Source organism: Ruminococcus difficilis, from assembly GCF_016680995.1.
In genome coordinates this window covers 57,672-173,014 of record NZ_JAEQMG010000163.1, presented here as the reverse complement: position 1 = coordinate 173,014, position 115,343 = coordinate 57,672, and the positions used below count along the sequence as shown (strand labels likewise).

At 54.0% G+C, this 115,343-nt stretch carries 99 protein-coding genes and 1 pseudogene (2 of these 100 cut by a window edge); 64 read left to right on the top strand and 36 right to left on the bottom strand.

All coding sequences use genetic code 11. The annotated features are described in order from the left end of the window. From JKK62_RS15190 to JKK62_RS15170, 5 genes and pseudogenes are all read left to right on the top strand, one after another. On the top strand, positions 1–582 hold the 3' portion of the coding sequence (locus JKK62_RS15190) for an MBL fold metallo-hydrolase (protein ID WP_201428648.1). 207 nt of this gene lie to the left of the window's left edge; only the last 582 of its 789 coding nucleotides appear in the window; the start codon falls outside the window, past its left edge; its stop codon occupies positions 580–582. A 191-nt stretch (positions 583–773) separates the two neighbouring features. Beyond that, a complete protein-coding gene (gene rlmH, locus JKK62_RS15185; RefSeq protein ID WP_201428647.1) occupies positions 774–1,253 on the top strand; it encodes a 23S rRNA (pseudouridine(1915)-N(3))-methyltransferase RlmH in 480 nt (159 codons plus the stop codon). A gap of 154 nt (positions 1,254–1,407) precedes the next feature. Next, entirely contained in the window at positions 1,408–3,096 is a 1,689-nt protein-coding gene (locus tag JKK62_RS15180) for an Rqc2 family fibronectin-binding protein (protein ID WP_201428646.1), read from the top strand. Positions 3,097–3,111: 15 nt separating this feature from the next. Next, a pseudogene (locus JKK62_RS15175) lies at positions 3,112–3,591 on the top strand (NUDIX hydrolase); the annotation flags it as partial. A gap of 247 nt (positions 3,592–3,838) precedes the next feature. Beyond that, positions 3,839–5,488, top strand: coding sequence for a Na/Pi cotransporter family protein (locus JKK62_RS15170; RefSeq protein WP_201428644.1), 1,650 nt, complete (start codon positions 3,839–3,841; stop codon positions 5,486–5,488). A gap of 139 nt (positions 5,489–5,627) precedes the next feature. On the opposite strand, the gene JKK62_RS15165 is transcribed toward JKK62_RS15170, so the two are convergent. Both JKK62_RS15165 and trxB read right to left on the bottom strand, forming a co-directional pair. After that, positions 5,628–6,311, bottom strand: coding sequence for a DNA alkylation repair protein (locus tag JKK62_RS15165; protein WP_201428643.1), 684 nt, complete (start codon positions 6,309–6,311; stop codon positions 5,628–5,630). After that, entirely contained in the window at positions 6,312–7,295 is a 984-nt protein-coding gene (gene trxB / locus JKK62_RS15160) for a thioredoxin-disulfide reductase (RefSeq protein ID WP_201428642.1), read from the bottom strand. A gap of 115 nt (positions 7,296–7,410) precedes the next feature. On the opposite strand from trxB, the gene trxA reads away from it, so the two are divergent. Continuing rightward, on the top strand, positions 7,411–7,725 hold the full coding sequence (gene trxA, locus JKK62_RS15155) for a thioredoxin (RefSeq protein ID WP_201428641.1): 315 nt from the start codon (positions 7,411–7,413) through the stop codon (positions 7,723–7,725). 50 nt (positions 7,726–7,775) lie between these two features. Here trxA and JKK62_RS15150 read toward each other — a convergent pair whose 3' ends face one another. The 6 genes from JKK62_RS15150 to JKK62_RS15125 all read right to left on the bottom strand — a co-directional run bounded on the left by JKK62_RS15150 (position 7,776) and on the right by JKK62_RS15125 (position 15,480). Then, positions 7,776–8,147 carry a metal-dependent transcriptional regulator gene (locus tag JKK62_RS15150; RefSeq protein WP_201428640.1) on the bottom strand — a complete coding sequence of 124 codons (372 nt, stop codon included), beginning with the start codon at positions 8,145–8,147 and terminating at the stop codon, positions 7,776–7,778. A 284-nt stretch (positions 8,148–8,431) separates the two neighbouring features. Then, positions 8,432–10,648, bottom strand: coding sequence for an autotransporter outer membrane beta-barrel domain-containing protein (locus tag JKK62_RS15145; protein WP_207752208.1), 2,217 nt, complete (start codon positions 10,646–10,648; stop codon positions 8,432–8,434). A gap of 32 nt (positions 10,649–10,680) precedes the next feature. Next, positions 10,681–12,765, bottom strand: a complete 2,085-nt coding sequence (locus JKK62_RS15140) for an efflux RND transporter permease subunit (protein WP_201428639.1) — start codon at positions 12,763–12,765, stop codon at positions 10,681–10,683. 467 nt (positions 12,766–13,232) lie between these two features. Beyond that, positions 13,233–13,778, bottom strand: coding sequence for a TetR/AcrR family transcriptional regulator (locus JKK62_RS15135; protein WP_201428638.1), 546 nt, complete (start codon positions 13,776–13,778; stop codon positions 13,233–13,235). A 273-nt stretch (positions 13,779–14,051) separates the two neighbouring features. Then, a complete protein-coding gene (locus tag JKK62_RS15130; RefSeq protein WP_201428637.1) occupies positions 14,052–14,717 on the bottom strand; it encodes a DUF4956 domain-containing protein in 666 nt (221 codons plus the stop codon). A gap of 55 nt (positions 14,718–14,772) precedes the next feature. Then, complete coding sequence (locus JKK62_RS15125; protein WP_201428636.1) at positions 14,773–15,480, bottom strand: polyphosphate polymerase domain-containing protein; 708 nt, start codon at positions 15,478–15,480, stop codon at positions 14,773–14,775. 352 nt (positions 15,481–15,832) lie between these two features. Here JKK62_RS15125 and JKK62_RS15120 point away from each other — a divergent pair, with 352 nt between their 5' ends. From JKK62_RS15120 to JKK62_RS15100, 5 genes are all read left to right on the top strand, one after another. Next, positions 15,833–17,191 (top strand): citrate/2-methylcitrate synthase, encoded by a 1,359-nt coding sequence (locus JKK62_RS15120; RefSeq protein ID WP_201428635.1) that lies wholly within the window; start codon positions 15,833–15,835, stop codon positions 17,189–17,191. Positions 17,192–17,347: 156 nt separating this feature from the next. Further along, positions 17,348–18,259 (top strand): DMT family transporter, encoded by a 912-nt coding sequence (locus JKK62_RS15115; protein WP_201428634.1) that lies wholly within the window; start codon positions 17,348–17,350, stop codon positions 18,257–18,259. A gap of 159 nt (positions 18,260–18,418) precedes the next feature. After that, positions 18,419–19,852 carry a pyruvate kinase gene (gene pyk, locus JKK62_RS15110; RefSeq protein WP_201428633.1) on the top strand — a complete coding sequence of 478 codons (1,434 nt, stop codon included), beginning with the start codon at positions 18,419–18,421 and terminating at the stop codon, positions 19,850–19,852. 76 nt (positions 19,853–19,928) lie between these two features. Further along, entirely contained in the window at positions 19,929–21,641 is a 1,713-nt protein-coding gene (locus JKK62_RS15105) for a hypothetical protein (RefSeq protein WP_201428632.1), read from the top strand. 53 nt (positions 21,642–21,694) lie between these two features. Beyond that, positions 21,695–22,255 carry a M48 family metallopeptidase gene (locus JKK62_RS15100; protein WP_201428631.1) on the top strand — a complete coding sequence of 187 codons (561 nt, stop codon included), beginning with the start codon at positions 21,695–21,697 and terminating at the stop codon, positions 22,253–22,255. A 48-nt stretch (positions 22,256–22,303) separates the two neighbouring features. Here JKK62_RS15100 and JKK62_RS15095 read toward each other — a convergent pair whose 3' ends face one another. The 3 genes from JKK62_RS15095 to JKK62_RS15085 all read right to left on the bottom strand — a co-directional run bounded on the left by JKK62_RS15095 (position 22,304) and on the right by JKK62_RS15085 (position 25,909). After that, a complete protein-coding gene (locus tag JKK62_RS15095; protein ID WP_201428630.1) occupies positions 22,304–24,427 on the bottom strand; it encodes a hypothetical protein in 2,124 nt (707 codons plus the stop codon). A gap of 157 nt (positions 24,428–24,584) precedes the next feature. Further along, positions 24,585–25,502 (bottom strand): Ig-like domain-containing protein, encoded by a 918-nt coding sequence (locus JKK62_RS15090; RefSeq protein ID WP_201428629.1) that lies wholly within the window; start codon positions 25,500–25,502, stop codon positions 24,585–24,587. 29 nt (positions 25,503–25,531) lie between these two features. Then, positions 25,532–25,909, bottom strand: coding sequence for a DUF3783 domain-containing protein (locus JKK62_RS15085; RefSeq protein ID WP_201428628.1), 378 nt, complete (start codon positions 25,907–25,909; stop codon positions 25,532–25,534). 205 nt (positions 25,910–26,114) lie between these two features. Between JKK62_RS15085 and JKK62_RS15080 the strand changes: the two genes are divergently transcribed. After that, positions 26,115–29,621 carry a fibronectin type III domain-containing protein gene (locus JKK62_RS15080; RefSeq protein WP_201428627.1) on the top strand — a complete coding sequence of 1,169 codons (3,507 nt, stop codon included), beginning with the start codon at positions 26,115–26,117 and terminating at the stop codon, positions 29,619–29,621. Between the two features lie 64 nt (positions 29,622–29,685). Here JKK62_RS15080 and JKK62_RS15075 read toward each other — a convergent pair whose 3' ends face one another. Together JKK62_RS15075 and JKK62_RS15070 are read right to left on the bottom strand one after the other, a co-directional pair. Next, positions 29,686–30,381 (bottom strand): 5'-methylthioadenosine/adenosylhomocysteine nucleosidase, encoded by a 696-nt coding sequence (locus JKK62_RS15075; RefSeq protein ID WP_201428626.1) that lies wholly within the window; start codon positions 30,379–30,381, stop codon positions 29,686–29,688. Between the two features lie 142 nt (positions 30,382–30,523). Further along, the gene (locus tag JKK62_RS15070; protein ID WP_201428625.1) at positions 30,524–31,252 is read right to left on the bottom strand and encodes an RsmE family RNA methyltransferase; all 729 of its coding nucleotides are present in this window, start codon (positions 31,250–31,252) and stop codon (positions 30,524–30,526) included. A gap of 303 nt (positions 31,253–31,555) precedes the next feature. Between JKK62_RS15070 and JKK62_RS15065 the strand changes: the two genes are divergently transcribed. The 9 genes from JKK62_RS15065 (at position 31,556) to JKK62_RS15025 (ending at position 42,878) form a co-directional block, all read left to right on the top strand. Continuing rightward, positions 31,556–32,092, top strand: coding sequence for a CinA family protein (locus JKK62_RS15065; RefSeq protein ID WP_201428624.1), 537 nt, complete (start codon positions 31,556–31,558; stop codon positions 32,090–32,092). A 150-nt stretch (positions 32,093–32,242) separates the two neighbouring features. Then, a complete protein-coding gene (locus tag JKK62_RS15060; RefSeq protein ID WP_201428623.1) occupies positions 32,243–33,721 on the top strand; it encodes an RNA polymerase sigma factor in 1,479 nt (492 codons plus the stop codon). A gap of 116 nt (positions 33,722–33,837) precedes the next feature. Further along, positions 33,838–35,493 (top strand): leucine-rich repeat protein, encoded by a 1,656-nt coding sequence (locus JKK62_RS15055; RefSeq protein WP_201428622.1) that lies wholly within the window; start codon positions 33,838–33,840, stop codon positions 35,491–35,493. A gap of 561 nt (positions 35,494–36,054) precedes the next feature. Continuing rightward, positions 36,055–37,545, top strand: a complete 1,491-nt coding sequence (malQ, locus tag JKK62_RS15050) for a 4-alpha-glucanotransferase (RefSeq protein WP_201428621.1) — start codon at positions 36,055–36,057, stop codon at positions 37,543–37,545. 13 nt (positions 37,546–37,558) lie between these two features. Next, complete coding sequence (locus tag JKK62_RS15045; protein ID WP_243411878.1) at positions 37,559–39,901, top strand: glycogen/starch/alpha-glucan phosphorylase; 2,343 nt, start codon at positions 37,559–37,561, stop codon at positions 39,899–39,901. 131 nt (positions 39,902–40,032) lie between these two features. Next, entirely contained in the window at positions 40,033–40,584 is a 552-nt protein-coding gene (locus tag JKK62_RS15040) for a hypothetical protein (protein ID WP_201428619.1), read from the top strand. Then, positions 40,581–41,450, top strand: coding sequence for a MerR family transcriptional regulator (locus JKK62_RS15035; protein WP_201428618.1), 870 nt, complete (start codon positions 40,581–40,583; stop codon positions 41,448–41,450). The genes JKK62_RS15040 and JKK62_RS15035 overlap by 4 nt, the downstream gene beginning before the upstream one ends. Further along, a complete protein-coding gene (locus JKK62_RS15030; protein WP_201428617.1) occupies positions 41,447–42,016 on the top strand; it encodes an LptM family lipoprotein in 570 nt (189 codons plus the stop codon). Before JKK62_RS15035 ends, JKK62_RS15030 begins: the two co-directional genes overlap by 4 nt. Positions 42,017–42,056: 40 nt before the next feature. After that, entirely contained in the window at positions 42,057–42,878 is an 822-nt protein-coding gene (locus JKK62_RS15025; protein ID WP_201428616.1) for a hypothetical protein, read from the top strand. A gap of 78 nt (positions 42,879–42,956) precedes the next feature. Here the strand turns inward: JKK62_RS15025 and JKK62_RS15020 are convergent, their stop codons facing one another. Then, positions 42,957–43,385 carry an RrF2 family transcriptional regulator gene (locus JKK62_RS15020; protein WP_201428615.1) on the bottom strand — a complete coding sequence of 143 codons (429 nt, stop codon included), beginning with the start codon at positions 43,383–43,385 and terminating at the stop codon, positions 42,957–42,959. Positions 43,386–43,668: 283 nt separating this feature from the next. On the opposite strand from JKK62_RS15020, the gene mnmA reads away from it, so the two are divergent. Next, a complete protein-coding gene (mnmA, locus tag JKK62_RS15015; protein ID WP_201428614.1) occupies positions 43,669–44,721 on the top strand; it encodes a tRNA 2-thiouridine(34) synthase MnmA in 1,053 nt (350 codons plus the stop codon). A 115-nt stretch (positions 44,722–44,836) separates the two neighbouring features. Here mnmA and JKK62_RS15010 read toward each other — a convergent pair whose 3' ends face one another. Together JKK62_RS15010 and cysK are read right to left on the bottom strand one after the other, a co-directional pair. Beyond that, positions 44,837–45,373 (bottom strand): TIGR04002 family protein, encoded by a 537-nt coding sequence (locus JKK62_RS15010; protein WP_201428613.1) that lies wholly within the window; start codon positions 45,371–45,373, stop codon positions 44,837–44,839. Positions 45,374–45,487: 114 nt separating this feature from the next. After that, positions 45,488–46,420 (bottom strand): cysteine synthase A, encoded by a 933-nt coding sequence (gene cysK / locus JKK62_RS15005; RefSeq protein WP_201428612.1) that lies wholly within the window; start codon positions 46,418–46,420, stop codon positions 45,488–45,490. Positions 46,421–47,046: 626 nt separating this feature from the next. Here cysK and rimP point away from each other — a divergent pair. From rimP to truB, 8 genes are all read left to right on the top strand, one after another. Continuing rightward, positions 47,047–47,526 (top strand): ribosome maturation factor RimP, encoded by a 480-nt coding sequence (gene rimP, locus JKK62_RS15000; RefSeq protein ID WP_201428611.1) that lies wholly within the window; start codon positions 47,047–47,049, stop codon positions 47,524–47,526. A gap of 168 nt (positions 47,527–47,694) precedes the next feature. Beyond that, the gene (nusA, locus tag JKK62_RS14995; RefSeq protein ID WP_201428610.1) at positions 47,695–48,783 is read left to right on the top strand and encodes a transcription termination factor NusA; all 1,089 of its coding nucleotides are present in this window, start codon (positions 47,695–47,697) and stop codon (positions 48,781–48,783) included. A 125-nt stretch (positions 48,784–48,908) separates the two neighbouring features. Further along, on the top strand, positions 48,909–49,172 hold the full coding sequence (rnpM, locus tag JKK62_RS14990) for an RNase P modulator RnpM (protein ID WP_201428609.1): 264 nt from the start codon (positions 48,909–48,911) through the stop codon (positions 49,170–49,172). Beyond that, positions 49,165–49,467, top strand: a complete 303-nt coding sequence (locus tag JKK62_RS14985) for a L7Ae/L30e/S12e/Gadd45 family ribosomal protein (protein WP_201428608.1) — start codon at positions 49,165–49,167, stop codon at positions 49,465–49,467. Before rnpM ends, JKK62_RS14985 begins: the two co-directional genes overlap by 8 nt. Before the next feature lie 12 nt (positions 49,468–49,479). Then, on the top strand, positions 49,480–51,864 hold the full coding sequence (infB, locus tag JKK62_RS14980; RefSeq protein ID WP_243411877.1) for a translation initiation factor IF-2: 2,385 nt from the start codon (positions 49,480–49,482) through the stop codon (positions 51,862–51,864). 106 nt (positions 51,865–51,970) lie between these two features. Continuing rightward, positions 51,971–52,357: a 30S ribosome-binding factor RbfA gene (gene rbfA / locus JKK62_RS14975; protein ID WP_201428607.1), complete on the top strand. Its 387-nt coding sequence runs from the start codon at positions 51,971–51,973 to the stop codon at positions 52,355–52,357. Next, positions 52,335–53,282, top strand: a complete 948-nt coding sequence (locus JKK62_RS14970; RefSeq protein ID WP_201428606.1) for a DHH family phosphoesterase — start codon at positions 52,335–52,337, stop codon at positions 53,280–53,282. Before rbfA ends, JKK62_RS14970 begins: the two co-directional genes overlap by 23 nt. Continuing rightward, on the top strand, positions 53,279–54,166 hold the full coding sequence (gene truB, locus JKK62_RS14965) for a tRNA pseudouridine(55) synthase TruB (RefSeq protein WP_207752207.1): 888 nt from the start codon (positions 53,279–53,281) through the stop codon (positions 54,164–54,166). The genes JKK62_RS14970 and truB overlap by 4 nt, the downstream gene beginning before the upstream one ends. Positions 54,167–54,281: 115 nt before the next feature. Here the strand turns inward: truB and JKK62_RS17860 are convergent, their stop codons facing one another. Both JKK62_RS17860 and JKK62_RS14960 read right to left on the bottom strand, forming a co-directional pair. Beyond that, entirely contained in the window at positions 54,282–54,383 is a 102-nt protein-coding gene (locus JKK62_RS17860) for a putative holin-like toxin (protein ID WP_279380640.1), read from the bottom strand. 165 nt (positions 54,384–54,548) lie between these two features. After that, positions 54,549–55,250, bottom strand: a complete 702-nt coding sequence (locus JKK62_RS14960; RefSeq protein ID WP_201428605.1) for a DUF6062 family protein — start codon at positions 55,248–55,250, stop codon at positions 54,549–54,551. Positions 55,251–55,377: 127 nt separating this feature from the next. Between JKK62_RS14960 and JKK62_RS14955 the strand changes: the two genes are divergently transcribed. The 7 genes from JKK62_RS14955 (at position 55,378) to JKK62_RS14925 (ending at position 62,921) form a co-directional block, all read left to right on the top strand. Further along, complete coding sequence (locus JKK62_RS14955; RefSeq protein WP_243411876.1) at positions 55,378–56,178, top strand: DNA-3-methyladenine glycosylase family protein; 801 nt, start codon at positions 55,378–55,380, stop codon at positions 56,176–56,178. A gap of 182 nt (positions 56,179–56,360) precedes the next feature. Next, positions 56,361–58,706: a hypothetical protein gene (locus JKK62_RS14950; protein WP_201428603.1), complete on the top strand. Its 2,346-nt coding sequence runs from the start codon at positions 56,361–56,363 to the stop codon at positions 58,704–58,706. Positions 58,707–59,081: 375 nt separating this feature from the next. Continuing rightward, a complete protein-coding gene (locus JKK62_RS14945; protein ID WP_201428602.1) occupies positions 59,082–59,381 on the top strand; it encodes a hypothetical protein in 300 nt (99 codons plus the stop codon). 378 nt (positions 59,382–59,759) lie between these two features. Next, positions 59,760–60,257, top strand: coding sequence for an RNA polymerase sigma factor (locus JKK62_RS14940; RefSeq protein ID WP_201428601.1), 498 nt, complete (start codon positions 59,760–59,762; stop codon positions 60,255–60,257). Further along, entirely contained in the window at positions 60,254–61,291 is a 1,038-nt protein-coding gene (locus JKK62_RS14935) for a hypothetical protein (protein ID WP_201428600.1), read from the top strand. Before JKK62_RS14940 ends, JKK62_RS14935 begins: the two co-directional genes overlap by 4 nt. 34 nt (positions 61,292–61,325) lie before the next feature. Beyond that, entirely contained in the window at positions 61,326–62,375 is a 1,050-nt protein-coding gene (locus JKK62_RS14930) for a hypothetical protein (protein WP_201428599.1), read from the top strand. Positions 62,376–62,492: 117 nt separating this feature from the next. Beyond that, positions 62,493–62,921, top strand: coding sequence for a hypothetical protein (locus tag JKK62_RS14925; RefSeq protein ID WP_201428598.1), 429 nt, complete (start codon positions 62,493–62,495; stop codon positions 62,919–62,921). A gap of 249 nt (positions 62,922–63,170) precedes the next feature. Here JKK62_RS14925 and JKK62_RS14920 read toward each other — a convergent pair whose 3' ends face one another. Next, positions 63,171–65,705 (bottom strand): heavy metal translocating P-type ATPase, encoded by a 2,535-nt coding sequence (locus JKK62_RS14920; RefSeq protein ID WP_201428597.1) that lies wholly within the window; start codon positions 65,703–65,705, stop codon positions 63,171–63,173. A 298-nt stretch (positions 65,706–66,003) separates the two neighbouring features. After that, positions 66,004–66,303 (bottom strand): metal-sensing transcriptional repressor, encoded by a 300-nt coding sequence (locus tag JKK62_RS14915; RefSeq protein WP_201428596.1) that lies wholly within the window; start codon positions 66,301–66,303, stop codon positions 66,004–66,006. Positions 66,304–66,634: 331 nt separating this feature from the next. On the opposite strand from JKK62_RS14915, the gene JKK62_RS14910 reads away from it, so the two are divergent. The 3 genes from JKK62_RS14910 (at position 66,635) to pckA (ending at position 69,816) form a co-directional block, all read left to right on the top strand. Then, on the top strand, positions 66,635–67,108 hold the full coding sequence (locus tag JKK62_RS14910; protein ID WP_330622343.1) for an RNA polymerase sigma factor: 474 nt from the start codon (positions 66,635–66,637) through the stop codon (positions 67,106–67,108). Further along, positions 67,105–67,911 carry a hypothetical protein gene (locus JKK62_RS14905; protein ID WP_201428594.1) on the top strand — a complete coding sequence of 269 codons (807 nt, stop codon included), beginning with the start codon at positions 67,105–67,107 and terminating at the stop codon, positions 67,909–67,911. Before JKK62_RS14910 ends, JKK62_RS14905 begins: the two co-directional genes overlap by 4 nt. Before the next feature lie 297 nt (positions 67,912–68,208). Further along, entirely contained in the window at positions 68,209–69,816 is a 1,608-nt protein-coding gene (gene pckA / locus JKK62_RS14900) for a phosphoenolpyruvate carboxykinase (ATP) (protein WP_207752206.1), read from the top strand. Between the two features lie 317 nt (positions 69,817–70,133). On the opposite strand, the gene JKK62_RS14895 is transcribed toward pckA, so the two are convergent. Beyond that, positions 70,134–71,633, bottom strand: a complete 1,500-nt coding sequence (locus JKK62_RS14895) for an alpha/beta hydrolase-fold protein (RefSeq protein ID WP_201428593.1) — start codon at positions 71,631–71,633, stop codon at positions 70,134–70,136. A gap of 262 nt (positions 71,634–71,895) precedes the next feature. On the opposite strand from JKK62_RS14895, the gene JKK62_RS14890 reads away from it, so the two are divergent. From JKK62_RS14890 to JKK62_RS14880, 3 genes are all read left to right on the top strand, one after another. After that, positions 71,896–73,020, top strand: a complete 1,125-nt coding sequence (locus JKK62_RS14890; RefSeq protein ID WP_201428592.1) for a hypothetical protein — start codon at positions 71,896–71,898, stop codon at positions 73,018–73,020. A gap of 74 nt (positions 73,021–73,094) precedes the next feature. After that, positions 73,095–73,793, top strand: coding sequence for a PP2C family protein-serine/threonine phosphatase (locus JKK62_RS14885; protein ID WP_201428591.1), 699 nt, complete (start codon positions 73,095–73,097; stop codon positions 73,791–73,793). 36 nt (positions 73,794–73,829) lie between these two features. Beyond that, the gene (locus JKK62_RS14880; RefSeq protein WP_201428590.1) at positions 73,830–74,771 is read left to right on the top strand and encodes a hypothetical protein; all 942 of its coding nucleotides are present in this window, start codon (positions 73,830–73,832) and stop codon (positions 74,769–74,771) included. Positions 74,772–75,048: 277 nt separating this feature from the next. On the opposite strand, the gene JKK62_RS14875 is transcribed toward JKK62_RS14880, so the two are convergent. After that, entirely contained in the window at positions 75,049–75,984 is a 936-nt protein-coding gene (locus JKK62_RS14875) for a DMT family transporter (RefSeq protein WP_201428589.1), read from the bottom strand. Positions 75,985–76,419: 435 nt separating this feature from the next. On the opposite strand from JKK62_RS14875, the gene pyrR reads away from it, so the two are divergent. The 5 genes from pyrR (at position 76,420) to JKK62_RS14850 (ending at position 82,590) form a co-directional block, all read left to right on the top strand. Further along, positions 76,420–76,956, top strand: coding sequence for a bifunctional pyr operon transcriptional regulator/uracil phosphoribosyltransferase PyrR (gene pyrR, locus JKK62_RS14870; protein WP_201428588.1), 537 nt, complete (start codon positions 76,420–76,422; stop codon positions 76,954–76,956). An 84-nt stretch (positions 76,957–77,040) separates the two neighbouring features. Then, positions 77,041–78,546 carry a uracil-xanthine permease family protein gene (locus tag JKK62_RS14865; protein ID WP_243411875.1) on the top strand — a complete coding sequence of 502 codons (1,506 nt, stop codon included), beginning with the start codon at positions 77,041–77,043 and terminating at the stop codon, positions 78,544–78,546. A gap of 217 nt (positions 78,547–78,763) precedes the next feature. Continuing rightward, positions 78,764–79,609 carry a class B sortase gene (locus JKK62_RS14860; protein WP_201428587.1) on the top strand — a complete coding sequence of 282 codons (846 nt, stop codon included), beginning with the start codon at positions 78,764–78,766 and terminating at the stop codon, positions 79,607–79,609. Next, positions 79,584–81,068 carry an LCP family protein gene (locus tag JKK62_RS14855; protein ID WP_201428586.1) on the top strand — a complete coding sequence of 495 codons (1,485 nt, stop codon included), beginning with the start codon at positions 79,584–79,586 and terminating at the stop codon, positions 81,066–81,068. Before JKK62_RS14860 ends, JKK62_RS14855 begins: the two co-directional genes overlap by 26 nt. A 280-nt stretch (positions 81,069–81,348) precedes the next feature. Beyond that, positions 81,349–82,590 carry a glycoside hydrolase family 3 N-terminal domain-containing protein gene (locus JKK62_RS14850; protein ID WP_201428585.1) on the top strand — a complete coding sequence of 414 codons (1,242 nt, stop codon included), beginning with the start codon at positions 81,349–81,351 and terminating at the stop codon, positions 82,588–82,590. 64 nt (positions 82,591–82,654) lie between these two features. On the opposite strand, the gene JKK62_RS14845 is transcribed toward JKK62_RS14850, so the two are convergent. Continuing rightward, complete coding sequence (locus JKK62_RS14845) at positions 82,655–84,046, bottom strand: RNA polymerase sigma factor (RefSeq protein ID WP_201428584.1); 1,392 nt, start codon at positions 84,044–84,046, stop codon at positions 82,655–82,657. 83 nt (positions 84,047–84,129) lie between these two features. Next, positions 84,130–85,599: an RNA polymerase sigma factor gene (locus JKK62_RS14840; protein WP_201428583.1), complete on the bottom strand. Its 1,470-nt coding sequence runs from the start codon at positions 85,597–85,599 to the stop codon at positions 84,130–84,132. 221 nt (positions 85,600–85,820) lie between these two features. On the opposite strand from JKK62_RS14840, the gene JKK62_RS14835 reads away from it, so the two are divergent. From JKK62_RS14835 to JKK62_RS14800, 8 genes are all read left to right on the top strand, one after another. Next, positions 85,821–87,455, top strand: a complete 1,635-nt coding sequence (locus JKK62_RS14835) for an alpha-amylase family glycosyl hydrolase (protein WP_201428582.1) — start codon at positions 85,821–85,823, stop codon at positions 87,453–87,455. Positions 87,456–87,524: 69 nt separating this feature from the next. Further along, positions 87,525–87,827 (top strand): hypothetical protein, encoded by a 303-nt coding sequence (locus JKK62_RS14830; protein WP_201428581.1) that lies wholly within the window; start codon positions 87,525–87,527, stop codon positions 87,825–87,827. Positions 87,828–87,885: 58 nt separating this feature from the next. Continuing rightward, positions 87,886–91,095, top strand: coding sequence for a dockerin type I domain-containing protein (locus JKK62_RS14825; RefSeq protein WP_201428580.1), 3,210 nt, complete (start codon positions 87,886–87,888; stop codon positions 91,093–91,095). 191 nt (positions 91,096–91,286) lie between these two features. After that, positions 91,287–92,027, top strand: coding sequence for an ABC transporter ATP-binding protein (locus tag JKK62_RS14820; protein WP_201428579.1), 741 nt, complete (start codon positions 91,287–91,289; stop codon positions 92,025–92,027). Continuing rightward, positions 92,024–92,353 (top strand): hypothetical protein, encoded by a 330-nt coding sequence (locus JKK62_RS14815; RefSeq protein ID WP_201428578.1) that lies wholly within the window; start codon positions 92,024–92,026, stop codon positions 92,351–92,353. The genes JKK62_RS14820 and JKK62_RS14815 overlap by 4 nt, the downstream gene beginning before the upstream one ends. Before the next feature lie 5 nt (positions 92,354–92,358). Further along, a complete protein-coding gene (locus JKK62_RS14810) occupies positions 92,359–94,044 on the top strand; it encodes a hypothetical protein (protein WP_201428577.1) in 1,686 nt (561 codons plus the stop codon). Between the two features lie 133 nt (positions 94,045–94,177). After that, positions 94,178–95,053: a DUF5131 family protein gene (locus JKK62_RS14805; RefSeq protein ID WP_201428576.1), complete on the top strand. Its 876-nt coding sequence runs from the start codon at positions 94,178–94,180 to the stop codon at positions 95,051–95,053. 377 nt (positions 95,054–95,430) lie between these two features. Further along, on the top strand, positions 95,431–95,598 hold the full coding sequence (locus tag JKK62_RS14800) for a hypothetical protein (RefSeq protein WP_201428575.1): 168 nt from the start codon (positions 95,431–95,433) through the stop codon (positions 95,596–95,598). A 766-nt stretch (positions 95,599–96,364) separates the two neighbouring features. Here JKK62_RS14800 and JKK62_RS14795 read toward each other — a convergent pair. Further along, positions 96,365–96,733: an acylphosphatase gene (locus JKK62_RS14795; protein ID WP_366503357.1), complete on the bottom strand. Its 369-nt coding sequence runs from the start codon at positions 96,731–96,733 to the stop codon at positions 96,365–96,367. 109 nt (positions 96,734–96,842) lie between these two features. Here JKK62_RS14795 and JKK62_RS14790 point away from each other — a divergent pair, with 109 nt between their 5' ends. Genes JKK62_RS14790 through JKK62_RS14775 form a run of 4 tightly spaced genes read left to right on the top strand, consistent with a single transcriptional unit; the run spans position 96,843 to position 99,148 of the window. Continuing rightward, complete coding sequence (locus JKK62_RS14790; protein ID WP_201428574.1) at positions 96,843–97,946, top strand: MFS transporter; 1,104 nt, start codon at positions 96,843–96,845, stop codon at positions 97,944–97,946. Continuing rightward, on the top strand, positions 97,943–98,212 hold the full coding sequence (locus JKK62_RS14785; RefSeq protein ID WP_201428573.1) for a hypothetical protein: 270 nt from the start codon (positions 97,943–97,945) through the stop codon (positions 98,210–98,212). The genes JKK62_RS14790 and JKK62_RS14785 overlap by 4 nt, the downstream gene beginning before the upstream one ends. A gap of 52 nt (positions 98,213–98,264) precedes the next feature. Next, positions 98,265–98,786 (top strand): hypothetical protein, encoded by a 522-nt coding sequence (locus JKK62_RS14780; protein WP_201428572.1) that lies wholly within the window; start codon positions 98,265–98,267, stop codon positions 98,784–98,786. Further along, positions 98,786–99,148 carry a hypothetical protein gene (locus JKK62_RS14775; RefSeq protein WP_201428571.1) on the top strand — a complete coding sequence of 121 codons (363 nt, stop codon included), beginning with the start codon at positions 98,786–98,788 and terminating at the stop codon, positions 99,146–99,148. The genes JKK62_RS14780 and JKK62_RS14775 overlap by 1 nt, the downstream gene beginning before the upstream one ends. 62 nt (positions 99,149–99,210) lie before the next feature. Here JKK62_RS14775 and JKK62_RS14770 read toward each other — a convergent pair whose 3' ends face one another. Then, complete coding sequence (locus JKK62_RS14770; protein WP_201428570.1) at positions 99,211–99,966, bottom strand: zinc dependent phospholipase C family protein; 756 nt, start codon at positions 99,964–99,966, stop codon at positions 99,211–99,213. A 30-nt stretch (positions 99,967–99,996) separates the two neighbouring features. Further along, entirely contained in the window at positions 99,997–100,563 is a 567-nt protein-coding gene (locus tag JKK62_RS14765) for a ubiquitin-conjugating enzyme family protein (protein WP_201428569.1), read from the bottom strand. 259 nt (positions 100,564–100,822) lie between these two features. Here JKK62_RS14765 and JKK62_RS14760 point away from each other — a divergent pair, with 259 nt between their 5' ends. Both JKK62_RS14760 and JKK62_RS14755 read left to right on the top strand, forming a co-directional pair. After that, entirely contained in the window at positions 100,823–101,647 is an 825-nt protein-coding gene (locus tag JKK62_RS14760) for an alpha/beta fold hydrolase (protein ID WP_243411874.1), read from the top strand. Between the two features lie 90 nt (positions 101,648–101,737). Next, positions 101,738–102,124 (top strand): hypothetical protein, encoded by a 387-nt coding sequence (locus JKK62_RS14755; RefSeq protein WP_201428568.1) that lies wholly within the window; start codon positions 101,738–101,740, stop codon positions 102,122–102,124. A gap of 281 nt (positions 102,125–102,405) precedes the next feature. On the opposite strand, the gene JKK62_RS17625 is transcribed toward JKK62_RS14755, so the two are convergent. The 6 genes from JKK62_RS17625 to JKK62_RS14720 form a co-directional block, all read right to left on the bottom strand. Next, positions 102,406–103,257 (bottom strand): GNAT family N-acetyltransferase, encoded by an 852-nt coding sequence (locus tag JKK62_RS17625; protein ID WP_243411873.1) that lies wholly within the window; start codon positions 103,255–103,257, stop codon positions 102,406–102,408. 402 nt (positions 103,258–103,659) lie between these two features. Then, on the bottom strand, positions 103,660–104,919 hold the full coding sequence (gene sstT, locus JKK62_RS14740) for a serine/threonine transporter SstT (RefSeq protein WP_201428677.1): 1,260 nt from the start codon (positions 104,917–104,919) through the stop codon (positions 103,660–103,662). 84 nt (positions 104,920–105,003) lie between these two features. Continuing rightward, the gene (locus JKK62_RS14735; protein ID WP_201428567.1) at positions 105,004–105,402 is read right to left on the bottom strand and encodes a TipAS antibiotic-recognition domain-containing protein; all 399 of its coding nucleotides are present in this window, start codon (positions 105,400–105,402) and stop codon (positions 105,004–105,006) included. 45 nt (positions 105,403–105,447) lie between these two features. Then, complete coding sequence (locus JKK62_RS14730) at positions 105,448–107,598, bottom strand: Tex family protein (protein WP_201428566.1); 2,151 nt, start codon at positions 107,596–107,598, stop codon at positions 105,448–105,450. 13 nt (positions 107,599–107,611) lie between these two features. Further along, a complete protein-coding gene (locus JKK62_RS14725; protein ID WP_201428565.1) occupies positions 107,612–108,319 on the bottom strand; it encodes a Pr6Pr family membrane protein in 708 nt (235 codons plus the stop codon). A gap of 156 nt (positions 108,320–108,475) precedes the next feature. Then, a complete protein-coding gene (locus tag JKK62_RS14720; RefSeq protein ID WP_201428564.1) occupies positions 108,476–108,988 on the bottom strand; it encodes a flavodoxin family protein in 513 nt (170 codons plus the stop codon). A 225-nt stretch (positions 108,989–109,213) separates the two neighbouring features. Here JKK62_RS14720 and JKK62_RS14715 point away from each other — a divergent pair, with 225 nt between their 5' ends. Continuing rightward, complete coding sequence (locus JKK62_RS14715; RefSeq protein ID WP_201428563.1) at positions 109,214–110,026, top strand: putative RNA methyltransferase; 813 nt, start codon at positions 109,214–109,216, stop codon at positions 110,024–110,026. A 230-nt stretch (positions 110,027–110,256) separates the two neighbouring features. On the opposite strand, the gene JKK62_RS14710 is transcribed toward JKK62_RS14715, so the two are convergent. The 3 genes from JKK62_RS14710 to JKK62_RS14700 all read right to left on the bottom strand — a co-directional run bounded on the left by JKK62_RS14710 (position 110,257) and on the right by JKK62_RS14700 (position 114,262). Continuing rightward, the gene (locus JKK62_RS14710; protein ID WP_201428562.1) at positions 110,257–111,528 is read right to left on the bottom strand and encodes a hypothetical protein; all 1,272 of its coding nucleotides are present in this window, start codon (positions 111,526–111,528) and stop codon (positions 110,257–110,259) included. Between the two features lie 176 nt (positions 111,529–111,704). Beyond that, positions 111,705–113,255, bottom strand: coding sequence for a S41 family peptidase (locus JKK62_RS14705; protein ID WP_201428561.1), 1,551 nt, complete (start codon positions 113,253–113,255; stop codon positions 111,705–111,707). Between the two features lie 41 nt (positions 113,256–113,296). Further along, positions 113,297–114,262: a hypothetical protein gene (locus JKK62_RS14700; RefSeq protein ID WP_201428560.1), complete on the bottom strand. Its 966-nt coding sequence runs from the start codon at positions 114,260–114,262 to the stop codon at positions 113,297–113,299. 487 nt (positions 114,263–114,749) lie between these two features. Between JKK62_RS14700 and JKK62_RS14695 the strand changes: the two genes are divergently transcribed. Continuing rightward, on the top strand, positions 114,750–115,343 hold the beginning of the coding sequence (locus tag JKK62_RS14695) for an STAS domain-containing protein (RefSeq protein WP_201428559.1). The gene runs 666 nt beyond the window's last position; the window shows 594 of its 1,260 coding nt (coding positions 1–594); its start codon is at positions 114,750–114,752; its stop codon lies off the right edge, out of view.

Genomic DNA, 115,343 nt, shown 5'->3' with positions numbered 1-115,343 from the left:
CTCAAGCGCTATGATATCCCGCTCTATGCCTCCCGCGGTACGCTCGAATATCTGGCGCAAAACGACAAGGTGCCCGCGACGGCAAGCCTGAACGTGATCGAGGAAATGATCGAAACAGATGACTTTCGCGTACAGCGCGTCGCAACCTCGCATGACGCGGCGGAGCCTTGCGGCTACTTCATCACCACACCCGACGGCAGGAGGGTGAGCGTCGTGACCGACACGGGTTATCTGACCGATGACGCGCGCACGGCGATCTCCCGCTCCCATCTCGCGGTCGTTGAATCCAACCACGATATCGATATGCTCCGCGAGGGGATGTATCCGTATATCTTGAAGAAGCGGATCCTGTCCGATAACGGACACCTGAGCAACGCCGCCTGCGCGGAGGCGATGCCCGATTTTGTCGGCGCGGGACTTACGCGGATCATCCTCGGACATCTGAGCGAGGAGAACAACACGCCGCACCTCGCGCTGAATGAAACGGTCGATTCGCTCAACCGCGCGGGAATGGTGCTGAACGCCGACTATACGCTGGACGTCGCACCCGTCGTCACCAACGGAAAATCCGTGATTATTTGATGGCAGGGTACGGTGATATATCATATAGCAGAAGGTAGTCTTTCGAGAGAAGGCAACCCTCCGACCAATTTGCCTCAGACGGCAAATTGCCCACCTCCCTTAGAAAAGGGAGGCTGATAAGCGTACCGTATATAACAAAACCTATAAAGGGTTCGGCGGGAGCAAGCCCCCGCCCTACAGGAGTGATCCCAATGCTTACGATCAATATCATCTGCGTCGGCAAGCTCAAGGAGCGGTATTGGCGCGACGCGGTCGAAGAATACAGCAAGCGGATGAAGCCGCTGTGCAAACTGAATATCGTGGAACTCAGTGAAGAGCGCATGGGCGATGATCCGTCCGACGCGCAGATCAGGCACACGATCACTGCCGAAAGTGAGCGGATCTTGCAGAAGCTCGGCAAGGGCGACTATGTGATCGCGATGTGCGTGGAGGGTAAGAACATCAGCTCCGAGGAGCTGTCACAGAGGATCGAAGAAACCTGCTTGACGCACAGCACGATCGACCTGATCATCGGCGGCAGCTGGGGACTGAGCGATGAGCTTAAAGCGCGCGCGGATATGAAGCTCAGCATGGGGAAGATGACCTTTCCGCATCAGCTGTGCCGCGTAATGCTGCTCGAACAGCTCTACCGCGCGTTCCAGATCAGTAAGGGGACAAAATACCATAAATAATGAGGAATTAGGAGTTAGGAATTAGGAATGAATGGTGGGCAGAGCCCACACCCATTGATAAAAGGAACTGTAACGATTCAATCCCCGCTGTTAGAATCCAAAACGCGAAGCGTTTCCCGCAATTCCTAATTCCTAATTAAATCGAGGTGAGAACATGGCATTTGACGGAATCATGATGACGATGGTGCGGCGCGAGATGAGCGACGTGCTGATTTCTTCGCGCGTCAGTCAGATCTATCAGCCGGCGCGTGACGAGCTGGTCTTTGCCTTCCGCACGCAGGAGGGTACAAAGAAGGTGCTGATCCGCCTGTCGGATTCCGCGCGCGTGCATATCTCCGCCTGTTCCATCGAGAATCCTCCCGTACCGCCGATGCTGTGTATGCTGCTCAGAAAGCGCCTCGGCGGCGCGAGGCTCAGCGATATCACCCAGCCGAAGAACGAGCGTGTGATGTGCCTGCATTTTGAGGCGGTCAATGAGATCGGCGACCGTGAACAGCTGCGGCTGTATATTGAGATCATGGGACGGTACTCCAACGCCGTGCTCACCGACGGTGAGGACAAGGTGATCGATACTGTGAGAAGGATCGATTTTTCCGTATCCGAGGAGCGCGTATTGCTCCCGAAGATGCCGTATGAGCTACCGCGTATGCAGGATAAGCTGTGTATCGAAGAATGTACGGCCGAAGAGATCGTCGAACGGATCGAGGCGCTGGGCGGCGATGACCGTGCGGTGCTGAACACGATCCAAGGCACTTCGCCGATGGTCGCGCGCGAAATCTGTTTCCGCGCATCTCAAAGCGATATGCTCACGCAGGTGCAGGCGCTCAAAGAGATGGTCGAGTCGGGCAGGGGAGAGCCGACCTTGATCGATAAGGCGGACGGCTCGCCGATGGATTTTTGCTTTATGGATGTGCGCCAGTACGAGGGCGCGCTGAATGTCCGACATTTCGATACCTACAGCGAGCTGCTCGACACCTTCTTTTCCGACCGCGACCGCATCGCGCGGATGAAGGCGAAATCCGCCGATATCGGCAAGCTGCTGAGCAATACCATCGATCGCCTGTCGCGCAAGATCAATCTGCAAAGAGCGGATCTGAAGAAATGCGCCGACCGCGAACAACTGCGGATCAAGGGCGATCTGTTGCAGGCGAACCTGTACCGCGTCGAGCGCGGAGCGACTGCCGTAACGGTAGAGAACTTCTATGCCGAGGACAACGCGCCGATGACGATCCGCCTCAATCCCACGATCTCTCCCGCCATGAACGCACAGCGATTCTATAAAGAGTATAACAAGGCGAAAACGCGTGAAACGATGCTCACCGAGCAGATCGAAAAGGCGACGGAGGAGCTCAGCTATATCGAGGGCGTGCAGGATGAGCTGTCCCGCTGTGAGACGGAATCGGAGCTGTCCGCGATCCGCGCGGAGCTGAGAGAACAGGGATATATCAAGGCGCAAAAGGGGAATATCAAGCGCAAGGATAAGCCCCTGCCGCCGATCGAATACACAAGCTCCGACGGGTTCAGGATTCTGGTCGGCAGGAACAATAAGCAGAATGATCATTTGACGCTGAAAACAGCGCAAAAGAACGATATGTGGCTGCACACCAAGGGCATCCACGGCACGCATGTCATCATTTGCGCCGAGGGCAAAGAGATCAGCGATACCGCGATCATGGAGGCGGCACAGATCGCCGCCGCTCACAGCAAGGGCAAGGACAGCACGCAAGTGCCGGTCGATTACACCCGCGTCAAAAATGTGAGCAAGCCCAACGGCGCTCTGCCCGGCAAGGTGATCTACGTGCGTTACAACACGGTGTACGTCAAGCCGCACATACCTTCCTGACGACAGGAGAAGAACATGGATCAAGATTGTTGTTTTACTGAGGGAAAAGATTGGTTCCGATACCGAGTCGGTGCGATCATCATTGAGGACGGATGCGTCCTGCTGGTCGGAAACGAAAAGGAAGATTATCTCTATTCCGTCGGTGGCGGCGTCCGGCACGGCGAAACAGCTCGACAGGCGGTTTTGCGCGAGGTGTTCGAGGAAACGGGCGTTCGGTATGAGATCGATCGGCTTGCCGTTGTTCACGAGAATTTCTGGAACGGTGACGGCGCTTATGACAAAGGCTTATCCTGTCACGAGATATCGCTCTACTTTTTGATGAAGCCGCGCGGCACACAGGAGCTGCACAGCAACAGCTATACGCACTTCAACGATAAAGAAAGCATGACTTGGGTACCGATCGATCAGCTGGATCGCTATCGATTCTATCCCACGTTTTTAAAGGATCATCTAAGCACGGAGCACGACGCGGTCGAGCATATCGTGACGGATGAAAGAACAAAAAATAAAATTGTTTTTGGTGATTTTATATGCACAGAAGCGGGAAGTATTGTATACTTTGCCGATTTTGTGCATTTTTCTTTTTATTTTCCTTTTTAGAAAATAATTGACTTTTCGATTTAGTATTATTATCGTAGGGTAATTTGAAAACACCCTATATAAAAGAATAGAGTATCGCCCTTGCGATACCCGCATTTCAGCTTTATTTCTCAGCAAAAAGCTGCAAAAAATGGAGTTCAAAATGAGTATAGTGTTTACTTTATTCAAGGTGCTCGGAGGACTGGGACTTTTCTTCCTCGGTATGAAGTACATGGGAGAAGGTCTGGAGCTTGCCGCAGGTAATAAGCTGCGTACCCTGCTCGAAAAGATCACCTCCAACCGATTCCTCGGTATGTTGGTCGGTCTGGCTGTCACCGCCGTGATCCAAAGCTCGTCGGCGACTGACGCGATGGTGGTCGGCTTTACCAACGCGGGTCTGATGGAACTGTCACAGACGGTCGGTATCCTCTTCGGCGCGAAGATCGGTACCTGTGTGACCTCGGTACTGTTGTCGTTTGACATCAAGAGCATCGTCCCGCTGTTCATCTTCCTCGGCGTTATCGTGATGATGTTCGCCAAGAAGAACAAGTATAAGTATTACGGACAGATCCTCGCCGGCTTCGGTATCCTCTTCTTCGGTATGGATATGATGTCCGGCGCGCTCAAGACGCTGAATGAAAACGGCTTGATCGACAGTATCCTGTCGAGCGTCAATAATCCGTTCGTCGGTATCCTGCTCGGCACGGCGGTCACCGCTGTGATCCAGAGCTCGTCTGCTTCCGTCGGTATCCTGATGGCGTTGGCTTCCGCAGGCGCGATCAATATCGATCAGGCGATCTTCATCGTATTCGGCATGAACCTCGGCGCGACCGTTCCGGCGTTCCTTTCCGCCGCAGGCGCAAAGCGCAACGCAAAGCAGGTCGCGGTCCTGAATATGCTGATCACGCTGACCGGTGTGATCATCCTGACGCCGCTGACGATGCTGCTCCCCGTAGCGGATACCATCCAAAAGCTGTTGCCTGCCAGTGCCGCGGCGCAGATCTCAGCCGCTCATATCTTCTTTAACGTGGCGATGACGATCATCCTGCTGCCGTTTGCGTCCTTGCTGGTCAAGCTGACTCAGAAGATCCTGCCCTACGAGGAGGATCCGGAAAAGGACAAGATGGCGGTCGAATATATCGACAACCGTATCTTGACCACCCCTCCCATGGCGGTGCTGCAGTGTGAAAAAGAAGTCGCGCGCATGAGCCGTCTGGTGCAGAAGAACTATAACCGCGCGATGATCGCGTTCTTCGATCGGGACAAGGAATCGATCGACAAGGTGATCGACCGGGAGAAGGTCATCGACTATCTCTCCAAGGAGATCACTGACTATATTGTCAAGATCAACGCCCTTGATCTGGATGATCACGACAGACAGATCGTCGCGGCGATGTACAGCGCGATTCAGGATCTGGAGCGTATCGGCGACCATGCCGAGAACATCGTTGAATATGTGCGTTCTATTATCGAAAACAACCTCTCCTTCTCCGATACGGCGATGGGGGAGATGCGCGATATCAGCGACAAGTGCCGCAGCCTGATGGAGCTGAGCTTTGCAATGTTCAACGCGCAGGGCGGTTCTCCCGAGCTGATCGAGCGCATCATCCAGGCGGAGGACAGTGTGGATGACTGCAAGGATGATTACAAGCAGAACCACATCCAGCGCATGAACAAGGGTGAGTGCAACGCCGAGGCGGGCACGACCTTCCTGAATATGCTGATCGATATTGAGCGTATCGGCGACCACGCGATCAATGTAGCGTTCGCGATCCCGAACAGACAGAAGAGCGTTATTACCGCCGCTGTCTGATCATATATAACTGAAAAAAATGATCGGCGGTGAGTGCTGTACTCACCGCCGATTTTGTCTTTTGAATGTTCATTGCGAAGCCCCTTGACGCGCGTGCCAAGGGGCTGTGGTAATCTCAACCGATCGTTTGTCGTTATGATTATTTCACTTTCAATGTCCGCAGATAGGCTTTTTGCTCCGCGGTGACGCGGTAGCTCTCTACCGCCTTTTGGATCGTTTTATTATGTACCCACGGTTCCAGTCGACGCCCGGTCAGATAGGGCAGGACGGAGTCATACTGCTTGGCGAGTGCGGTAGCGAAATACCATGCCTGCATCATGCGGACGTAGTATTCTTCGCTGTGTACCGCGGCGACCATATCGGGATAGCGGGTCGCAAAGCAATCATTCAGAAAGTAGTTCATCAGACAGAGGATGCCGAAGCGCACGGTGTAGGGGTGGTCGTCCTCGAGCCACTTTTCGATATGCGGCAGGAGCTTTTCGGGTGCTTTGTCGAACGCCTTGATACGGATGGAATCGGTCAGCGCCCAGCTGTTGAGATAAGGGAGAAGGCGCTCGGTTGCCGACAGTCCTTTGTCAAAATCCTTTTCATATCCGATCAGAAAGGCGTGCAGTTGATACTCTTCAAAGTATTTATGCGGGAGGACAGAGAGGAACTCTGCCGCCTCGTCCGATCCTTTCAGCTCCTTGGCAAGCGCTCGGAGCGCGGGGATCCGTATGCCGATGATCGTTTCGGGATCGACCGTGGGATTCAGCTTTGCGGAAAATGCCTGATAGTCCTTATCCTGTAAGCGGAACAAACGCTTTTGTATTGCCGTCATCATTTACTTAGGCTCCCTTTGGGAAAGGGAGCTGTCACCGTTAGGTGACTGAGGGATTGTATCGATGTTCGAGCGTGAGCGAGTATCCGAAAGATAGTCGTGCGCCGCGGTAGCCGCCTGAGCGCCGTCGGAGCAGGCGGTGACGATTTGTCGCAGGGATTTTTGGCGCGTGTCGCCCGCGGCGAACAGTCCGGGGGTCTTGGTGCGCATCTCGCTGTCGGTGAGGATATAGCCGTTGTCGTCCAGCTCGGCGAGGTCGGCGTAAACATCGTTGTCGGGGATCAGACCGATCGCCTCAAATACGCCGTTGACGGCGAGATCGGTTTCCTCTCCGCTGTCGACGTTCTTGATCTTCAGCGTGGTGACAAGACGATCGCCTTTGATCTCGACCGGGATATGGCGGGGCATCAGGCGGATGTTATCGATGTTCTCGAGCTTGTCCATATAGCTCTTGGTCGCGGTGGGATAATCGCGGCGGAAGATGAGGTAGACCTCTTCACACAGATTGGACAGATAGATCGCGTCACCGAGTGCCGAGTTGCCCGCGCCGATAACGGCAGTTTTCTTCTTGCGGAAGAAGCCGCCGTCGCATACCGCGCACCAGCTGATGCCGCGTCCGCGGAATTCGTCCTCACCCGGAATGCCGAGCTCTCTGCGGCGAACGCCGTTGGCGATGATGACCGCCTTGGACTGATAGCTGTCGCTGTCGGTCGTGACGGTGAAGACGTCATTCTCTTTCGTCAGGCTTTGTACCTGCGCGGAAAGGCTCTCTACACCCAGCGCGTCGACCTGCGCCTTGATGTCGGCGGCAAGCTGAAAACCGTCGATCTCTTTGTAAGAGGGATAGTTTTCGATTTTAGCGGTAAGCGCCGCCTGTCCGCCGAAGCCCGCCTTCTCGATGATCAGCGTGGACAGTCCCGAACGCGCGGCGTAGATCGCGGCGGTCATGCCCGCGACGCCGCCTCCGATGATGATCAGATCGTACATAGTCAACACTCCTTTATTGATTGTTTTATTATTTGAATAAGTTCATAAATTATTGATAGACTTTGCGGATATAATATGCTATAATCAGCTAAATAATTATATGGAGGTAAAAATTATGGCAGTTGAGCATTTGAATGACAGTAATTTTGCTGAGAAAATCAAGAGCGGCGTTGTGCTGGTCGACTTCTTCGCGACATGGTGCGGCCCGTGCAAGATGCTGACCCCCACGGTCGAGGAGATTGGCGCTGAGAGCGACGGTTCCTACGCGGTGTACAAGGTCGACATCGACGAGTGCGGCGATATCGCGATGGATTTCGGCATCATGAGCGTCCCGACTATGATCGTGTTCAAGGACGGCGCTGAGGCAGAGCGCATGATCGGCGTACAGCCCAAGACCGCGATCCTCGACGCGATCGCAAAAGCAAAATAATCAATGATAAAGACACCCGCTGTGATCGACGCAGCGGGTGATTTTTTGCTTTACGCTTCGTTATAATGAAAGTATTGTTTGATGGCGGCAAAGGACTTGTCCGAAACCACATGCTCCATGCGGCACGCGTCCTGCGAGGCGGTTTCTTCATCGACGCCCATCTCCATCAGCATCTTGGTGAGGTATCTGTGGCGTTCATAGATCTTTTCGGCGACCTCTTTACCGGTTTCGGTCAGGCTCAGACCGCCGCCGTCGCCGACCTCGACAAAGCCGCCGTTGCGCAGCAGTCCGATCGCGCGGCTGACAGAGGGCTTGGAATAACCCATGTAATCGCCGACGTCGATCGCGCGGACAAAGCTCTTTTCCTGCGTCAATACCAGGATCGTTTCCAGATACATTTCACCGGATTCCTGTAATTTCATGTCATGACCTCCATGATACGATACTCTGCGGTAAACTTTTCCTTATTCTACCATACGTGGGTGCAAAAATCAATCATGCTTTTGGATTTGCGGATCGTTATCTTTTTGTAAGAAAAAGAGGCTGCGTTGCGCAGCCTCTTGCAGAAAAGACTATTCTGCCCCCTCCGCCTCGCTTGATTGCTCGGCACCTCCCTCGTCAGAGGGAGGCTCGAAAACGCTCTGCTCCTAAATCAATGTCTATTTCGAAAAAAGAGGCTGCGGAGTGCAGCCTCTTTTGGTTATCCTTATTTTTCGATCTCTTCGGTCTTGTAGATGAACTTGACTTCGCCGTCCATCTCGTCGGTCAGACCGGAGTAGGACTTGTAGTGCTTGGCGACATCGGCGGTCGCTTTCAGGCGGGTGGCGATCTTGCTCAGGTCGCTGTCCTTCAGAGAAGTGATCTTGCTGATACCCTCGGTGTTGAAGGTTTTCAGTCCCTCGTTCAGCGTCATCGCGCCGTCGCGCAATAACGTCACGCCCTCGGTCAGAGCGGGAACGCCGTTCTTGAGGGTGAGGATACCGTCGGTCAGTGCCGAAGCGCCGTCGCTGAGCGACTGTGTGCCCGAATGGAGCTGAGATGCGCCCAGACTGAGATCGGCGGCTCCGTTGCGCAGTGTTGTGGTGCCGCTGTGGAGCTGTGACGCGCCGCCTGCCGCGGAGCCGACGCCGTTTGTATAATCCTGCAAGCCGGAATCGAAGGTGCCGTAGCTGTCGAGCTGAGCTTTCAGCGCCGTGATCTTCTCTCTGCCGGCTTTGGCGCTTGCCAGCGCGTCGGCGATCGCCTTTTGCACCTCTTCGCTCTGCATGTTCTCGTCGATCAGCGCGGCGATCTTCGCGTCTGTGTTAGAGGCGATAGTCGCCTGTACCGCATCACTCTGCATATTTTGGTCGGTGAGAGAGGTGATGGTGCTTTGTGTGCTTTCGGAATTCATCTGTGATTCGATCGCGCCGGCGACCTGCGCCTGCGTCGCTTCATCGACCAACCCTTCGGCTACGGCGGCATTGTATTCGTCTACGCTGTAGCCCAGATTGCCGATCACGGCGGCGGTGACCTGATCGTGTACGCTCGCTGTGACCTGTGCTTCTACATTTTCTCTGACGGCGGCAGTGACAGCGGCGGTGACGGCGTCACGGTTCGCTTCTACGCTTGCGGTGACCTTTTCCTTTGCGGCGGCGGTCGCCTTTGCTTTGACATTATCGTCGGAGAGTTGGCTTACAAGCTGATCGAGTACGGCGGCGTAGTTATCCTTTGTCAGCTCCGGAACGTCCAGACCCGCGCTTTGGAGTGAGGATCGCGCGGTGGAGAGCAGAGCGGAGAAGGTGGCGTTACTGCCGTTGGTCAGCTTGGAGCTATTGAGGTCGAGAGTATTCAGACCGCTGTACAGATCCAGCGCGCCGTTGTCCAGTGTGACGCTGCCCGCGCTCAGGGTCGACGCGCCGTTTTCCAGTGCGCCCGCGCCGTTGTTGACCTGCTTTGCGCCGTCGTTGAGCTGTACGGAGCCGTCATAGATCGCGTCTACGCCGGACGTCAGAGTGCCGGAGCTTTCGAGCAGGGTATTCAGACCGCTGTACAGCTGTGACGAGCCGTCGATCAGCGCCGACATGGCGGAGTCGAGCTTGTCGAGAGAATCGTTCAGATCCTCGATGCTGTCGATCTTGTCCGTGCCAATTTCATCAAAGAATCCGTTCGCGGCTATGGTGACGGTCGTGCCGAGCTTAAAGTTGTCGGTGTGGGCGGTGATCTCAAAGTAATCGGGGATCTCGACCGTATCACGGCTCAGTCCCAGATCATGCTGTAAGCCCGGGAACGCGATACCCGCGACGATGATGCGGTCGCCGTCGGAAACGACCTTGCCGTTGGTGACATGCACGTCGCTGAATTGGGAGCTGTCGAGGAACAGACCAGAGAGCATGAAGAACGGCACATAGATGCGCTCTTCCTTGCCGTCTATTTCAACATTTTCGTATTGGTTGTTGGTATAGTCAAAGCGGATGGTGACGTCGCCGCTCTTGCCGGCGATCTCGTCGGGTGTGACGACCTTGCCGTCGAGGGTGTAGGTGAGGGATAGATCAACGGGCAACGGCGTGTTGCCTTCGCCTTGAATATACAGATCCTCGCCGTTCGTCTGCCATACGCGCATATTGTCGCTGTCCATCGTGAAGGACGCGTCGGTCTTGACATTTTCGATATCGCCCAGCGCGGCGACGTCCTTGATGACGTCGGCATGGTCATTGTTCTTGATCCAGTCGCTGACGATGATCTTGTCGACCGTACCGTCGGCTTTCGCCATGACATAGACGGTCTCTTCCTTGTAGAGAGGCGCTTCATCGGCGGTGGCCTTGTCGTCGTCGGATTTCAGGCTGACGCCTTGGAGCGACAGGGCGAATACACCCATCAGCGAGGTCGACAGCGCGATCGCCAGACAAAGGATGATGCTCATCAGTTTGATCAGTCTTTTCATAATAACTCTCCTTTACTCTATCTAAACTCGATTCATTTGATCGTTTTTCTGACACATTTGCGCATCCCCATCGTGGTGTAGCAGATGGGTTTGTCACAGAGCAGCAGCAGCGCCGGCAGGATGAAGATGACCATCAGCATACTGATGACGGCACCGCGCGCGAGCAGCATACACATGGAGCTGATGATGTCGATGTCGGAGTAGACCGCCACGCCGAAGGTCGCTGCGAACAAGCCGATTCCGCTGACGAGGATGGAGGGGATAGAGGCGGTGAGGGTCGTGCGCATGGCTTCCTTTTTCTCCACGCCCGAGATCCGCTCCGATTTGTAGCGCGTGGTCATCAGGATCGCGTAGTCGACGGTCGCGCCGAGCTGGATGGTGCTGATGCAGATGGGTGCGATGAACGGCAATGACTCGCCGAAGTAGTGGGGCAGACCGAGGTTGATGAAGATCGCCAGCTCGATCACGGAGATCAGGATGAACGGCAGGCTGATACTGCGTTCCACCAGCGCGATGATGACGAAGATCGCGATGATCGAGATCAGGTTGACGACCTCAAAATCGTGACCCGTGGTGTCGATCATATCCTTCATGCACGGCGCCTCGCCGATGAGCATTCCCTTGGGATCGTAGCGGTGCAGGATCTCGTTGAGGGAGTCGATCTGAGCGCCGACCGCGTCGCTCGCGCTGTGATACTCGCTGTTGACGAGCATCAGCTCATAGCGGTCGTTCTCCAATATATCTTTGATATGGGAGGGCAGGATGTCCTCGGGAACGGTGGAACCGAGTAGGCTTTCGATGCCCAATACCTGCTTGACGCCGTCGACCTGTTCCATCTCGCCGATCATCTTTTTGACTTCTTTGTTGTCGATGGAGCTGTCCATCAGGATCATATGGGTGGAGGAGATGTTGAAGTCCTCGCTGAGCTTGGTATTCGCGATGACAAAATCCATTTCCTCGGGCAGACACTCTGCCATATCATAGTAAACTTCGTTGTTGGTCTGGATGTAGCCGTACAAAAACGGCGGGATCAACAGGACGAAGACGATCAGGAATACAGGGAAGATCTTGACGATGCCGCCGGAGAGCTTCTTCATGCTCGGGATCAGCGAGCGATGGTTGAGCTTTGACAGCGGCTTGTCGAGGATCAGGATCAGTGACGGCAGAACGGTCAGACAGCCGATCACGCCGAAGAGCACGCCCTTCGCCATGACGATACCGAGATCGCGGCCGAGCGTAAAGGTCATGAAGCACAACGCGATAAAGCCCGCGATCGTGGTGATGGAGGAGCCGACGACGGAGAGGAAGGTTTGGTGGATCGCGACCGCCATCGCCTCTTTATTATCGCTGTGGATCTCTTTTTGCTCATTGTAGCTGTGCCACAGGAAAATGCTGTAGTCCATCGTGACGGCGAGCTGTAATACCGCGGACAGCGCCTTGGTGATGTAGGAGATCTCGCCGAGGAAGAAGTTGGTGCCGAGATTGAGCACGATCATCATGCCGATGGAGGCGAGGAACACAAGAGGGATCAGCCAGTTGTCCAACAGGACGATCATCGCGACGAGCGCGAGGACGACGGCGATGCCGACATAGATGGGTTCTTCCCGCTCACACAGGTCTTTCAAATCCGTGACCAGTGCCGACAGACCGCAGACAAAGCATTTTTCGCCCGTGATGGAGCGGATCTCGCGGATCGCGTCCATCGTCTCGTCGGATGAGGTAGAGGTCTTGAAGAAGACCGCCATCACGGTACTGTGGTCGGTGTTGAAGGCGTTGTACACCTTATCGGGCAAAAACTCCTTGGGGACGGAGATGTCCGCGACGTCGTTGTACCACAACACACTGTCGACCTGTTCGACCTGCTCGACCTTTTCTTTGAGCGCGGCAACATCCTTGTCGGGCATATCCTCCAGGATAATGAACGAGAACGCGCCCTTGCCGAATTCGTCCATCAGGATGTTCTGACCCTTGACGGTGTCCATGCTCTCGGGCAGGTAGGTGAGCATATCATAATTGATGCGCGTGTTGAGCATAAAGATGAACGCCGGGATCATCAGCACCAGCGTCAGCAGTACGATCGGGACGCGCAGCTTTACAATCGCTTTGGATAGTTTCATTCTTTCACCTTCGATTCTGTATGTAACGCTTTTACACAGCGTTATACCACTTATATAAAATACAATATGGAAAGAACGATTACCATTTGCAAAGATTTTTTTGTGCCCAAAATTTGGGCATATCCGCACTTTTGCGCAAAAAATAAAAAAGGCTTCCCCTCGGGGGGAAGCTGTCAAGCTTTGCTTGACTGATGAGAGGCAGACGATTCAACTATCGCGACGAAGTCAATTACAGCTGAGCGTGACCGTTATATCAGAGAAGCAACTCACTCTTTGTATCATAGATAAGACAGATAGGACAGCCCCTCATCCGACCTTTTCGGCTCATTTGGAGCCGAAAAGCCCACCTTCCCCCCGAGGGGAAGGCGTTTAGGCGGAACCTATCCTAAGAAGTGTTATAGCGTATTGTCTAAAAACTGTGGGAATAAGTTTCCTGTTTTTTGTTCCTCCACAACTTAAGAGATTTTTTATTTGATGTAATCAGTCGCGAGCATCTTTCTGCGCAGATCGAGCAGCTTTTTGAAGGAATCGGAGTAATCGTCCCGCATACCCTTGTCGCACCAGTCGGCGATGATACCGAAGCTGACGCACTTGTAGTATTCGATCAACAGCTCTCGTTCCTCGGCGCTGAAGCTGCCCTTCGGGACCGCGATCTCAAAGTATTCGGCGACCACCGCGCGGCAGACCTTCATCAGGCAGCGCTCATAGATATAGCGGTGGGACGAGTTGTAGATATGGTTGGCGGCGCGTTTGTTTTGCAGCACGAACTGCGCGCCGACGTTGACACATTCCTCCAGCGAATCGATCGAGGGATAGGCTTTGATCAACTCCTCGGCTCTTTCCATCAGCATTTCTTCGACCAGCGCGGGCAGGTCGGCATAGTGGTAGTAAAAGGTGTTGCGCGAAATACCGCAGTCATCGGTGATATCTTTGATGGTGATGCGGTCGATGGGCTTGCTATCGAGCAGCTTGGTAAAGGAATTATGGATGGCTTTTTGCGTTAACTGTGACATAAGGACCTCTGCGGGGATGAATTGAGCCGTATACCTCCGGCTCACTTTCTATTATACGAGTTTGAGAGAGCAGACGCAAGGCTTTTTGCCGAATTTATGCTGATGAAAACAGATAACGGCGACACCCGATGAGTGCCGCCGCTACCTGTTTGGATATATCGTTAGAGGAGTAGAGGGTTAGGTTTTTGTATCTGTCGATGATATCCGGAGTGATGAAATGAAGAAGAAAACATGCTTTGCTGTTGTTATCAGGTAATTTGTTTTGATGCGATATCAGAGCTCGGTTTCGTTCTTGGCTCTGCCGCAGGATACGGGCAGGTTGCCGTTGCGGGCGCGGATCGCGTCGATGAACGCCTTCTCATTCTTATCCTTTTTCATGGAGATATGGTATCTGAGCTCATACACGCTGCCCATCTGGACGGTCTTGACGGTGATGACCTCGTTCTTGGTGGTGAATTCCTTGAAGATGTCGTCGAAGAGACCCTCATAGTCGAGGTTCTCGGGGATCTCGATCCGCAGTTCCTTCTTGGCGGTGTTGCCGAAGGGCGTCGCGAAGAGGATGATCCATACGACGCATACGACCACTGCCGCGAATACCGCGAAGGTGATATAACCGCCACCGCACGCCAGACCGATCGCCATGGAAAGCATGATCGCAAGCAGCTCGCGTGAGGAACCGGGCTGAGAGCGGAAGCGTACCAGTGAGAATACGCCGAGTACCGCGATGCCCGCGCCTGCGGACAGGCCGTTGACCATCATGATCAGCATCGCGACGATGGTGGGGATGATGGTGAGTGTCACGGCAAAGCTCTTGGAGCAATAGCTCTTAAAGCGGTAAACGTAGGATGAAATGAATCCGAGCAGAAGCGCTGTGCCTGCTGCGATGAGTCCCTGTGTCAGGGTGATGCTGTCGCCTGAAAAAATGGTGTTGAATGTCATGATCTGTTCCTCCTTTGATAATATCCAAGTTGTTTATTTGTTGATGAATGTGGTATCAGAAGCCTGACGCCATCTTGATCTTCTGCTGAACGTGGGCGGTGCCGAATTTCGAGAAGCTGTGGGAGAAGATGCCTCTCTCGCTGAGCGCGTGAGCCAGCCATAAGGGCATCGCGCCGGGGATCTTGATCTCCATCAGGTAGGTGTCTTTACCAAGCACCTTGTGACCGTCTGACTCACTCTCGAGTCGGGTGTCGTCGTAGCGCGAGGTGATGTCGCGGTCGAAGGTGATCCTCAGATCGGGGTTATCCTTACCAGCCCATGCTACGCGGCGGTAGCTGATGAACGCCTTGGGGCTTAAGCGGTAGCGGCGCATCATGTAGTCGATCTCGGCGGGGATGTTGCCCTTGATGTGAGAGGGAAGCTTGCCGCCCTCGATGTATTCATACGCTTCATTCAGCGTCATGGAAACGCGGCGCTTGTAGACGATGCCGCGGTACTTTTTCTTGATCTCGAAGAACACGGTGCTGTCACCGTCGGGTGTGCCGTAGGAGCGCAGGCGGAGCTTTTCTTTGTAGGTGGGCTTTCTCAGCGAGGTCTCGATCAGCTCATCGTCGGTGTTGTCGAAGTAGATGTTGCGGATCTCGGTCTCGCCGTATTTGTCGACCTCCATATAAGGGGTGATCGCTTCGATCAGTGATTCATACTGCTCCTTAGTGAGCATGTATTTCTTTTCGACTCGTTGGAAGATATAGGTAAAAGCCATGGTGATTCTCCTTTCCTTTATCGATCGTCATCGCGAGGGCTTTGACACTCGTGTCAAGCCTGTGGCGATCTCATCCGATCGGATTTGTTTGTGCTCTTGATGTTATGGTTATAGTATACGGGGGCTTTGTGTGAGTAAATTGTTGGAATTATGAACAAATTATGAACGGACAGGGGAGTTTATGTGAAAACGAGGGATTCTTTTATATCAGTATATCGGGCAGTACCGTTTGAAGGATCGTGCGGGTCGATACATCCTTTACAGGATCGATTTGACTAATCCCGAAAAATAAGGTATAATATTCTGGATACTATTATATTGATTCGCAAATGAAGATAAAGGAAGTGAAGCAATGCCTCAGGTTCGTACCAATGATGAAAGGATCCAGCAGTTGGCGACCAGCTGTGTTCAGAACGACAATATCGAGAAAGCCCTCTATTCCCAATACAATGTCAACATCGGTCTGCGCGATCTCAACGGTCGCGGCGTACTGACCGGTCTGACCGATATCAGCGAGATCCGCCAGAATAAGATCGTAGACGGCAAGCCTGTCCCCACCGACGGCAAGCTCTTTTACCGCGGTGTGAATATCGAAGATATCATCGCGGGCTGTCACCGCGACAAACGCCTCGGTTTTGAAGAAGTGACCTATCTGCTCCTGTTCGGCAAGCTGCCGAACCGTGAGGAGCTGGACGGCTTTATGGAGCTGCTGTCCGATTCGCGCGTATTGCCCAAGCATTTTGTGCGCGACGTCATCCTCAAGGCTTCCGGAAAAGATATGATGACCGCTTTGGCGAAGGCGGTTCTGACCTTGGCTTCTTATGACAATGACGTCATGAACCTCGAGATCGACAACGTCCTGCGCCAGTGCCTGAAGCTGATCTCTCTGTTCCCGCTGTTGACCGTGTATTCCTATCAGGCGTATAACCACTATTCCAACGGCGAGAGCCTGTTCATCCATAATCCCGAGCGCTGTGAGCACACGGCGGAGATCCTCTTGAGCACCCTGCGCGAGGATCGTCAATTTACCGCGCTGGAGGCGGAGGTACTGGATATGGCGTTGATGCTCCACGCGGAGCACGGCGGCGGTAACAACTCCACCTTCACCACCTGCGTCGTCACCTCCTCGGGCACCGACACCTATTCCGCGATCGCTGCGGCGCTGTGTTCGCTGAAGGGTCCCAAGCACGGCGGCGCGAATAAGCGTGTGATGGGCATGATGAACGAGATCAAGTACAATGTCAAGGATTGGACAGACGACGACGAGATCGCCGCTTATTTGAACCGCATCCTCTCCAAGGACGCGTTCGACCGCAGAGGTCTGATCTACGGTATCGGTCACGCGGTCTATTCCATCTCAGACCCCCGTGCCCGCGTATTCAAGGGCTTTGTCGAACAGCTCGCCGAGGAAAAGGGCATGACGGAAGAATACGGCTTGTACAGCCGTATTGAGCGTTTGGCACCGCTGGTCATTGCGGAGCACCGCAAGATGTATAAGGGCGTATCCGCTAACGTGGACTTCTACTCCGGCTTTGTATACAAGATGCTCGGACTGCCCGAGGAGCTGTATACTCCGATCTTTGCCGTAGCGCGCATTGCCGGATGGAGCGCTCACCGCATCGAGGAGCTCCTGAACGTCAATAAGATCATCCGACCCGCGTACATGAGCGTTTGTCAGGAAAAAGACTACGTTGATCTGAAAGACAGATAAAATTGTGAGCCGTGGGAAACCGCGGCTCTGTTTACTATTATTCATTATCGTATACGAATTGTCATTGCGAGGAGCGAACACATGTGTTCAGCGACGTGGCAATCTCAACCTGTTCAAATCCTCACACTCTCAAACAATTTATTCGGAATCACTTAAATGATACAAAATCTATTGAAACGAAAGTGGGTCGCGATGCTCGCGGCGGTGCTGTGTACCGTGCTGTGGGGGTCGGCGTACCCTGTTATCAAATACGGATATCAGGTGATGGCGATCACCTCGGTCGCGGATAAGCTGATGTTCGCGGGCGTGCGTTTTGTGCTGGCGGGACTGATGGTGTTCGTCTTTACATGGTGCAAAAATCGCCGCGTGCCCGTCATCCCGCGCGATCGCATCGGCGGCGTGCTGCTGTACGGCTTTTTGCAGACCGGGTTGATGTACATCCTCAACTACATCGGTGTCGCCAATACCACGGCGACCAAGACCTCGATCATCACGGCGGCTTCGGCGTTCTTTGCCGTATTGTTCGCGCCGCTGTTCTTCAAGGACGAACACCTGACGGTGTGGAAGGTCGTCGGCGTGCTGATCGGCATGACGGGGATCTTCCTTGTGAACAACACCGCGCTAGACGGTTTTTCGTTCATGGGGGAGGGCTTGGTGCTGATCTCCATGCTGCTCAATACGGCAGGCTCCTTTGTCGGCAAGCGCGTATCCAAGGGGATCGTCTATGAGAGCACCGCCTATCAACTGGGCCTCGGAGGATCATTGATCCTCGTGATCGCGCTGATCATGGGCGGGCGGTTTCCGCTGACATGGCAGAGCGTCGGGATCGTGCTGTTCCTCGCCTTTGTCTCCGCGGCGGCATTTACGCTGTGGACGGCGCTGCTTGTCCTGCATGAAGCGGGTCAGATCTTGGTGTTCAATATGCTGATCCCCGTCACGGGCGCGCTGTGGTCCTACGTGATCCTCGGCGAGGATCGCGTCTTTGAACCGCTGTATATGGTGAGTATTTTGCTCACCGCTGTCGGTATCATTCTGGTGAACCGACCGGAAAAATCAAAACAAGGATAATCTGAAACGGAGGAGAACATGGATCTGTTTTCCTCCGTTTTTCTGCTATATTCCGATGATTGTCGCGCAAAAAACAGAAAAAACCCTTTACTTCCCCTCGTTTTACTGTTATTATAGTGATAATGAATAAACATTATCAACATAATCGGGGGTTTTATCATGAGAATGACTAAGATAGTATGCACGATCGGTCCAGCGTGCGATAACGTCGACACTTTGGTAAAGATGATCGACGCGGGCATGAACGTCGCGCGCTTCAATATGTCACACGGCGAGTATGACGAGATGGCAAAGCGCTTCAACACCGTGAAGAAAGCGATCGCCAAAAGCGGCAAAACCGTAGCGCTCCTGCTCGATACCAAGGGTCCCGAGATCCGCGTCGGCACCTTTGCGGAAGGGGCTGTGATCCTGGAGGAGGGTCAGGTATACCGCCTGTATTCCAGTGAAGGTCACGGTGATAACGAGGGCGTATCCCTCTCATATCCCAAGCTGATCGATATCTTCCGCCGCGATAATACCAGCATCGGCAGAGTGATCCTCTTCGATGACGGCAAGATCTCCGCTCGTGTAGAATCGGTAGAGGAGGATTGCATCGTCACGCGCATCCTCACCGGCGGCAGACTGTCGAACCGCAAGAGCATCAATATCCCCGGTTATTCGATCAATATGCCGTATATCAGCCAGAGGGACCGTGCCGATATCGAGTTCGGTCTGAAGATGGGCGTGAACGTGATCGCGGCTTCCTTTGTCCGTTCCGCGGACGACGTCATTAAGCTGCGCGACTATATCGACAGCCTCGGCGGCGAGGACGTTGAGATCATCAGTAAGATCGAGAACCAGAGCGGTGTGGACGACATCGACCGCATCATCGAGGTCAGTAACGGCGTGATGGTAGCCCGCGGCGATATGGGCGTTGAGATTCCGTTTATCAAGCTGCCCGAGATCCAGAAGATGATCATCCGCAAGTGTGTGCTGGCGGGCAAATATGTCATCACCGCGACCCAGATGCTGGACAGCATGACTACCAACATCCGACCCACCCGTGCCGAGATCTCCGACGTTGCCAACGCAGTATATGACGGCACCTCGGCGGTAATGCTCTCCGGTGAGAGCGCGGCGGGTATGTATCCCGTCGAGTCGGTCGCGGCGCTCAATGATATCTGTACCGAGGCGGAGAAATACGAGAATTTGATGCTGCTGCGCGGCGCGTCGGCGACACAGACCGATATGACCGCGTTCCGTGAGAATATCTGTGAGGCGGCTAAGACCGTTGCCGAGAATATCGGCGCGAAGGCGATCATTGCCGAGAGCAAGACCGGCGCTGTGGCGCGCGCGATGGCTCGATGCCGTCCGTCGTGCCCGATCATCGCGGTCGTCACCGGCGAGCAGGTATGCTGCAAACTGTGCCTGAGTTGGGGCGTTGTGCCGGTACTGGGCAAGGAGAAGAAAACCTCTGATGAGATCACCCTGCAGGCGGTCGAAAAGGCGCTGCATACCGGCATCGTGGAGAAGGGCGATACCGTTGTGATCATCAGCTCCAACAAGACCGTACCGACCTCCGGCACCGATACGCTGAACATCCGTATCGTTTAATCACTACATCACTATACCACAACTATTGCGGGGCACCAAAGCAGTGTCCCGCTGACCTTCTGTCAGGGAGATCATGATGAAAAAACCGATCGCAGCCATACTGAGTATATTATTGATCATGAGCATGATGACGTCGACCGCTGTCTTTGCGCAGGAAGCGCCCGAAGCGGAACAGGTCATCGATATCGATAAGGCGGACGCAGCTGCCGCGCTCGACGAACAGAGCTATACTATCGTCGATAACGGTCACCCGCTTCTCGAGGTGGTGCGTGTCAAAGAACCCGCAGCGACTGCCGCGCTGGGCGATGGCTCGACAAGCGGCTACTATACCGCTGAGTTTATGATACCGGAAAGCACCAGTCAGGTGTATCTGACCGGTTTGACGCGGGACAATGTCAGCGAGATCCGTCAGGCGATCATCGAAAGCTATACCGGGGGCGGAAATTTTGATCTGAGAAACCTCGGTTTTATCGACGCGGAAAAGACACGGGAGGGTGACGATTATATGTGCTGGGCGGCTTCTACCGCTAACATCCTGACCTATACGGGATGGGCGGCTCAGGCGGGCTTTGACAGTGCCGACGATCTGTTTGAGACCTATATCGACGCGTTTGAGAACAGAGGAGGCAACGTCAGGATCGCGACAGGGTGGTTCATCAACGGCATTTCCGTGAACACACTCTCTCAGCCCCGGGAAGGAACCGGCAGCTTCCTGCCGCAGTATAATTACAGAGATCTGGCAGAAGAGATCAATCTGCGTCAAAACTGCGCCGCGCAGTTGGCGGCCGTCTTTGACAGGCTGAAAAACGGATACGGCGTATCTTTGAGTGTGGACATCTACAACAGCACAGGGTATGAAGGCAGTCACGCGGTCACCTGCTGGGGCTTTGTGACCGACGTTCGATATCCGAACACATCAAAACAGTACTATCAAAGCGTTTTTATCACGGATTCCGATTCTGATAAATACAGCGTACAGGGAGATACGGACCGACGCGACGCGGATGACAGGATGAGCTTATATACGCTGGAGCCGGAGGAGCAGGAAGAGATCAATACCTATCGGTTCAATATCACGAGCAAGCAGACCGCCATGATCTCGTCGGCGGTCACGGTTATGCCGTTCAGCGAGGAGATACCCTATGAGACCGATCCGGACGCGACATTGGATATGATCAACGACCCCGATATCGAACTCGATCCGTTTGTTCTGACGGATGATCCCGACGATTACAGTACCGTCACGACCTTTGCGCCGGATACGACAATCTATTATCAGCCGTATATGATGAACGGCGCCAAGGCGGATTATTACGGCGATATCTTTTTGCGGATCTCGGTGAAGGACTCGCATGGGAACGAGATATACACAAAGAACTTCATCAACCACGGTCTGAGGATCCCCGCCTCCGCGGGCTTGCGGTATAATAAGGACAGCATCAAGAGCAGCATGCCGGTCGGCGATTATACCATCACTGCCTCGTTCAACGCGGAGCATCAAACAACGGAAGCTCATTATTTCAATAATACAAGAACCATCCATTTCAAGATAAGAGAACAATATCTGCTCGGCGACGCCAACGGTGACGACGCCATCAGTACGCCGGATATCACAAAAATGCAGCGGATCCTGGCAAGGATGGATCACAGCATGGACGATATGATGAGACAGCGCTGCGATATCAATCACAGCGGCGATCTTGCTCTGCCGGATGTGACGATTTTACAGCGCAAACTGGCTCGTATGGAAGTAGCATTCCCGGTTGGCGAAACCCGCTTTTATGATTGATTCGATAATGTGACGCTCTGTTTGAATAAACACATGGTAGGCTCATAGAGAAAATGGACTTTGCATACACCTTGATCAAATCAAAACGAAAGACGATCTCGCTGGAGGTGAGAGGGGACGAGCTGATCGTCCGCGCTCCCAAACGCACGACAAAGCGTGAGGCGGATGAATTCGTCAAAAAGCACGAAGCGTGGATCATCAAAAAGCGCGGTCAGATCGCGGAGCGCAAGGCGACAGAGCAAGCTGTGCCGAAGCTCACTGAGGAAGAGCTGCGCGCGCTTGCGCAGATGGCAAAAAAGGTCATCCCCGAGAGGGTCGCGTATTACGCGCGGATCATGGACGCTCACTACGGCAGGATCACCCTGCGGTGTCAAAAGACCCGCTGGGGCAGCTGCTCAGCAAAGAAGAATCTGAACTTCAACATCCTCTTGCTGCTCACCCCGCCCGAGGTGCTCGACAGCGTGGTGGTGCACGAGCTGTGTCACCTGTTTGAGATGAACCACAGCGCGCGGTTTTATGAGCGGGTGTACGCGGTCTATCCCGCGTATGATCGTTGGAATCGCTGGCTCAAGGAAAACGGCGGTCTGATCATGGCGCGCGCGGGAAACAGATAAATATAAAGCACTTCCGAAAACGTGATCGGAAGTGCTTTTTTATGATGCTTATGATTTATGATAGGTGATGGTAAAGCCGTCGGTGTAGAACCAGCTCAGGTGATTGTTGTTCGCGTCCATCGCGCGGATGGTGTAGGTGTAGGGCGTGCCGTCCTTGACGTCGGTATCGACAAAGGAGGTGCCGGTGGAATCGGTGAGCTTTGTCCAGCCGTTTCTGCCCTTGTAATAGACGCGGTATTTGGAAGCGCCCGCAACGGAATTCCATCGGATCATCACGCCGCTTGAGGTGTTGGAGAGCGTCAGCTTGGGCGCTTCGACATATTTGACGCTTTTGCCGGAGCGGAAGTCGCTGGTATACGCGGAGCCGTCCTCGGTGATACAGCGCACGGTGTAGGTGTAGGTGTGGTTGGAAGAAACATCCTTGTCGATATAAGAGGTCTCTGTCGTATCGACCATTCTTGTCCAGCCCTTGGAGCCGTAGTAGAAGATACGATATTTCTTTGCGCCGCCTACCTTGTCCCAGCTGATCTTGACGCCGTCAGCCTCGTTGGAAACGCTGAACTCAGGCGCACGGATGAACTGGATACGGAAGCCGTCGGTATAGTACCAGCTCAGGTGGTTATTATCTGAATCCATCGCGCGGATGGTATAGGTGTAGTTGGTGCCGGAGGCAACGTCGGTATCGAGTACAGAGGTACCGGTGGTATCCTCGAGCTTTGTCCAGCCGTTACTGCCCTTGTAGTAAACGCGGTATTTGGACGCGCCCGCGACAGCGTCCCACCTGATCCGAACGCCGTCCTCTTCATTGGAGAGGGTCAGCTTCGGCGCGGCATAGTATTTGATGCTCTTGCCGGGGCGGTAGTCGCTGGTGAATTCGGTGCCTTCCTTGTTGATGCAGCGCACGGTGTAGGTGTAGGTGTGGTTGGAGCTGACGTCGGTATCGATGAAGGCGTTATTGGTGGTTTCGGCGAGCTTTGTCCAGCCGCGGCTGCCGTAGTAGTAGATGCGATAATTCTCAGCGCCCTCGACCTTATCCCAGCTGATCTGTACGCCGTCGGCGGCGTTGGACAGGCTGAATGTGGGCGCGGACAGGAAGGTGATCGAGAAGCCGTCCGGATAGAACCAGCTCAGATGATCGCCGTTTTCATCCATCGCGCGGATGGTGTAGGTGTAGCGTGTGCCGGAATCGACGTCGTAATCGACTGTCGAGGTGTCCTCGGTATCGACGAGCTTTGTCCAGCCGTTACTGCCGCGATAGTAGACGCGGTAGGAATCCGCCTGAGGCACAGCGTCCCAGCTGATCTGTACACCGTCCTCGGCGTTGCTCAGCCGCAGGATGGGAGCGGTGTAGTATACTGCCGACGCGCCGTCGCGGTCATAGTCGCTGATAAAGCGGGAACCGTCCGCCGACATACAGCGCACCGTGTAGGTATAGCGTTTGCCGGAAACAACATTGGGATCGATGTAAGAGGTCTCGCCGGTCTCCGCGATCCTCGCCCATCCGCTGCTTTCTGTTTTGACATAGACGCGGTAGAGCTTGGCGCCCGGTACGGGATCCCATGTGATCCTGACGCCGCCCGCATAGGTAGCGGCGTTCGGCTGAGGTGTCTCCAGCTCCGCCTCGTCGACGCTTTCGACATAGCTGAAGCGGGCGTTGTGTCGGTTGTAGTCGTTGTCGATGACGACATTGTCATTGATGTCGTTCACATACCTGACCTTTGCGGCGAGGTGATAGGAGCCTGCCTTTTCAACGCCGAAGATCAGCTTCAACACAGGCTTCTCGGTGTTGAAGGAGTAGCCGTTCGCGTTGGCGAAGTTCATGACATAGCCGGTGATTCCGAAGGTGTTGGGGGTGTCAAAGCGTCTTACGACAGAAGAATTCGCCGTCGTGGGCGCGATCCGCTGAATGTGGGTCGCGATCTCGTCCTGACTGTAGCCGCTGAACGCCGAAAAGTCGATCGGAAGCTCGACCTGTGCCGTTGTGATACTGTCGCCCGTGGTACGGAACGCAATGCTGTATTCGATGTACTCTCCTACCTTCGCGGTGATGGTCTTGTTGCCTACCGTGATCGTGGCGACGTCATCCGCGGCGGACGCGCCGATACAGCCGACCCCGCAGACCGATAGGATGAGAGCAAGCGTCAGAATGATGCTGACGATTTTTCTTTTCATCATATTCCTCCAATCCGAGTCAATATAATTGTATTATATACTAATAAAAAACCAAATACAAGATGAATGTATTAACATTTTATAAATAAAAGCATGCTCATTAAAAAATAGCATGACCGTCACATATGACGATCATGCTTCTTCATATTATGAATTATCAGTATTGACTGAGCAAGCCGACGTTGTACTGTTCGATCGCGCTGAGCGAGCCGTCGTAGCCCGGATCGGGATGATACCACGACTGGGCTTCGTAGTAGGATCGGATCGACGCGGTGCGAAAGACAAAGCCGTGCCTTGCGTAGATCTCATTGACCGCGTCCTGCCCGAAGCTGTTTGACAGGGGCGTTCCGCTCATGCTGTATATCTTCGCCGCGATCTCGTCGTTCGTCAGATAACGGGTGGAAGAATCGGGGAACAGCATGCCGCCGGAGGAACCCGACTGACTGCTTGCGGCAGGATCGGTGCTTTTCGGCGCGGCGGTCGTTTCTGTCGGCTTGATGACCGCGGGAGGATGGGTGGGAGCAGCGGTGGGCTGTGAGGCGCTGCCGACGTTGACGGTGCAGGACGCCTTGACGCCATTATCGCTTTTGCAGGTGATCGTGGTGACGCCCGCAAAAACGCCCGTAACAAAGCCCTCGTTGTTGACGGTCGCGATATTCGGGTCACTGCTCTCCCAGCTCAGCACGACATGCGACGCGTCGGCGGGCTTGTAGGCAGCTTCCAGCTGGATCGTTTTGCCGACCTCGATACGGACGCCGGTGGCGCTCAGGGTGATCTCGTTGATCAGCTTATCGGAGACCTTGACGCGGCAGGTGGCGGTCTCGCCGTTTTCGAGAGAAGCGGTGATGATTGCTTCTCCTGCTGATTTGGCGTTGACCTCGCCGCCGTTGACGGTGGCGACCGCGTCGTTATTGCTCTCCCAGCTCACCCGCGTCGCCTTTCCCGCGGACAGCTCCGCGCTGTCGCCGACGGTCATATCCAGCTGCGTTTGATCGAGTGTGAGCTTTTCACTGCAGCCTGCCAGAATGATGCAGGCGGTCAGGCAGCCCAATAATAAAAGTATAAAGCGTTTCATGTGAACCTCCGGAGTATTCCGCATGATATCTACCCCTGATGTTGTGTCGTTCCCCTCGCGATGGCGTCTCTTTCGGCGCACAGCTCGCGGTACAGCTCACGGGATGTGAAGCCGGTGTTCCGATCGGTTTGTATCGCCTTGAGCGGGACGCTCAGCTTTTTGCGGCGGAGCTGATCGAGAAAGAGATTGAGCATACCGCCTCTGAGATCCGCGAGATAGAGCATCTCTTCGTCAAAATCATCGCCGTCCCTGACGGAATCATCCTGTGAGAGCCCCAGCAGATATCCGAGCGTATAGCCGAACTCGGCTCTCTCGATACTGCGCGAAGCAAATCCGAACTTTCGGCACAGCATTTTCACCTTTGCGTCCTTTTCGGGAGGGAGATTATAGATCAAAACTTCGCTCATCGCTTTACCTCCGACATGTATTACCCTATGATTGGTTTTTTCGACCTTTGCCTTATTCTACCATAATAGGCAGAATATTGCAAATATGTAATTCTCTTGTTGTTGACATATTGCTTTTTTAGAATTATAATTAGAGTAGACAACTATATGTCACAGTTCCACTGTGGCCAACCCATAGATATTTAAGACAGAAAGAGGTGATCCTATGCGAAGAGTATTACAAAAAACGATTGCCGCATTGCTGGCGGTTCTGATGCTTTCCTCATTTTTGAGCGTAACGGCCGTTGAGCTGGAGGATGAAAACGGTGAGCCGTCAGCAGCAGAGGTCGGGGCAGGTGTGCCCGTGATCACTTCGATGCGTTCCGACCGGGAGGGCGTCCGCATCGAGTGGCAGACGATCTCAGGCGTCCATCATTATCGTGTGGACAAATGGTACAGCGACGGCCGCGGCTGGCAAAGGCTGACGGATACGACACAGCTGTATTATGTCGATCCGTCCGTCGTTTCGGGCAACACGTATCGATATCGCCTCTACGGAATGACCGCTTCCGACGATGTTATGACCACCACCGCTACAAAAACGATCACCTATTCCGCTCCCGCCGTATTGACCGGTGCGGATACAACGGATGAGGGCATCCGTATCTACTGGAACAAGGCTTCGGGCGTCAGCAAGGTGGCTGTACTGCGTATGGAGAACAACGCGTGGAAGCAGATCGCCGTATCCTCCGACAACTCTTATCTGGATGAAAACGTTACCTACGGCAACCGCTACCGCTATACCGTCAGAGAGCTGACGAGCAGCGGCGCGTATATGTTTGATTATTTTGATGAAACAGGGCTGACCCACGCGTATCTGAGAGCACCCGTGCTGAGTGTCGAGAACACGGCAGGCGGCGTGATGCTCAAGTGGGACGCGATCGAAGGCGCCGAAGGCTACCGTGTGTTTTACCGCGGTTCCAACGGATGGACGCGCATGGCGACAACGGAAAACAACTATCTGCTGGATGATGATGTGCGCTCCGGCAACACCTATACCTATACCGTGCGGTGCGTTACCGCCGACGGCGAGCGCTACACCAGCGACTGTGATACAACAGGAAAATCCATCCGCTATATCGCCGCGCCCGTGCTGTTGTCCGCGACCGGCACCGACAGCGGGATCCGTATCACGTGGCAGGCATGTCCCGGCGCCGACAAATACCGTGTCTTTTATCGCGGCAAAAACGGCTGGACAAGGATGGCGGATACCACCGATACCTCGTATCTGGATGAAGAAGTGAGCTCCGGCGTGACCTACACCTACACCGTATGCTGTATGAACGCGGCGGGCGAATATGTCAGTGCCTTTGACCGTGACGGTATCAAAGGGACATATATGGATGCTCCCGATTTTTCCGTCAGCAACGGAACGGACGGCGTCGATATCTCGTGGCAGGCTGTCCAAGGCGCGGAGAAATACCGTATCTATTACTACGGCAGCCGCGGCTGGACGAAGCTGGTCGATACGACCGATACCTCCTATACGGACACCGACGTTGAATCCGGCTACAACTACACCTATACCGTGCGCTGCGTCAACGCGGAGGGTACCGAGTTCACCAGCAGCTATCGTCCCGGCAAAAGCGTCAGGTTTTACACCGCCCCCACTATTACCTCGCTGACCAATACCGAGGACGGCGTTCGTATCAGCTGGGATGCGGTCGGCGGCGCGCAAAAATACCGCGTCTATTATCGCGGCAGAAACGGCTGGACGAGGATGACGGATACCGCCGAAACCTCCTATGTCGATACCGACGTCGCGTCCGGCGCCACCTATACCTATACCGTGCGCTGTGTCAACGACGCGGGCGACGCGTTCCTGAGCTCGTTCAGACCCGGCGTATCCCATACCTTTATCAACGCGCCTGATTTTGAGCTCGTGTGCAACGAAAAGAGCATCACCATCCGTTGGGACGCGGTGGAGGGAGCCGAGCTGTACCGCGTGTATTACCGCGGCGCGAACGGCTGGACAAAGCTCGCCGATACGACACAGACCTCCTTTGAGGACGATGACATCGAATCCGGCTACACCTACACCTATACCGTGCGCTGTCTGAACAAAGAGGCGACACAGTTCACTTCGGATTTCTATCCCGGCAAGAGCATGCGCTATGTCGAGATGCCGAAGCTGACGAGCGTCAGAGGCGGAGCCGAGGGCGTGGAAGTCACATGGAGCGCGAGCAAAGGCGCGACAAAATACCGCGTCTATTACAAGACCGACGGCGGCTGGACAAAAGCCGGCGAGACGACCTCCAACACGTTCGTACACAACGCCGAATCGGGCAGGGATTATACCTATACCGTGCGCTGTATCAACGCGGAGGGAACACAGTTCGAGTCCGACTTTGACGGCACGGGAAAATCGCTCCATTATATCGCCGCGCCGCAAAATCTCAGCGCGGAATGTGATAAGAACCGTATCAAGATCAGTTGGAAGCCCTCCGCGGGCGCCGCGAAATACCGCGTCTACTACTACGGCAGAGACGGTTGGACGCGGCTGACCGAGACGACCGGTACCTCCGTGATCGATGACGACGTTGCCTCCGGCTATACCTACCGCTATACCGTGCGCTGTATCTCGGCGGACGGCAACAGCTTCACCTCCGATTTTAACCACGACGGCGTTTTGTGTCCGTTTACCTATATGCCTGTTATGTATGAACCAGATTTTACCAGAAACGGCATCGAGATCTCGTGGAAAGCGTCTCCCGGTGCGGAAAAATACCGCGTCTACTACTACGGCAGCCGCGGATGGACAAAGCTGACCGAAACGACCGGTACCTCCGTGATCGACACCGACGTTTCGTCAGGTTATTCCTATCGTTATACCGTGCGGTGTATCACCTCCGACGGCACGGCGTTCACCTCCGACTGCGACACGACCGGTGTGAGCATTTACTATGTTTCCGCTCCCAAGCTGATCGACGTCGACGCCGATCCCGACGGCGTGACGCTCACATGGAACAGCCCGAACGGCGCTTCACGATATCGCGTCTACAAAAAGATCAACGGTTCATGGAGCAGGCTCGGTGATACGAGCTCCAACAGCTATACCGATACCGACGTATGGGCAGGCGAGACCTATACCTATACGGTCAGGGTCATCAATTATGCGGGAACCGATTTTTACAGCGGCTTTGACCCGGATGGCTTTGTCATCACCGTGGAAGGCGGCGGTGATACGTCGGGCGACTTCTACTACTACGACCAGACCCAGTATAGTTATCCGTACGGCGACGATACCATCGCGTGGTCCGGCTGCGGTCCCACCTGTTTCGCTATGGTCGCATCCACCATAAAGGACAGGAGGATCACGCCGATCGATGCTGTTAGCTGGTGCGGCAACAAGTACTATATGATGGGAGTCGGCACCTATTGGAGCTATTTCAGCGCCGCCTCCGATCACTTCGGTATCACGATGGAACGGCAGCTCGGTTCCAATGAAACGAACGCTGTGATATCCGCGCTGAAGCAGGGCAAGTATGTCATCAGCGCTCAGGATACGGGCATCTTCACCCGTGGCGGTCACTTCATCGTGCTCGCCGGCATCACCTCCTCCGGCAGGATCATCGTCTACGATCCCAACGGGTGGAACGGCTATATCGGTACGACCTTCACGATGTCCGAGATCTCCGCGTCCGGTACCCAGTACTGGGTGTTCGATAAGTAATACAAATATTCAACGCAAAAGCGCCGTGTACGGTTGGTACACGGCGCTTTCAGCATAAGATTTATTATGCGTTTTTGATGAATTCCTCGATCGCTTTGATCGAACGTTTGGCAGCGATCTCACGGAACTGCATGAAGTCCATGAATTCGTTGTTGTTGAAGTCGTCCGAGATACTGCGCAATATCGCGAACGGAACGCCGTTGCGGAAACAAACGGTGCCGACTGCCGCACCCTCCATCTCACACGCAAGTGCGTTGAAGGTATCCGCGACACGGCTGCGGCGGTCGTGAGCGGAGATGAAGATGTCGCCGGAAGCGATCCTTCCGCGGAACACAGAGATGCCGTCGATGGTCTGACAAGCGTCATACAGCTTATCGGCGGTCGCCTTGTCGGCAGGGAAGTAGGTGCGTTTTTCATCGTTGAACTGTACCTGACCGAGCGGATCGCCCATTTCGGTAGCGTCCATATCGTGCTGGACGCAGTCGTCGGAGATTACGATATCGCCGATGCGGATATCGCCCGACAGTGAGCCAGCGATACCGCTGTTGATGATGACATCGGGATGGTAGGCGTCGATCATGATCTGGGTGCTCATGGCGGCGTTGACTTTGCCGATACCGCATTCACAGCACACGACCTCTTTGCCGTAGATCTCACCCTTGTGGTAGGTGATCTTGGCGATGGTGGTCTCTTCTTTGTTTTCCATCAGTTTGACGATGCCCTCGACCTCGATGCCGAGAGCGCAGATAAATCCTAACATAATATACCTCCGGTATTAGTGTTCAGTGGTTAGTGGTCAGTGGTCAGTATCGCAGGTCGCTTTGCTCCGATGATTAGCAATCGGGTGCGGGCAGAGCCCGCCCATTTGCTGATCACTAATCACTGATCACTAATCACTGATTTTATTCCAAGTTTCCTGTCAGCAGCATCGCCGCGCACAGTGCCGCGACGGGTGCTGTCTGGGCGCGCAGGATGCGCTTACCCAATGTGGCGACCTTTACGCCGTGATCGGTGAGATAATCGATCTCCTCCTGCTCAAAGCCGCCCTCCGATCCCGTGATCAGCGCGAGCGTTCCGAGCTTGCCGCGGATCAGGGAGCCGAGCTTTTCACCGCCGCATTCGTAAAAGACGACTGACATGTCCGTATCCTTGACGATGTCGGGGATATCGCGCAGGCTGACGCAGGGGTTGACGCGCGGGATGACGCCGCGGCGGGATTGTGAGGCGGCGTTATCGGCGATCTTCTGCCACCGGGCGAGCTTTTTGCTCATGCTCTTTTCGTCCGGGCGCGAGATGCACCGCGCGCTGAGAAACGGTGTGATCTCGCTTACGCCCAACTCGACCGCCTTTTGCACTACGTCGTCGATCTTATCGCCCTTCATCAGCGCGATGAACAGGTTGACGCGCACATCGGGCTCCTGCTCACATTCGGTCGAGCGCAGGATGCGCACGGTCACAGTGTCACGCGTGATCTCGGTGATCTCACATTCATGCCGTCTGCCGTCGGGGGTACAAAGGGTCAGCGCTTCGCCGATCTTCATCCTGAGCGACCGCGCGATATGCGACGCATCCTCACCTGTGATGGTATAGTATTCGGTTGTAAGGTCGTCATTCGCGAAAAACCAAGCCATGTTATCTCCGTTGTGCAGTCATTGCGAGGGCTCGACATAGATGTCAGCCCGCGGCAATCGCAACATTCCGTATTTGTAAACAAATTCTAACAAATTTTGATGAGGATTGCAATAGGGGAGAAGAAGGTTTATAATAATGAGGAATTAGTAATTAGGAATGAGGAATTGCGGGAAACGCGTGACCGCGTTTTGATTCCTATATTGTTGGAACGAAACGTTTTATTAAATATATAAAAGGGTGTGGGCGAAGCCCACCATCAATTCCTAATTCCTAACTCCTAATTACTAATTATCCCGGAGGTTATGATGAAAACATCTGAATTACTGGAGCTGTTGGCTCAGGATCATATTGACGAAAAGGAACTGTCCGATTTGTTGGTGGCGGCATTGACCAGGCAGAAAAAGCGCATCGCGACTGCCGAGAGCTGTACCGGCGGATTGGTATCCGGCGCTCTTACCTCGGTATCGGGCGCGTCCGGCGTATTCGACTGCGGCGTTTGCACCTACGCGAATCATATCAAGCACAAGATCCTCGGCGTGCGCGAGGAGACGCTCTCCACCTACGGCGCGGTATCGGATCGCACCGCCGCCGAGATGGCGCGCGGCGTCCGATTGCTCGCGGGCGCGGATATCGGCATCTCCACCACCGGAATCGCCGGACCCTTGGGCGGTACGATATACAAGCCCGTCGGACTGGTCTATATCGGCATCAGCACCGAGCTGGGTCTGCATACCGAAAAGATGCTCCTCGGCGAGAACAACGCCGACCGTGAGCGGATCAGAGAACTCGCCGTCACCGCCGCCTTGTATTTCGCGCTCAAGGAAACAGAGAAGCTGTAAACAACACCATCGGTTCTGCCGATGGTGTTATCTTCGTTAACGATTTATAATAATCATAAACTGTATCAAAATAATTACAATTTTTTGTATTTTAGATCCGAATTCGTTTTTCTATCATCATATAAATAGAAAAGCAGAGGGGGAGAACCATTGACAGAACTATCGCAAGAATTAGTAGATGGATTGCGAGCGGGAAAATCCGAGGCATACGAACAATTATATGATCAGTACTACGAGTCGGTCTATACGTTGACTTACGGCATGTTGCAGAATTATGACGACGCGCAGGACGCTGTTCAGCTAACCTTTATCCATGTGTTCCAAAAGCTGTCTACATTAAAAAACGACAGGAACTTTTCTTCATGGATGATGAAGATCGCGAACAATGAGGCGCTGATGATCCTGCGCAAGCGCAGGAATTTGCCTGTTCCGGACGAGGATATCGATGTGAAGCTGTTGGAGCAGTCAAGCGATGAGCCGATGCTGCCCGCAACGATGGCGGAACGGCGCGATACCGCCGATCAGCTGCGCCGCATGATCGAGAAGCTGCCCTATGAACAGCGCGAGACACTGGTGCTGTATTATTATCATCAGCAAAAGCTCAAGGAGATCGCCGCGATCATGGATTGCAGCGAGAGCACGGCAAAATCCCGCCTGCGCTATGCGCGTGCCTCAGTTAAAAAAGAGGTTGAGCAATGGGAGAAGAAGTACGGCGAGAAATTCCGCGGCGTCGCCGTGGCTCCCTTCGGCGAGGTGTTTGTTCAGCTGTTGCAAAAGGACGCGAAGAAGAATCGCCGCAAGAAAAGAACATGGAGAGTGATCCTCCCGGCGATCTATACCACCTCGGGATCGGCAGGCTACGCGGCGGGCGTGTTCACGACTGCGAGTTCCTCGCTGATCATCAAGCTCGCGGCAGGAGCGGCGGCGTGTGTGATCGCCGTGACAGGGATCGCGGGTATCGCGTCAGGCGGCGGAAACGGCGAAGAAAAGGGCGGCAGCTTCTACGGAGGCTCCGGACAGGCGCAGGGTCAGCAACAGGAAGCAGCACAAAATCAAAACCTCAATCGGGAGGAGATCTCAAATAGTGTTCAATCTGTTTCATCCCAAAAGCCTGTGACAGAACCGCCGCAATCCGAAACAGAAGAGAGCGATATACTATCCGAACAGGAAAGAGAGCTGTTTGATGAAATCAATAATATGCGTATTGAGGCTGGTTTGCCTCTTTTTACGATCTCCAGATTTCTGTGTGATCACGCTCAGGATGGTGTGATTTATTATGATCGATTACGTCAATCGGAACCGAGACCTGCTGATGGGTTGTATAAGGATGAGCTCGAGGATCGGTATATTCAAACACAGACTGATTTGGATATGAACGAAGGAAGAGATGTCATATATTTTCATTTGGAAGCTCCTACACCGCAGGACGCCGCAGCGAAATTCTGGCAGGAATACGATTTACCCGATTATGATGAATATGTTGAAATGAACGGGAGTGAACTATATGAAAAAAGGTTTAACAGAAGCGGCGAAGTAGGTATTGCGCATTTGCCGGAAAGCACACTCTGGGTTGTCATTCTGGATCAGGGATATAAACAGGATTTGTATGATAACGGCATCATCGGATAAATTTAAAAAAATCAAAAAATGTAGATCCTTTTTGTTGTTTCGTGCATCTTTATTGGTGAGAACGGAAAAAGTTCTTCTTTCGCCAATTTAAGCACAAACAACTAAAGGAGGAAATCATGAACAACAAAAAGAAAATCTTATCCGTGGTCTTGGCGCTGATACTGACGCTGAGTACCGTTGCTGCCGTACCATCCGGCGCTGTAGCCGCAAGGGTCGATCCTGCCGCGTCGGGAGACGCCGATCAATATGTCTATACCGACAAAAACGGCAATGAGTATATCTGGGAGGATGATCTGTCGGAAAAGCCTGAGATCGTGTCCGTGATCACAGAGGTTCACAATGTCAGCGGTGAGCTGGTGCTGCCGTTATACCTTATCGGTTATAAGGATGACGTCTGTTTTGACGGCGGCGATAAATTCTATTTCGCTGACAGCGCGTTCGATACTGTCGACACAGATTTCCCGATCACCTCGATCGACTTTTCACAGATGTACAGCAATTTCGGTGTTGACCGCTTCATGGATCATATCGATCATTTCAAGGAAGCATGCCCCGCATTGCAGACGGTCATCGGTCGTAACGGAGCTTATGAGATAGAGCACGGCAGCGCTACCCCGGACGAGGCGGATTCGAACGAAAGCTACATCGAGCTCAACGGCGGCAGACTCTATTATTCGGATTATGACGGCTATTTATATTTTACAAGAGCAGAGGGAATCACCGGCGACGTCGAGATCCCCGATCATATCAACGGCAAACCTCTCGTCTATGATAGGGCATCGACGATGATTGAAGATTGTCCGGAGCTGACCTCGTTGACGATACCCGCTGAACCCGATGGATACGGTGTACTCTTTTATTATATTCGGAACTGCCCAAAACTGAAAACGATTACATTCTTGGATGAGCATCCTTCTATAAACGGAAGTAAAATTAAAAATTGCCCGAGCCTTGAGCGGATCGATACGCCTAATTGTGACGAGCTGCATTGTGAGAACGGTCTGCTCTATGACGGCAGTCGTCTGGTTCTTGCCTTGGGCAAGAGCGGCGACTTTACCATTCCGAGCGATGTGACCGTGATCGAAGAATACGCGTTCAGTAATTGCCCCGATCTGAGCAGTGTGACGATCCCCGCCTCTGTCACAAAGTGGGTTAACGCGTTTGCGGGTCAAAAGAAGCTGAAAGAAGCAACTGTGTGCAAGGGTGTAACGAATATCGATAGCTCCGCGTTTCAAAATTGCACCTCGCTTGAAAAGATCAACATTCCTGATTCCGCAGAACGGATCGGATATTGGGCGTTCCTTGATTGTGTGAACCTGAAGCAAGTCAACATTCCTTCCTCGGTGAACGAAGTTCCGGACGGTGCTTTTATGAACACCGGTCTTTCACAAATTACGCTCCTTCCCGAAGTGACAACAATTAGTGACTATGCTTTCGGAGACCCTTTCGCTGATCGGGAGAAGAACAAGGACTTCACGATCAAGGGCATGAAAGGCAGTGCGGCCGAGGAATACGCGACAAAATGGGGTTTCACATTTGTGCCGTTATCCGGGGCAAAGCTCGGTGACGCGGACGGCGACGGTGAGATCACCCCGGTTGACGCGACGCTGGTTCAGCGATTTGACGCGAATATGAAGATCAGCGTGGATGAAGCTGCCCTGATGTGCGCAGACGTAGACGGAAGCGGTACGCTTGATGTAGTCGATTCCACATTGACACAACGTTATTTGGCGAATATCGCGATCCCTTACCCGATCGGTCAGCTATGCTGAGCGGTCGGAAAGGGTAGCGGTTCGTGCATTTTTCTCCACCGAAGAACCCTGTGCAAGCAGGGTTCTTCCAACTAAAAAATCGTTCATTAATCGATGGTTTTGATCCTGTCGGTAAGGGCTGCGGTTCAAAACGGCAAGGAAATGGTTTTTCAGGCTGCATACGAATCGCAGCCCCTCCTTATAAATGAAAAAACACCGGAGATTATCCTGCCTTTTCGACATAATCTGTCAACTGAATCACCATTCATCTTCCTTTCCTTTACAAACTCCCCTGTCGTGTGTGCAGGGGAGTTTTTCTGCATACAATGCCCTTATCATGATTGTTGAGAACGCCGGATCAACGCCCTTTGAAATCGTCTTGTTTCGTGGCGCGGATAAATCTTTTCATATTTGTAACGATTTTTATAAAAAAGGTTGTAATTTATTCATTCATATGTTAAAATATTGAAGAATAGGGTCGGTAGCTATGCTTTTATCTGTGCAAGATATACAATTTCAGCATCGAATCTTTGTAGCCATAGCGATAAACCGATTAAATTTAATATGACAGGAGTTGAAATTATGGCAAGAGTTTCCGGTGTGCTCATGCCCATCACCTCTTTACCGTCGCCGTACGGAATCGGCACCATCGGCAAAGAGGCGAGACAATTCGCGGACTTTTTGAAGGCCGCGGGACAGTCTGTCTGGCAGATCCTGCCCGTCGGACCCACCAGCTACGGAGACAGCCCCTACCAGAGTTTTTCTACTTATGCGGGCAATCCTTACATGATCGATCTTGACACGCTTGTCAAAGAGGGTCTTTTGACCAAGGCGCAGATCGAACAATTCTACTGGGGCAACAATGCGGAAGAGATCGACTACGGCGCGATCTATTACAGCCGCTTTGAGGTGCTGAAGATCGCTTATGAAAAGTTCCTGGAGGGCGATCGCAAGGCATTTAACTCCTTTAAGAGAAAGAATTCCAAGTGGATCAAGGACTATGCGCTGTATATGGCGGTCAAGAAGTATTTCGGTAACAAGGCGTGGCCCGATTGGGACGATGAAGAGATCCGCGTTCGCAATGAAGAAGCCATCGCCCGCTATACCCGCAAGTTCCGCAAGGAGATCGACTTCTGGAAGTGGGTACAGTTCGAGTTCTATAAGCAGTGGGAGGATTTCCGCGCGTATGTTAACGGTCTGGGCATCAAGATCTTAGGCGATATGCCGATCTATGTCGCGATGGACTCCGCCGATACCTGGGCGAACCCCGAGGTGTTCTGGCTGGATGAGAATCTGGATCCCGTATGCGTCGCCGGCTGCCCGCCCGATTACTTCTCCGCGACCGGTCAGCTGTGGGGCAACCCGCTGTATGACTGGGATTATCTGGAGGAGACCGGCTATGATTGGTGGATGGGTCGTATCGCCGCCGCCGACAAGCTCTTTGACATCACCCGTATCGACCACTTCCGCGCGTTCGACACCTACTATGCCATTCCCTTCGGCTCCGAGAACGCCATCAACGGCGAGTGGATCGACGGCCCCGGCATCGACTTCTTCAACGTCATGCGTGAGAAGCTGGGCGATATCCAGATCGTCGCCGAGGATCTGGGCGAGCTCTTCGACAGCGTAAAGGAGCTGCTCAAGGAGAGCGGTTATCCGGGCATGAAGGTGCTGGAATTCGCCTTTGCGGATGATGACGAAAACGACTTCTTGCCGCATAACTACACAGAGAACTGTGTCGTCTATACCGGTACCCATGACAACGATACCGTCTTAGGCTGGTACAGCCAGATAGACGGCTGGGAGAAAGAACATTGTAACAAATATCTCGGTATCCATCCGGGTGACGAGGTCAACTGGAAGTTCATCGAAGCGGCGTATAAGAGCGTCGCGAACTATGCGATCATCCAGATGCAGGATATCCTCGGACTGGGCAGCGAGGCGCGTATCAACGTACCGTCCACGCTGGGCAGTAACTGGGTATGGCGCATGAAGGAAGGCGCCGCCACCAAGGAGATTGCCGATAGATTATATAACTTATCTAAAACTAATTCACGTTTGGAGGAAAAGTAAAATGAGCATTACTATGGAACAGATTACCGAACTGTCGAGAAGTGCGTTTTGTACTGCGCCCAAGCATCTGACCACCCCGCAGCTCCACCTGGTCGTCGGTAAGGCGGTCATGGGCGAGATCGCTCAGAACTGGTCACGCAGCAGAAAGAAGCATGCCGAGGGTCGCAGAGCCTACTACTTCTCCGCAGAATTCCTGATGGGTAGAATGATCTACAACAACCTGTACTGTGCCGGTATCCTTGACGAGGTCAAGAGCCTGTTGAAGAGCAAGGGCATCGACATCAACCAGTTTGAAGAGATCGAAGACGCCGCTCTGGGTAACGGCGGTCTGGGCAGACTGGCTGCCTGCTTCCTCGATTCCGCTGCGACACAGGAGGTTCCGCTTGACGGCTATGGAATCTTCTATCGCTACGGTCTGTTCAAGCAGCTGATCAAGGACGGCTATCAGGTAGAGGTCGCCGATGATTGGCTCAAGAATCCCGATCCGTGGTGCATCCGCCGTGACGATCAGTCTCAGATCGTTCAGTTCGCCGACAGCACCGTTGTCGCCGTTCCTTATGATATGGCGATCATCGGCTACGGCACCAAGAACATCAACACCCTGCGTCTGTGGCAGGCTGAGCCTGTCGAGGGCTTTGACTTCCTCGCGTTCAACGACGGCCGTTATGACGACGCTGTTAAGAACAAGAACAACTGTGAGAACATCTCCAAGGTTCTGTACCCCAACGACAACAGCTACGAGGGCAAGATCCTGCGCTTAAAGCAGCAGTACTTCTTCTCCTCCGCTTCTCTGCAGGATATCATCCGCAGATATAAGAAGAAATATGACACCGACTTCTCTCATTTCGCGGAGATGACCACCATCCAGCTCAACGATACCCATCCCGTTGTATCCATCCCCGAGCTGATCCGTCTGCTCCAGAAAGAGGGCGTCGACTTTGATCAGGCGTTCGATATCGCGCAGAAGACCTTCAACTACACCAACCACACCGTTATGGCTGAGGCGCTGGAGAAGTGGGATACCGGTCTGATGAAGATGATCATCCCCGAGGTTTACGCCATCATCGAGCGCATCAACGAGCGTCAGTGGAACGACCTCAAGTACAAGGGCGTTGAAGAGCACAACATCAACGCGATGGGCATCATCCGCGACGGTAAGGTCCATATGGCAAGACTCGCGATGTATGTATCTTCCTATGTCAACGGCGTTGCGTGGATCCACACCGAGATCCTCAAGAACGACGTTCTCAAGGAGTGGTACTGGGTATATCCGGAGCGCTTCCAGAACAAGACCAACGGTATCACCCAGCGCCGCTGGCTTGGTCTGTGCAACCCCGAGCTCGCTTCCTTTATCACCGACCGCATCGGTTCCGGCTGGCTCAAGGATATGAGCAAGATGGAGAAGCTCGGCGCGCACATCAACCCCGATTCCGTCAAGGAATTCAATAAGATCAAATTGGCGAAGAAGAAACAGCTCGCCGCCTATGTCAAGAAGATGGACGGCGTTGAGATCAACCCGAAGTTCATCTTTGACATCCAGGTCAAGCGTCTGCACGAGTATAAGAGACAGCTGCTCAACGCGTTCTCGATCATGTGGATCTACTTCCGCATCAAGAGCGGTCAGCTGCCCGACTTCCAGCCGACCTGCTTCATCTTCGGCGCTAAGGCTGCTCCCGGTTATAAGAGAGCGAAAGCCATCATCAAGTATATCAACGAGATCGCGAACCTCGTCAACAACGATCCCGACACCAAGGACAAGCTCCAGGTCGTATTCGTCAGCAACTACAATGTTTCTTACGCAGAGAAGCTGGTCGTAGCGGCGGATATCTCCGAGCAGACCTCCACCGCGGGTACAGAGGCTTCCGGTACCGGTAACATGAAGTTCATGTTCAACGGCGCTGTGACCCTCGGCACCTATGACGGCGCGAATGTTGAGATCGCGCAGCAGGCGGGTGAAGAGAACGAGTATATCTTCGGCGGCAGAGTCGAGGATATCGAGCGCCTCAAGAAGGAAGGCTACGACGCGAGAGCGCTGTATAACGGTAACCCGATGATCAAGCGTGTCGTAGACACCCTGATCGACGGTACCTTCTCCGACGGCGGCGCTCAGGGCGAGGGTTCCTTCGCTGAGCTGCACAACGCGCTCATCAACGGCACCAACTGGCACCATGCCGACCATTACTTCCTGCTTTATGATCTGGAAGATTATGTCGCGAAGAAGCTGCAGGCGAACACCGATTATAAGGATCGTGTCGCCTTCGGTACCAAGTGCCTCAAGAACGTAGCGCACTGCGGCATCTTCAGCTCCGACCGCACCATCCTCCAGTATGCTGAGGAGATCTGGAAAGTTAAGTGATCTTAAAATCACGAACCTGAAAAAACGGACTGCCCCGAGTAATCGGGGCAGTTTTTTTGGAAAAACACTTGACTTTTACGCAGGGTAAAAGTATAGAATACAGTTAATTCAGAACCATACGGAGGTGCGGCATGAAAAAGATCGTCTGTTTGGCGGCGACGATGGCTGTCATTCTCTGCTTGACAGCTTGTAGGAAATATTCGACGGATAAAGATAAATACCTTAGCTTTGCGAGGGAAAACAAGGTTATGCCTGTTGAAGCGGATTTAGGCGATTATACCTGTTTTCATACACTTTGCTATCCTGATATGGGACTGGATAACTATACGCTGATCGCTTGCTATGATAATGCGCAGTATCAAACAGAAAAAGGAAAGGTGCAGGAGCGATATATCTTTGAAACAGAAGCTTTATATGATTCTGTTGAACAACATCAGCTCGAATCGAAATTCACACTAGGCGAGTATGAGTTCTTTCTGTTGGACGCGGAGGAATACGGTTGCCACTCTCCGGAATCGTACTTTATCGGTTTTAACGATAAGAAGTATCAAATAGCATATGTTTACTATTCTGATCGTTCTTTGGACGTGGTGTACTCGTATGAAGATATCTTGATCGATAAATGCGGTTGGAGCATAGCGGTATTCCGCGCGGAAGATCTATCTAAAAGGATGAAAACATGAAAATTAAAGCCGTATGTGAGCGCACGGGGCTTTCCGATCGCGCAATCCGCCTGTACATCGACAGCGGACTGCTCGCGCCCGATAAAACCGAAAACTATACAGGCAGGCGTTCCTTTGACTTCTCCGATGACGACGTCACCCGGCTCGATCAGATTGCCGTTCTGCGCGCGTCGGGCTTTTCGATCGCACAGATCAGAGAGGTGCAGGAGAATCCCGAACACATTCCTGCCATCGTCGCCGAGGTGACCGAAAAGCAGGAAACGGAGCTGAGAAAAGGAGAGAAAGTGCTCGGCTCATTAAACGCACTCAGCGAAAAGATCGGCTCGTTTGAAGAACTCGCCGATTCGCTGGCGGATGATGAGCATCCCGAAGCGCCCTCTGAGGACAGCCGTATGCGGATCCGTTACCTGATCGCGCGGTTTATCGAGGGCGCGTACAGCAGCGCTGTCATTGACGGCATTGTTCGCACGGTCATCTTGATCGCTTTAGTCTTGTTTGGATATCACATTAAATTCGACAGCGACGGCGGCTATCTGTTTTCAGCGGGAATGTGGGTCGATCTCGCCGTGATCGCAGTCGCGGCAGGTGTTACCGCACTCTCGGCGTGGTTCACCTTGCGGGATGATGACGCGGTGAATACGGCGGTCAAGCTGTTTTTGAGCAATCTTGTCGTCGCCGCCGCGGTAGGCGCAATGTTCCTCGTCTGGCTGATCATGCGGATCATCCTTTATCCTGTCCGACCGATCCCGAACTACGAGACCATCCATATCGCTGAGCTGTGGATCGGCTTCATCCTCGTTTCGGCGGCGGTCAGAGTGATAACCCTGTGGACGGCGTATAAAAGAAGGGCGAGAGCGGAGTTATGAAAAAGCTGATTTGCCTGTTCATGGCTGTAGTATTGCTGTTGTTACTCTCAGGGTGCAGTCGTAATAATACAGATATCGCTGTATATGAAAAATTTGCGGCAAAGGACGAGAATATGCCCAAACTCAGCGAATTGGGAGAATATATTTCTGTTAACACCTTGTACCATTACGGAATGATATATATTTTTGAATGGGAAGCATACAATCTGATCGTCGAGTATGGGGAAGAGGATTATGAGAGCGCAAAAGCGGCTGCACAGGAAAAATACACCTTTGAGACAGAAGAGTTGAAGGGCAAACGAAGTATCGGATATGACGCTTGGCAGGACGTCAGTCTTTCTCCCTCCTTCACGTTTGAGGGCTATCAGATGAATCTGCTCAAGCAGGGAGAGTTATACTCCGATCGTTTTCCAAAGCTGGCGTATTTTGTCGGCTTCAATGATGAGACCCATAAGATCGCCTATGTCTATTTTAGGGATCCCGATCTGGATGCTGTCGATTCTATGGAAGAGGTTTTGACCAAATACTGCGGTTGGATGACAATGTTCCTGAGAAATATGCTGTAACAATTTTTTCGCGTTGACGATGTAATGAAAGGAGAGCGTCATGAAACGAAACAACATCTTGACTTATCTGCTGTTTGCGTTGACCGCTTTCTTTCCTGTATTATATTTAGGATATTCGCTCTTTTTGAAGGGCTACACGATATTGTTCAAGAGCCTGACGCTTTGGGCTGACGTACTGAATGTGCTGTTGATCGGTATTTGTACCGCTATGCTGATATGCAAGGACAAACGGATCGGAAAGGTCGCGAAAACCATGCTGATCCTGTCTGTTTTTCTGCTGCCGATCGACAGATATCTGATGGCACGCGTTTTGAACAATTCAAATATCGTAGTCGGCACATGGGAGACAGCGATCTACCTCGTTTCGGCTATCGTGATGATTATTACGGCTTGTTTCTATATCAAAAACGAGGGTTTGACAATATTGGTCGTTCTGGCTTTCGGTATCATATTCGCGTTCAGTGGCTTTTTTACTTTAGGATCATATTTGTTCAGCTATCAAAACCCGCGCGATATCGCCGATATCCCCGCGCCGGACGGGATACACCACGTCAGAGTGGTCGAGTACGCGGATGACGATGACGTTAATTGGTTGTATAAAGCTGTCTATTCATACAACAGCGCGGAGAGCTTTTCAATCGGCTCGATCGAATTCGTGAAGGATTGGAAGTTTATTGAGCATTATCGTAACGAAGATGGTCGGAAGGTTCTCAAAGATGGAGTTTGGATTGAACAACATGACACTTCTCTCGACGAGAATACGGATATCATGTTCAATGATAACGGAACGATCACCGTAAAGGATAAGACCTATACCTATAACGGAGAGCGGGTCACCGAGCCACCTGAGCCGCCGCTGTAGGCTAAGAACGCAGAAAACGCCCTTCCTTTCGGAGGGGCGTTGTTGATGATGAGCCTTCCCCTCAAGGGGAAGGCTTTTTTAAATCACATAATTATCCGCGGTCTCGGTTTGGGCGAGGTCGGCGATGGAAATGCCGTCAAAATATTTGTTCGTCATGTCATAAAAGCCCTGCCACATCTTCAGGGTGCGACATTCCGCGGCACGGGGGCACGGATCCGCGTCGGGGGCTAAGCACGCGACAGGCGCGAGGTCGCCCTCGGTCAGGCGCAGTACCTCGCCGACGGAGTATTCCTCGGGCGAGCGGGTCAGCTTATAGCCGCCGCCCTTGCCGTGTACGCCCGCGATCAGCTTCGCCTTGGTCAGTGTCGGCACGATGCGCTCCAAATATTTCAGCGACAGCTCCTGTCGCGCGGCGACGTCCTTCATCGGGATGTAGGAGCCGTTATTGTGTTCGGCAAGGTCGATCAGTACGCGCAGCGCGTAACGTCCTCTGGTAGATACTTTCATGCTTGTTCATCCTTTTCAAAACGGTCATTGCAAACCGCCTATAGGCGGTATAAGTTTTAATACCTTTATACTATTATACCACAGGTTTGGTAGGTAAATCAAGCATATCTTTTGACTCTTTACACTTTTTCCGTTTTCATATATAATATGCGTATATTATGCTGTCATTGCGGGGGACGCGATTTGCTGAGGTTGAGATTACCACGTCGGAACTTTGTTCCTCCTCGTAATGACGATCCGTATGCGTCCCGCGGTATCTCAACCTATCACAAACGAGGTAACTATGAAAGCACTGATTGCGATGAGCGGAGGCGTGGATTCCTCCGTAGCGGCATTATTGATGAGCGATTGTGAGCGGATCGGATGTACGATGCGCCTGTTTGATAAAGAAGACGATGATAATCCCAAGTCCTGCTGTTCTCTCAAAGAGGTCGAGGACGCGCGCGCGGTATGTCACCGCATCGGGATCCCGTATTACGTGTTCAACTTTACCGAGGATTTTGAAGAGAAGATCATCGGCAAATTCATCGATTGCTACCGCCGCGGCGTCACGCCCAATCCCTGTATCGACTGCAACCGCTATATGAAATTCGACAAGCTCCTGCTCCGTGCGCGGGAGCTTGGATGCGATTTGGTCGTGACGGGTCATTATGCCCGCGTCGAGGAAGAAAACGGAAAATATCTGCTGAAAAAGGCGCTCGACCCCGCCAAGGATCAGAGCTATGTGCTTTATTCGCTGACGCAGGAGCAGCTCCGTCATATCCGATTTCCGCTCGGCGGATTGAGCAAGGACGAGGTGCGCCGTATCGCAGCGGAGCACGGCTTTGTCAACGCGAACAAGCCCGACAGTCAGGATATCTGCTTTGTGCCCGACGGCGACTATGCTGCTTTTATCGAGGAAAAATGCGGCGCCATGCCCACCGGCGATTTCGTCACGGTCGACGGCAAGGTGCTCGGACAGCATAAGGGTATCTCGCACTACACCATCGGTCAGCGCAAGCACCTCGGCATCAGCGTCGGCGCCCCGATCTATGTGGTGAAGATCGACGCGGAGGATAATAAGGTGGTGCTGGGTGATGAAAGTCATCTGTTTACCACAACGGCAACGGTGGATGACTTCAACTGGATCGCGGGCGAGATACCGGCCGAACCCGTGCGTTGTAAAGCGAAAACGCGTTACCGCCAGCAAGAACAGCCCGCCACGGCATATCCCAACGCGGACGGCAGTGTGACGGTGATCTTCGACGAGCCGATCCGCGCCATCACCCCGGGTCAGGCATGTGTGATGTACGACGGCGACGTCGTATTAGGCGGCGGCGTGATTATCAGTGGTTAGTGATTAGTGACCAGTGATCAGTAACCGGTAATGGCAAACAGAATGTATAGTATTAACTGACCACTAACCACTAAACCCTGTTCACTAAAAAAGAGCCTCATCCGAGGCTCTTTTTCTATTTGTTCAGCATCCGCTTTTTGATATCCGCTTTATCGAACGCGGCGGCGATCAGGATGAAGATCAGCGCCGAGGCGAGCGCCTGGATGCCGTTCTCCGGCATTTTCCATAACGCGTTGACCAGTGCGCTTTGGAAGCTGTCGCCCGCCAGAAGCTGACGGATCAGCTTGGAGAGAGAATAGCCGACCACCGTGACCAGTCCCGAGGGGATGGTCATCAGAGCGTTGCGCTTGGTCAGCAGCTTGTTATCCTTGGCGCTGAAAAACACCGCGTTGAGCGCCTTGATGATGATGGTGTAGATGATGGTCTCGGGGTAGACGAGCAGGTCGGCGATTCCGCCGCCGATCGCCGACGCCGCCATCGCGTAGGGCATCGGCAAAAAGCACGCCGTCAGATAGATCATCGAGTCACCGAGGTGGACATAGCCGCCGGTGGGGGTCTTGATTTGTACAAACGCAGTCATCACCGCGATCATTGCCGCAAACATTGCGGCGATCACAATGTGCAGGGTATGCGAAGAGTGTTTTGTGTTCATATCATATACCTTCTTTTTATATGGTTGAGATTGCCACACCGCCTGTTGGCGGCTCGCAATGACAAATTATGAAAACGGCTTCGGTGTTGCCCGAAGCCATTTCTTTCAATCGTTTCAGTCCTGGAACAGCGGAGTGGAAAGATAGCGGTCGCCCGTATCCGGCAGAAGGACGACAATGTTCTTGCCCGCGTTCTCGGGACGCTTCGCAAGCTCGATCGCCGCGAAGAGCGCCGCGCCGGATGAGATACCGACCAGTACGCCTTCGTTCTTGCCGACGAGCTTACCCGCGGCGAACGCGTCGTCGTTTTCGACAGCGATGACCTCGTCATAGACCTTGGTGTTCAGCACATCGGGCACAAAGCCCGCGCCGATACCCTGGATCTTATGCGCGCCCGCGGTACCCTTACTGAGTACGGGGGAGGAAGCGGGTTCCACAGCAACGATTTTGACATCGGGATTTTTACTTTTCAGATATTCGCCTACGCCGGTGACGGTGCCGCCTGTGCCGACGCCCGCGACAAAGATATCGACCTTGCCGTCGGTGTCCTCATAGATCTCGGGACCGGTGGTCGCGATGTGCGCGGCAGGGTTGGCGGGATTGACGAACTGACCGGGGATGAACGCGCCCTCGATCTGAGCGGCAAGCTCATCCGCTTTGGCGATCGCGCCCTTCATGCCCTTGGTGCCGTCGGTGAGCACCAGCTCGGCGCCGTAAGCCTTCATCAGCTGTCTGCGCTCCACGCTCATGGTCTCGGGCATCACGATGATGATGCGGTAGCCTCGTGCCGCCGCGACAGCCGCCAGACCGATACCGGTGTTGCCGGAGGTCGGCTCGATGATGACGGAGCCTTCCTTAAGAAGTCCCTTTTCCTCCGCGTCATCCAGCATCGCCTTGGCGATACGATCCTTGACGGAGCCCGCGGGGTTGAAGTATTCGAGCTTCGCGAGGAGCTTTGCGTTGAGATGGAGTTTCTTTTCGATATTGCTCAGTTCGAGCAGGGGGGTCTTGCCGATCAGCTGATCAGCGGATGTATAAATGTTAGCCATAATGGTTCTCCTTATTATATAGTATCAATTTTTATTTGTAAAGCCTTATTGTAGGGGAGGGGCTTGCTCCTCCCGAAATGATTTATGCTAACTCAACCCTATACGAAAGGAATAAAACTTTCACTATAGGGCGCGGCGGGAGCAATTCCCCGCCCTACGATGATGGTTCGTCAACATCGAAAGCCGCTGGTATACATGGATTATATCACCTCGGATGTTCATTTACAACCTACCTAACAAGTAGGATGGTTGTATTATATGCCATCACGATCGATTTGTCAACACTTTTTTGAAAAATAATCAAAAACACGTTTGTTCCGCTATGTATATTTGGTGAGCATTTACTTGACAATAACAGGCAGAAGTGATAAAATAAGCTACAGTAAGATATGTTAACGTAAAGAGTGGGTCTTGACGGACCCGCTCTTTGTTATTGTTAACACGCTTTGGTATATCATTGAAATGTACTCGATTTGTGTCAGCACTGCGGCGACCTCAATCAATGATTCGGGGTCCCCGAAAAGCCCCGCTTTTTGGGGAGAGGAAGAGTTGCGACACGAGCACGATAGGGATCATCCTTGATCGCTATCAGCGAGTACAGCCAACGATGACGAAGGAGTGATACTTTGGCGAACAGTAAAGGAAAGAATACGGTGTCCGTTGTCGAAGAAATCGCCGTGCCGATCGCCGCGGACTTAGGTCTGCGCATCTGGGATGTGCGCTATCTCAAAGAGGGCTCGCAATGGTTTTTGCGGGTGTTCATCGACAAAGACGGCGGCGTGGATATCAACGACTGTGAGAATATGTCCCGCGCGCTGGACGCGCCGCTCGATGAGCTGGATCCCATCGCCGGCGAGTATATCCTCGAGGTCAGCTCCCCCGGTATCGAGCGTGAGCTGATCCGCCCCGAGCACTTTATGCAGTACATCGGCGCGGATATCATGGTCAAGATGATCCGACCGCTCGACGGGATCGGCAAGGAATTCAAAGGCGTGTTGACCGCCTATGAGGACGGGATGGTCACCATCACCGACCACAGCGGCGAGAACACCGTGACGATCAGCAAAAAGGACGCGGCTTATATCAAGCTCGACGACTTTGACTAATTAGGAATGAGGAGTTAGGAATTAGGAATTGCGGGTGGGCTTTGCCCACACCCGATTAATATGACACCATAAATATGATGGTTAATGAGAAGGACAGCGTATCCGATGGAACACTGACCGCTGATCACTAACCACTGAACACTGTATAGAAAGGTCTGATTTGGAAAAATGGCAAGCAACAAAGAGCTCTTTGAGGCGCTGCGGCTCCTCGAGAAAGAGAAAGGAATCCCCGCTGAGTATATGATCACTCAGATCAAAAAGGCGATCGTTACCGCGTGCAGAAACCTCTACGGCGGCAATGAAAATGTTGAGATCAAGATGGACGCGGATAAAAACACCTTCTCCGTCAAGCTGCTCAAAACAGTAGTCGAAGAGGTAGAGGATGAGAACTACGAGATCTCGCTGGAGGACGCCAAGCTCATCTCCAAGCGCGCCGCTGTCGGCAAGGAGATCGGCATCCCGCTCGAGCCCAAGCAGTTCGGACGTATCGCGGTACAGACCGCGCGTTCCGTCATCCGTCAGGGTATCCGCGACGGCGAGAAGGATCAGATGCTCGTTGAGTTCCAGAGCAAATCGCAGGAGATCGCGACGGCGACCGTAGAGCGCGTCGATCCGATCACCGGCAACGCGACGCTGAAATTCGGCAACGCGGTCACCGTGCTGCCCAAGTCCGAACAGATCGAGGGCGACGACCTCCGCGAGGGCGACACCGTCAAGGTGTATGTCGCGGGCGTCAAGGAGACCGAACGCGGTCCGCGCGCGATCATCTCCCGTACCCATCCCGATTTTGTCAAGAGATTGTTTGAGAAAGAGATCCCCGAGATCTATGACGGCACCGTCGAGATCAAGTCGATCTCCCGCGAGGCAGGCTCCCGCACCAAGATGGCGGTCTTCTCCGAGGACAGCGAGATCGACGCGGTCGGCGCCTGCATCGGTACACGCGGCGCGCGTGTCAACACCATCGTCGACGAGCTGTGCGGTGAGAAGATCGATATCGTCCCCTACAGCGACGATCCCGCCGAGTTCATCGCGGCGGCGCTGTCACCCGCAAACGTGGTGAAGGTCGAGCTCGCCGAGGACGGCACCAAGGCGTGCAAGGCGACCGTTCCCGACGGTCAGCTCTCGCTGGCGATCGGCAACAAGGGTCAGAACGTAAGACTGGCGGCTAAGCTGACCGGTTATAAGATAGATATCCGTCCCGAGTCCGGTTTCTGGGGCGAGGATACACAAGACGAAGACGACAAGGAAACCGAATGATATGCTGTCACAGGCTCCCTTTGGTAAAGGGAGCTGTCGCCTGAAGGCGACTGAGGAATTGTATAAATGTCTGAGCGTGAGCGAGTGACATAATAATACAATGTGACACAAAGAGGAGAATCTTTATGGCTGAGCGAAAAATACCGCTTAGAAAATGTATCGGATGCACAGAGATGAAGGATAAGCGCACGCTGGTCCGCATCGTCCGCAACAAGGAAGGCGAGATTTCCGTAGACTTCACGGGCAAGAAGCCCGGTCGCGGCGCGTATATCTGCAAAAACGTCGAATGTCTGAACAAGGCGGAAAAGGCAAAACGTCTCGAACGCGCTTTTTCGGCAAAGATCGAGCCTGAGATCTACGATACCATGAGGAGAGAAATCGGTGAATAACGACAGATTACTGAATTTTCTCGGCATATGCAAGCGGGCGGGGATGTTGCTCTCCGGCGCTGAGACCGTCACCAAGGCGGTCAATGAGGGTAAGGCGAAACTGGTGCTTTACGCAGAGGATGTATCCGATAACAGCCTCAAGGGCGTTATCAAAGCGGCTGATGTACATCGCATCCCCGCAAAAAGGATCCCCTACCGTAAAGAGGAGTTGAGCTTCGCGCTCGGCAAGCATTGCGGCATCGTCTGTACGACGGATCCCGGCTTTGCCAAAAAGATGATCGAACTCACGAACTAAGGAGGAATTACCATGGCTATTATGATTAAATATAAAGTCAAAGAGGTGGCCACTGACCTTGACGTCGCGACCAAAGAGGTTGTATCCGTGCTCAAAGATAAGCTCGGCGTCGATAAAAAGGCAATGACGACCCTGAACGAAGAGGAGCTCAACTTCATCTTCGATTACTTTACACAGAAGAACGCGGTCAGCGATCTTGCTCCGTATTTTGCGGTACGCGATCAGGCGATCCGGCAGAAGGAGGAAGAGGCGGCTAAGCGCAAGGCTGAGGAAAAGAAGCGCCGTGAAGAGGCGAAGGATCAGCTGCGTCCCGATTCCGCTAAGAAAAGCGGTAAGGTGCAGGCAGCTCCCGCTCAGCCTAAGAAGGAAAAGGTCGACAGGACCGCGGATATCGATCTGAAATCCGAGATCAAGAGTAAGCGCGGCACCGGCCGTATCGTCGACACCGGCGCGGCGGAGGTCAATGTTGACCGTTATAATCAGAAATATGACGATCTCGCTCTCGACAAGGTCAAGAACGAGAACAATATGTCATCCAAGAAGCAGAAGATCAACCAGCGCTCCAAGCAGCGCAACCGCCGCTCCGCGAAGCGTGAGACCGAGCGCGAGCGTATGGCGCGTATCGAGAAGGAGCGTAAGGCGAAGAAGATGACCGTCCTGATCCCCGACGAGATCTCTGTCGGCGATCTGGCACTGCGCCTGAAGGCGACGGTCGCCGAAGTCGTCAAAAAGGCGTTCCTCATGGGTACGATGGTCACCGCGAACGATGTGGTCGACTTCGACACCGCGTCCCTGATCGCGATGGAGTTCCACGCGAAGGTCGAGAAGGAAGTCGTCGTCACCATCGAAGAGCGTATCATCGACGACAGCGAGGATACCGATGACAATCTGGTCGACCGCGCTCCGGTCGTCGTTGTCATGGGTCACGTCGACCACGGTAAGACCTCTCTGCTCGACTATATCCGCAACGCACACGTTACCGACACCGAGGCGGGCGGTATCACCCAGCACATCGGTGCGTATCGCGTCAATATCAACGACCGCGACATCACCTTCCTCGATACCCCGGGTCATGAGGCGTTCACCACCATGCGTGCCCGCGGCGCTCAGGTCACGGATATTGCGATCCTCGTCGTTGCCGCGGATGACGGTATCATGCCGCAGACGGTCGAGGCGATCAACCACGCGAAGGCGGCGGGCGTATCCGTCATCGTCGCGATCAATAAAATGGATAAGCCGGGCGCGAATCCCGAGCAGGTCAAGCAGCAGCTCACCGAATACGAGCTGATCCCCGAGGAGTGGGGCGGCGATACGCCCTGCGTGCCCGTATCCGCCAAGACCGGTATGGGTATCGACGATCTGCTGGAGATGGTACTGCTGGTAGCCGATATGAAAGAGCTCAAAGCCAATCCCGACCGTGCCGCGAAGGGTACTGTCATCGAGGCGCGTCTGGATAAGGGCAGAGGCCCTGTGGCGTCCATCCTCGTACAGAACGGTACGCTGCGCACCGGTGACATCGTCGTAGCCGGCATGGCGGTAGGTCATGTCCGCGCGATGACCGACGATAAGGGCAGACGCGTCAAAGAGGCCGGCCCCTCGATCCCGGTCGAGATCACCGGTCTGGACGACGTCCCCACCGGCGGCGATACCTTCAACGCCGTCACCGACGAGCGTCTGGCACGCGAGCTGGTCGAACAGCGTAAGCATGAGAAAAAGGAAGCCGAGTTTAACGCCCGCACCAAGGTCACGCTCGACAACCTCTTCGATCAGATGAAGCTCGGCGAGGTCAAGGAGCTCAAGATCATCGTCAAAGCTGACGTACAGGGTTCCGTTGAGGCGGTTCGCCAGAGCCTCGAGAAGCTCAGCAACGAAGAAGTCCGCGTCAACATCATCCACGGCGCTGTCGGCGCGGTCAACGAGAGCGACGTCATGCTCGCGAACGCGTCCAACGCCATCATCGTCGGCTTCAATGTACGTCCCGACGCGAACGCTCAGGCTAACGCCGAGCGCGACGGCGTGGATATGCGTATGTACCGCGTCATCTACGACTGCATCGAAGAGATCGAGAGCGCGATGAAGGGTATGCTCGCGCCCAAGACCAGAGAGGTCATCCTCGGTACCGCCGAGGTACGCGACGTCATCCGCATCAAGTCGATCGGCAACATCGGCGGCTGTTATGTCAAGAGCGGTAAGATCCAGCGCGGCGCAGGCGTTCGCGTTGTCCGTGACGGTATCATCATCGCCGACGACACCATCGGTTCTCTCCAGCGCTTCAAGGACAGCGTCAAAGAGGTCAACGAGGGTTACGAATGCGGTATCGGTCTGGAGAAGTACAACGATATCAAGGAAGGCGATATCTTCGAGGTATTCACCATCGAGGAGTATCGCGAGGACTAATATTAGTGAATAGTGAATGGTGAATAGTGAATAGTTGTGGGAGGGCGTTGCCCTCACCCGATTGATATGCTGTTCAACAAAATGATTATTCAGAGGATAAGTATATATGGCAAATCATAGAATAGACAGGATCACCGAGGATGTGAAGCGTGAGCTGACGGCGATTTTCCGCGAGCTCAAGGATCCGAGAGTGAATTCATGCTTTTTGTCCATCGTGCGCGTCGAGGTGACCAACGACCTTTCCTACTGCACGGTGTACGTCAGCGCGCTGGAGGGTCTCGACTGCGCGAAGGCGGCTGTCAAGGGGCTCAAGAGCGCCGCGGGATATATCCGCAGAGAACTGGGGCACCGCCTCCGTCTCCGCCATGTTCCCGAGCTGATCTTCACTCCTACCGACTCCATCGAGTACAGCGCTGAGATCTCGCGTATCCTGAACAGTCTGGATATCCCGAAGGATGAGGAGGAACCTGATGAAACAGATAACGCTCAGTGAGGTCGCTTCGCTTCTTTCACAGCACGATGATTTTAAAATACTGACCCACAGCTATCCCGACGGCGATTGTCTCGGCTGCGGCTACGCGCTGGCGTTCGCGCTGCGTAAGCTCGGCAAGCGCGCCAATGTCGCTGTGGACGGCAAGCTGCCCTCCAAGTTCACCTATCTGGTGAAGAACTACGAGGAGCAGGATTTCACCCCCGCGTATATCGTCAGCGTAGACGTTGCCGCGCCCGCGCTGCTCGGCGAGAGCGTGATGGAGGGTGTGGATCACATCGATCTTTGTATCGATCACCACGGCACCAACAGTCTGGACGCCGACTGCAAATATGTAGACGATACCGCCGCGGCGGCAGCCGAGATCATCTGGGAGATATTGGAACTGCTCCATGTCGAGATCGACGAGGATATCGCGGCGGGCATCTATACCGGCGTGTCCACCGACACCGGCTGTTTTCTCTACACCAACACTACGCCGCAGACCCACAGGATCGCGGCTCAGGTGATGCCCTACTGCAACTGGCAGGAGATCAACAACATCAATTTTGTGATCAAGACCCGCGCCAAGCTCAGGATGGAGCGTCTGGTTTACAAGACCATGGAGTTCCATGCCGCGGGACAGTGCGCGATCATCTACACCACCCTCGCGATGTGCGAGGCGCTCAAATCGGGCGATGATGAGATGGAAGGCCTGGCGAATATCCCGCGCCGTATCGAGGGCGTAAAGATCGGTATCACCATGCGTGAAAAGCCGGGCGGTGTGTTCAAGATCTCCGTGCGTACCAACGACGGTATCAACGCGGCTGAGTTCTGCCGACAGTTCGGCGGCGGCGGTCATCCCGCGGCGTCCGGATGCTCGATCGAGGGCGACCTCGGCACCGTGAAAAAGATATTGGTTGACGCGGCAGAGGCATATCTGCAATGAACGGCGTCATCCTGATACATAAGGAGAAGGACTTTACCTCCTTTGACGTCGTCGCCGTAGTGCGCAAGCTGACAGGACAGAAGAAGGTCGGTCATACCGGCACGCTCGATCCCAACGCGACCGGCGTACTGCCCGTACTGCTCGGCACGGCGACCAAGGCGCAGGATATCATTCCCTGTCACGATAAGCGCTATCGCGCGGATTTCCGATTCGGGATCGCGACCGATACGCTGGATATCTGGGGTAAGGTCATAGAGCAGCAACCATCCGACATCACAGAGGAGCAGATAGAAGGAGCCCTCGGCTCCCTCAGGGGAGAGATCGAACAACTCCCGCCCATGTACTCCGCTGTCAGCGTCGGCGGCAAACGGCTCTATCAATACGCCCGCGAGGGCAAAGAGGTCGAGCGCCGCCCCCGCAAGGTCACCGTCTATTCATTGGAACTCATTTCTTTTGATGAAGCGGCGCAAAGCGGCACGCTCGATATCTACTGCTCCAACGGCACCTACATCCGCACGCTCATCGACGATTTGGCGCACGCGCTGGGTACGGTCGGCGTGATGACGGATCTGGTGCGGTATGAGGCGTGCGGTTATCCGCTCGACGACTGCATGACGCTCGATGAGCTGCGCCAAAGGATCGACAGCAGCGACGCCTCCTTTTTACACAGCGTCGAAAGCATTTTTATGACCTATGACGAGGTCGTGGTCAGCGATAAGCAGGCGCACCGTTTTGTCAACGGCAATCCGCTGGATATCGTCCGCACACCGCTGCGCGACTATGCCGGTGACAAAAAAATATTCCGCGTGAAAGACAGGCAGGGCGCCTTCCTCTCACTCGGAATCATCGACGGCGATAGCTTGAAGCTCTATAAGCACTTTTGATTCAGTATTACTTGACAATCGATAAAGCTATGCTATAATATAAGAACAAGGAGCTATCCGATAGACGGTTAGCCCAAGGTGATTTTTCTAAAAATAACTGCCCGGGCAGGGGCGGTTATTTTTTATGCGTAAACATTAATATTGTAAAAACAAGAGTAATGATAGCGACGATAAACATAGCGAATGCAATCAAGTCGCTATATGTAACGTACTGCATAACAATCCCTCCTTTACAAATGTATCAGAGGGACGTGCCCTCTGTAGAAAAGAGGGTTTAACCGCCTACCGTATATGGAGATAACTCCTTGCGAAACCAATCATATCAAACAACTGAGTAATTGTAAATGATTACATCAATATCGTAATAGTTGTTTCAAAACCATTACGTTAGATTCTCATTCACCGGATAGGACGTCAGAAAGCGCACAGAGCGCTCGATGGCGTCCTTGCTGTTTTTATAATCGCCGCCCTGATTGCGGTAGTCAAACATACTCGCGAAGTGGGTCACATCGTCGTACAGCGTGTCCATATAGCCCTTGGAGAGCTTGTTGGTCACTTCACAGAACTCCTTGAACGTGCTTTTGTCCATCGCCTTTTTGTTGGCGTTGCCCATCACGAGGGCATAGTGATCCAGACAGATGAAATCCTGATCCTGATACTGCTTGCGGAATTCGGGGTCGGAGCCGTACTGCACATAGACGGTCGCGAGCAGATGCAGGATATCGTGCTCGATGCGGTCGCAGACATAGCAGGTGCGGTCGTTCTCGCGGATCGCGGCGAGCATCTTTTTATCGGGGAGATCGGTGTTTTTCTTCGGGAACACCTTCTTGCGCAGCTCGTCGATGTGCGTCTGGAGCAGCAGCGCGTTCGACAGGCGCGGACCGTTGTTGACCATCATCGAAAAATGGCGGTGGCAAAAGCCCACACGGTTGGTTTTGACGCGGACGTCGGGCGCCATCATCGCGGCGCCGGTGATGTACTCGACATACTGCTCCTCGAGCATACGGTGCATCCGGCAGATCGGGCAGCCGTCGGTATCGGTGAACAGTTCGGTGATCGGGATGGTAGTGATATTCGGCTTCATGGGAACCTCCTTACGCGGACAAATAGACATATCGCGGATTATAATAAAATTATTATAGCATATTGCGGCAGAATATGGTATACTGGATTTGCATTTTTTTGATAATAGGGTTATTATGAGTATTGTATTGGAAAACGTAAAAGATCTCGACCTGTCACAGACCTTATCCTGCGGTCAGTGCTTTCGGTGGAAGGAACACCCGGACGGCAGCTTCAGCGGCGTCGTGCGGGGAAGATACGCCCGCGTATCCCCGGACGGCGACCGCCTGATCCTTGACGGCGCAGACGAAGCCGACCGCGCGATGTGGTTCGATTACTTTGACCTCGGCTTGGATTACGCAAAGGTGCGGCAAGAGCTGTCCGCGATCCATCCGACGCTTGCCGAGGCGGCATGCTACGCGCCCGGGATACGGATCCTTGATCAGGAGCCGTTCGAGGCACTGATCAGCTTTATCATCTCACAGAACAACAACATCAAGCGGATCACGGGTATCGTCGACCGATTGTGCGAGCGTTTCGGCGAGCCGATCGGGGCTGACGCTCCCCATGCCTTTCCGACCGCGCAACGTCTGGCGGCATTATCGCCCGATGATCTCGCGCCTATCCGCGCGGGATTCCGTCAACGCTACATCATCGACGCGGCGCGAAAGGTCGCGGACGGCACGATCGACTTGGAACAGATCCGCGCGCTGCCTTATGACGAAGCGCGTTCTAAGCTGATGCAAATCACCGGTGTGGGCGTGAAGGTCGCAGATTGCGTCCTGCTCTACGGACTGCACCGATTGGATGGATTTCCGCTCGATGTGTGGATGAAGCGCGCGATGGCGGCGCTGTTCGAGGGCATCGAGCCCTCGGATTTCGGGCAGTACGCCGGTATCGCCCAGCAATACATTTTTCATTATGCCCGTATGCACCCTGAGCTTTTTTAAAAGACTCCCTTTGGTAAAGGGGTCACGTGTGACACGCTGTTGCTTTCCAAGGCTCCCTTTGGGAAAGGGAGCTGTCGCACAAAGTGTGACTGAGGGATTGCATCGATTGTCCGACCGTAGGGAGTTACAACTCGGTAAATGACGATCAATAATATAGAATTCACTTGACATAGGAGGACAACATGAAGATTCTTTTTATCCTCGCGCTGATCGCTTTAGCTGTATTTGCCGTGTCGAGTATCATCAAGGAACGCAAGTATACCAGGATCATCCGTCTGGTATTCTGCTCTCTGGCGGTGGTACTCTCGCTGATATCCGCGATCGCTGCGCCGTATCTGCGCTCACTCGGGATCGGAGTCGCCGTACTGACAGCGGCGAGCTTCGGACTGTCGATCTTCGCACAGCAGTTCAAGACCGACACCATCAAATCCTTTGTGAAGTACACCGCCAACGCGATATTGGTGATCCTGCTGCTCGAAGCGGTCTGCTTCAACTTCAACAGCTATCATCTGTGGAAGGGCGGCTATGATGAAACGCCCCTCGATATGAGTACGGCGACGCTCACCAATGTCAAACAGAACGGCAACAGCTTTGTGACGAACGGTGAGAGCGCGACCATCGAGTTCCCGAAGCTCGATCAAAAGATCGGTACCATCCAGCTCGACCTCAAGGGCACCTCCTACAAGACCGATTATTCCATCGACTTTGCCGATGAGACCAACGCCTCTTATTATATGAGAAGCGGGTTGGTCAAGGGCTCGGTGTTCAATGATATCAAGCAGACAAAGTACGTCGTCTGTGACTTTTCGGGCAAGGTCAGCAAGCTGAAAATCAACCTGACCGAGCTGAAAAACAACACCGTGACCATCAGCGGCATCACCCTCAACGCGGATTATCCGTCGCGTTTTTCCTATCTGCGATTCGCGCTGATCCTGCTGAGCGTGATGTTCGTGTGGGCGTTCAAGCGGAGCGTCAACTTCCGCAAGCCGCTGTCCGCTCAGTTCAAAACCGCCAAAGCCGTCACCGCGGTCATCGTGATCGTGATGGTGGCGATCTCACTGCTGCTATCCTCCGTCGGACTGAATCCCAAGAAGGATTTCAATGATCCCACCGGCAACCAGATCACCAAGGAGCTGGTCGACGCGTTTGAATCGGGGCAGGTCGAATTGAAGGATAAGCCCGGTACCGATCTGCTGAATATGGAGAATCCCTATGACTGGTCGGCGCGTACCGAAAAAGGCGTCAACGCCAAATGGGATCATGTGTTCTATGACGGCAAGTATTATTCCTACTACGGTGTCGGTCCCGTGATCCTGCTGTACCTGCCGTACCATTTGATCACCGGGCACTATCTGGCGAGCCTGCCGGGTGTGCTGTTGTTCAACACACTGGCGCTGATCTTCCTCGGCATGACGTTCTATCAGCTGATGAAACGGCTGTTCAAGGATATCCCGCTGTCGATGTTCACGGCGGCGCTGATCATGATCTATGCCTCCTGCGGCGTGTGGTACTGCACGGTCATGGCGAACTTCTATGAGATCGCCCAAAGCTCCGGCTTCTGCTTCACCGTGTTGGGCGCGTATTTCCTGGTGACGTCCAATGTGATCGGCAGCGATAAAGAACCGATCAGACCGCTTCACGCGGCACTGTCCTCGCTCTTCCTCGCGATCGCCGTGACCTGTCGTCCCACGACCGCTATCTGGTGCGTCGTCGCGGTGGTGTTCATCATAGCGGGCGTGATGAAGCTGCGCCGCACAAACGGAGAATTGTCATCGCGAGGCTCCAAGAACCGTGGCGATCTCAACCGATCAAAAAAGTCGGCAATCATTATCTATCTTTGCGCGGCGCTGATCCCCTTTGTCGTGATCGGCGGTGCGCAGATGATCTATAACCACGCGCGCTTCGGATCGTTCACGGATTTCGGTATCGCGTACTCGCTGACCATCAACGACTTCACCCACACCGAGTTCCACACCCAGCTTTCCGCGATCGGCTTCTTCGATTATCTCTTCGCGCCTCCGTCCTTTACCGGCGAATTCCCCTATGTCCAGTCGACTCTGTCGACCCTCGGCGTAAACGGCTATTACTTTGAGGCGACCAACAACGGCGCGGGCTTATTCTATCGCGCGCTCCCGATGTTCTTCCTCTTCGGCGCACCCTTCGCGCTCAAGTATGTCGATAAAGAAAAGCGCACCCGCACCGCGATCCTGTTCAGCGCCGTGGCATTCGTCGCGCCGTTCGTCATCATCGCGTCCATCTGGGAATCCGGCTACGGCACGCGCTATATGATGGACTTTGCGTGGGAGATGCTGACCTGCGCCTTCCTCGTGATGTTCCTCTTCTACCGCAACCTCAAGGGCAAGGATGCAAAGCGTATCTATGAGCATCTGCTGTTGATCGCGATGTTCGCCTGCCTGTTCATCAATATGGGTCTGGTGTTTGCGTACTGGTACCCCGGCAGCTATGTCGCGGGACACGAGGCGATGTTCGAGCGCTTCGGCAGAATGTTCTCGATGTTCAACACATAAGGCTCATCCATGTGTAGGGGAGGGGCTTGTTGCTCAGCCGCAGACGGCACCCCTCTGCCCGTGACACAAATGTCCGGGCACCTCCCCAACGGGGAGACCCCTCCCGAAACTTCTCCGTCATATCCCTTTTTTATGCGAAGCAGATGAAGCCTATTGTAGGGGAGGGGCTTGCTCCTCCCGCACCATTTCCATCATATCCCTTTATCCTGCGGAGCAGATATATGTTTTCGATACCGAAAACACCCCGCCCGATTAATGGTTGAAATTCTCTTGTTCTTGTGTTATAGTAGTAAAAACAAATTGTGTAGGGGAGGGACTTGCTCCTCCCGATATCAATGGGTGTGGGCGCAGTCCACCCTGTTATGAAGGTGCAGAATGAGTCAGAATCAAAACAACAATCAACCGCAAAAGGCGGCAGATACAAACAAACAGCCTGCTCAGCAGCTCACCCAAAAGCCCCGCCGCAATAAAGCCAAGGAATGGCTGATCTCCCTTTTGATCACGCTGGTGGTGCTGGGAATCGTGGTCGCCCTGCAATACTGGTTCGCCAAAACCAGCGGACTGGGCATGAACTCGACCATCACATGGGTAGGCAACGCCATCGGCGGCGTCATCATGCTGTTCATCGTCCACCACTTTGTCAAAAAGCCCGACGACGACGGCTACCGTCCGTAAGTGGCTCCCTTTGGGAAAGGAGATTCCCCTACTAGGGGAAATGTCCGCAACGCGGACAAAAGGGTCTGCTGCCTCCGCTAGGAGGGCTCAAACCGATAAAAAAGACTGAGGGATTGCATCATTGTATGAGCGGACGTATGTCCGCAAGTAACGATATAGGATTAAAAGCGCTTCTGAAAAGAGGCGCTTTTTTATCAGGCTCCCTTTGGGAAAGGGAGCTGTCCCCGAACGGGGACTGAGGAATTGTATCAATCGACCGAGCGTCAGCGAGATACTTTTTCCTTAACTTAATGACATTGTTGGTAAAGTGAGGCTTTTTTCAAAAACCTGAAACCTAATCGGCTTCTCATGTGTGTATATAGTGAAGGGGGGAACAAAATGGGCAAAAGCGACAGCAAGCTGTATGCCGGCTTAAGCTATGAACAGACTGTGCGCAAGTATGCCCAAAATGTTTCCTCCGCCTGTATGATGCGTCTGCAAAACTGGGCGGACGCCGAGGATTGCTTCCAAAACACGTTCATCAAGCTCTATCAAAAGTCCCCCGACTTCAAGGATGAAAACCACCTCAAAGCATGGCTCCTGCGCGTCGCGATCAACGAGTGCAAGAACCTGCTCCGCGACAGCCGCCGCCATCTCTCCCTCGACGCGGCGCTCCGGATCCCGGCCCCCTCCGCCGAGGACGACGCTGATCTTTCGTGGGCGTTGATGAAGCTCGATCCCGACTACCGCGAGGTGATCTATCTGCATTATGCCGAGCAGATGAAGGTCAGAGAGATCGCTGACGTCCTCGGCAAAAACACCAACACGGTCAAAACGCTCCTGCACCGCGGCAGAGAGAAGCTCAAGGCGATCTATTCGGGAGGTGACGGAAGATGAAAGAATTCAACTTTAATACCATCAAGAACCTCCCCGTCCCCGAGCAGTGGATCGAGAACGCGCTCGCGATCCCCGAAACAGAGGAGCAAAAGCCCGCTGTCGTACCGTTATCAAACGCTCATTGTGAGGAGTCGGCAGAGCCGATGACGCGGCAATCTCAACCTTTTTGGCGCAAGCCGCGCTTTATCGCGATGGCGGCGAGTCTGGTGCTGGTCACCGCGCTGAGTATCTCCCTGTTTTTGTCGATGGGCAGCAAGCCCCCGATTTCTGTAAAGTCCGATTCTAAGCCCGACTCCACGCAGATCGTCTGGTCGACCGACGAGTACGGCGCGACGGTCGCGACCGAGATCGTTTCGGTTCCCGATGACGGTAATCAAAATGGTGCTCATCCTACGGAGAAGCCATCCGCTTCATCACAATCCGTCGAGAATGCCCTCGGCGGCGGCGACCGCACTTCTCCCACCGCGCTGAGCGGACAGGGCGGCTCCGAAAGCGCCTCTCCCACCACACCGGGCGATCAAAGGGGCTCTGCCACCCGACACGGCGGAACGCCGCAGTCCCCGACTGCCGCCCCGCAAAAGCCGACTGCATCCACGAGCCCCGTCACACCCGATCCCACCGCCGCTCCGACGCCGATCGAAACAGCGTCGCATGAGACCGAGGTTGCTCCACCTGTAGAACTGCCGACCACAGCGCCGTGGGAGAGACCGCCTGATGAACCGATTGAGCCTCCCGTTTATCATGCCACTATCACCTCGAGTATCTTTAAGCCGACCTATGGGTTAGGTGAAAAGGATACGATACCGGTTTACTGCAAGATCCTCAGCACAGACAAAAGCGTCCTGTACGGTGATCCCGATCTGTATTCCGAACAGCACAGGGCGATCATTACCGAAAACAATCCCGGTACGTTGAAATTCGCTTACACCCCTGCCGATCTCGGGATCCTTCCTGCCGATGGCAAATACTACTGTGAGTTTTATGACGAAAACGGCAGGAGGTTGAGGTATGGTACAATGTACCTAAGCAAATAGTAGATTGTAATATCATTCAAAGGAGGAAATCAACATGAAAAAAGCAATATGTATTCTTTTGATTTTAGCAGTCATGATGACCTGCTGCGTAGTCGGCGTTTCGGCAAAATGCACGATCCCCGATACGTTGCGCGAGCAGATGGACGCTGTTGAAAACGGAAAATTCAAGGTTCACATCTGGTTGTATTGCCCGATCGACAAAAGCACCGTATTCCAACAGGCGATCAAGGAATGCGGCTATATCGGCGGCTTGCCTCTCAATATGACGCTCGATGAAGTGTACGCGTATAAAGCGGTGTATAACAGGATCATTTCCGAGCAGGAAGCCGCTGTCGCCGACAGCTTTATTGAAAAGCTCGGCATTGCGGAAGAGGATATTGAATATCACGGAAAGCATCCTTATGTGATCGCGTTCTTGACAGAAGATCAGATCGAAACCGTCGCTTCTTTTTCGGAGGTTGAAGGTATCTACTATGATCTGATGGATGGTCAACCGATCGTAACACCCACCGAACCTCCGACCGAATCTGCTTCCTCTGAGTCGCCGTTTCTTTATCAAGCGCGTTTTGAGGAGCTGTATGGCTCCGGTTATGACTGGTGTGATTATCAGGAACTGTACTATCATATCGACCAAAACGGAGAGACCGACTGGGCGCTGGTGTACGCCTTTATTCCGGCAGCGGAACCCATTGAGTTGGTCACGATCGTCGGCAACCGTGTGCTCTATCCGGGTACGATGTATATGCCGTTCGACGCGTGTTATGGTATCTATGACGTCAAAGAGGACAAGTTTATCGACGCTGGCTCTTCCGAAGCCAAGAACTATGACGGATTCCTCAAGGTTTTTGATGAGATCGACGACGGCAGACTGATCGGTGATCTTGACCGCGACGGTGATCTATCAGTGGTCGATGTGACGATCCTCCAGCGCTGTGATGCGAATATGAGGGAGTACCCGGATGACGATACATTCAGTCTTACCTTTGAGTGGGGCAAAAGCCGCTATTACTCCGACTTCGACCGCGACGGCGAGCGTACGATCCTCGACGCGACCCGCTTGCAGCGGTATCTGATCAGCGAATAATAACATAATTTGTTCTCAATGAAACCAATTGTTAAGCGCCTCTGAAAGGGGCGCTTTCGCTTGACGTTTGTTAACGGTTATGATAATATATTAATACAAAAAGGGGGGATTGCATTTATGAAAAAGACGGTTTTCGTATTAAAGCACGTTTTCTTGTTCTTTATTGCGTTACTTCCTTTTCTGTGGCGTGCGCTAGAGTGTTATTTCCTCGGATTGGATCCTCAAAGCGGGTTTATGCAGACTGTTGCTGTGGCGATCAGTTTGATCTGTTACTTTAATATTGTACCGATATTGTATATCGGAAAGGCAGCGCTGATCTGTTTTCTGTCGGATGATGTGAAGCACTGCATTATCCTAAGTGTTACATTGGCTGTATCTTCCGTATTGTCGCAGATTGTCTTTCCCCCGGAGGTGAATGAGTCTGTCGGAGCGGATGGAACTATCGTCGTGTTGGTATTCTTAGCTCTTGTACGTGGCGCGTTTCTTGCCGGATTTGTTTTTTTGAAATACCATATGACAAAATCGAAATCACGTTACTCTGCGTAAATCAAATGGTTGCGGCATCTCAACCGAATCATATAAGAAAAAAGAAAGAACGCAGTCGGCATCAAAACCGACTGCGTTCTTTTTGTCAGAATCATTTAATATGAGTAGCTATTTTCCAAGGCTCCTTTTGGTAAAAGGAGCTGTCGCCCGTTGGCGACTGAGGAATTGCACTAATTGATCGACCGAAGGGAGATACTTTGATTCTTCATTCTTCGGTTTTCAGTCATTGAACGCCTCCGCGGCGCACCCTTATTCCTCAATTCCCTTCGGTGTGTAGCCCGCGTCGGTGATCGCCGCCGCCGCTTTGTCGTAGTCGATCGGCTTGGCGGAGATGATCTCGACCTTGTTTGCTTCGTGAGAGGCGGTGACGCTCTCGACGTTCAGATTCTTTTCGATGGCTTCTTTTACGTGCTTTTCGCACATCGGGCACATCATGCCCTCTACATTGATCACGGTTTTCATGGTTTTGGGTTCTCCTTTACTGTTGGTATTTTCATCAGCCGCGGGCAATGCCACAGCCGTTTTGTGACTCTTTTTGTGCTTGTGCGGATCGAACAGATTCAGCCGCAGGGCGTTGCTGACGACGCAAAAACTGCTCAGGCTCATTGCCGCCGCGCCGAACATCGGATTCAGCGCGATGCCGAAGATCGGGATCCATAACCCCGCCGCCAGCGGGATGCCGATGATGTTGTAGATGAATGCCCAGAACAGGTTCTGGTGGATGTTGCGCAGGGTTTGGCGCGACAGACGGATCGCGGCGGTCAGATCGGTCAGCTTAGAGCCGACCAGCACCACATCCGCCGAGTCGATCGCGATATCCGAGCCGGAGCCGATGGCGATTCCGGTGTCCGCGGCGGTCAGCGCGGGCGCGTCGTTGATGCCGTCGCCCGCCATCGCGGTTTTGCCGTAGTGCTTGAGCTCGTTGATGATGTCGCTCTTGCCCGAGGGCAATATGCTTGCGTATATTTTTTCAATTCCGACAGCGTTTGCGATGGCTGCGGCGGTTTTCTCGTTGTCGCCGGTGATCAAGACCGTGCGGATTCCTAATTCGGACAGCTCCCTGACCGCGGTCTTGCTGTCATCCTTGACGGCGTCAGCCGCCGCGATCACGCCAAGCAGTCTGCCGCCCTTGGAGAACAGCATCGGCGTTTTTCCATCGCCCGCGAGCGCACTTGCCAACGCGTTGGTTTTTCTTTCGCTGTCCTCACTGAATTTGATTTTGGATCGGATGAAACGCGGCGATCCCGCATAGACGGTCTCTCCGTCGATCTCACCCGACAGCCCGTGCCCCGAAAGATTCCGGAAATCCTCACAGGGCAGAGCAGCGGTGTTTCTTTCCTCGGCGTATGCCGTGACCGCCTCCGCCAGCGGATGGGCGCTGAGCTTTTCGATGCTGTACGCGATCTGCAACAACTCGGATTCGGTCACACCGTCGGCGGGTACAAGGTCGGTGACCTCAGGCGCGCCCTTGGTGATGGTACCGGTTTTGTCGAGCGCGACGATCTGCGTTTTGCCCGCGGTTTCCAGCGCCTCGGCGTTCTTGAACAGGATGCCCGCCTTTGCGCCCACGCCGTTTCCGACCATGATCGATACGGGAGTAGCCAAGCCTAAGGCGCAGGGGCAGGAGATCACGAGTACTGAGATCCCCCGCTCGAGCGCGTAGGAGAATTCTGCGCCGGTGATCAGCCAGATAATGAAGGTGATCAGCGCGATCCCGATGACGACCGGCACGAATACGCCGGACACCTTGTCGGCGATACGCGCGATCGGCGCTTTGGTGGCGGACGCCTCATAGACGGTGCGGATGATTTGACTCAGGGTCGTGTCCTCGCCCACGCGGGTGGCGCGGCATTTGAGGTAGCCGTTCTGGTTGATGGTCGCGGAGTAGACCTGTGCGTCCAACGCCTTATCGACAGGGATGCTCTCACCCGTCAGCATACTTTCGTCGAGCGTGCTCTCGCCCTCGATGACCACGCCGTCCACCGGCACGCTCATACCCGGGCGCAGGATGAAGATATCGCCGATGTTCACCGCTTCGATCGGAACCTCCACCTCTTTTCCGTCACGTTCCACGACGGCGGTTTTCGGGGATAAGTCCATCAGCGATTGCAGGGCGTCGGTGGTCTTGCCCTTGCTGTGCGCTTCTAAGATCTTGCCCAGCGTGATGAGCACGAGTATCATGGCGGCGGATTCAAAGTACAGCCCGTGCAGCAGGCTCATCCGCGCTTCACCCTCTGTTACCGTCATCATGAACAGCTCGTAAACGCTCCAGATGAAGCTCGCCGCGGAGCCGAGGGATACCAGCGTGTCCATGTTCGGCGCGCGGTGGATCAGCCCTTTGAAGCCGCTGACAAAGAATCGCTTGTTGATGATCATCACCGCGGCGCTGAGGATCATCTGTACCAGCGCGACCGCGATGGGGTTGCCCTCAAAAAACGGCGGCAAAGGAAAGCGCCACATCACGTGCCCCATCGAAAAATACATCAGTACGAGCAGCAGCACGAGTGAGATGATGAAGCGCTGAACAAGCGGCTTGACCTCGTTTGGCTTTTCGATTTTTATTTTGTTGTTTTGTTTTGTCGCGGCGTTTTGTGCCTTGGCGGTATAGCCTGCGTGTTCCACAGCGCCGATGATCTCGTCAGCGCTCGCGCTGCCCTCGACCACCATAGAGTTGGTCAGCAGACTCACCGAGCAGGAGGTCACGCCGTCGACCTTGCCGACAGCCTTTTCGACCCGCGCCGAACAAGCCGCGCAGCTCATCCCGCCTACATCATAGCGTTCCATATCAATTCTCCCTTTTTGCCTCCCTTTTCTAAGGGAGGTGGCCCCGGACACGCGTGTCAAGGGGCGGAGGGTTGTCGCGTATGGTAAGATGAAAGATAAACAGTCATCAAATATACGTTTTTCAACCCTCAGTCACCCTGACGCAAGCGTCAAGTGACAGCTTCCTCGCCGGAAACGGCTTCTTCTGCGAAGACAGCCGACCCTTTTGTCCGCTTTGCGGACATTTCCCCTAACAGGGGAATCTCCCCTTGTCCTTCGGACATTCCCCCAACGGGGGCACCTTAGGAAAGGGAGCCTTTTATTTCATCAACTTCCCGATGATGTCCATCAGCTCGTCGATATCCGCTTCATCGTTTTTGATGTCGCGCACCACGCAGCCCTCGATATGGCGGCGCAGCAGCTCGCGGTTGAAGGCGGCAAAGGCGTTTTTCGCCGCGGCGCTCTGGGTGAGGATATCCACGCAGTAGGCGTCGTTCTCCACCAGATTGCGGATCCCGCGGATCTGCCCCTCGATGCGGGACAGGCGGTTGATCAGCTTTTTCTTTTCTTCCTCTGTTCTTTCGGTTTTTTTCTGTGATAAGCAGTGTTCACACGGCATAAAATACCCTCCGTTTTTTCGGTTTATCAAATGGTGTATTCATCAATATAAATTCGGAATCCGCAGGATTCCATAGGGCTCCCTTTGGTAAAGGGGGCTGTCGCCTGACATACGTGTCGGGCGACTGAGGGATTGTTCTAATGATCGACCAAAGGGAGAAACAATCATTCTTCATTCTTCAGTATCGTCATATACCCCCCTCGGGGTATCTCTGCGCTCATTATATACCCTATAGGGGTATTTGTCAACAAAATCTTTTTGTTAAAATATTTTCATAATGCACGAAAACGCCCGTTCAAAAACGTGTTATAGGTGAAAGGAGGTCAGCTTTATCAAACTCGGTACCGAAAAAGCAGAATTCTATATCCGGAGTTACTCCGATATGATCTATCGCATCGCGCTGAACAATCTGAAAAATCCCGCCGATGCGGAGGATATCCTTCAGGATGTCCTGACGGAGCTGATCACCAAATGCCCCACTGACAAAACCGACGAAGGGGTGAAATACTGGCTGATCCGCATCACCGTCAACAAGTGTAACGGCTTTCGGCGGCTGGTGTGGCAGACCCGCACCGAGGGTCTCGAAAACCATCTGACGCTTGAAGCTCCCGAGCAGGAGCTCGTGATGGAGGAGATTTTCGAACTGCCGAAGAAGCAGCGGAACATCATCTATCTGTACTACTATGAGAAATACACGATCTCAGAAATCGCCGAAATCCTGCGCATAAACCCCAACACCGTCAGCTCCGACCTGCGGCGTGCACGCAAAAAGCTCAAAACCATCCTTGAGGAGGAAAGAAAATGAAGAAAAGCCTGTATGAACAGACGATGGACAGCATCAAAGCACCCGAAAGGGTTGTGGATCATATGCTGTCCGCCGTCAGGGACAGTGAAAAAAAGGAGAAGATCATCCCTATGAAAAACAGAAAATCGAATCATATCAAGCGGAACGTTATCGCAGCGTCGCTTGCGCTCGCACTCTTATTCGGAGCGGTATTCGGCATCAGCGCCCTTTCCCCGAAAGAAAGCCCCTTTATCATTACCGTGAACGCCGCCGAAATATTCGACAGCGGCTATACTCCTGTCGGTACGCTGAACGGGGTTGGCGGAGATTTCCATGAGGAAAACGACGAGGTCACGATGACCTACAGCTTTGCTTTTAATATCAGGGTCGAGGGTGAGAAGGTTGACGACGTTCTCTACACGGTCAAAAACGGAAGTATCGGCGCACAGGGCGAGAATAAGAAAAGCCTGAACCAGTCCGAGGTCATCTCTGTGGAAGAGGACGAAAAGATGTTTACCCTTCTGGGATTTTCTGCCGACACCGCAGATACGACCCTCTCCAAGGAAACGCGGCAGGCGATCCGCGATTGGTTTGACCACGCGAGAGCAAAGCTGGAAATGCCTGCCTTGCAAGAGGATTACGACGACAGCAAATTCAGTATCGCAGATTGCTCAAGCACCCTCTATGCCGCGCTTTTGGAGCGTGTTTCGGTCGAAGCGAAAATCACCTATACCGACGGTACAGCCGAGACAAAAAAACTTGTCTTTGCCTGCGACAGCGTCACCGAGGACGGCGTTGCGACCATCAGCGCAAAGCTGGTATAATCCATATCTTTCGATCTGGTTGCCCCTGAGATCTCTCGGGGGCAGCTTTTTACACAAATCTGCGTATCTGTCCATATCTTTGACATGTTTCCTCGAATGTATACCCATCTGTATCATTATTATTCTCGCGGGTACTTGACTTTTGCCTTGAAATATAGGATAATTTATCTTGTAATATTATAGTGGGTAATTAGGACGAGATTGCCACAGCCCCGACACGCGTGTCATACGCGTGTGATACGTGTGTCGATGGCTTCGCAACGACAGTCCATATTATCCGCAACAGGAGGTATACTTATGATCGATTTAACCAAGTATGGTATCAACGGCGTACAGGAGATCGTTTACAATCCCTCGTACGAACAGCTTTTCAAGGATGAGATGGATCCCGCGCTGACAGGCTTCGATAAGGGCCAGCTCACCGAGCTGGACACCGTCAACGTCATGACCGGTATCTACACCGGCAGATCGCCCAAAGACAAGTTCATCGTCATGGACGACACTTCCAGGGACACCGTTTGGTGGACGACTCCCGAATATCCCAACGATAACCATCCGGCTTCTCAGAAGGCTTGGGACGAGTGCAAGAAGCTCGCGCTCGAGGAACTCTCCGGCAAGAAGCTCTATGTCGTAGACTGCTTCTGCGGCGCGAACAAGGATACCCGCATGGCGATCCGCTTCATCATGGAGGTCGCCTGGCAGGCTCATTTTGTCAAGAACATGTTCATCCAGCCCACCGAGGAAGAGCTCAAGAGCTTTGAGCCTGATTTCATCAGCTACAACGCTTCCAAGGCGAAGGTCGAGAACTACAAGGAGCTGGGGCTCAACTCCGAGACCGCGGCGATCTTCAATGTCACCTCTCGTGAGCAGGTCATCCTGAACACCTGGTACGGCGGCGAGATGAAGAAGGGTATGTTCTCTATGATGAACTACTACCTGCCCCTGCAGGGCATCGCTTCCATGCACTGCTCCGCCAACACCGATATGGAAGGCAAGAACACCGCTATCTTCTTCGGTCTGTCCGGTACCGGTAAGACCACTCTGTCCACCGACCCCAAGCGTCTGCTGATCGGCGACGATGAGCACGGCTGGGATGACAACGGCGTCTTCAACTTTGAGGGCGGCTGCTACGCGAAGGTCATCGGTCTGGATAAAGAATCCGAGCCCGATATCTATAACGCCATCAAGCGCAATGCGCTGCTCGAGAACGTAACCGTCGATGAAAACGGCAAGATCGACTTCAACGACAAGAGCGTGACCGAGAACACCCGCGTCTCCTATCCGATCGAGCACATCGAGAAGATCGCGAAGAAGGTCAACGGCATTTCCGCCGGCCCCGAGGCTGAGAACGTCATCTTCCTGTCCGCTGACGCGTTCGGCGTACTGCCTCCCGTATCCATCCTGACTCCCGAGCAGTGCCAGTACTACTTCCTCTCCGGCTTTACCGCAAAGCTGGCGGGCACGGAGCGCGGCATCACCGAGCCGACTCCCACCTTCTCTGCTTGCTTCGGTCAGGCGTTCCTCGAGCTGCATCCGACCAAGTACGCTGAGGAGCTGGTCAAGCGCATGGAGAAGAGCGGCGCGAAGGCGTATCTGGTCAACACCGGCTGGAACGGCACCGGCAAGCGCATCACCATCAAGGACACCCGCGGCATCATCGACGCGATCCTCGGCGGCGACATCAAGAACGCTCCCACCAAGACCATCCCCTACTTCAACTTTGAGGTTCCGACCGAGCTGCCCGGCGTAGACACCGGCATCCTCGATCCCAGAGATACCTACGCCGATCCCAAGGAATGGGACGACAAGGCGAAGGATCTGGCGGAGCGCTTCATCAAGAACTTTGAGAAGTACACTACTAATGAAGCCGGTAAGGCGCTGGTAGCAGCAGGCCCGAAGGTCTGATTCAATTAGGAATGAGGAATTAGAAATTAGGAATTTCTGAAACTGAAAACCACATAAAAATGAGAGGTACCGACTTTTACGTCAGTACCTCTTTTGTTATTCGATGAAAGGATAGCTGCAATCAATTCGTCTTTTTACAGGCTCCCTTTGGTAAAGGGAGCTGTCCCCGAATGGGGACTGAGGGATTGAATAAATTGATCGACCGAAGGGAGAGATCTATTGAAAGAAAAGAGAGGTACTGACTTTTTCGTCAGCACCTCTTTGTTATTTGATGAATGGAAAGACGGGATCAATTCCTAATTCCTAATTCCTAATTATTACAGGTCCATCCCCCAACTGAGCATCTCCGGGAAGTACAGTGCCCAGAAGCCCTCGCTGTGAGTCGCGTCGGAATCTGTCTTGGTGATCATCTTATCGGCGGGATAGCCGTGCGCCGCCATCCAGCCCTCCATCGCCGTAGCGTTGGGGTATAATGCCTGCTCGAGCTGATCATTGGCGCTGTTGCCGCAGAAGAAGTAGATGCGCGGGGTGTTGCCCGAGAAGTCAAGGGTATCGAGATAGTTATCCCATACCGGTTGATTGTAGAGGATGAAGGCGGGGGAGAGAGCGCCGACATAGCGGAACTTGTCCATGTTCTCCATGCCGATGTAGAACGCCTCGATACCGCCGGAGGACGAGCCCGCGATGCCGCGGATGGAGTTGGTGTTGTAATTCTGCTCGACATAGGGGATGACGGTGTCGGTCACAAAGTCGGAGAATACCTTGCCGCCGCCGTTTTTGAAGGTGCTCATATCCTCACCTGCAACGGTCGCGACCTCGCCGAGGTCGGGGGTCAGCTCATGGTTGCGGCGTGCTTCGGTATTACCGCAGGCGATACCGACCACGATCACGCCGTCGCCGCCGTTCTGCATGAGGGAGAGAACGCTCTCATCACATTCCCACTCATAGCCCGACAGGGTGGTCGCCTGACCGAAGAGGTTCTGACCGTCGCACATATACAGCACGGAGTATTTCTTGCTCGTGTCGGCGGCGTTGTAACCCTCGGGCAGCCAGATATAGACATTCTTTTTGTAGCCGTCGGGATAGTCAAAGCTGACGGTCTTGATGGTTCCCTCATTGTTCTGACCATAGGGGTAAACGCCCGCAAGATATTTACTGCCGGACGCCTTTGCCTGAATGAAATAGCCGGAGTTTGCTTTGGTAACGGGCAGATCGGTCGTCTGGATCTGCGCGCCGTTGTTGAAGATCACACGGTCATACTGTGTGACGTCAACGTTCATGCCGTAGACCTTTTCGCCGTAGCTGTTGGTAACGGGATTTGTCATCGCCATGCCGGGCCACGCTTTTTGTATCGCGCCGGTTTCACTGTTGAAGAGATAGGCATAGACCGCCGACCAGTTCTTGTTATTGGTAAAGTGGATCGGAATATTGTTTTTCACTTTCGTCACCTCGTCGGGAGCTTCTGTGGGAGCCTGTGTCGGCGCCTCTGTCGGAGCGATAGTGGGCGCCTGCGTCGGCAGGAACTCGCCGGAAGGGAATTGGTTGATCACGCCGACCAGATAGCGCTGGATCATCGTCGCGTCAAGGATCGTCAGCTCGTCATCCGCGTCAACATCGCCGCGCGTCCGCGCATCCTCATCTAACTGAATGACCCCCGCCAAGGCGCGCTGGATCGTCGTGACGTCGAGGATCGTGACGTCATCATCGCCGTCAGCGTCGCCGTACAGCTGTGCCGCCGCCGTGCTGACGGACACACCGAGGAAAACGCTGAGGGTCAATGCCGCGATCAGCAGAAGAGAGATAAGCCTTTTTTTCATAATAACACCTTCTTCGGAAATACTGAATATACTGTTCGTTTCTATTATAAACGTTTTATGAACGTTATTTCAATAGTTTGTGAAAATATTCTCGGCATATTGACAAAGAAATACTTATTTTGCTATAATAGCAATATATATGTATAATAGGGTCAGTATGAGAAATTCAATCGTGCGGATCGTCAACAAGAAAAAATCGCGTTAAACCCGCGATTATCGACGACCGTGACCGTTTTTCCCGGCAGGAAAAGAGGGGATATATTTGGCAGATAACGAAAAGAATAACCCGTATTTTGAAAGAGAAGAATTCGATGTGGTAGATGAACGCGACGCGGAAAACGCCCGATTGACGGATGATACCGTTGTGAAGGACGATGTGGATATAGATGATTTGAAGTATGAGTATCCGGAGGATGATTATGCCGATTTCGAGGCATTCGACGTCAGCGAGCCGCGTGCTCCCATCAAGGAGATGGACGCCATCGAAGAGGCGCTGGCGATCCGTCGCCGCGACTGGATCAAGACGCATCTGAGCTATATCTATGCCGCGGTCGGCGTGGTCATCGTCGGGCTGATCGTGTTCGGTATCTATATGTATTCCTCGAGCACCAACCCGATGAGCCGTTTTATCGGCGCTTTGTCCAAGGATTTCTCCACCTCGTTTCATTATGAGATCGAGGTGACAGAGGACGACAAGCCGATGATGAGCCATACGGGCGATATCGCTGTCGATCGCTCCAAGCATTCGGTCAAATCTCTGTATGAATCGGATTATAACAGCTACACTTATACCGGAGCGGTCTATGCGTATGACAAGAGCGCGGCAAAGGGCAGTTATTACAACAACAAATGGAACATCCGTGAATGTACCGATAGTGTACAGGACTTTTTTGATTTTGATAAGGCATTCCGTTCCGGCGGATTTGACGCGGGCGCCTTCCTGCGCTTTACGGGACTGACGTCGGATTATTCTGCCCGTGAGTTGAACAGCGCTGTCGGCGTGCTGAGAAAGCGCCTTTCGACCAACAGCTCGATCGCGACGATCAAAACCGAAAAGGCAGAGGACGGCACGCGTTACCTTTATGATATCAACATCTATGAGTTGTTCTCGATGATCAAGAATGAAGGCGCTTCGATCTTTTACCGCGCCACGGATTATGATAAATTCGTCGCGCTGTTTGAGGCAAACAAGACGATCCTGGAGAACACGAAATGTACCGCCTCGTTCGTAGTAGACCCCGCGGGATATATGTCTTCCTTTGAGATGACCGTCACGACCGAGGGAAGTTCCTACGGGCTCAAATGTAAGATGAGCGATTTCGCGAACGCCGAGGTTGCGATTCCCGACACATTTTTCGCAGCGGCTCAGCTGACCCCGGCAGAATGATCTGCGATCCGACTTCGATCAAAGAGGTGAGTACCGTGCATAAGAACAGGGTGGAATACGCCGTTGTGTGTTCCATGGGAAAAATCAGAAAAAATAATGAAGACAATTTCTACTGTGCCGGTCACATCCGTGACGACGTCAACTCCGTTTTAGACGTCGCGTTCAGCGGCAAGGTCGACGCCGACGCCAACGAGCTTTTTGCGGTATTTGACGGCATGGGCGGCGAGGCGTGCGGCGAGGTCGCGTCCTATGTCGCCGCGACGGAGTCGCTGGTGTTTACCCGTTCAAAGGACGCGTATCAAGAATACTTAAAGCCGCTTGCCGCGCGGATCAACAACGCGATCTGTCAGGAGACCGAGGCGCGTTCGCTGGTGCTGATGGGTACCACCGCCGCGATGCTGCAGGTTCACAGCGAAGATATCTTTATCCTCAATTCCGGCGACAGCCGTATCTACCGCCTTTCGGGGCATGAGCTGGAGCAGCTGTCGATGGAGCATGTCGCGCTCAGCGGCAGTTCCAAGGCGATCACGCAGTTTTTCGGTATGCCGGAAGGGTATGAGGCAGCGCCCTATGCCGCGCGCGGAAAATTCAAGCCCGGCGATATGTATCTGCTGTGCTCCGACGGCGTGACCGATATGCTGAGCGACGATGAGATTTGTCGGATCATCGACGACAGGATGGATCTCGATGTGCTCGCCCGCGCGCTCACCGACGCGGCGCTTGACCGCGGCGGTATGGATAATACTACGGCGCTGCTTTTGCGCATGACATAAAAAACAGAAACATTACCAACAAAGACAGGGATCAATATGGAGTATAAAAACAACAAAACATCGAATCGCAGGAGATATAAATCCCGCTATCACAGCCCGCATAATTACAAAACCAAGCGCGGCGGGTCATCCAACCGCGCGTCGATTTTGATCGGCGTCGCGACCTTCCTCATCTTAGCGTCGCTGGTACTGGTATTCACCTTCGGCGACAAGATCTATTCCTTCCTCGACACGACCTTCCATCCGTCGGCGCTTCCGCTGTCCGAATCCGAGACGATGGGCGTTGTTCTCGCGACCGAGGAGGCGGCGCCTCCCGCGGTGGTGAGCGTCCCCGAGGAGACCGAGGCAGCACCGCAGCCGACGCAGGCTGTCGGCGACCAGGGCGATGATATCAACCGCCTGCTCACCGCGGCAAACCTCAAGGCGGAAGATCTCAAGGGCACACAGGCAATCTTCGTCGAAAGTCAGGGAACCTCCGCTAAGGTGTATTTCTATGAGAAAGCGGCTGACGGCCAGTGGACCCGCCAGTTCGATATCTTAGACGGCTTTGTCGGCACGGGCGGCACTTCGGATAACGTAGGCCCCGCCGACGATACCACCCCCAAGGGCACCTTTAACATCGAGTACGCGATGGGCACGAACATGAACCCCGGCACCAAATTGGATTATTACCAGATCCAGTACGGGATGAACTGGGTCACCGACCCCGCGTCCGTCAACTACAATCGTTTGGTCGACGCGTCCTCGCCGGTGGATTACACCTCCTGCCAGCAGCTGTACGAGTATACCAAGTCCTATCCTTACGCGGTTGTATTCGATTATAACCGCGATCCCGTGGACACCACCAAGGGCTGCGCGCGTTTCCTGCACGTTGCCTCCGAGCCGACCTACGGCGGCGTGGGCATCTCCGAAAACGCGCTGGGTATCATCCTCGGCTGGCTCGATCCCGCGGCGACCCCCACGATTACCATCTTTTGATGAATCGCCTAAAGGCTCCCTTTGGGAAAGGAGATTCCCCTACTAGGGGAAATGTCCGCAACGCGGACAAAAGGGTCTGCTGCCTCCGCTAGGAGGGCTCAAACCGATAAAAAACTGAGGGATTGCATTAATTGATCGAGCGTCAGTGAGATACATTATTGCAAGAATTCGGCGATAGCGCCGACGACGCGGCGATCTCAATATCTGATAACAACAAAGCCCTTCCGCTCGGAAGGGCTTTTATCATTGTCATTACGAACCGCCGACAGGTGTGCGGTTATGATTCTTTTCGCACGGAACGCTTCAACAGCTCCTGCGGCAGCTGGGCGATGATGATCGCCGCGAGCATGATCCCGCAGCCGATCCATTCATTGGGCTTCGGTACGGCGTGCAGGAAGATCACGCCGCCGAGTACGGCGAATACGCTTTCCATGCTCATCAATATGGACGCGAGCGACGGATTGGAGGCGTACTGCTGACCGATGATCTGCAGGGTATAGCCGACGCCGCTCGAGCAGATCGAGAGGTACAGCAGCGGCGCCCATCCCGCGAGGATCGCCGGGATATCGGGCTTTTCAAAGATCAGCATGAGGATCGCGGACAGAATTCCCGTGACCAAAAACTGGAGCGAGCTGAGCTTTACACCGTCCACCTCGCCGATGTAACGGTCAACGCACAGGATCTGCACGGCAAACGCCATAGCGCATATCAGCACGACGATATCGCCCGTGTACAGCGCTCCGAAGCCGTCGTACAGACATAAAAAGTACAGTCCGATGACCGCGAGCACGACCGCGATCCCGACGAACAGCCCCGGCTTTTTGTGCAGGAACAGTCCGAACAGCGGGACAAAGATGATGTACAGCGCGGTCAAAAAGCCGCTGTGCGCCGAGGCGGGCGCTCCCGCGGGATATAGGGAGATACCGAACTGCTGCAGGTTGACCGAGACGCACAGCATCACGCCGCAGATCATGCCCGCTTTGATGAGCTTTTTACGGTCGGCGGGATTATCTTCGCGCAGCGGTTTTCCCTTGATATGTCTTGTCACCGCCGCGACAGGGATCAGCGCGACCGACGCGATCAGCGAACGTATCGTGTTCACGGTGAACGGCGGTACGGTGTCGCTGAGCTTTTCCTGCGCGACGAACGCGAAGCCCCATATGATCGCCGCCGTCAGCAGCAGAGCCGACGACAGCACTTGTTTTTTTCTCATATTACCCTCTGTCGTTCCGTTTCAAGGGCGTTTTTTCATTACAGCTCACGCCCCGTTGATCCGGAAAATGCTTTGTTTTTCGTTCCATATGATACAAGAATCGGGGAATGATGTCAAGGAACGGCGTTTTTATCCTCGATCCGGCGGATGACATAAAAATGCACAAAAATGCGTTATAATTCTATTTTATCACTATAGAAAAGAAAAAAAGTAGTATGATATCCAACGATAACTTTTAAGTCGGTACAGAGATGCCGACAAGGTTGGTTTTGATATCCCAGTATAACTATGCCTTGTCCGCGTCCGGATGAGGCATATTTTAGTGACTGAAAACTGAAGACTGAACACTGAAGAATGAATAACGGCGGACGGGCTTTGCCCGTACCCAATTAATGTATCGACTGCAAAAACCCTATCATTAACAACGAGGTATTTATGGAATATAAGGCTGAACTGATGTCGGGAGAGGACATCGACAGAGCGCTCAAGCGGATCTCACATCAAATCATCGAAAAGAATCACGGACTGGATAACGTTTGCCTGATCGGTATCCGCACCCGCGGCGTACCGCTGGCACAGCGCCTGCAGCGCCATATCGCGTCCATCGAGGGCGTGAGCGTTCCGGTGGGCGAGTTGGATATCACGCTCTATCGCGACGATCTGTCCCGCGTCGGCGAGATGCCCGAGGTCAAGGGCAGCAATATCGACTTCAGTGTGGAGGACAAGATCGTGGTACTGGTGGATGACGTCATCTACACCTCCCGTACCGCGCGCGCCGCGCTCGAGGCGGTGATGAAGCTCGGCAGACCGTCCAAGGTCCAGCTGTGTGTGCTGCTCGACAGAGGCCATACCGAGCTGCCGATCCGCCCGAACTACGTCGGCAAGAACATCCCCACCTCGCTCGATGAGGTGGTCGCGGTGCGACTGCGGGAAACAGACGGAGAGAACGCGGTAAAACTGTATAGCAAATAAGCCTTTTTGTAGGGACGATCATCGATCGTCCGCGGACGGGCATTTCCCGTCCCTACTAAATATATTTCAAGGGGGAAATCCAAAATGAAAATGATCTACAACGTAAAGGATAAGCCCAAATTCGGTCAGCTTATCATTTTTGCGTTCCAGCAGCTGTTGGCGATCATGGCGGCGACCATCGCTGTTCCGATGATCGTTGGCAACGGAATGAGTACCTCCGCGGCGCTGTTCGGCGCGGGTATCGGTACGCTGGTGTATGTCCTGTTCACTAAGGCAAAGAGCCCTGTCTTCCTCGGCTCCTCGTTCGCCTTCCTCGGCGCGATGTTCGCGGCGTTCAGCGGCGCGGCAAGCGCGGCGCTGGGCTATGTCGGTCTGATCATCGGTGCGGCGCTCGCGGGACTTGTCTATGTCGTGATCGCGCTGATCATTAAATTTGCCGGCGTCAAGTGGATCAACAAGATCATGCCCGCTGTTGTTATCGGCCCGATCGTTGCGATCATCGGTCTTTCGCTTGCCGGAAACGCGATCGGCGATCTGAGCAAGGTGAATTATACCGCTCCTGTCGATATGGCACAGGTACAGGCGGTCGAGGTGGGCACCATCAATGAAGACGGCACGATCGCCTCTTCTTACGTTGCCGTCAACGATGACGGTACTGTCAACGAGAGCATCACGCTGACTCCGGATGAGAACGGCAATCTGACCGCTGCCACCCAGCCCGGCTCTCCTTATGTCGCGATCATCTGCGGTCTGGTGACCCTGGCGGTCGTCATGCTGTGTTCCGTATACGGCAAGAAGATGGCGCGGCTGATACCGTTCATCATCGGTATCTTGGCGGGCTATCTGGTGGCGACGATCTTCTACTTTATCGGTAAGGCTACCGGTAACGCGGCGCTGATGGTCATCGACTATTCCGCGCTGATCAACAACTTTAAGGTGATCGGCGTCTCAAGCTTTATCGCGGTGCCCGACTTCTCCTTCCTCAAGGCGTTCGGCGCGTTCGGCGAGGTCAACGGCGCTTATATCGGCACCATCGCCGCGGCGTATGTCCCGGTCGCGTTCGTTGTATTCGCGGAGCATATCGCCGATCATAAGAACCTCAGCTCCATCATCGAGCATGATCTTTTAGAGGATCCGGGTTTGAGCAGGACCCTGCTGGGCGACGGTATCGGCTCGATGGTAGGCGCGGTCTTCGGCGGCTGCCCCAACACCACCTACGGTGAGTCCATCGGCTGTGTCGCGATCACCAAGAACGCTTCTGTCAGCACGATCATCGTGACCGCGTGCGAGGCGATCATCATCTCCTTCATCGCTCCGTTTGTCGCTTTCCTGAGCACCATCCCGAGCTGCGTCATGGGCGGCGTATGTATCGCGCTGTACGGCTTTATCGCCGTTTCCGGTCTGAAGATGCTCCAGAAGGTCGATCTGGACGATAACCGCAACCTGTTCACCGCTTCCGTGATCCTGATCACCGGTGTGGGCGGATTCATCCTGACCTTCGGCACCATCACCGTCACCACCGTAGCGTGCGCGCTGATCCTCGGTATCCTGACCAACGTCATGCTGAGCAAAAAGAAGAAAGCAGAATAATCTTCATTCATCGGAGGTCGTCGTTTGACGGCCTCTTTTTTATTTAGTGATCAGTGATCAGTGCTTAGTGATTAGTTGATGGGTCAAATATCCCGCGGCTTTTGTCAAAGATGATAGATAAATGGATTTGACAACAGAGAAAGATAGGGGTATAATAATATACTGATTTAATATGGGGGAGTGAATCCTTGTTTGTTCCCTCCCGAATGGAGTTATTATGAAAAAAATCAAAAAGCCTCAGTGGATCGCGTTGCTTTGCGTTTGTATCCTTGTCATAATCGGCGCGGTGATATTCCTGATCCGCTATTTCAATCAACCGGACATCAACGGCGAGGTGCTTCCGACGGTTGCCACCCGCGATGAAACGACTGCCTCGACGCAGCGACCCACGGCGGAGCCTACGGAGTCAGAAGTTTATACAGGCGCGACAGAGGCGTGGGGTCATCAGCCCGCCGTGCTGAATGACTACCAGCCCAGCTTTGATGAGCTGATGGAGATCAATCCCGACGTCTACGCGTGGATCTATATCCCGAACACCGCCGTGGATTACCCTGTTGCCCGCAGTACCTCCGACGGCGACGACAGCTTTTATCTGGAGAACAATGTCTACCGCCAGTATCAGTTCTCGGGCACGATCTATTCCGAGATCAAGAACAGTCCCGATATGCACGACAGAGTCACCGTGATGTACGGGCATAATATGCTCAACGGCACGATGTTTGCTACCCTGCACAATTTCGGGAACAAGGAGTTCTTTGACCAGAATAATACTGCTTTTGTCCTGACGAAGGACAAGGTGTTCACCTATCTGATCTATTCCGCTTATACCTACGATGACAGACACATCCTGAACACGAACAACTTCGCGAATGACGAAGTATTCCAAAGCTATCTGGATGAAACGCTGGATCCTCATGCTATCGACGCGAATGTGCGCGAGGGCGTCACTCTCACGACCGATAACAAGATCCTGACGTTGAGCACATGTACAAGCGGTCCGTCGGATACACGATATCTGGTACAGGGGGTGCTGGTGGATGAAGCAACAAGACAACATGACTGATCAGCCCCGTCGTTATCGGGCACAGGTGAAGCGCGCCGCAAAAGGCACGCAACACCGGGAGCCTGTAATACCGCAGGCGCGGGAAGATACCGCGGTGGCAAAAACGACCGCCTCGCCGAACGGGGAAGAGATCGAACTGGCGTCCGATACCCGAAGCGGCGAATACGTCGACAAAACCGTGATCCTGCCGGTCGAGTCCTTTGACTATGTTGTTCCGAAGGAAACATTCAAGCAGCACAACAGCCGCAGGCATGTTTCCACCCATTCGGGCAACACCAAGACCGCCTCCGCGGAGGAACAGGCACAGGCGGACGAGGGATACATCTTCGTTAAAAGGAAGAAAGGCAAAAAGCATAAAAAAAGACATCGCCACCATCATCATAAGTTCAAGCATCTCGCAACTTGGAAAAAGGTTGTGATCATAGCCGTCTCGGCGATCTTGGCGCTGATGATCGCCTTTGCGGGCACCTTTTTGATCCTCAGAGAGATCGGCCGCCTCAGTATGCACGATTATGACGGCTTCGACGTCGAGACGCCCTCCGCTGATGAAAAGGGCAACCAGATCGTCAAGGCGGATAACAGCGGCCGTGTGATCACCTATAACGGCGTGTCCTATCAGCTGAACGAGAACCTCATCAATATCGTCTTTATCGGCGTGGATGAAGGCATCTCGGGCGACAATACCGCGATGGAGATGTCCGACGCGATCTATACTATGTCGATCGATACCGAGACCGGCGCCATGAAGATACTGGGCGTATCGCGTGATACGATGGCGGATGTGGATCTGTATTCCGATCTGGGCGATTTTATCGAGACCCAAAAGCTGCAGATCGCGTACTCTTACGCCTACGCGGGCGGAAAGGTTCACGGCGGCGAGAATACGACAAAGTCGTTGTCCCGGCTGTTCTACGGACTGCCTCTCAAGAATTACTTTGCGATCAATATGAAAGCGCTGGTCACGCTCAACGATACCATCGGCGGCGTGACGCTGGTGTCGTCGATGACCTTCACCTCGCCGATCGACGGCCGTACCATCAACGAAGGTGAAACGGTCACCCTGCACGGCAAGGAGGCGGACGTCTATGTGCGTTCGCGTGATACGAGCAAGCTCGATTCCAACAATGAGCGTATGCAGCGTCAGCAGGAGTACATCCGTGCGTTTATGAGCTCGATCATACCCGCCGCGAAGAAGGATATCTCCGTGATCACGAAGCTGTATAATGAGATCAAGGTCAACTCCGACTCCTCGCTCGATCTGGCTAAGATCACCTATATCGCTTCTACGGCGGTGACAAAGCTCCGCAATTCTTCGGATATCGAATACGTCAGCCTCAAGGGTCCGATCACCAAGGGCGAATACGCCGAGATGCGCGTGACCAATGAAGAAACGATCAAGACGATGCTCCATGTGTTCTATACGCCGCTGGCAGAAGTTCCCGAAGGTCTCAAAAAATAATGCGCTCCGGCTGCAAAGGCGGCGCATTATGATCCTTCGGCAGACATATGTGTCCGTTCAAGTGACACATTGAAAAGTATATCAACACGTTGACAGCTCTCCCGACCGGGGGAGCTGTTTTGCTGTCATGAGCGATCATGATAAATAATTACACTTTGGCAACAATTGTTGAAAAGAGCAGAGCCGTGTGATAAAATGTCAGTATCAGTATTACTCTTACGCCGCGACGGCAAAGCCCTTTCCCGCAAAGCGGGAGACACGGCGTAACAGGAGGCGCTCCATGAAAAAATTTGTGATCATATCCGTTGCGTTGGTTCTGGTCGCGGTTCTCGCGTTCGGTATCGCGCTGTTTCATTATATGAAGGTAAAGCAGCCCGAGAAAGCGGCAGAGACCGAGGCGGTCGAGGCGGTGGAAGAAACCAAAGCTCCCGTCAAAGCGCCCACCGAGGCGAACGCCAAACGCGACGATACGGCAGTAGGTTCCTCCGACGTATTTGAGAGCGGCAAGAGTCAAGCGGATACCTATGTTTCCTCTATGTCAAAGGAAGAGATGGTCGGTCAGCTGATCATGGGCATCTGTCCCGACACCACTACCGCAGCGGCACAGATGAAGCAGTATTCGCTGGCGGGTATGCTGTTCACAAAAGAGAATTTTCAGGGGATGACAAAAGAGCAGATCCCCGCGACCCTGACCGCCGCCGCGAAGGATCTCAAAACAAAGCCGATCTTAGCAGCGCAGGAAGAGGGCGGTCCCAATACGACGATCTCCGACCTGCCGGGCTTTGAGCAATACGACTTCAACGCGCCGAGGACGGAGTTTGACATCGGCGGGCTGCAGGGCGTAGAAAAGGCGGAGGAGAGCAAGACCCTCCTGCTCAAGGAAACAGGCTTCAATATGAACCTCACTCCGGTTATCGACCTCGCGACCTCCTCTGACCAGATCATGTATTCGCGTTCCATCAGCGGCGACGTCGATACCGTTTCCTCCTTTGCCGAATACGCGGCAAAGTTCGACCAGCCCCGCGGCGTGTCGATCGTATTACAGCACTTCCCCGGATACGGAACCATCCCCGACAGCGCCAACACCGGCGTGGGAGCGGTCATGGATGACCGTGAAGCCGATACCATCCGCAACACGGACTATACGCCGTTCAAGAAGGGCGTGAACGCCGGCGCTCACTGCGTGATGATGTCGAACGTCGTGGTGCAGAAGATCGATCCCAACCATACGGCGGCGCTATCACCCTCGCTGCACAAAGAGCTGCGTGATACGGTTGGATTCTCCGGTATCATCATGACCGATGTGCTCGACGACGCCGACTATTCCGCATATGCCGACGGCAAGAAGCCCGCTGTCCAGGCGGTGCTCGCGGGCAACGATCTGATCCTTGTGCGCGACTACGCGACCGCGTATAACGATATCCTCGCCGCGGTCAACGACGGTACCATTACCGAGGCTCAGCTCAAAGAAGCCTGTACCCGTGTGCTCGCCTACAAGTATACCGCGAAGATCATCAAATAATCGATAATGACAAATCCCCTTTCACCTTTGGTGTGAAAGGGGATTTTACTATAGGGCGGATTGTTCATTCGTTCTTGACATAACAGGTGTTTTGATCGTCGACGACGATGGTGATCCCGAGCGTATCGCCGGAAAGATTATAACGATTGAATCCGGACAGATATTCGATTGTCGAAGAGGGTACCTGTGACAGCGGCGTATCGGCGCCGTAATAGGTTCCGCTGAAGGCGGCGCCGGAGGATGATTCATATCGGATCACAGTGTCGCTGACTTTACTGACCGAGTTGATCTCGCCGGATTCACTTTTGTTAATGGGCTCTGCACCGCCGCCGAAGACGTGTTGTGTGACGGTACCGTTTTCGATCCCCAACGAAACATGTGTGTATCCTGCCATCTGAGGCATATAATAGGATCCCGCTATCGTGGAGAGGAGCTCGCTGTTATCGTTTGACGCGGGAGTTTCTTGCTCTTCGGGTTCCGATACGGATTTTTCCTCCGGTACAGGTTCCGGATTGGGAGAATCAGACGTTTTTTCCGTGACTGTGTCGGCAGCGTCGGATACGACAGATGTCGCGGGAGCCTGCGTTGCCGCTTCGGTGGCGGCGGTCGTTTCAGCCGTGTCGGATCTGACTGCCTTATTTGCCCGGAACGACGGACCCGCTAAAAGCAGTGTGATGATCCCGGCACAGATGACGATGATCGCGATCGACGCGGCGATCATCGCTTTGACGCCGACGGACATCCTTTTTTTGCCGGCGCAGATACCGCGCTCCGACTCCGCGTATGCCCGGATCTGCTTCCAGATCTGAGCCGCCGTCTCCGCCGACATCACGCGCGAGTGGATCAGAGAGGAATAGACGTTGTCAAAGGGAACCAGCGTGGCATTGGAAAACTTCTCGCCGGTCTCATGCTCACGATCCTCTATCTCCGTCTTGATGTGACCTTTTGTACAGCGGATGCGGGTGACGATCTCCTCTTCTGTACAGCCCATGATCTGTGCGATCTCAATGGGAGCGAGCTTGTCATAGAGCGAGAGGATCAGTGTTTGTCGTCTGATCTTCGGCAGACCTTCGATGATCATCCTCAGGCGATAGGAGAGGTCAAAGCGCTCGATGTAGTCCTGCGGCAGGAAAAAGTCATCCTCGATCCGCTGTTCGTATTTGCCGGGCGACTCGCGCTCGTCGGAATGGCTGTTGTTGCGGTGAAAGGTGTTGCTTTCGTTCAGCGCGATGTACTGCAGCCAAACGTCAAAGCTGTTGGGATCCTCTAAGGAGGCGATATGATCGCATACCTGCATAAAAGTCAGGCGAGTCACTTCTTCGGCTTCTTTGGCGCTCTTTGTCGTAGTAAGCGCCAGCGCGTATACGCTGTCTTTGTATTTGATATAGAGCTGTTCCAACGCCTTGAGATCACCCTGCTTGGCGTTGAGTATCAGTGAATAGATATAAGAATTCATGGGAACCTTCCTTGATTTGGATAAGGGGATCGGTCGCCCCTTATCTGTGAGTATTTACGTCGCTGAAAACCGATGCGGATGTGTTACTTGTAGACTGCTTTACTGTTGTCGACGATGACCGCTTTTTTCAAAACGCTTCCGTCGGTCTCAAAATACGAGGATGTGAACGGAAGATCGGAGATCGCTGTTCCGGCGGAGTAGTAGGTGAACTTGGTGCCCGAGAGGGGTGCGTCGCCGTTGGAGGCGGTAAAGCTGTAAATGCCCTTCTTCTTTGTGGTGAGATTGGAGATGGTCGCGTATCGATAGCCGGTGGTATTATCCTTGGTCATAAAACTCAGGTTGAAAAGACTGATGGAACCGTCGGATTTGATCTGCATCGTATTGAAATCATCTGTCGCTGCGGATTTCTGTTCGTTGTATGTGCCCGCCATCTTCGCGAGGATTTCGGAATCGGTGAGTTCCTCATTGTCCTCTGCCTTGCTGCTCGGCGTACTGCTCGACGAGGAGCTGCTCGAACTGCTCTTTTTACTGCTGCTTGAGCTGCTCTTTTTACTGCTGCTCGAACTGTTGCTCTTGCTGCTCGAACTGCTGCTCTTCGGTTCCCTTTCGGGACGTCTTTCCGGTTGAGGCTGTCGGGGTTCTTTGGGGTCTCTCGGCGCGGAGGAGGTCGTTTTGGAAGAAGAGGACGGCGCGGTGGTCTCTACGACCACGACGGTCTCGATCTCTGTTGCGGAAGGCGTTTTGGTGCTCGCCTTGGGCGAAAATCCGATCACGGCGCAAACGGTGACCAGCACCAGTACGGAAGCCGCCGCCGACAGCCACAACGCGATCTTTGAGCCGGTCGACATACCCTTTGGCTGTACGGGAGGAGCGGCATAGGCTTCGCCGCGGTCGGCGGTCTGCTGCAGCGCGTCCCAAATATAGGAGGCTGACTGAGAGGACATCGCCTGACCCGCGATCAATCCCGTATAGACCTGATTGAACGGGATCATCTCGGTGCTGTTGAAGTATTCGCCGCTGCGATAGGCGATCTCCTCGAGCTGTTGCTTGACGGTCGCCTTTGCCGTGCAAAGATGTGAGAGAGCGGTTTGTTCTGAGCATCTCATCGCCGCCGCTGCCGCGCGGACAGTCAGGTGGTTGTATACATACATCACCAGCGCCATACGCTGATAAATGGGCAGGGCGTTGATCACCTGCATCAGGCGGGCTTGCAGATCGCTGCGCTGTGCGTATTCGAGCGGCAGCATGAAGTCATCCGCTTCGTTGCCGATGATGTTGTTCTGCGTGTTAATATAGGGGATACCGTTGTCGCGGTTGCTCACCGTGCGCAGGCTTTCGACAGACACGATATCCAAAAGCTGTGACGCGATGTGCTTTGCGGAGGGATCCGCGTTTAGGATATTGCGCGCTTCACGGAAGGTGTACAGTGTGATGTCCTCCGCATCGCGGGGGTTCTGTACGGCAGCAAGCGCGATGGAATAGACCATGTCTTTATATTGATGATAAATCTGTTCCAATGAGGTGTAGGCAGGGCCGTTTTGTGTTCGATTCATACTTCATCCTCCTTCAATACGATCCGGGGCTTTTGACGAGAAAAAAGGATTCTTTCGTTTTGTTGAAAAAACCACCCAAAAGCCGATTCGATATCGTTTCCATTCGTATATACACATTACCTCTTGAAGTGTGACACTCAAATGAAAAATCCTGTTGACTTTTATCAGTCGGCTTGTTATTATTTGAGTATAGGATAATTAACATGAAAAGGGTGATATGTATGAAAAAAAGAATTATCAGCATGATACTTGTACTGAGCATGGTCGCGTTATGTCTGACGTCGGTCGGCTTCACCGTGTCCGCGCAGGATATCGACGCCACTTCTACGGCGGAGGATTACGGCTTGCCGCAGAACTGCGAGGACGGTAACATCCTGCACTGCTTCAACTGGACATTGGCGCAGATCAAGGCGGAGCTGCCTAACATCGCGGCGGCGGGCTTTACGAGCGTCCAGACCTCGCCGCTCCAGCCGCATGACGGCAGCAGTCATTGGTACTGGCTCTATCAGCCCACCAAATTCACGGTAGGCAACGAGCTGGGCTCCTACTCCGATCTGCAGACCTTGTGCAACGAAGCGCACGGCTACGGCATCAAGATCATCGTTGACGTCGTCGCCAACCACGTAGCGGGCTCTGACAACGGCAATCTGGCGAACGCTGTCGACAGTGTTTTCAAAAACAATAAATCCACCTATTTCCATAACCTCGGCGCGCGCGGCAACGCCGACGACCGTTATTCGACGACCCAGAAGAATATCGGTATGCCCGATCTGAACAGCGAGAATACCGCGATCCAGAACATGGTCTACGATATGGTCGTCAGCCTCAAAAACGCGGGCGTTGACGGTATTCGCTGGGATGCCGCCAAGCATATCGCCCTTCCCTCCGAAAACTGCGCGTTCTGGTCAAAGATGGCGCAGATCGATATGTTCCAGTACGGCGAGATCCTCGGCTCACCCGCGGACGGCGCATCCGATGCCGATAACACCACTTGGATCAACGAGTACGCTTCGTACATCAGCGTCTCGGATACCGTCTACAGCGCGGCGCTGATGTCGGCTGTCAGGGATAAAACGACCTACAAGTCGACCGGCAACTGGAACAGAAAGGGCGTAGCTTCGAGCAAGATCGTCAACTGGTCGGAGAGCCACGACTCCTATTCCAATGAGGTCAACTTCGGCGGCTGGACAAAGAATCTGGATCAGAATACCGTCGATAAGGCATTTGCGCTTCTCGCCGCCAGAGCGGATTCACAGACACTCTATCTCTCCAGACCCTTCCAGACGGCGCACCAGTCCATCAACTACGGCGTAAAGGGCAGCACCCACTTCACCAGTGACGAGATCACGGCGGTCAATCAGTTCCATAACGCCATGGTCGGCAAGGGCGAAAAGGTCCTCGGCGGCAGCACCTATTATGCCGTTCTGCGAGAGGGCGGCGCGGTGATCGTGTCAAAGACCAATGATTCCGATATTTCGGTCAACAATACCAACACCATGGTGCCTGTGGGTACCTATGTCGATAAGGTCTCCGGCAACACCTTTACTGTTACCGACAAAACGATCACCGGTCATGTCGGCACCACGGGTATCGCGGTGATCTACGGAGCGGAACAGCAGCCGACCGAACCCGCGGGGATCCTCGGCGATATCGATGGTGACGAAGAGGTCACGGTCATCGATGTGACGCTGTTACAAAGACATCTGGCAGGGATCAGTATTCCGAATACCGTTAATGACAAGCTCGCGGACGTCGATGGAGACGAGGAAGTGACCATCCTTGACGTTACCTATTTACAGCGTTGGCTGGCGGGCATCGTTTCAGACGATAACATCGGCAAACCGGTCACAACATAGAACCATATACAGCCCCATCGTGCACATGGATGGGGCTGGTTTTGTCTTTACCATTAAGAAGGTGCTTTCATGGAATACGGATATTCAATCCTGATGGCAGCGTTTGCCGCCGCGATACTGTTTTACGCCGGCTTGATGGCGATCTTTAAGGATTACAAGATGCTGCCGTATCGGGCGCGAGTTTCCGTTAAGCCGAAGGATGAAAAGCGCTATATGATACAGCTGTCCAAGGCGGTCGCGCTCGTGGCGCTCGCTCCGGCGCTCAGCGCCCTTGCGGGATTATGGAACATGCTTGTCGCTATGATTGTTCTGATCGGCGGTGCGGTCTTCTTTATCTGGCTCGGGACAAGGCTGATGCGCGGCGTGGAATGAGCCTGTAACGAATCAACCATCATAAATCTTAATCATATCACAAGAAAGAGGTGCTCTTATGAAGAAGCTATCCATACGTGTCATCGCGCTGATCTGCGTGACGCTCCTGTGTCTGGCGACCGTGTGCTCGGTCGCACCGGCCGCCGCCGCGACAGTCTATCTGCGCGGTACGTTCAACGGCTGGGAGAATCCCGCCGATTACGCCATGACCTTGGAGAACGGCCGCTATATCCTCACGACCCACCTGAGTAAGGGCGCCTATGAGTATAAGGCAGCGACCGCCGATTGGAGCACCTTCCAGGCGCCTGTTGAGGGCAACGAGAGCCTCACGCTCGACGCCGACGTCGATGTGACCTTTATCGCCTACGCGGACAGCCACATCATCGAGGCGTATCCTCATTCCACGCTCGAAGCGGGCGTTAATATGGTCGTGCTGCGCTGTAAGTGGATGGAGCACAACGATCTGGTGCTCGTGCAAAAGAACAGCGCGGTATCCTACCAGAGCGTGGATTCGTCCTATCCCGACACCGCCTACTGGAACATCATCCCCGACGGCAGCGGTGCGTATTATCTGCAAAACAACGCGACAGAGGAATATGCCGCGATCAGCGGCAGCAGCGTCATCTGCACAGCGTCCACCGACGGCGACACAAGCTGGACGGTCGACACCACCATGGGCGTGCGGTTCATCAATACGGCGAACGACAACGCCGTCATCAACGTCGAAAACCTCACCGGCAACGCGCAGGCGACGAACGTTCCCTTCTATTACACCAGCTCCCAGTGGGATTTCGAGTACAACGCCTATGACTACACGCTGACCCCCGACAAGGTCATCGACACGGGCTACAATGCCTACGCGACCTCGCCGACGTCCATCACCTCCTATATGACGGGCAGCAGAAAAACATGGACGCAAACGAAGAACCTTTCCGCTTATCCTCAGTTCAAGGCGGAGAATTCTCCGCTCGCGGCGGCGGTCTACAACCTCTCATTGGAAGAAGCCCTCAAGAGCATCCACACCGATTCCTTCGGGCAGGTGTTCTACACGGGCACCGCGTGGCAAAAGGTCTGGACGCGCGACACGGCGCTGTCCAATCTCTACTCGCTCGCGTGGGTGTTCCCCGAGATCAGCTACAACTGCGAGCGTGAGAAGATCAAGACATTAAACGGCGTTTCCGTTTTTGAACAGGATACGGGCACAGGCGGCTCCTATCCCGTTTCCACCGATAAGATCATCACGATGCTCTCCGTCTGGGAGACCTACCTCACCGACGGCAACAAGAGCCATCTGAGCTATTTCTACGACGTCTGCGCCAACACGATCATGCAGGATATGAACGTCGCCTATGACGCCGACGCGGGACTGTTCCGCGGCGAGACCTGCGGACTCGACTGGCGTGACCAGACTTATCCCGACTGGACGAGCGAGACCTATGACAGCGGATTGTCCGCGATCGCCGAGAGCAAGACCGCCTCGGTCAACGCGATCTACTGCCGTGTGCTCGAGATCATGAGCAAGGCGGCTAAGGCGCTCGACAAGGGCGAGGCGGCTGAACAGGGTTGGGCACGATCCGCGCAGGATTTAAAGGCGAAGATCAGCAGCAGACTGTGGAATGAGAACATGGGGCTGTATTCTTCGTGGGAGTATCCCGAATACATGGGCAGCGTAAAGGCGGAAAAGACCGACGTACTCGGCAACGGCTTTGCCCTTTGGTTCGATATCGGCACCGATTCTCAACTCAGAGATATCTGCGAGAATTCGCCGCTGGTCAATTACGGCGCGGATACGGTCTATCCGCAAAAGCAGGGCAAGCTCAAAAACGCCGACAAGGTCTATCACAACCGCGGTATCTGGCCGGGCTGGGACTCCACTTTGATGGTCGGCGCGGCGTATCATGACAACAAGGCGCTCGCCGAAGAGATCTTCAACTCCAACGTGCGCGGCGCGGCGGTCTCACTGACCAACAAAGAGGTCATCGACTACCGCACGGGCGAGGGTGTGGAATCCGACCAGCAGCTCTGGTCGATCGCCGGCACGCTGGCGGGCTATTACCGCGTGATGTTCGGCATGAACTACGACGAGGACGGTATCACCTTCAACCCCTCGATCCCGAGCTGGATGGAAGGACCGTTCGAGCTGTCGAACTTCAAATACAGGGACGCGACGCTGAAGATCACCCTTACAGGCGAGGGCGACCGCGTCAAGTCGTTCAAGGTCGACGGCATTGCTAAAGATATCGATAACTATGTGTTCACCCCTGATAACACAGGCAGCCATACCATCGAGATCGAGATGGAGCAGAGCAACACCGCCTACACGATCAATAAATCCGAGGATAACCTCGTCGTTTGCCCCGAGATGCCCACGATGAATTCAGCGGGCGGCAGACTGGTCTGGACGCCCAAGAGCGGACTGACCTACAAGCTCTGGACGGGCAAGGAGTACATCGACGTCAGCGGCGGCAGCTATACGCCCGACGCGAGCGTCTATGGCTGTTACAGCCTGATGGCGGTCTCGCCCGACGGCGTTTGTTCCGAGCTGAGCAAGCCGATCGTCATCAGCCCCGACAGGATCAAGATCGAAGCCGAGAGCGGCAGTGTGTCGAGCAGCAGCCTGATCTCCTCAGGCTACGTGATCGACAACCGTTCCCGCAGCGCGGATCTGACGCTGACCGTCACGGTCGGCAAGGCGGGTCGCTACCTGCTCAGCGGCATTTATAATAACCCCGGCGACGCCACCTCCGGCGTCAGCTGCGCGATCCGTTCCGTCTATGTGGACGGCGAGGATCAGGGCTCGCTCGTATTCCCCGAGGTCTACAGCAATCATACCAATCAGGTCAGCACCCACCTGACTCTCGACCTCAGCGAGGGTACGCATACGGTCAAGGTGTTCTATGATACCGCCAACTGGTATGACCGCAATATGAGCATCACGACAAACAACGTTTCCTACAACTACTTCCACTTTGATTATGCGGGCACAGGCGCGCAGGAGCCTACCGAAGCACCCACGGAAGCCCCTACAGAGGCACCTACTGAGCCTGTCCGCATCCTCGGCGACGTGGACGGCGACGGAGAGGTGACCATCCTCGACGTCACCATTCTCCAGCGGTATCTTGCCGGTGTGGGTCCAACGACCGCGTTCAGTGAAGACGTCGCGGACGTTGATCGTGACGGTGACGCGACCATCCTCGATGTGACCCTCATCCAGCGCTGGCTTGCCGGCGTAGGGATCGCGGTCGACGGCATCGGAGAGCCGATCTGATCCCTCAGAACCAGTTGAATAATGATCAAAAGCTGCCGCGGGACAAGAGCTGTTCCGCGGCGGTTTTTCATTGTAAGACAGCGACGATACCAACGCAGGTTTTTCTTGATTTTTTACATAAAACGTGTATAATACTTCTTGAAAGAATTGCCGCATTAGTATAATGCTATGCTCGGAAAGGAGATGATCACTTGATCGAGGTAAAGAATTTCACCAAGCAGTACGGCGACAATACCGTCGTGAAGGATATCTCATTTGTCGCCAAGGACGGCGCCATCACCGGCTTCATCGGTCATAACGGCGCGGGTAAGTCCACGACGATCAAAGCGATCACAGGCGTCATCAAGCCCACCAAGGGCACGATCCTCATCAACGGGATCGATATCGCGAAGGACGCGAAAAAAGCAAAAATGCAGTTCGGCTATGTGTCCGACAGCCCCGACCACTTCCTGCGACTGACGGGGCTTGAATATCTCAACTTCATGGCGGATATTTATGACGCCCCCGTGGAGGGCAGAGCCGCGTTCATCGAGGATTACGCCAAGCGCTTTGGTATCTACGATTCACTGGGCAACACCATCCTGTCATACTCGCACGGTATGCGCCAGAAGCTCATGATCATGGGCGCGCTGATCCACAGCCCGTCCGTCTGGATCCTCGACGAGCCGTTGACGGGTCTTGACCCGCAGAGCGCGTTCGAGCTCAAGCAGATGATGCGCGAGCATGTCGAAAAGGGCAATTCGGTGTTCTTTTCCACTCACGTACTCGAGGTAGCGGAAAAGCTGTGTGACGAGATCTGTATCATCAAGCACGGCGAGCTGCTCTATCACGGTACCTTGGACGACCTCAAAGCGACCCACAAGTCGCAGGCGTCCTTAGAAAATATATTCCTTGAATTAACAGAAACAAAAGATTCGGAGGTAACAGTATGACTATGATGTGGCCGTTTGTATTAGGCGCATTAGGTATTTTCACCATCATCACGGGCGTTAAGATCATCCTCACCGGAAAGCTGAGCGCGCGTGAAGAAGAGAAGTTGGCAGCATATTCTGCGAAGGGCGCCAGAACCATGAGGATTTTGAACGCCGCCTTTAACATCATTGCCGGTCTGGTCATCATCGGCTACGCCGTTGTCAGATATCTGGAGAATCAGGAAATCATTCCCGATAACGTCATCAGCAAGATCGTCCTGCTCGGCGTCGCTCTTGTGATGGTTGTTGTCTACTTCATTGTGCGCAATAATTGCAAGAAGATGTGATCGATATGGATCGTCAAAAAACTACAAGCTTTGCAAAGGTCAGAAAGCTGATCGCCGTACTGCAAAAATGCAACGGCAAGGCGGCGATCGGCAGCAAGGACGCTTTGATCTCGCCCAAGGCGGCAAAGATATTCGCCGCTGTCGGCGTGGTGTTTTTGATCGCGCTCCTCGCGATGGTCGCCTATCTGATCGAACCGCTGGTCGCTCCCTTTGTTGACCTGAAAAGTCTGACGCAGACCTTGATGCTGATCGTTCTTTTGATGAGCTTTGTGCTGTCCGTCAAGAATATCGTGACGGTGCTGTATACGGCGGATGACCTGTCCGTGCTGCTGCCCATGCCCTTTTCGGCGGGGCAGATCGTCACCGCGAAGCTGGCGGTGTCGCTGCAGTTCCCCATGATGCTGAGCGTGATGCTGCTCAACACCATCTGTATCGGATTCGGACTCAGAGAGGCGCCGGGCGCGCCGTACTTTATCGGCGTGGTGCTGTCGAGCGTTCTGATCCCGCTGTTCGGCATGTCGGTCGCGACGCTGCTGGTCGTGATCGTATTCCGCGTGTTCGGCTTTATCCGCAACCGCGATATCACGGTGGTGCTCGGCGGAGTGTTCACGTTGGCGCTGACCGTCGGCTATATCTTTGTCAACAGCCGGATGCAAACAGGTGATTCTGAGGAGGCAGCGGCGGCTGTCTCGTCGATTGCGGCGGTCGCGTCGGGATTCCCGAATATCGGCTTTATGTGCCGCTTTATGTTTGAGGGCGATCTCCTCGGGCTCGTGATCAGCCTTGCCGTCACCTTGGCGGCGCCGGCGCTCGCGATGCTCGCGGTCAAGCTCTTTTACCTGTCCACCGCGTTGTCCATGCAGAACACCGGTACCAATAAAAAGAAGGTCACCAAGGATTCCCTCAGCGGTAAAAAGAAGGTCAGCGCCCTTAAAGCCCTTACGGGCTATGAGAGCAAGCATACGCGCCGCAATCCCGCTTATCTGGTCTACGGCTTTGCCATGACCTTTATCTGGCCGGTGCTCTTTATCCTGCCGTTTCTGCTCGGCAAGCAGCTGAATCTCGATATGTTAGAGCTGCCTCTGGGTACGTCGCCGGCGCTGCTCATCGCGGTGCTGATCGGTGTGATGTCGGCGTGCTTTGCCTGCGGCTTCAATGTGCTGGCGGTCACCGCGTTCTCGCGCGAGGGCAGCAGCTTTGATATGCTCAAGACCATGCCCATCGATTTTAAGGATTACTATAAAAGCAAGCGCAATTACTCGATGCTGATCTGCTCGCTGGGCTCCGTCCTCTATGTCGTGATCCTCGGCGTTGTCTGCCTGATCATGGGCACTATCGCCGTTGAGAGCTGTTGGGTGATCTTGGTCGGCGCGTTGGCGGCGTTCATGACCAACCTGATCCTGATTAACGCCATGCTGCTCAAAAATGCGAAAAAGCCGCGTTTCAACTGGGACAGCGAAACAGAATTGTCCCGCAAGCTGAGCTGGATCAATATCGTCGCGGTCGTGATCGGCGTGATCCTGCTGATGGCGTTCATGATCGTTTTGATGTTTTCGTCATACTTGAACAGTACCGGCGCTTTCGCGATGACGGTCAGTCTCGCAATCACGGCGATCGTCCTGATTGTCGGCTGGGCGGTCAATCATTTCGCCGTCAAAAAAGGCGAAAAGCTCCTTCGAGCGATCGACTGATCAAAATGCAATAGGATAACGGAAGAGTCGGTTCATCACCGGCTCTTTTTTGCGGATCACGGTCAAATGACCTTTGCATTTTACGTGATATAAGCTATAATAAGGATGTATAAAACGGAAAGAAGGTGGGCTGATGCATGATATATGGAACCCGTGGCACGGCTGCAAAAAGTGCAGTGAGGGCTGTCAAAACTGCTATATGTTCTTCCTCGATGAACAGCGCGGCAAAAACGGCGCGGATATCTACAAAACGAAATCGGGCTTTCGCTATCCGTTGGCAAAGGATCGCCGCGGCCGCTACAAGATCGAGAGCGGGGAACAGCTCCGCGTGTGCATGACCTCGGATTTCTTTCTGGAAGAAGCGGACTTGTGGCGTGACGAGGCGTGGCGCATCATCCGCCAGCGTCCCGATGTGGTGTTTTTCCTGTTGACGAAGCGCCCCGAGCGTGTGGCGCAGTGCCTGCCGTCTGACTGGGGCGACGGCTGGGAGAACGTCTTTTTCAATGTGAGCTGTGAGAACCAGCGCCGTGCCGACGAGCGCGTCCCGATCCTGTTGACATTGCCGTTCAAGCATAAAGGCGTCATGTGCGCGCCCTTCATCGGCGCGGTCAGCCTGAAGGAATATCTGCCGAGCGGACAGCTCGAGCAGGTGATCTGCGACGGCGAGAATTACGCGGGAGCGCGGCCGTGTCACTATGAGTGGGTCAAGCAGCTCAGCGACGAGTGCAGGGAGTATAACGTCACCTTTGCCTTTATCGGCACAGGCAGACGTTTTGTCAAGGACGGCAGGATGTATCACATCGAGGGCAGCGAGCTGCAGGCGAGTCAGGCGTATAAGTCGGGATTGAGCTGCAAGGGCAAGCCGATCGATTTCAAGCTCACGAACCTGCTCGGACTGCCCCTGCGCGAGGAGCGCCGCTATCAGCCGTACTTTTCCGATAAGTGCCAAACCTGCGGTATGAAGATCATCTGCAACGGCTGTACCCGCTGCGGCAAATGTGAGCCGTAAACAGCCTCCCTTTTCCGAGAGAGACGCCGACAGAAACGCAACCGCAATTTACCCTTGCGAGTGTTCGAACATTTTGACCGCACAGACCCCGGGATCGTGCTATTTTTCGATTATGAAAAAATATAAATTTCTCCTGCGGAAGATACAAAATCTGGTGTTTTGCGGTTATTTTTCTTCAAAATATATTAAAAAATCGTTTATTTTCAAATGGGAATTAACGGTTACAAAGTGACATTATTTTTATTCAAAAAGGAATTAACCGTTAACAAACTGATATGAAAATGGGCAACCTGTAACTGGAAATTACACGTGTTCTCTGCTAAAATATAATTGTAGGAAATAAAACAACTGTTCGAATAATTGAAGGAGATGATTGTATGAAGGTCAACGTAAAAGGAGAACACGTATCCGACAAAATTATCAACATGTATGTCAGCGAGCTTGTCAAAGCGCACCCCGACAAACACATCGACGCGGTCGACATCTTTGTCGAGGGTGATAAGATGAAAGTCAGGCTCATGCACGACCTCGATCGCTCCGCTTGAAGTGAGAGCGGAGAGGAGATTCCGCTTGAACAATCGAATAAAGATGTGGAATAACCTTTCTCATATCCTCCTATGCTAAGGTATGGTTACTTCCATATATCCGAACCGCCGCTCTCCCACAGCGGCGGTTTTTTGTCGCGAATCAGCAAAAGTAGTTAGCAGTTTCCTCTGATGGACACGCGTGTCACGGGGGGTACTGCATCTTTTTCAGCCCCCTCTGACGGACACGTGTGTCACGGGGGCACGTGTCTTTTTATGCCCCCTCTGACGAGGGGGCAGCAAGATGACTTGATGTATAGGAGTCTTTTTTTTCTGCGGGGGAGAGATAACGCAACCGTATAATAGCATGCAAACGCATGACTCAATACTGTGAGTAATGATACTGATTATGCGGCTTGAGTCCATCATCGGTGTGTTTCTAACGCTTCGTTATCTCTCCCTCCGAGCTCGCAAGCGAGCCCACCTCCCTCGTCAGAGGGAGGCTTGTAAACGCTCTGTTCCTGACTAATGTGCTTTTTCGACAATCTGAAAAGGGAACGGATCTCTCCGTTCCCTTTCATTATAAAATGTCATTACGAAGCCCATGGCATGAATGCCATGGGCTGTGGTAATCTCAACCGATCAAGGCTCCCTTTCCTAAGGAGATTCCCCTTTTAGGGGAAATGTCCGCAAAACGGACAAAAGGGTCTGCTGCCTCCGCTGAGGAGGGCTGTCACGAAGTGACTGAGGGTTGCTGTAAAACTGTCCGACCGAAGGGAAAACACCTTTAATGATACTTCACCCGAAAACCGTTTTCATCCTCAACAGGCTCCAGTTGTTTGACCTCCATGCGCTCGATGACGATGTAGGAGCCGCGGTCGAGGGCGGCGATCACGTCGTCGATCTGCCGCTCGGTGCCCTGGATCTCCATCGACACAGAGTCGTCATATTCATTCCGCACCCATCCCGTCGCGCCGTAAAGCTGCGCCGCCTGCATGGTGCGCCAGCGGAAGCCTACCGCCTGCACCTGACCGTAGAATCGGATGTATTTACGTACCTTTTTGCGTTTTGTCAGCATTTCGCTCACCTCACCGATATTATATCCTACCGCAAGCGGGGTTGTCAATTCGCGCCGGATCATGTGTACAGATTGCATAAATACCATCCCGCTTTTTTGGATTGCATGACAGAAACCGATATGGTAAAATAAAAAAAGAACGAGTTATACAGAAACGTGTCGCTGTTTGCGGTACAGAAGGGTTGTTATGAAGAGATACAATCAGGTAGGACTGCTTTATTTCATCATCCATTTTTTGGTGGAGATCACCTCATTTTATGTGTTGACCTCCTATTTCAGCACGCCTATCGTCTGGGGCTTATGTCTCTTGTATGATTCACTGGCGTTTGTGCCGCAGGGCTTTTTCGGATTTTTGCGCGACAAAGGGATCCGCGTCAACTTTGCTGTTCTCGGCACGGTGCTGACGTCTCTTTCTTTGGTTCTGTTGCATTTTGATGTCAACGCGATCATCGTGATCATCTCTGTCGCGCTGGGCAACTGTCTTGTCCATATCCACGGCGCCGAGCTGACGCTCCGTTCCTCACCCGGCAAGATCGCTCCGAGCGCGGTATTCGTATCGGGCGGCTCCTTCGGCGTCGTCACGGGAAAGCTCCTATCGACCCACGGGGTCGCGGTTCCGTGGATCTTGACGCTGAATCTGCTGACCTTTATCCCGATCTTCATTGCCGAGAAGCTGAAGGCGGGTGACGGGGAGGAAAACCTCAAACAGTATCATTTTTCCAATGAGAAGATCAACGGCGTCGCTGTGGTACTGCTGGCGACCTTTGTCGTGATCGTTCGCGCCTATATGGGCTACGGCATCCCGACGACATGGAACAAGACGGAGCTGCAAACGGTATTGCTGTATTGCAGCATGGGCGTCGGAAAGGGACTCGGCGGAATCCTCGCGGACAAGATCGGTATCCGACTGACCGCCCTGATCAGCACAGTCGGCGCGCTGCCCTTTATGATCTTCGGCGCGGAACAGATGGAGATCTCACTGATCGGCATCGCAATGTTCAGCATGACGATGGCGGTCACATTGGCGCTGATCGTATCGCGTCTGCAGCACTACCCCGGTATCGCGTTCGGCTTTACGACCGTCGGGCTCTTTGCCGGCTCGCTGCCGTTCTTTTTCTATCGCGTCCAAAGCGTGACGGTCAACGATATCATCATCACGCTGTTGACCGTACCCTGCGTCGTGATCTTGTGGATCATCTGCGCAAAGCCGAAGAAAAATCCGTCCGATCAGACCGCGATTCCCGAAGAAACGGAATCGCTACAAACAGTTAAAAAGGAGAATGACATATGACGCCATTCCGTTATACGCTCGCTGACGCCGCCATGCCGCCTTTGGTCAATCCGACTGTCATGGCGCTGATCGCGATATTTATTTTCCTGATCCTACCGGCGATCATCGGCGTGATCGTGCTCGTCGTGCTGAAAAGCAGGAAGCGCAAAACGCCTGTCACCGTGCCGCCGCCCATCCCCAATATGCCTTATGGGTCGCCCGCGGCCGGGCAGCCGAATCAGGATCAAACGGATCATCAAGAACAAAACGAACAACCGAGATCGTAACGCCGATCGGTGACCGATCTTATCATAAAAGGATATCGTTAGGAGGATAAAGATGAGTATGAATACCGATCTCTTCTCATTTCTGCCGGCAGACATGGGGATTCCTCCCGTGTCGTCAGAAGAGGAAAAAGAGGAAAAAGAGGAAGAAGTCGTGGTAGAACCCGAGCCTGAGCCCGATCCCGAACCGTATCCCGAACCGCCGCCTCCTCCCGCACCTGTGCCCGTGTATGAGGAGCCCGCAACCGAGGCCGCAACCGAGGCTGAGACAGAAGCGCCTACTCAGGCAGCCACAAAAGCACCCGCCACGGTTGCCGCGACACAGGCAGCGACGATCGCCCCGACGGACGCGCCGACCGCCAAAGGCGGGTTTTCCGACTCGCTGCTGCACGCGCTGTATATCGTCATCCCGATATTGGCAGCCGCTTTGATCGCGGTCATCGTGATGCTGGTCGTTAAGAATAAAAAGAAGAAAGCGGCGATGAACGATCCATACCGTGCACAGAACGGATCGCACATGAGAAACGAAGAGGACGATCCCTTCCGCAATGACAGACAGGATCATTTCAGACATTAATGGGACTGATCCTGATATCGCTGTTGAGGAGCCTGATCCCGACGCTGATCGTTGAGCTGTATCTCGCGGCGGCGCTCAGGGTGCACAGCGGAAAAGATCTTTTGGTCATCGCGCTGGCGAATATCCTGACGAACCCCGTCGTCAACTATTGCTACTACTGGGCGATCTATCTCTTTTCCGAACACAGCGTATACACATGGCTGATCCTCTTGGCACTGGAGGTTTTTGCGGTCGTGACAGAATTCGTGATCTATCGGTTTTTGCTGTCGTATGACCGTATCGGAAAGCTGAAGCTCTCCCTCTTGCTCAACGGCGCTTCATTCCTGTTCGGATTGTTGTTGACCTTGCTGCTTCAACTGTAAATGAATAGACAAAAAGCAGGTCGGGTACGAGCGTCGTACCTGACCTGCTTCTTTTGCTTGTATCAGCCGTCGATATACGAGCGGTTGCCGATGATCTCTCGAAGCGCCGCTTCATCGATCTTGTCGCGCACAAAGTCGTCTGCCGTCCTGATGAACCGCGCCGCGTCGTCCACCGCCCTGTTGTAGAGCGGGTAGAATCCGCGCAGATCCATATCGTCGATCGCCTTACTGCGGTACGATACCAGCGCGAGCTTGGTGTGCGTTTTACCGGCGATCCTGTCCAGCCATCCGCTCTCGTCCGTGACGATCGCGTAGAATGGCTTCATATCGCGATGACCCTGTTTGAACTTCTCCCACGCGTCATCCCAGCCGTAGATCCCGGTGATCGCGCCGCCGACCGCGTCCTTCATCGACTCGGGCAAAAAGCGCGGGATACGCACCTTGCCGCCGTTCATCCTGTCGAGCTTGTGCTCGATCGCCATGTGCATCGGAAAGCTGTTCTTCGCCTTGCGGTTGATGTAGGGGTGGGTGTTGGAATCCAGCGCGTAATGGCACAGGAAACCCGCCGCGTAGGAAAACACCTTGCGGTCGCCTTTACCGCGCTTGATCAGCTCGATGAGAAAATCGCCCGTGCGTTCGCGGTGCATGGCGGATGAGTAGCGATTGACGCGATGGCGGAACGGCGCGATATAAAAGCGGTAGAACAGGAACGGGTCGGGACCGACCAGACCGAAGTCGTAGATATCGCGGTCAACGTCGATCGCAAGGCGCTCCAGCACCTGCGCGCCGAAGCTCGTATGGACAATGATATCGGGCATATCGCCGCCTCCTTATGATATGATTGATGATTATCGTTTGATCTCCCAGCTGTCGATGATCTCGCCGAGCTGTTCCTTTTCCGAGATCTCATCGGGTGAATTCTCTGTCAGCGCGACGGGGTCACTGGGAAAGAGCTCTTCCCGATCCCGCATTTTGTTGAACCATGCCGCCGCCTTGAAGTTCGCGGGGGATTTTGTTTCAACGAGCGACGGATCATAGGTCAGGGTACCGAGCATCCGCTTGACATAATCCTTGAGCGAATCACCCTCCTGCCAGAGCGTGCTCGGACAGTAGGTGCCCTTGGAGTACCAGTTCGGATGGAACACCGGCGGCATATTGAGCATCTTGGTGTTCGGCGCGATCTTGGGGTAGGAGTCCCACAGCGTGATCCGGATCGTGCATTTGTCGATGGTGCTGACGATGTAGCGGTCGGCGGTCGCCGAGAGCGCGTATGTCCTGATCCTGACAGTCAGAAGGTATTCTTCCGCGTACGGCGGCTCACCCTTGGTCACGATCCACGACAGATACGGTCTGTCCTGTAATTGCAGCATGTCGCGGTAGTCAGCCGCCAGGCGCTCATTTCTGTCATTCGGCATGATCCTCACTCCTTATCCCTTATGAGCCATATCAATAGTCATCGCGAGGTCCCGATAGGGACTGTGGCGATCTCAACCGATCAAGACACCTTTCGTGCTTGCGTCGGGGAAGGTTATGATCCGAATTCTATTATACAGAAGATTTCTGAAAACTTCCACTGTTTTTGATGATTTTTGTGAGAACGCGTTCGGGTGCTTGTGATCGCTTTCGTCATGTGCTATACTTTTGTCGGTACCATTTTTGAATCAGGTGATCTTTTTGAAATACATCTTACTATCCGTCGCGGCAGTCGCGATCGTATTCGGACTCTGCTTTCTGCTTACCGGACTGATCCGCAGAAAGCGGAAAAAGAAGCTCCCGCTCATCCTGCATGTTTTGATCAGCGTCGGGATCGGTCTGTTGATTATATGCGTTGTCGGCTTTTGCTATCTCAACGTGCATTATACGGCGCGGGAGGAGGCGCTTGCCGTGCTGTCCGATCCCACCGGCGCTGTCGTCAGCAGGATCGACGGCGGATATTTCGTCGACGGCTCGGGGCAGGACGCCGCGCTGATCTTCTACCCCGGAGCGAAGGTGGATTCCCAGGCATATCTGCCGCTGATGAAGGAGATCGCGGACAAGGGTGTAGACTGCTTCCTGCTCGATCTGCCGATGCGCATGGCGATCTTTGACCAGAACGCCGCGGATCACATCATGGCTGAGTATGATTATCCCACCGTGATGGTGGGCGGTCATTCGATGGGCGGCATGATCGCCGCGGGCTATGCCTCCGCGCACAAGGACGCTGTCGACGGCGTGGTGCTGCTCGCCGCTTATCCGACCAAGCCGCTCGACGGATCCGTGGGGTTACTTTCTGTTTACGGTACCGAGGATAAGGTGCTCAGTCGTGACGCGTATGAAAACGCCAAACAGCATTTCCCGAGCGGCGCTGTCGAAACGGTCATCGACGGCGGCAATCACGCGCAATTCGGCAACTACGGCGCGCAGGAGGGTGACGGCGAGGCGACGATCACCGCCAAGGAACAGCAGACACAAATCGCTTATTCCGTCCTGAAATTCGCCGAAGCTCTCTCCGACCGCTGAATTATCGCTTGCAAAAACGTCCCGAATATGGTACGATAAGCCTATCTTGCAAGACGAAATTTTTCTATTATCTATTGGGAGGAACTACCTATGAAAGTTACCGGATTCAGTCCGCTGATCGTGACCGATGCCGCCGACGCCGAAAACACCATCGAGCTGTTTGAGCAGCTTGGATTTGAACGGCGCCATAAGCATATCCGGCTCGACGGCAGAGATATCAACAACGTCACCATGAAGGACGCCGAAGGGCATTATATCGATATCGCGAGCGTTCCCGTAAAGCCGCTGGATTCTACGATCATCCGCATGAATGTCGATAACTTTGAAGAAGCGTATGAGCTGCTGACTTCCCGCGGATTCGTCTGCGGCTCCAATTCAATCATCGAAACCCCCTCCTCCATATCGGCGCTGATGATCTCTCCGACCGGCTTCAAGTTCGACCTGTGTCAGCACATCAGGAAGAAAGCCGAGAATTGAATCTAAATATCACAAAGACCTCTCACGCCCTGCGGTGTAAGAGGTCTTTTTTATTCAGTCATTGCAAGGAGTGGATTTCTAAGCCTCCCTTTGGTAAAGGCAGTGGCGCTTAGCCAATCGCAGATAAATCTGCTCTTGGAGCGCTGTTGCATGGGGGTTGTGTACCAAATCACAGATTTGGACAACTCCTCAGGAGGTGCCTCCGAAAGGAGGCGGAGGGATTGCATCAACTGATCGAGCGTCAGCGAGAGACTTAATGGTATTGGGCTATGAAAGATATTTTACATTTCCATCCCCATCAGGATCACACGCTTCTCTTTGCTGAATCCATAATCCTCATAGAATTGTGGCAGGATGCCTTCACCAGCTGTGATCAGGTGCACGCCGACGATCCCCTGTTCCTTGACGTCGTCCAGACAGTGGGTCAGCAGTCGTCCGGCGATCCCTTGCCGCTGATATGCGGGCGCGACGGCGAGGTCGTTGATCTCGAACGTCCTGCCGTAGTGGAACAGCATGGATGTGCCGAGGATGAAGCCCGCGACCTCGTGATCGACGACATATTCTAGCCCGTATGCCTGCTTGGAGTTGAGCAGCTCGCCGACATGGATCACAGCGTCGCGCGGATCCCACGGATCGTTCCACGGCTCGCCCGAGAACGCCGCGGCATAGATCGCGCCGTAGCGCTCGAGGTGTTCCTTGCGCATCGGTCGGATGGTCGGCATGACGGCGAGGAATGATGCCTTGAGCTTCTCATACCGCTGTCGCTTTTCTTCCTTTTTGAAGTGTACCTCGCGGAATTGCTCGGGGCAGTCGTTGTAGTTGAGTTTCACGTCGCCGAACTGCTCGCTCGTCAGGTCAAAGACGCACTCGCCCACCGCGTTGAAGCAGTGATAATTGCCGCCCGGACGCAGGATACCGTACACCTTGCCGCCGAACAGGTCCTGGAGCAAAAACGCCGTGATCGAGCACTGACCGAGCGTTTTGTTGTCAGGCGACCAGTCGCCGCGCATCCGCGGCGCGCAGGTATCCGCGCTCCAGATGTTGCTGAGGATATCGTAGCAGTCGCGCGGCGTCAGCCCGTTTTCGGTTTTCACAGTCGCGGTCTGATGACCGTAGAAATGATAGGTTTTCATTTTGTATTCCTTGTAAGAGTATGGTGAAAAGTACGCAGTCGTTTTCCAAGGTTCCCTATAGGAATGGGAGCACGTGTGATACGCTGGCACTCTAGAGGCTCCCTTTGGGAAAGGTGCTCCCCGTTGGGGAGACGTCGCGCAGCGACAGAGGGGGAGCCGCTTCCGGCGAGGAGGCTGTCGCCCGTTGGCGACTGAGGAATTGTATTAAAATGTTTGAGCGAAGCGAGTATCTAAATTCTGTATTACGTTGATGTAATTGCAAAGTATCATAACAGAGTATCTCCCTTCGGTCGGTCAATTCGTACAATTCATCCGTCAGCTTACGCTGACACCTTCCTTTCCCAAAGGAAGGCTTTTTCCGAGGCTCCCTTTCCCAAAAGGAGCCTATAGAGAACGAGCGCTTTACGCTTTCTTTTTATGCCCCTGCATGAAGTCGGGCAGCGCTCTGCCCTGTTTTTTCCACTGCACATATTCCGCAGCGGCGGTGAACAGCACATCGCCCGAGGAGTTGATCGCGGTCTCCATGCTGTCCTGGATCACGCCGATGATGAAGCCTACGCCGACAACCTGCATCGAGACCGCGTCCGAGATGCCGAACAGCGAGCACGCCATCGGGATCAGCAGGAGCGATCCGCCCGTCACGCCGGAGCTGCCGCAGGCGGCAAGCGCGGATAAGAATGACAGCAATATCGCCGCGGGGAACGATACCTCGATCCCCAGCGTATTAGCCGTGGCGAGCGTCATGATCGTGATCGTGACCGCCGCGCCGTCCATGTTGATGGTCGCGCCCAGCGGGATAGAGACGGAGTACATATCGCGGTCAAGTCCGAGCTTTTCACACAGTCCCAGATTGACGGGGATGTTGGCGGCGGAGCTGCGCGTAAAGAACGCGGTCAGTCCGCTCTCGCGCAGACAGCGGAACACCAGCGGATAGGGGTTGCATCTAAGCGACACACCGACGATCAGCGGGTTGATGACCAGCGCGACCGTCAGCATCGTGCCGACCAGCAGGAGCACCAGCTTGCCGTAGGTGACAAAGATGTCAAAGCCGCTTTGCGACACCGCGCTGAACACCAGACCGCAGATGCCGAACGGCGCTAAGTTGATGATCCAGCGCACCACCTGTGTGATCGCGTCCGAAAAATTCTGCATCATTTCCTGTGTGCGAACGCTCGCGAAGCGTTTGAGCGCCAGTCCGATGATGACCGCCCAGAACAGGATGCCCAGGTAATTGCCCTGAGAGAGCGCCTCGATGGGGTTCGCGACCAGCTTGGTCAAAAGATCCCTGATGATATCGCCCAGTCCGCCGGGAGGGGTAGCGCCCGACGCGGCGGCTGCGTCGGCGAGGGTGATCGTCTGCGGAAACAAAAAGCTCGCCGTGACTGCGGCAAACGCCGCCAGATAGGTCGAGAACAGGTAGAAGAAGATCACCAGCCCGAAACGTCGGTCGAGCTTGGCGCTCTTTTGACAGAGCGACGCCGCGACCAGTATCGCGACCAGCACCGGCGCGATCGCCTTCAGCGCGCCGACAAACAGCGTGCCGAGCATCGAGAGCCATGTTGCGTTCGGAAACAAAAGCGCCAGCCCCGTGCCGATGACGATGCCGATGATGATCCTGAGGATCAGGCTCGAATGATTGTAGATGTACAGTATCTTTTTCAGTGCTTTCAAAATCTTCCTCCTGAGTGGATGGTTCTTTGCTTCGCACAGGTAGGGTGCAGGTGAAATGTGTTGTGTCGACCTTGGTTACTTGTCGGCGCAGTAGCTTTGAATGCACGCGGAGATATATGCCGCGGTGCCCTCGCCGTGCTTGTCGATATTTTTGGTGAAGCGCTCGTCGCTGATATACAGCTCGCCGAGTCCCGCGAGGATCTCGTCGGTGCAGTGGTACATATGCTCGTCGATGAACATTTGCAGCTTTCTGACCAGCAGACGGGGCTTTTCATGATCGGGGGTCACGCCGCGCTCATTCAGCTTCGCAAAGCCCTCAAAAATGTTGTCCATGCCGTCGCGCAGTACGTCCCAATCTTCCTGTGTATAGTCCGCCATACGGCGCTCATTCTCTTGATAGGCATCGGTATCGCCCCAGAGCTGTTTTGCTTCCTTGGCGTATTGATCCTGCATTGCTTTATAATCGTTACTCATGACAGTCACCTTTCTTTAACGTTGTCATTGCGCAGTCTCAGTTGCTTAAACGCCGCGCATGGTCAGTGAGATACGCTGTTTCTTGACGTCGACGGACAGGATCCTGACCTTGACGACGTCGCCGACCTTGAGCACCTCGGAGGGGTGCTTGATGAATTTGTCGCAGATCTGCGAGATGTGCACCAGACCGTCCTGATGCACGCCGATATCCACGAAGGCACCGAAGTCGATGACGTTGCGCACCGTGCCGGTCAGCTCCATGCCCTCCTTGAGGTCGCTGATGTCGAGCACATCCGAGCGCAGCAGGGGCTTGGGCATTTCGTCGCGCGGATCGCGTCCGGGCTTTGCCAGCTCTTTGACGATGTCGTTGAGGGTCGGCAAGCCGATCTCGAGCTGTTCGGCAAGCTCCTTCGTGCCGAGTGACTTGACCTTAGCCGGCAGGTCGGGGAACTTGGCGGCTTTTATCTCTTGATCCGTGTAGCCCGCGCGCTTCAACAGCTCCTTCGCCGTCTTGTAGCTCTCGGGGTGCACGCCCGTATTGTCCAGCGGGTTGCGGCTTTCGGGCACGCGCAAAAAGCCCGCACATTGCTCAAATGCCTTGGGCCCCAGCTTGGGGACCTTCTTCAACTCCGCGCGTGAGCCGAACGCGCCGTTCTCCTCACGGTAAGCGACGATGTTTTTGCACACGGTCGCACCCAGTCCCGACACGCGGAGCAGCAGGGCGGGGGAGGCGGTGTTCAGATCCGCGCCGACCAAGTTGACACAGTCCTCCACAACGCCGTCGAGGGTCTCACCGAGGCGCTTTTGCGGCATATCGTGCTGATACTGTCCCACGCCGATCGCCTTGGGCTCGATCTTGACCAGCTCCGCGAGCGGATCCTGCAAGCGTCTGGCGATGGACACGGCGCTGCGCAGGGTCAGATCCAGCTCCGGCAGCTCCGTGGCGGCGAGCTTAGAGGCGGAGTAGACCGAAGCGCCCGCCTCGCTGACGACCATATAGTAGACTTGGTGATCGGCTTCCTTGATCGCGTCGGCGGCAAACATCTCGGTCTCCTTGCTCGCCGTTCCGTTGCCGATCGAGATGATGTCGACGTTGTGCTTTTTGATCAGCTCCAGCAGCTTTTGCTTTGACTGCGCGATCTTTGTCTGTGAATGGGTAGGGTAGATGACCGCCGTGTCGAGCACCTTGCCGGTGTCGTCCACGACCGCCACCTTACAGCCCGTGCGATAGCCGGGGTCGAGACCCAGCACCGTCTTGCCCTTGACGGGCGGCTGCATCAGGAGCTGTTTGAGGTTGGTCGCAAAGACCTTCATCGCGTTCTCGTCAGCTGTTTCGGTCAGCTCGGCGCGGATCTCGCGCTCAAGTGAGGGGAAGATCAGCCGCGTGTACGCGTCCTCACCCGCGGCGCGCAGGATGTCGGAGCACAAGGGGTTTACGCCCTTGTCGAGGGCGTGATAGATGACGTTCAGCGCAAGAGCGGGTTCGAGCACGATCCCGACCTTCAAAAAGCCCTCTTTCTCACCGCGGTTGACGGCGAGGATACGGTGTCCGGCGATCTTCTTGACCGCCTCCGAATAGTCGTAGTAGTTGGTATATACGCTGTCCTGCTCCTCGTCCGTGGCGGTCGATTTGAGCAGGGCATTTTTGCGAAAGATCGGACGCAGATGCGCGCGGATCGCCGCGCTGTCGGAGAGCATCTCGGCGATGATATCCATCGCGCCGTTGATCGCGTCCTGCGCGGTGGGCACTTCCTTTTCTTCGTCCACGAAATCCTCCGCGGCTTTCATGGGGTCAAAGCCCTTTTCCTGCCTGATGATCGCGAGCGCCAGCGGCTCCAGTCCGCGCTGCTTCGCGACAGACGCTCTGGTCTTTCTCTTGGGCTTGTAGGGGCGGTAGATGTCCTCGAGCTCGCTTAAGGTCTGCGCCTTGTCGAGCGCGGCGCTGACCTCATCGGTCAGCTTCTCCTGACCGTCGATCAGCTCGCGGATCTCCTCTCTGCGCTTGTCGAGGTTGCGCAGGTATTCCAGCTTTTCGCTGAATTCGCGGATGAGCTGGTCGTCCATGGAGCCGTGCATTTCCTTGCGGTAACGCGCGATGAAGGGGATGGTGTTGCCCTCGTCGAGCAGGGTGATGATGTTCTGCGCGTACTCCTCTTTGATATCGAATAACTGTGATAAGGTGATTGAATATTCCATGTTTCTCCTATGATTATGATTGTTTTTGATAGATCCCGTTGCGGCGGCGCTTCATCCTCTTGAGGATCAGCACATAGATCAGTCCGACGCCGAGGATCAGCAGCGACAGCAGGAGGATCCACCAGACGCAGCCCATGAAGGGCAGGCCTTTGCAAAAGCCGAACGCGCCCGCGGGGCTGTCCCAGTTAAGGAAGAAGTAGGGGTAATTCTTGCCCGGGGTGAATTCCACTCCCACGATATACGCGATGGTGGCGTAGATGACATAGGCGAGAGGCGGCAGGGTGACATAGGGGACATGCTTCTTCTGGATATCGCCGTATACGCCCGTCACAAAGAAGTCCGCGATCGAAGCGATGGGCACCACCACATGGGTGAGGAGGTTCCTCAGCGTCCATGCCTGATCCCCCAGCGTGGGCGCCAGCATCACGCAGAATACCGCGCCGGTGAGGGTGATGGCGACCGTAAAGACGAACTTAAAGACGAACCAGCCGTTGCTGACAGGTTTATTTCTGATCAGCAGTATCGCGCCCACAGCGCAGACCAGCGCGATCGCGACATTTGACTGGATCGTAAAGAACCGAAACACTCTGCTGCCGCTCATAAAGGCGATCAGTCCGTCGGTAGCGCTGAGATAGACGCCGACCGTCGCCGAGACAATGACCACGAGCTTCAAAAACAGCGAGAGGATCCTTCGTTTGGTTGACATCGTTGAGATTTCCATATGCTTTGCCCTTCTTTATCATCAAAATTAGCCTTTTTATTTTACCATACTTTTTGTACGATTTCTACTCTATTCCAGAATAAAGTGACACTATTACGCAAAAAAGAAACCGCACGAAAACCGTGCGGTCAGTTGATCGTTAATCAGCGTTTGGTATCACAGCGCTTTCGCGAATTCTCTGATCTCAGAGAGCTTTGCCTCCGATTTGTTCTCGTCGCCCGCGGCGGTGAACACGCCCGCGTCCTCGATCTGCATATAGCCCAGCATATCGCGATAGGTCGTGATCGCGCCCTTGCCGGTGTTCGGCGAGCCGGAACTGATCAGCAGCGCCGCTTTTGTCGCCTTCGGGGGCTTGCCGATAGCATAGACACGCTGCATCGCCGCGCTCAGCTGAGCGGTGACGTCAAAGTAGTAGACCGGAGAGGCGTAAACGATCATATCCGCGTCGAGATATGCCGCCATGACCTGTTCCATATCGTCCTTCTGGATGCACTTGCCCTCGCCTTTGGTGTGGCAGTATTCACAGCCCATACATCCGCCGATCTTCATTTTGCCGACATGGAGCACCTCCACCTCGTGGCCGGCCTCCTTTGCGCCCTCACAGAACGCGTCCACCATCGCGGCGGTATTTTGTTTTCTCGGACTTCCGTTCAAAACCGTGATTCTCATGTTTTTTCTCCTATCTTGCTTTAGATTATTATATGCTGATCCGTTGTCGGCTCTCTTTCTCTTATCATAGCAGGAAACCGCCGATATGTCCATCTCTTTTTCAGCTTTTTTCACTTTGATGCTGTCATCCGTCGCGGAGGCTCAAAATCATGCGGGTCGGTCTTGGCAACCGGTCGATTTCGGTGTATAATAGGGCTGAATGACTGATGAGTATGGAGAGTAGATATGGAGATCATGAAATGCCCTGTCTGCGGACAGGCGCTGATATCGGACAACAGGATATGGCGGTGCACAAACCGCCACAGCTACGACGTCGCGAAGGAAGGCTATGTCAATCTCCTTTCGGCGCACAGAAGCGGGGATAAGATCGGCGACAACAGGGAGATGGCGCTCTCGCGCCGCGACTTCCTCAACAAAGGGTATTACGCGCCCTTGGCAGAAGCCGTGACAGAATGTCTGAGCCGTTATTCGTCGGATGGCGACACGGTGCTCGATATCTGCTGCGGCGAGGGGTACTACACCGCCTATGCCGCGCAACGGCTCAACCGCCGCTTCTACGGCTTTGACCTGAGCAAGAATATGGTGCGTTTGGCGGCAAAGCGCAAGCTCGACGCGCGGTTCTTCGTCGCGAATATCGCCGCGATCCCGATCGCGGACGGCGCTGTCAAGGCGGCGTTCCATCTCTTCGCACCCTTCCACGCGGCGGAGTTTCGGCGTATCCTCGCGGATGACAGCGTGCTGATCACGGCGATCCCCGGCAGGGATCACCTCTACGGGCTCAAGGAAGTCCTCTACGATCAGCCCTACCGCAATGATGAAAAGGAGCCGTCTGCAGAGGGCTTGACCGCGATCGAGCGCATCCGTGTGCGGGGCGAGATCACCCTGCACAGCCGCGAGGATATCGACGCGCTGTTTCAGATGACGCCGTACTACTACCATACGCCGTCCGATGGTATGAAGCGCCTCGAGGAACGCACCACCCTCACCACTCCCATCGAGTTTATCCTTATTATCTATCAAAAAGCCTCCCTTTGGTAAAGGGAGGTGGGCTCGCTTACGAGCTCGGAGGGATTGCATCAATTGACCGACCGAAGGGAGCTGTCTGCGGAGCAGACTGAGGGTTGATTTTTCTTTCCTTAGGTAGCCTTTACAATAACATCAAGGTGATATCATAAAAACAGCCCGGTGACCTCGGATTGAGTCATCGGGCTGATCGTTTCTTGTGTAGTTATGGGTTTTGATCTATGCTTGTATGATGCGAGCCGCCGTTACTCCGCCCACGGATAGCGGATGTTGGGCAGCTCGGTCTTCATGACATCCTGCAGATCGTATTTGACGCCGTTATCCTCCAGCTCCGCTAAAAACGCGTTGACGTAGAGGGGAGAGGAGAAGGACTGCAAAAAGTCGATCGTGAATCTGCCGCCCACGGCGGATACCTCGATCAGCAGTGTGTTTCCCGCGGCGCTCGTCCATAGGCGGAAATCGCGGATATAATCCTCCGATTCCTTAAAGCCCGCCTTGCCGACATAGCTGACGGTCGCGGTGATGAGGCGGTCGGTCACTTCGCCCATCGCGTCCACGATGGCAAGGCGTTCCTGATCGGACGTCTTTGACATCAGCATTTGATTGACGCCCTTCATGGAGGCGACGCCCGCCAAGACGTTTTTCTTCATCGTCTGGACGAACACCATGCCGCGGTAGGCGGTAGCCTGTCGCTCGATCGTCCAATCCTTGATCGCGTCCTTATACTCTAAGAACACGCCTCCGACAAGGCTTTGATGCGCTAACGGCGTGTCCAGACCGCCGCGCTGGTTTAACGCGAGCGCGACGCGGATCGCGTCCTTTCGGTCGGGATAGAGCCTTGCCATGGCGCGGCTGAACAGCAGGGCGATCATCGTGGCGGGACTGCCGTCATTCTGGATGTTGAACCGCATGAATTCCTTTTCATCGATGGCGACGCTGTATACCGTTCTCTCGAAGTCTCCTTTTTGATGGGCGTCGATAACGGGATTGATCGCCGCAGGGAGTTCGGGGCGCGGAGGCGTCGGCAGATCGGTGGCTTTCTCCATCGGATCATCCCATTCCTCCTGTGCGATCACATCGCCTGCCAGACGTACCCCGTCCGGCGAGATCGCCGCGTGATAGCGCTGTGAGCAGTAATAATACAGGAAGGTGCGGACGACCTCATAGGCGCCCGTGCCGTCGGTCAGGGCGTGTGACACATCCATGATGATCCAGTTGTCCTGATAGGAGAACGAGATCAGATGGTAGTTGGATGCTTCCGAATTCAGCTCAACGCCGCTGAGCGAATGGGTGATGACGACGGGTCTGTCGTTGTCGGCATATTCCCACAGGTTGTTTTCGCCGACCTTCAGCTCGACGCAAAAATACGGATAACGCTTCATGGTTGTATCGACCGCGTCCCGCATACAATCGGGATCGACCAGATCGCGCATACGGATCCTGATGCGGATGACGGTCGGGTGCTCTCTGGCGGAGGAATACATCGATCTGTATTCCGAGAATAGTGCTCGATTCATCTCTATCACCTCATTTATGATTTTCCGTTTTCATTATAGCAGATATCCGTTCACTGTCAATTGTATGAAGCCTCGTTTTTACTTCATCATCGTAAAAAACCTCCCCGATCAGCTTGGTTCAAAGCTGACAGGGGAGGCTCTTTCATGACCGCCGATCACGGCGATCGCTATTCGTTTTAATGACTATTCGCATAATACTCGTTCATCTTCGCACTGAGCAGATCGAGGTCATAGAAGTTCAGATAACGATTCTCGCCCTCGACAGTCAGGTCGACGTCGATCGGACAGCCGAAGTCCACGCTTTCGCCGGAATCGCTGACGATCTTGCTGGAAGCGGCGGAACACGCAAACTCGATTCCCGCGGCAGAGGTGAGACGGATCGCGCAGGCGCCGCCGGTAGTCATCTCGCCGAGGATCATCTTGTTGTGCTCGTGCATGAACCACGGGAAGGCGTTGCCGCAGGAGAAGGCGTAGTTGCTGGTCAGCACGCCGAAGTTGTAATCGGTATAGGGGCTGACGTCGTTCTCGTCAAAGACGCCGTCAAAGTTCATATCGAAATGAGCGGTAGTCGTTTTGACGCGTCCCGTCAGTCGGCTTTCAAAGCGAAGATAACCCTGACCGTTGATCAGCCATTCGATTGCCATCATCGCTCCGGAGTCGCCGCCGCCGTTACAGCTCATGTCGATGATGATGTTCTTGATCTCGGGGTTCTGCTTGGCGCGCTCGAGACCGGAGAGAACCGTACCTACGGTATCATACTTTGTGCCTGTCGCGTCGGTAAAGGTCAGCGGACGCTCCCCTTCTCCGGCATAAAATGCCTTCCAGCCGTTGTAGTCAACGACAAAGGAGTCGAAGTGGATCATGGCGGTGTCGCCCTGCTCGATGTAGTAATCTCCGCCGTAGGCAGCGTCACGGATCGGGGTACGTGATTTGGCGTCGGTTTGCTTTGTGAAGCTTGCGAAAACAAATCGTCCCTGATACGGCTGCCCGGCAAAAGTGTTTAACACCTCTACCAAAAGAGGCTGATTCTCGGTGTTCAGTCTCGATGCGATCGTGGTATGTCCTCCGTCGAACAACAGACCGTTGATCAGGTGATACATGCCGGTGTAGAAGGTCTTGAAGTCGGTAGACTGCAGCCATGCTTTGATCTGAGGATACTTTTCTGTCAGCAGATCGTCGAGCTTGACGCCCGCGAGATCATCGTGGACATATTCCTGACCCGGCTGACCGTACCATGTATCGAGATTGAAGCAAAGCTCGCGATAGGTGAAATCCGCCAGATCGGCAGGATGATCCTCCTGGATCGCCGCGAGGAAATCGGGATCGGTATCCAAAGCGGCTGTCGGCTGGTGAGATTTGGCAAATTCCTTTGTATAGAGCTTCTCTCCGGCATACACAACGTAATAGGTTTCTGAGGTCGCGAAGATATCGCTGATGGTAGCGACAGGCGCGTAAACACCCGTATCATCGCCGCGCAGGTCGATCCCGTATTCGCCGAGGTTCAGCGTAAGAGGAGTGGGATCGGCAGGCTCGTTCGTATCGGTCAGCTTGACAAAGGGGTAGTTATTATCAACGCCGCCGGCTGCTTCGACCTGCAGGGAATAAGCAAGCGTCGTGAAATTCTCAAAGTTTGATGTAAAGACGGTATCGTTATCAATATCAAAGATCGCGGATGTTCCCGCAATATTGGTGAGGGTGTACTGATTGCCGTTTTGGCTTTGAGTCAATCCCTCGAGGGCACAGCCTGTTTGATCATCTTATTTCGGTTTTATTTGCTTCTCTCAGTCATATCGTAGACGAATACCTCGCTGATCTCTTTATCATATCCGTCATAGAAGCCCTTGGGCATACCCAGCACGATGCGCGCGCCGCGGTTATAGAGCAGGAGCAGCTGCTTTTTGGCGTGGTCAAAGGTCAGACCCTCGATCTCGCCCTGCAGGGTAACATCGTCAAAGGTGCGCTCGAGCGTTACGATGCAGTCGGTCGCGCCTTCGTTGATCTTGGTGCGATAGAGGTGATCCGGCTCTTTGTCGTCGGCAGTACCGTCGTCGGCGGTCATGTAGAAGTAACCGTCATAGTAGGCGATGCCCTGCAGCCACTGGGGCGGCATCTGCATATGGACCTTGCCCTGATACTTGCCGGTCTTCAGGTCGTAGCCGTACAGATAACGACCGCTCTCTTCACCGACCCATGAGCACATCCATACGGTGCTGTTATCGGGGTTGACCGCGATACCGGAGCACTCGAGCTGACCGCTTTCCGCCTCAAAGGGGAAGGTGCGCTTGAGCTCTAAGGTGTCGCCGTCATAGACCGCGACCTGGATGTTCTTGCCTACGCCGTCCATGAAGTACTCGGCGCCGATGTACAGCTCGTTGTTGTACACATCGATGTCGGCGATGTGGTTGACCTCGACCTCATAGCCCTTGAAGGGTTCTTCGTTGATCTTGATCAGGTTCCAGTCCTTGTCGTACTTCGCCAGAGTGGTCGAGCCGCTGACCCAGTAGTAGTCGCCCTCGCTGCACACACCCTGTCTGCCCTTTACCTCGTGGGAGCCGTTGAGGGTGTAGGTGTACTTCGGCAGCATCACAGCGGTGCTGTCCTCGGGACGATTGGATGTGACGGCAGCCTCATCCTTGGTCGCTTGGGCGGGCTCGGTCGCTTTTGTCTGACCCGCGCTGCACGCGGTGAGCAGCAGGATCATTGCGGCAAGAGTCACCAGTAAGATTTTTTTCATTTCTTTTCCTCCGTTTCAGATAGAATATTACACGATCGTGGCCGCCGCGGTACCGCCGAAGCTCAGCCGGGCTTTTCGGGTCAGGCATGGGCGCCTGTATCAGCGCCGCTTCGGTCACGTTACAGACTTTTCACAGGCATTGCGGGACTTCGGCACAAGCCGAGGTCACGGCAAATTTAACCTTCGTTTCGGAACATGGGGGAAAGGATTCTTCTGTTGATGATTATAGCATAAACAACCTTATTTTACAATATATTACAACCGTAATTTTATGATTTTTTGCATAGCCGAGCAGCATCGGGCAGGGCTGATACCTTGCCGTTTTCCTCTGTACGGACGCCGATTGACGCGCCGTCATCTTTTCCGACGTATTGATCCTGATAGTATTAGTTGACATCCCCCCTGCGCTGTGATATGATTCCAATCAAAGAGGTAATCCGGCGCGTATCCCTATCATTACCTACTAATTCAGAAAAGGATGTTACGGATGGATCAAAACTTATTGGAACGAGTCAACCCGGTATTCAATACCGCCAAAATGACGGTCTTTCAGCTCGCTGCGGCGGGCGTCGGGGACGCGGCTTCGGTCGCCGAAAAGCTGAACCTGTCCTTTGAGGAGACACAGAACAGCGCTACGACAACGGTAGCGCCCGAGCAGATGACGGCCAACATGATCTTGGTGGAAACACGCTGGCGTACCTGTGCCGCGATCGCCGAGGAGACCGGCTGCAAAACGCTGGTGGATCTGCCCTGCGGCTATACCCCGCGCGCCAAAGCGATGGCGCAGAAGGGGATCGCGTATTACGGCTTGGATCTGCCCGCCGCGATCGCTGAGGCAGAGCCCGCGATCCTGTCCCTGATCGATGAGGATCAACGCTCCTTGGTGCATTTTTGCGGCGTGGACGCGACGAACGGCGAATCCCTGAAAGCGGCGCTCAAGGACGCCGAGGGTCCCCTGTGCATCACGACCGAAGGCCTCTTGATGTATTTCACCGATTCCGAGGTCGGCGCGCTGTGCGACAATATCCGCATGATCCTCAAAGAGCGCGGCGGCTGTTGGCTGACTGCCGATACCGAGGCC

What these genes read in the sequence shown, in the direction of transcription:
- JKK62_RS15140 (WP_201428639.1), bottom strand. Translation starts at nt 12,765, where the DNA reads ATGAAACTATCCAAAGCGATTGTAAAGCTGCGCGTCCCGATCGTACTG.
- JKK62_RS14850 (WP_201428585.1), top strand. Translation starts at nt 81,349, where the DNA reads ATGAAAAAATTTGTGATCATATCCGTTGCGTTGGTTCTGGTCGCGGTT.
- JKK62_RS14825 (WP_201428580.1), top strand. Translation starts at nt 87,886, where the DNA reads ATGAAGAAGCTATCCATACGTGTCATCGCGCTGATCTGCGTGACGCTC.
- JKK62_RS14920 (WP_201428597.1), bottom strand. Translation starts at nt 65,705, where the DNA reads ATGGAACGCTATGATGTAGGCGGGATGAGCTGCGCGGCTTGTTCGGCG.
- JKK62_RS14855 (WP_201428586.1), top strand. Translation starts at nt 79,584, where the DNA reads ATGAAGCAACAAGACAACATGACTGATCAGCCCCGTCGTTATCGGGCA.
- JKK62_RS14915 (WP_201428596.1), bottom strand. Translation starts at nt 66,303, where the DNA reads ATGCCGTGTGAACACTGCTTATCACAGAAAAAAACCGAAAGAACAGAG.
- JKK62_RS14875 (WP_201428589.1), bottom strand. Translation starts at nt 75,984, where the DNA reads ATGAGAAAAAAACAAGTGCTGTCGTCGGCTCTGCTGCTGACGGCGGCG.
- JKK62_RS14830 (WP_201428581.1), top strand. Translation starts at nt 87,525, where the DNA reads ATGGAATACGGATATTCAATCCTGATGGCAGCGTTTGCCGCCGCGATA.
- JKK62_RS14925 (WP_201428598.1), top strand. Translation starts at nt 62,493, where the DNA reads ATGAAAAAGACGGTTTTCGTATTAAAGCACGTTTTCTTGTTCTTTATT.
- JKK62_RS15055 (WP_201428622.1), top strand. Translation starts at nt 33,838, where the DNA reads ATGAACAACAAAAAGAAAATCTTATCCGTGGTCTTGGCGCTGATACTG.
- cysK (WP_201428612.1), bottom strand. Translation starts at nt 46,420, where the DNA reads ATGGCTAACATTTATACATCCGCTGATCAGCTGATCGGCAAGACCCCC.
- JKK62_RS15030 (WP_201428617.1), top strand. Translation starts at nt 41,447, where the DNA reads ATGAAAAAGCTGATTTGCCTGTTCATGGCTGTAGTATTGCTGTTGTTA.
- JKK62_RS14895 (WP_201428593.1), bottom strand. Translation starts at nt 71,633, where the DNA reads ATGAAAAAAAGGCTTATCTCTCTTCTGCTGATCGCGGCATTGACCCTC.
- JKK62_RS14865 (WP_243411875.1), top strand. Translation starts at nt 77,041, where the DNA reads ATGAAAATGATCTACAACGTAAAGGATAAGCCCAAATTCGGTCAGCTT.
- rnpM (WP_201428609.1), top strand. Translation starts at nt 48,909, where the DNA reads ATGGCTGAGCGAAAAATACCGCTTAGAAAATGTATCGGATGCACAGAG.
- JKK62_RS14785 (WP_201428573.1), top strand. Translation starts at nt 97,943, where the DNA reads ATGACGCCATTCCGTTATACGCTCGCTGACGCCGCCATGCCGCCTTTG.
- JKK62_RS14840 (WP_201428583.1), bottom strand. Translation starts at nt 85,599, where the DNA reads ATGAATCGAACACAAAACGGCCCTGCCTACACCTCATTGGAACAGATT.
- rbfA (WP_201428607.1), top strand. Translation starts at nt 51,971, where the DNA reads ATGGCAAATCATAGAATAGACAGGATCACCGAGGATGTGAAGCGTGAG.
- JKK62_RS14860 (WP_201428587.1), top strand. Translation starts at nt 78,764, where the DNA reads ATGAAAAAAATCAAAAAGCCTCAGTGGATCGCGTTGCTTTGCGTTTGT.
- JKK62_RS15130 (WP_201428637.1), bottom strand. Translation starts at nt 14,717, where the DNA reads ATGACATTCAACACCATTTTTTCAGGCGACAGCATCACCCTGACACAG.
- mnmA (WP_201428614.1), top strand. Translation starts at nt 43,669, where the DNA reads ATGAAAGCACTGATTGCGATGAGCGGAGGCGTGGATTCCTCCGTAGCG.
- JKK62_RS14735 (WP_201428567.1), bottom strand. Translation starts at nt 105,402, where the DNA reads ATGAGTAACGATTATAAAGCAATGCAGGATCAATACGCCAAGGAAGCA.
- JKK62_RS14715 (WP_201428563.1), top strand. Translation starts at nt 109,214, where the DNA reads ATGGAGATCATGAAATGCCCTGTCTGCGGACAGGCGCTGATATCGGAC.
- pckA (WP_207752206.1), top strand. Translation starts at nt 68,209, where the DNA reads ATGATCGATTTAACCAAGTATGGTATCAACGGCGTACAGGAGATCGTT.
- JKK62_RS15040 (WP_201428619.1), top strand. Translation starts at nt 40,033, where the DNA reads ATGAAAAAGATCGTCTGTTTGGCGGCGACGATGGCTGTCATTCTCTGC.
- JKK62_RS15025 (WP_201428616.1), top strand. Translation starts at nt 42,057, where the DNA reads ATGAAACGAAACAACATCTTGACTTATCTGCTGTTTGCGTTGACCGCT.
- JKK62_RS15020 (WP_201428615.1), bottom strand. Translation starts at nt 43,385, where the DNA reads ATGAAAGTATCTACCAGAGGACGTTACGCGCTGCGCGTACTGATCGAC.
- JKK62_RS15105 (WP_201428632.1), top strand. Translation starts at nt 19,929, where the DNA reads ATGAAAAAACCGATCGCAGCCATACTGAGTATATTATTGATCATGAGC.
- malQ (WP_201428621.1), top strand. Translation starts at nt 36,055, where the DNA reads ATGGCAAGAGTTTCCGGTGTGCTCATGCCCATCACCTCTTTACCGTCG.
- JKK62_RS15075 (WP_201428626.1), bottom strand. Translation starts at nt 30,381, where the DNA reads ATGTTAGGATTTATCTGCGCTCTCGGCATCGAGGTCGAGGGCATCGTC.
- nusA (WP_201428610.1), top strand. Translation starts at nt 47,695, where the DNA reads ATGGCAAGCAACAAAGAGCTCTTTGAGGCGCTGCGGCTCCTCGAGAAA.
- JKK62_RS15045 (WP_243411878.1), top strand. Translation starts at nt 37,559, where the DNA reads ATGGAACAGATTACCGAACTGTCGAGAAGTGCGTTTTGTACTGCGCCC.
- JKK62_RS14960 (WP_201428605.1), bottom strand. Translation starts at nt 55,250, where the DNA reads ATGAAGCCGAATATCACTACCATCCCGATCACCGAACTGTTCACCGAT.
- JKK62_RS14930 (WP_201428599.1), top strand. Translation starts at nt 61,326, where the DNA reads ATGAAAAAAGCAATATGTATTCTTTTGATTTTAGCAGTCATGATGACC.
- JKK62_RS14885 (WP_201428591.1), top strand. Translation starts at nt 73,095, where the DNA reads ATGGGAAAAATCAGAAAAAATAATGAAGACAATTTCTACTGTGCCGGT.
- JKK62_RS15165 (WP_201428643.1), bottom strand. Translation starts at nt 6,311, where the DNA reads ATGATGACGGCAATACAAAAGCGTTTGTTCCGCTTACAGGATAAGGAC.
- JKK62_RS14730 (WP_201428566.1), bottom strand. Translation starts at nt 107,598, where the DNA reads ATGGAATATTCAATCACCTTATCACAGTTATTCGATATCAAAGAGGAG.
- infB (WP_243411877.1), top strand. Translation starts at nt 49,480, where the DNA reads ATGGCTATTATGATTAAATATAAAGTCAAAGAGGTGGCCACTGACCTT.
- JKK62_RS15090 (WP_201428629.1), bottom strand. Translation starts at nt 25,502, where the DNA reads ATGAAACGCTTTATACTTTTATTATTGGGCTGCCTGACCGCCTGCATC.
- JKK62_RS15065 (WP_201428624.1), top strand. Translation starts at nt 31,556, where the DNA reads ATGATGAAAACATCTGAATTACTGGAGCTGTTGGCTCAGGATCATATT.
- JKK62_RS14805 (WP_201428576.1), top strand. Translation starts at nt 94,178, where the DNA reads ATGCATGATATATGGAACCCGTGGCACGGCTGCAAAAAGTGCAGTGAG.
- JKK62_RS15010 (WP_201428613.1), bottom strand. Translation starts at nt 45,373, where the DNA reads ATGAACACAAAACACTCTTCGCATACCCTGCACATTGTGATCGCCGCA.
- JKK62_RS15095 (WP_201428630.1), bottom strand. Translation starts at nt 24,427, where the DNA reads ATGAAAAGAAAAATCGTCAGCATCATTCTGACGCTTGCTCTCATCCTA.
- JKK62_RS14765 (WP_201428569.1), bottom strand. Translation starts at nt 100,563, where the DNA reads ATGCCGAATGACAGAAATGAGCGCCTGGCGGCTGACTACCGCGACATG.
- JKK62_RS14940 (WP_201428601.1), top strand. Translation starts at nt 59,760, where the DNA reads ATGGGCAAAAGCGACAGCAAGCTGTATGCCGGCTTAAGCTATGAACAG.
- JKK62_RS14755 (WP_201428568.1), top strand. Translation starts at nt 101,738, where the DNA reads ATGAAAGTTACCGGATTCAGTCCGCTGATCGTGACCGATGCCGCCGAC.
- JKK62_RS14815 (WP_201428578.1), top strand. Translation starts at nt 92,024, where the DNA reads ATGACTATGATGTGGCCGTTTGTATTAGGCGCATTAGGTATTTTCACC.
- JKK62_RS14845 (WP_201428584.1), bottom strand. Translation starts at nt 84,046, where the DNA reads ATGAATTCTTATATCTATTCACTGATACTCAACGCCAAGCAGGGTGAT.
- JKK62_RS14835 (WP_201428582.1), top strand. Translation starts at nt 85,821, where the DNA reads ATGAAAAAAAGAATTATCAGCATGATACTTGTACTGAGCATGGTCGCG.
- JKK62_RS15080 (WP_201428627.1), top strand. Translation starts at nt 26,115, where the DNA reads ATGCGAAGAGTATTACAAAAAACGATTGCCGCATTGCTGGCGGTTCTG.
- JKK62_RS14790 (WP_201428574.1), top strand. Translation starts at nt 96,843, where the DNA reads ATGAAGAGATACAATCAGGTAGGACTGCTTTATTTCATCATCCATTTT.
- JKK62_RS14795 (WP_366503357.1), bottom strand. Translation starts at nt 96,733, where the DNA reads ATGCAATCTGTACACATGATCCGGCGCGAATTGACAACCCCGCTTGCG.
- JKK62_RS15085 (WP_201428628.1), bottom strand. Translation starts at nt 25,909, where the DNA reads ATGAGCGAAGTTTTGATCTATAATCTCCCTCCCGAAAAGGACGCAAAG.
- JKK62_RS15035 (WP_201428618.1), top strand. Translation starts at nt 40,581, where the DNA reads ATGAAAATTAAAGCCGTATGTGAGCGCACGGGGCTTTCCGATCGCGCA.
- JKK62_RS14950 (WP_201428603.1), top strand. Translation starts at nt 56,361, where the DNA reads ATGAAGATTCTTTTTATCCTCGCGCTGATCGCTTTAGCTGTATTTGCC.
- JKK62_RS15150 (WP_201428640.1), bottom strand. Translation starts at nt 8,147, where the DNA reads ATGAAATTACAGGAATCCGGTGAAATGTATCTGGAAACGATCCTGGTA.
- pyrR (WP_201428588.1), top strand. Translation starts at nt 76,420, where the DNA reads ATGGAATATAAGGCTGAACTGATGTCGGGAGAGGACATCGACAGAGCG.
- JKK62_RS14775 (WP_201428571.1), top strand. Translation starts at nt 98,786, where the DNA reads ATGGGACTGATCCTGATATCGCTGTTGAGGAGCCTGATCCCGACGCTG.
- JKK62_RS14905 (WP_201428594.1), top strand. Translation starts at nt 67,105, where the DNA reads ATGAAGAAAAGCCTGTATGAACAGACGATGGACAGCATCAAAGCACCC.
- JKK62_RS14935 (WP_201428600.1), top strand. Translation starts at nt 60,254, where the DNA reads ATGAAAGAATTCAACTTTAATACCATCAAGAACCTCCCCGTCCCCGAG.
- JKK62_RS15115 (WP_201428634.1), top strand. Translation starts at nt 17,348, where the DNA reads ATGATACAAAATCTATTGAAACGAAAGTGGGTCGCGATGCTCGCGGCG.
- JKK62_RS15135 (WP_201428638.1), bottom strand. Translation starts at nt 13,778, where the DNA reads ATGTCACAGTTAACGCAAAAAGCCATCCATAATTCCTTTACCAAGCTG.
- JKK62_RS15120 (WP_201428635.1), top strand. Translation starts at nt 15,833, where the DNA reads ATGCCTCAGGTTCGTACCAATGATGAAAGGATCCAGCAGTTGGCGACC.
- JKK62_RS14800 (WP_201428575.1), top strand. Translation starts at nt 95,431, where the DNA reads ATGAAGGTCAACGTAAAAGGAGAACACGTATCCGACAAAATTATCAAC.
- JKK62_RS15070 (WP_201428625.1), bottom strand. Translation starts at nt 31,252, where the DNA reads ATGGCTTGGTTTTTCGCGAATGACGACCTTACAACCGAATACTATACC.
- JKK62_RS14725 (WP_201428565.1), bottom strand. Translation starts at nt 108,319, where the DNA reads ATGGAAATCTCAACGATGTCAACCAAACGAAGGATCCTCTCGCTGTTT.
- rlmH (WP_201428647.1), top strand. Translation starts at nt 774, where the DNA reads ATGCTTACGATCAATATCATCTGCGTCGGCAAGCTCAAGGAGCGGTAT.
- JKK62_RS15125 (WP_201428636.1), bottom strand. Translation starts at nt 15,480, where the DNA reads ATGGCTTTTACCTATATCTTCCAACGAGTCGAAAAGAAATACATGCTC.
- JKK62_RS17860 (WP_279380640.1), bottom strand. Translation starts at nt 54,383, where the DNA reads ATGCAGTACGTTACATATAGCGACTTGATTGCATTCGCTATGTTTATC.
- JKK62_RS15100 (WP_201428631.1), top strand. Translation starts at nt 21,695, where the DNA reads ATGGACTTTGCATACACCTTGATCAAATCAAAACGAAAGACGATCTCG.
- JKK62_RS14780 (WP_201428572.1), top strand. Translation starts at nt 98,265, where the DNA reads ATGAGTATGAATACCGATCTCTTCTCATTTCTGCCGGCAGACATGGGG.
- JKK62_RS14880 (WP_201428590.1), top strand. Translation starts at nt 73,830, where the DNA reads ATGGAGTATAAAAACAACAAAACATCGAATCGCAGGAGATATAAATCC.
- JKK62_RS14700 (WP_201428560.1), bottom strand. Translation starts at nt 114,262, where the DNA reads ATGAAAAAAATCTTACTGGTGACTCTTGCCGCAATGATCCTGCTGCTC.
- truB (WP_207752207.1), top strand. Translation starts at nt 53,279, where the DNA reads ATGAACGGCGTCATCCTGATACATAAGGAGAAGGACTTTACCTCCTTT.
- JKK62_RS14710 (WP_201428562.1), bottom strand. Translation starts at nt 111,528, where the DNA reads ATGAATCGAGCACTATTCTCGGAATACAGATCGATGTATTCCTCCGCC.
- JKK62_RS15145 (WP_207752208.1), bottom strand. Translation starts at nt 10,648, where the DNA reads ATGAAAAGACTGATCAAACTGATGAGCATCATCCTTTGTCTGGCGATC.
- trxA (WP_201428641.1), top strand. Translation starts at nt 7,411, where the DNA reads ATGGCAGTTGAGCATTTGAATGACAGTAATTTTGCTGAGAAAATCAAG.
- JKK62_RS14970 (WP_201428606.1), top strand. Translation starts at nt 52,335, where the DNA reads ATGAAACAGATAACGCTCAGTGAGGTCGCTTCGCTTCTTTCACAGCAC.
- JKK62_RS14945 (WP_201428602.1), top strand. Translation starts at nt 59,082, where the DNA reads ATGAGTCAGAATCAAAACAACAATCAACCGCAAAAGGCGGCAGATACA.
- JKK62_RS14810 (WP_201428577.1), top strand. Translation starts at nt 92,359, where the DNA reads ATGGATCGTCAAAAAACTACAAGCTTTGCAAAGGTCAGAAAGCTGATC.
- JKK62_RS15180 (WP_201428646.1), top strand. Translation starts at nt 1,408, where the DNA reads ATGGCATTTGACGGAATCATGATGACGATGGTGCGGCGCGAGATGAGC.
- JKK62_RS15170 (WP_201428644.1), top strand. Translation starts at nt 3,839, where the DNA reads ATGAGTATAGTGTTTACTTTATTCAAGGTGCTCGGAGGACTGGGACTT.
- JKK62_RS14720 (WP_201428564.1), bottom strand. Translation starts at nt 108,988, where the DNA reads ATGAGAATCACGGTTTTGAACGGAAGTCCGAGAAAACAAAATACCGCC.
- trxB (WP_201428642.1), bottom strand. Translation starts at nt 7,295, where the DNA reads ATGTACGATCTGATCATCATCGGAGGCGGCGTCGCGGGCATGACCGCC.
- pyk (WP_201428633.1), top strand. Translation starts at nt 18,419, where the DNA reads ATGAGAATGACTAAGATAGTATGCACGATCGGTCCAGCGTGCGATAAC.
- JKK62_RS14770 (WP_201428570.1), bottom strand. Translation starts at nt 99,966, where the DNA reads ATGCCCGATATCATTGTCCATACGAGCTTCGGCGCGCAGGTGCTGGAG.
- JKK62_RS17625 (WP_243411873.1), bottom strand. Translation starts at nt 103,257, where the DNA reads ATGAAAACCTATCATTTCTACGGTCATCAGACCGCGACTGTGAAAACC.